97 protein-coding genes (2 of these 97 cut by a window edge) are annotated in these 114,175 nt (G+C 73.0%); 54 read left to right on the top strand and 43 right to left on the bottom strand.

Translation table 11 applies throughout. The features are described 5' to 3' along the window. Both ACRYCC_RS20255 and ACRYCC_RS20250 read right to left on the bottom strand, forming a co-directional pair. Positions 1-4,432 carry the 5' end (the start) of an amino acid adenylation domain-containing protein gene (locus ACRYCC_RS20255; RefSeq protein ID WP_433814278.1) on the bottom strand. 5,288 nt of this gene lie to the left of the window's left edge, so the window shows 4,432 of its 9,720 coding nt (coding positions 1-4,432); it begins with the start codon at positions 4,430-4,432; its stop codon lies off the left edge, out of view. Positions 4,433-4,809: 377 nt separating this feature from the next. Beyond that, complete coding sequence (locus ACRYCC_RS20250) at positions 4,810-6,237, bottom strand: amino acid adenylation domain-containing protein (protein WP_433814276.1); 1,428 nt, start codon at positions 6,235-6,237, stop codon at positions 4,810-4,812. Between the two features lie 423 nt (positions 6,238-6,660). Between ACRYCC_RS20250 and sbnA the strand changes: the two genes are divergently transcribed. From sbnA to ACRYCC_RS20225, 5 genes are all read left to right on the top strand, one after another. Continuing rightward, complete coding sequence (gene sbnA, locus ACRYCC_RS20245; protein ID WP_433814274.1) at positions 6,661-7,686, top strand: 2,3-diaminopropionate biosynthesis protein SbnA; 1,026 nt, start codon at positions 6,661-6,663, stop codon at positions 7,684-7,686. 54 nt (positions 7,687-7,740) lie between these two features. Then, on the top strand, positions 7,741-8,766 hold the full coding sequence (gene sbnB / locus ACRYCC_RS20240) for a 2,3-diaminopropionate biosynthesis protein SbnB (RefSeq protein ID WP_433814272.1): 1,026 nt from the start codon (positions 7,741-7,743) through the stop codon (positions 8,764-8,766). Between the two features lie 55 nt (positions 8,767-8,821). After that, positions 8,822-9,937 carry an acyl-CoA dehydrogenase family protein gene (locus tag ACRYCC_RS20235; RefSeq protein WP_433814270.1) on the top strand — a complete coding sequence of 372 codons (1,116 nt, stop codon included), beginning with the start codon at positions 8,822-8,824 and terminating at the stop codon, positions 9,935-9,937. Positions 9,938-10,044: 107 nt separating this feature from the next. Continuing rightward, a complete protein-coding gene (locus ACRYCC_RS20230; RefSeq protein WP_433814268.1) occupies positions 10,045-10,629 on the top strand; it encodes a hypothetical protein in 585 nt (194 codons plus the stop codon). 78 nt (positions 10,630-10,707) lie between these two features. Continuing rightward, on the top strand, positions 10,708-11,580 hold the full coding sequence (locus ACRYCC_RS20225) for an LLM class F420-dependent oxidoreductase (protein ID WP_433814266.1): 873 nt from the start codon (positions 10,708-10,710) through the stop codon (positions 11,578-11,580). A 66-nt stretch (positions 11,581-11,646) separates the two neighbouring features. Here ACRYCC_RS20225 and ACRYCC_RS20220 read toward each other — a convergent pair whose 3' ends face one another. Further along, positions 11,647-12,597, bottom strand: coding sequence for a hypothetical protein (locus ACRYCC_RS20220; protein WP_433814264.1), 951 nt, complete (start codon positions 12,595-12,597; stop codon positions 11,647-11,649). A gap of 29 nt (positions 12,598-12,626) precedes the next feature. Further along, positions 12,627-13,172 (bottom strand): SigE family RNA polymerase sigma factor, encoded by a 546-nt coding sequence (locus tag ACRYCC_RS20215; protein ID WP_433814262.1) that lies wholly within the window; start codon positions 13,170-13,172, stop codon positions 12,627-12,629. A 167-nt stretch (positions 13,173-13,339) separates the two neighbouring features. On the opposite strand from ACRYCC_RS20215, the gene ACRYCC_RS20210 reads away from it, so the two are divergent. After that, positions 13,340-14,128, top strand: coding sequence for an acyl-CoA thioesterase domain-containing protein (locus ACRYCC_RS20210; RefSeq protein WP_433814261.1), 789 nt, complete (start codon positions 13,340-13,342; stop codon positions 14,126-14,128). Between the two features lie 10 nt (positions 14,129-14,138). Here ACRYCC_RS20210 and ACRYCC_RS20205 read toward each other — a convergent pair whose 3' ends face one another. The 3 genes from ACRYCC_RS20205 to ACRYCC_RS20195 form a co-directional block, all read right to left on the bottom strand. Further along, on the bottom strand, positions 14,139-14,942 hold the full coding sequence (locus ACRYCC_RS20205) for an enoyl-CoA hydratase (RefSeq protein WP_433814260.1): 804 nt from the start codon (positions 14,940-14,942) through the stop codon (positions 14,139-14,141). 203 nt (positions 14,943-15,145) lie between these two features. Beyond that, positions 15,146-16,696 carry an AMP-binding protein gene (locus tag ACRYCC_RS20200; RefSeq protein ID WP_433814258.1) on the bottom strand — a complete coding sequence of 517 codons (1,551 nt, stop codon included), beginning with the start codon at positions 16,694-16,696 and terminating at the stop codon, positions 15,146-15,148. 211 nt (positions 16,697-16,907) lie between these two features. Beyond that, positions 16,908-17,585 (bottom strand): ACT domain-containing protein, encoded by a 678-nt coding sequence (locus ACRYCC_RS20195; protein ID WP_433814256.1) that lies wholly within the window; start codon positions 17,583-17,585, stop codon positions 16,908-16,910. 303 nt (positions 17,586-17,888) lie between these two features. Here ACRYCC_RS20195 and ACRYCC_RS20190 point away from each other — a divergent pair, with 303 nt between their 5' ends. From ACRYCC_RS20190 to ACRYCC_RS20155, 8 genes are all read left to right on the top strand, one after another. Continuing rightward, entirely contained in the window at positions 17,889-18,476 is a 588-nt protein-coding gene (locus tag ACRYCC_RS20190; RefSeq protein ID WP_433814254.1) for a nucleotide exchange factor GrpE, read from the top strand. A 12-nt stretch (positions 18,477-18,488) separates the two neighbouring features. Beyond that, positions 18,489-20,072 (top strand): Hsp70 family protein, encoded by a 1,584-nt coding sequence (locus ACRYCC_RS20185; RefSeq protein WP_433814252.1) that lies wholly within the window; start codon positions 18,489-18,491, stop codon positions 20,070-20,072. Positions 20,073-20,382: 310 nt separating this feature from the next. Then, entirely contained in the window at positions 20,383-22,965 is a 2,583-nt protein-coding gene (locus ACRYCC_RS20180; protein ID WP_433814250.1) for a SaeA-related protein, read from the top strand. Positions 22,966-23,008: 43 nt separating this feature from the next. Beyond that, on the top strand, positions 23,009-24,298 hold the full coding sequence (locus tag ACRYCC_RS20175) for a TRAFAC clade GTPase domain-containing protein (RefSeq protein WP_433814248.1): 1,290 nt from the start codon (positions 23,009-23,011) through the stop codon (positions 24,296-24,298). Positions 24,299-24,300: 2 nt separating this feature from the next. After that, a complete protein-coding gene (locus ACRYCC_RS20170; protein ID WP_433814246.1) occupies positions 24,301-26,283 on the top strand; it encodes a GAP1-N2 domain-containing protein in 1,983 nt (660 codons plus the stop codon). 3 nt (positions 26,284-26,286) lie between these two features. Further along, on the top strand, positions 26,287-28,041 hold the full coding sequence (locus ACRYCC_RS20165; RefSeq protein WP_433814244.1) for a TRAFAC clade GTPase domain-containing protein: 1,755 nt from the start codon (positions 26,287-26,289) through the stop codon (positions 28,039-28,041). Between the two features lie 114 nt (positions 28,042-28,155). Next, the gene (locus ACRYCC_RS20160; protein WP_433814242.1) at positions 28,156-28,770 is read left to right on the top strand and encodes a PASTA domain-containing protein; all 615 of its coding nucleotides are present in this window, start codon (positions 28,156-28,158) and stop codon (positions 28,768-28,770) included. Between the two features lie 92 nt (positions 28,771-28,862). Next, a complete protein-coding gene (locus ACRYCC_RS20155) occupies positions 28,863-29,789 on the top strand; it encodes an LLM class flavin-dependent oxidoreductase (RefSeq protein WP_433814240.1) in 927 nt (308 codons plus the stop codon). Here ACRYCC_RS20155 and ACRYCC_RS20150 read toward each other — a convergent pair. Continuing rightward, on the bottom strand, positions 29,776-30,411 hold the full coding sequence (locus tag ACRYCC_RS20150) for a TetR/AcrR family transcriptional regulator (RefSeq protein ID WP_433814238.1): 636 nt from the start codon (positions 30,409-30,411) through the stop codon (positions 29,776-29,778). The two genes, ACRYCC_RS20155 and ACRYCC_RS20150, sit on opposite strands and share 14 nt — an antisense overlap. Before the next feature lie 209 nt (positions 30,412-30,620). Here ACRYCC_RS20150 and ACRYCC_RS20145 point away from each other — a divergent pair, with 209 nt between their 5' ends. The 8 genes from ACRYCC_RS20145 (at position 30,621) to ACRYCC_RS20110 (ending at position 40,104) form a co-directional block, all read left to right on the top strand. Beyond that, the gene (locus ACRYCC_RS20145) at positions 30,621-31,604 is read left to right on the top strand and encodes a phosphotriesterase family protein (protein ID WP_433814237.1); all 984 of its coding nucleotides are present in this window, start codon (positions 30,621-30,623) and stop codon (positions 31,602-31,604) included. Next, entirely contained in the window at positions 31,597-33,096 is a 1,500-nt protein-coding gene (locus ACRYCC_RS20140; RefSeq protein ID WP_433814235.1) for a class I adenylate-forming enzyme family protein, read from the top strand. The genes ACRYCC_RS20145 and ACRYCC_RS20140 overlap by 8 nt, the downstream gene beginning before the upstream one ends. A gap of 50 nt (positions 33,097-33,146) precedes the next feature. Then, positions 33,147-33,965, top strand: coding sequence for an ABC transporter ATP-binding protein (locus tag ACRYCC_RS20135; protein ID WP_433814233.1), 819 nt, complete (start codon positions 33,147-33,149; stop codon positions 33,963-33,965). Beyond that, positions 33,962-34,882 carry an ABC transporter ATP-binding protein gene (locus ACRYCC_RS20130; protein ID WP_433814232.1) on the top strand — a complete coding sequence of 307 codons (921 nt, stop codon included), beginning with the start codon at positions 33,962-33,964 and terminating at the stop codon, positions 34,880-34,882. Before ACRYCC_RS20135 ends, ACRYCC_RS20130 begins: the two co-directional genes overlap by 4 nt. Positions 34,883-34,898: 16 nt before the next feature. Next, a complete protein-coding gene (locus ACRYCC_RS20125) occupies positions 34,899-35,777 on the top strand; it encodes a branched-chain amino acid ABC transporter permease (RefSeq protein WP_433814230.1) in 879 nt (292 codons plus the stop codon). 13 nt (positions 35,778-35,790) lie between these two features. After that, the gene (locus tag ACRYCC_RS20120) at positions 35,791-36,879 is read left to right on the top strand and encodes a branched-chain amino acid ABC transporter permease (protein WP_433814228.1); all 1,089 of its coding nucleotides are present in this window, start codon (positions 35,791-35,793) and stop codon (positions 36,877-36,879) included. Positions 36,880-36,923: 44 nt separating this feature from the next. Further along, positions 36,924-38,249, top strand: a complete 1,326-nt coding sequence (locus tag ACRYCC_RS20115) for an ABC transporter substrate-binding protein (protein ID WP_433814226.1) — start codon at positions 36,924-36,926, stop codon at positions 38,247-38,249. A gap of 265 nt (positions 38,250-38,514) precedes the next feature. Next, on the top strand, positions 38,515-40,104 hold the full coding sequence (locus tag ACRYCC_RS20110) for a glycosyltransferase family 39 protein (RefSeq protein ID WP_433814225.1): 1,590 nt from the start codon (positions 38,515-38,517) through the stop codon (positions 40,102-40,104). On the opposite strand, the gene ACRYCC_RS20105 is transcribed toward ACRYCC_RS20110, so the two are convergent. After that, positions 40,089-40,724 (bottom strand): DUF1707 SHOCT-like domain-containing protein, encoded by a 636-nt coding sequence (locus ACRYCC_RS20105; RefSeq protein ID WP_433814223.1) that lies wholly within the window; start codon positions 40,722-40,724, stop codon positions 40,089-40,091. The genes ACRYCC_RS20110 and ACRYCC_RS20105 overlap by 16 nt on opposite strands. Positions 40,725-40,790: 66 nt before the next feature. On the opposite strand from ACRYCC_RS20105, the gene ACRYCC_RS20100 reads away from it, so the two are divergent. Then, positions 40,791-41,384: a DivIVA domain-containing protein gene (locus ACRYCC_RS20100; RefSeq protein WP_433814222.1), complete on the top strand. Its 594-nt coding sequence runs from the start codon at positions 40,791-40,793 to the stop codon at positions 41,382-41,384. Between the two features lie 13 nt (positions 41,385-41,397). On the opposite strand, the gene ACRYCC_RS20095 is transcribed toward ACRYCC_RS20100, so the two are convergent. From ACRYCC_RS20095 to ACRYCC_RS20080, 4 genes are read right to left on the bottom strand one after another with little or no spacing between them, the layout of a single operon-like run. Beyond that, entirely contained in the window at positions 41,398-42,204 is an 807-nt protein-coding gene (locus tag ACRYCC_RS20095) for an SDR family NAD(P)-dependent oxidoreductase (RefSeq protein ID WP_433814221.1), read from the bottom strand. Further along, positions 42,189-43,430, bottom strand: a complete 1,242-nt coding sequence (locus ACRYCC_RS20090; RefSeq protein WP_433814219.1) for a cytochrome P450 — start codon at positions 43,428-43,430, stop codon at positions 42,189-42,191. The genes ACRYCC_RS20095 and ACRYCC_RS20090 overlap by 16 nt, the downstream gene beginning before the upstream one ends. Before the next feature lie 15 nt (positions 43,431-43,445). After that, the gene (locus ACRYCC_RS20085) at positions 43,446-44,423 is read right to left on the bottom strand and encodes a phosphotriesterase family protein (RefSeq protein WP_433814217.1); all 978 of its coding nucleotides are present in this window, start codon (positions 44,421-44,423) and stop codon (positions 43,446-43,448) included. Between the two features lie 19 nt (positions 44,424-44,442). Beyond that, complete coding sequence (locus ACRYCC_RS20080) at positions 44,443-45,255, bottom strand: phytanoyl-CoA dioxygenase family protein (RefSeq protein WP_433814215.1); 813 nt, start codon at positions 45,253-45,255, stop codon at positions 44,443-44,445. 88 nt (positions 45,256-45,343) lie between these two features. Between ACRYCC_RS20080 and ACRYCC_RS20075 the strand changes: the two genes are divergently transcribed. After that, positions 45,344-46,258: a TIGR03621 family F420-dependent LLM class oxidoreductase gene (locus ACRYCC_RS20075; protein ID WP_433814213.1), complete on the top strand. Its 915-nt coding sequence runs from the start codon at positions 45,344-45,346 to the stop codon at positions 46,256-46,258. A gap of 46 nt (positions 46,259-46,304) precedes the next feature. On the opposite strand, the gene ACRYCC_RS20070 is transcribed toward ACRYCC_RS20075, so the two are convergent. Continuing rightward, positions 46,305-47,075, bottom strand: coding sequence for a hypothetical protein (locus tag ACRYCC_RS20070; RefSeq protein WP_433814211.1), 771 nt, complete (start codon positions 47,073-47,075; stop codon positions 46,305-46,307). A 118-nt stretch (positions 47,076-47,193) separates the two neighbouring features. Between ACRYCC_RS20070 and ACRYCC_RS20065 the strand changes: the two genes are divergently transcribed. Both ACRYCC_RS20065 and ACRYCC_RS20060 read left to right on the top strand, forming a co-directional pair. Further along, positions 47,194-48,111 carry an SCO6745 family protein gene (locus tag ACRYCC_RS20065; protein ID WP_433814209.1) on the top strand — a complete coding sequence of 306 codons (918 nt, stop codon included), beginning with the start codon at positions 47,194-47,196 and terminating at the stop codon, positions 48,109-48,111. Between the two features lie 96 nt (positions 48,112-48,207). Beyond that, positions 48,208-49,101 carry a 1-aminocyclopropane-1-carboxylate deaminase/D-cysteine desulfhydrase gene (locus tag ACRYCC_RS20060; RefSeq protein ID WP_433814207.1) on the top strand — a complete coding sequence of 298 codons (894 nt, stop codon included), beginning with the start codon at positions 48,208-48,210 and terminating at the stop codon, positions 49,099-49,101. A 131-nt stretch (positions 49,102-49,232) separates the two neighbouring features. Here ACRYCC_RS20060 and ACRYCC_RS20055 read toward each other — a convergent pair whose 3' ends face one another. From ACRYCC_RS20055 to ACRYCC_RS20020, 8 genes are all read right to left on the bottom strand, one after another. Beyond that, positions 49,233-51,260: a substrate-binding and VWA domain-containing protein gene (locus ACRYCC_RS20055; RefSeq protein ID WP_433814205.1), complete on the bottom strand. Its 2,028-nt coding sequence runs from the start codon at positions 51,258-51,260 to the stop codon at positions 49,233-49,235. A gap of 126 nt (positions 51,261-51,386) precedes the next feature. Next, positions 51,387-52,868 carry a flavin-containing monooxygenase gene (locus ACRYCC_RS20050; protein WP_433814203.1) on the bottom strand — a complete coding sequence of 494 codons (1,482 nt, stop codon included), beginning with the start codon at positions 52,866-52,868 and terminating at the stop codon, positions 51,387-51,389. Positions 52,869-52,964: 96 nt separating this feature from the next. Further along, a complete protein-coding gene (locus ACRYCC_RS20045) occupies positions 52,965-54,755 on the bottom strand; it encodes a carboxyl transferase domain-containing protein (protein WP_433814201.1) in 1,791 nt (596 codons plus the stop codon). A 187-nt stretch (positions 54,756-54,942) separates the two neighbouring features. After that, positions 54,943-55,803, bottom strand: a complete 861-nt coding sequence (locus tag ACRYCC_RS20040) for a lipase family alpha/beta hydrolase (RefSeq protein WP_433814199.1) — start codon at positions 55,801-55,803, stop codon at positions 54,943-54,945. Between the two features lie 358 nt (positions 55,804-56,161). Continuing rightward, positions 56,162-57,358, bottom strand: coding sequence for a CoA transferase (locus tag ACRYCC_RS20035; protein ID WP_433814198.1), 1,197 nt, complete (start codon positions 57,356-57,358; stop codon positions 56,162-56,164). 20 nt (positions 57,359-57,378) lie between these two features. Continuing rightward, the gene (locus tag ACRYCC_RS20030; RefSeq protein WP_433814196.1) at positions 57,379-58,524 is read right to left on the bottom strand and encodes an acyl-CoA dehydrogenase family protein; all 1,146 of its coding nucleotides are present in this window, start codon (positions 58,522-58,524) and stop codon (positions 57,379-57,381) included. A gap of 7 nt (positions 58,525-58,531) precedes the next feature. Beyond that, positions 58,532-59,677 carry a CaiB/BaiF CoA transferase family protein gene (locus ACRYCC_RS20025; RefSeq protein ID WP_433814195.1) on the bottom strand — a complete coding sequence of 382 codons (1,146 nt, stop codon included), beginning with the start codon at positions 59,675-59,677 and terminating at the stop codon, positions 58,532-58,534. 78 nt (positions 59,678-59,755) lie between these two features. Beyond that, positions 59,756-61,333 carry a hypothetical protein gene (locus ACRYCC_RS20020; protein WP_433814193.1) on the bottom strand — a complete coding sequence of 526 codons (1,578 nt, stop codon included), beginning with the start codon at positions 61,331-61,333 and terminating at the stop codon, positions 59,756-59,758. Positions 61,334-61,544: 211 nt separating this feature from the next. Here ACRYCC_RS20020 and ACRYCC_RS20015 point away from each other — a divergent pair, with 211 nt between their 5' ends. Both ACRYCC_RS20015 and ACRYCC_RS20010 read left to right on the top strand, forming a co-directional pair. Further along, positions 61,545-61,925: a nuclear transport factor 2 family protein gene (locus ACRYCC_RS20015; protein WP_433814191.1), complete on the top strand. Its 381-nt coding sequence runs from the start codon at positions 61,545-61,547 to the stop codon at positions 61,923-61,925. 137 nt (positions 61,926-62,062) lie between these two features. Further along, the gene (locus ACRYCC_RS20010) at positions 62,063-62,770 is read left to right on the top strand and encodes a M50 family metallopeptidase (protein ID WP_433814189.1); all 708 of its coding nucleotides are present in this window, start codon (positions 62,063-62,065) and stop codon (positions 62,768-62,770) included. Positions 62,771-62,790: 20 nt separating this feature from the next. Here the strand turns inward: ACRYCC_RS20010 and ACRYCC_RS20005 are convergent, their stop codons facing one another. Beyond that, entirely contained in the window at positions 62,791-63,414 is a 624-nt protein-coding gene (locus ACRYCC_RS20005) for an FMN-binding negative transcriptional regulator (protein ID WP_433814187.1), read from the bottom strand. 61 nt (positions 63,415-63,475) lie between these two features. On the opposite strand from ACRYCC_RS20005, the gene ACRYCC_RS20000 reads away from it, so the two are divergent. The 8 genes from ACRYCC_RS20000 to ACRYCC_RS19965 all read left to right on the top strand — a co-directional run bounded on the left by ACRYCC_RS20000 (position 63,476) and on the right by ACRYCC_RS19965 (position 73,429). Further along, positions 63,476-64,777 carry an SWIM zinc finger family protein gene (locus ACRYCC_RS20000; RefSeq protein WP_433814185.1) on the top strand — a complete coding sequence of 434 codons (1,302 nt, stop codon included), beginning with the start codon at positions 63,476-63,478 and terminating at the stop codon, positions 64,775-64,777. Then, positions 64,774-66,357 carry a DUF5691 domain-containing protein gene (locus ACRYCC_RS19995; RefSeq protein ID WP_433814183.1) on the top strand — a complete coding sequence of 528 codons (1,584 nt, stop codon included), beginning with the start codon at positions 64,774-64,776 and terminating at the stop codon, positions 66,355-66,357. The genes ACRYCC_RS20000 and ACRYCC_RS19995 overlap by 4 nt, the downstream gene beginning before the upstream one ends. Positions 66,358-66,433: 76 nt before the next feature. Further along, positions 66,434-67,525 (top strand): ATP-binding protein, encoded by a 1,092-nt coding sequence (locus ACRYCC_RS19990; protein ID WP_433814182.1) that lies wholly within the window; start codon positions 66,434-66,436, stop codon positions 67,523-67,525. Beyond that, positions 67,522-70,065 carry a DUF5682 family protein gene (locus tag ACRYCC_RS19985; RefSeq protein ID WP_433814180.1) on the top strand — a complete coding sequence of 848 codons (2,544 nt, stop codon included), beginning with the start codon at positions 67,522-67,524 and terminating at the stop codon, positions 70,063-70,065. The genes ACRYCC_RS19990 and ACRYCC_RS19985 overlap by 4 nt, the downstream gene beginning before the upstream one ends. A 43-nt stretch (positions 70,066-70,108) precedes the next feature. Then, positions 70,109-71,281: a VWA domain-containing protein gene (locus ACRYCC_RS19980; RefSeq protein ID WP_433814178.1), complete on the top strand. Its 1,173-nt coding sequence runs from the start codon at positions 70,109-70,111 to the stop codon at positions 71,279-71,281. A gap of 9 nt (positions 71,282-71,290) precedes the next feature. Further along, entirely contained in the window at positions 71,291-72,028 is a 738-nt protein-coding gene (locus ACRYCC_RS19975; protein WP_433814177.1) for a hypothetical protein, read from the top strand. A gap of 31 nt (positions 72,029-72,059) precedes the next feature. Next, a complete protein-coding gene (locus ACRYCC_RS19970) occupies positions 72,060-72,449 on the top strand; it encodes an ArsR/SmtB family transcription factor (RefSeq protein ID WP_433814175.1) in 390 nt (129 codons plus the stop codon). Then, positions 72,449-73,429: a cation diffusion facilitator family transporter gene (locus ACRYCC_RS19965; protein WP_433814173.1), complete on the top strand. Its 981-nt coding sequence runs from the start codon at positions 72,449-72,451 to the stop codon at positions 73,427-73,429. Before ACRYCC_RS19970 ends, ACRYCC_RS19965 begins: the two co-directional genes overlap by 1 nt. A 73-nt stretch (positions 73,430-73,502) precedes the next feature. On the opposite strand, the gene ACRYCC_RS19960 is transcribed toward ACRYCC_RS19965, so the two are convergent. Both ACRYCC_RS19960 and ACRYCC_RS19955 read right to left on the bottom strand, forming a co-directional pair. Then, a complete protein-coding gene (locus tag ACRYCC_RS19960; RefSeq protein ID WP_433814171.1) occupies positions 73,503-74,129 on the bottom strand; it encodes an HAD-IA family hydrolase in 627 nt (208 codons plus the stop codon). Next, complete coding sequence (locus tag ACRYCC_RS19955; RefSeq protein WP_433814170.1) at positions 74,113-74,370, bottom strand: SemiSWEET family sugar transporter; 258 nt, start codon at positions 74,368-74,370, stop codon at positions 74,113-74,115. Before ACRYCC_RS19955 ends, ACRYCC_RS19960 begins: the two co-directional genes overlap by 17 nt. Before the next feature lie 44 nt (positions 74,371-74,414). On the opposite strand from ACRYCC_RS19955, the gene ACRYCC_RS19950 reads away from it, so the two are divergent. Further along, complete coding sequence (locus tag ACRYCC_RS19950) at positions 74,415-75,623, top strand: ROK family transcriptional regulator (RefSeq protein ID WP_433814168.1); 1,209 nt, start codon at positions 74,415-74,417, stop codon at positions 75,621-75,623. A gap of 40 nt (positions 75,624-75,663) precedes the next feature. Here ACRYCC_RS19950 and ACRYCC_RS19945 read toward each other — a convergent pair whose 3' ends face one another. After that, positions 75,664-76,644, bottom strand: coding sequence for an alpha/beta hydrolase (locus ACRYCC_RS19945; RefSeq protein ID WP_433814166.1), 981 nt, complete (start codon positions 76,642-76,644; stop codon positions 75,664-75,666). A 276-nt stretch (positions 76,645-76,920) separates the two neighbouring features. Here ACRYCC_RS19945 and ppk2 point away from each other — a divergent pair, with 276 nt between their 5' ends. Both ppk2 and ACRYCC_RS19935 read left to right on the top strand, forming a co-directional pair. Next, the gene (ppk2, locus tag ACRYCC_RS19940) at positions 76,921-77,730 is read left to right on the top strand and encodes a polyphosphate kinase 2 (protein WP_433814164.1); all 810 of its coding nucleotides are present in this window, start codon (positions 76,921-76,923) and stop codon (positions 77,728-77,730) included. A gap of 90 nt (positions 77,731-77,820) precedes the next feature. Next, a complete protein-coding gene (locus ACRYCC_RS19935; RefSeq protein WP_433814162.1) occupies positions 77,821-78,576 on the top strand; it encodes an SDR family NAD(P)-dependent oxidoreductase in 756 nt (251 codons plus the stop codon). A gap of 5 nt (positions 78,577-78,581) precedes the next feature. On the opposite strand, the gene ACRYCC_RS19930 is transcribed toward ACRYCC_RS19935, so the two are convergent. Next, the gene (locus ACRYCC_RS19930) at positions 78,582-79,850 is read right to left on the bottom strand and encodes an aspartate aminotransferase type Ic (protein ID WP_433814160.1); all 1,269 of its coding nucleotides are present in this window, start codon (positions 79,848-79,850) and stop codon (positions 78,582-78,584) included. 291 nt (positions 79,851-80,141) lie between these two features. Here ACRYCC_RS19930 and ACRYCC_RS19925 point away from each other — a divergent pair, with 291 nt between their 5' ends. Further along, entirely contained in the window at positions 80,142-80,903 is a 762-nt protein-coding gene (locus ACRYCC_RS19925; protein WP_433814158.1) for a S1 family peptidase, read from the top strand. 9 nt (positions 80,904-80,912) lie between these two features. Beyond that, the gene (locus tag ACRYCC_RS19920; RefSeq protein WP_433814156.1) at positions 80,913-81,233 is read left to right on the top strand and encodes a GroES family chaperonin; all 321 of its coding nucleotides are present in this window, start codon (positions 80,913-80,915) and stop codon (positions 81,231-81,233) included. Positions 81,234-81,359: 126 nt separating this feature from the next. Here the strand turns inward: ACRYCC_RS19920 and ACRYCC_RS19915 are convergent, their stop codons facing one another. Continuing rightward, the gene (locus ACRYCC_RS19915; RefSeq protein WP_433814154.1) at positions 81,360-82,424 is read right to left on the bottom strand and encodes a glycerophosphodiester phosphodiesterase family protein; all 1,065 of its coding nucleotides are present in this window, start codon (positions 82,422-82,424) and stop codon (positions 81,360-81,362) included. A gap of 502 nt (positions 82,425-82,926) precedes the next feature. Further along, positions 82,927-83,265, bottom strand: a complete 339-nt coding sequence (locus ACRYCC_RS19910; RefSeq protein ID WP_433814153.1) for a hypothetical protein — start codon at positions 83,263-83,265, stop codon at positions 82,927-82,929. Between the two features lie 451 nt (positions 83,266-83,716). On the opposite strand from ACRYCC_RS19910, the gene ACRYCC_RS19905 reads away from it, so the two are divergent. Next, a complete protein-coding gene (locus ACRYCC_RS19905) occupies positions 83,717-84,280 on the top strand; it encodes a hypothetical protein (protein ID WP_433814152.1) in 564 nt (187 codons plus the stop codon). A 76-nt stretch (positions 84,281-84,356) separates the two neighbouring features. Here the strand turns inward: ACRYCC_RS19905 and ACRYCC_RS19900 are convergent, their stop codons facing one another. Beyond that, positions 84,357-87,383, bottom strand: coding sequence for an AAA family ATPase (locus tag ACRYCC_RS19900; RefSeq protein WP_433814151.1), 3,027 nt, complete (start codon positions 87,381-87,383; stop codon positions 84,357-84,359). 133 nt (positions 87,384-87,516) lie between these two features. After that, positions 87,517-88,650 carry an exonuclease SbcCD subunit D gene (locus tag ACRYCC_RS19895; protein ID WP_433814149.1) on the bottom strand — a complete coding sequence of 378 codons (1,134 nt, stop codon included), beginning with the start codon at positions 88,648-88,650 and terminating at the stop codon, positions 87,517-87,519. 71 nt (positions 88,651-88,721) lie between these two features. On the opposite strand from ACRYCC_RS19895, the gene ACRYCC_RS19890 reads away from it, so the two are divergent. The 4 genes from ACRYCC_RS19890 to ACRYCC_RS19875 all read left to right on the top strand — a co-directional run bounded on the left by ACRYCC_RS19890 (position 88,722) and on the right by ACRYCC_RS19875 (position 91,633). Then, positions 88,722-89,633 carry an MBL fold metallo-hydrolase gene (locus tag ACRYCC_RS19890; RefSeq protein ID WP_433814147.1) on the top strand — a complete coding sequence of 304 codons (912 nt, stop codon included), beginning with the start codon at positions 88,722-88,724 and terminating at the stop codon, positions 89,631-89,633. 86 nt (positions 89,634-89,719) lie between these two features. Beyond that, complete coding sequence (locus tag ACRYCC_RS19885; RefSeq protein WP_433814145.1) at positions 89,720-90,406, top strand: RibD family protein; 687 nt, start codon at positions 89,720-89,722, stop codon at positions 90,404-90,406. A 94-nt stretch (positions 90,407-90,500) separates the two neighbouring features. Next, positions 90,501-90,920 carry a deaminase gene (locus tag ACRYCC_RS19880; RefSeq protein WP_433815022.1) on the top strand — a complete coding sequence of 140 codons (420 nt, stop codon included), beginning with the start codon at positions 90,501-90,503 and terminating at the stop codon, positions 90,918-90,920. A 131-nt stretch (positions 90,921-91,051) separates the two neighbouring features. Then, a complete protein-coding gene (locus ACRYCC_RS19875; protein ID WP_433814143.1) occupies positions 91,052-91,633 on the top strand; it encodes a retropepsin-like aspartic protease family protein in 582 nt (193 codons plus the stop codon). Between the two features lie 19 nt (positions 91,634-91,652). Here the strand turns inward: ACRYCC_RS19875 and ACRYCC_RS19870 are convergent, their stop codons facing one another. After that, on the bottom strand, positions 91,653-92,510 hold the full coding sequence (locus tag ACRYCC_RS19870; protein ID WP_433814141.1) for an AraC family transcriptional regulator: 858 nt from the start codon (positions 92,508-92,510) through the stop codon (positions 91,653-91,655). 62 nt (positions 92,511-92,572) lie between these two features. On the opposite strand from ACRYCC_RS19870, the gene ACRYCC_RS19865 reads away from it, so the two are divergent. The 3 genes from ACRYCC_RS19865 (at position 92,573) to ACRYCC_RS19855 (ending at position 95,696) form a co-directional block, all read left to right on the top strand. Further along, on the top strand, positions 92,573-92,977 hold the full coding sequence (locus ACRYCC_RS19865; RefSeq protein WP_433814139.1) for a DUF2000 family protein: 405 nt from the start codon (positions 92,573-92,575) through the stop codon (positions 92,975-92,977). Between the two features lie 168 nt (positions 92,978-93,145). After that, a complete protein-coding gene (locus ACRYCC_RS19860; RefSeq protein ID WP_433814138.1) occupies positions 93,146-94,582 on the top strand; it encodes an aldehyde dehydrogenase in 1,437 nt (478 codons plus the stop codon). Between the two features lie 433 nt (positions 94,583-95,015). Then, complete coding sequence (locus tag ACRYCC_RS19855) at positions 95,016-95,696, top strand: carbon-nitrogen hydrolase family protein (protein WP_433814136.1); 681 nt, start codon at positions 95,016-95,018, stop codon at positions 95,694-95,696. 197 nt (positions 95,697-95,893) lie between these two features. On the opposite strand, the gene ACRYCC_RS19850 is transcribed toward ACRYCC_RS19855, so the two are convergent. The 6 genes from ACRYCC_RS19850 to ACRYCC_RS19825 all read right to left on the bottom strand — a co-directional run bounded on the left by ACRYCC_RS19850 (position 95,894) and on the right by ACRYCC_RS19825 (position 106,035). Further along, positions 95,894-97,399 (bottom strand): class I adenylate-forming enzyme family protein, encoded by a 1,506-nt coding sequence (locus tag ACRYCC_RS19850; protein ID WP_433814134.1) that lies wholly within the window; start codon positions 97,397-97,399, stop codon positions 95,894-95,896. Positions 97,400-97,527: 128 nt separating this feature from the next. Beyond that, the gene (locus ACRYCC_RS19845; protein ID WP_433814132.1) at positions 97,528-100,137 is read right to left on the bottom strand and encodes a helix-turn-helix transcriptional regulator; all 2,610 of its coding nucleotides are present in this window, start codon (positions 100,135-100,137) and stop codon (positions 97,528-97,530) included. A 55-nt stretch (positions 100,138-100,192) separates the two neighbouring features. Then, positions 100,193-103,408: a coiled-coil domain-containing protein gene (locus tag ACRYCC_RS19840; protein ID WP_433814131.1), complete on the bottom strand. Its 3,216-nt coding sequence runs from the start codon at positions 103,406-103,408 to the stop codon at positions 100,193-100,195. After that, a complete protein-coding gene (locus tag ACRYCC_RS19835; RefSeq protein ID WP_433814130.1) occupies positions 103,405-104,160 on the bottom strand; it encodes a hypothetical protein in 756 nt (251 codons plus the stop codon). The genes ACRYCC_RS19840 and ACRYCC_RS19835 overlap by 4 nt, the downstream gene beginning before the upstream one ends. Continuing rightward, positions 104,150-104,707, bottom strand: coding sequence for a hypothetical protein (locus ACRYCC_RS19830; RefSeq protein ID WP_433814128.1), 558 nt, complete (start codon positions 104,705-104,707; stop codon positions 104,150-104,152). The genes ACRYCC_RS19835 and ACRYCC_RS19830 overlap by 11 nt, the downstream gene beginning before the upstream one ends. After that, positions 104,704-106,035, bottom strand: a complete 1,332-nt coding sequence (locus ACRYCC_RS19825) for a hypothetical protein (RefSeq protein ID WP_433814127.1) — start codon at positions 106,033-106,035, stop codon at positions 104,704-104,706. Before ACRYCC_RS19825 ends, ACRYCC_RS19830 begins: the two co-directional genes overlap by 4 nt. Positions 106,036-106,262: 227 nt before the next feature. Here ACRYCC_RS19825 and ACRYCC_RS19820 point away from each other — a divergent pair, with 227 nt between their 5' ends. Both ACRYCC_RS19820 and ACRYCC_RS19815 read left to right on the top strand, forming a co-directional pair. Then, entirely contained in the window at positions 106,263-107,306 is a 1,044-nt protein-coding gene (locus ACRYCC_RS19820; protein WP_433814125.1) for an NAD-dependent epimerase/dehydratase family protein, read from the top strand. Positions 107,307-107,310: 4 nt separating this feature from the next. Further along, entirely contained in the window at positions 107,311-107,814 is a 504-nt protein-coding gene (locus ACRYCC_RS19815; RefSeq protein ID WP_433814124.1) for a nitroreductase family deazaflavin-dependent oxidoreductase, read from the top strand. Positions 107,815-107,927: 113 nt separating this feature from the next. On the opposite strand, the gene ACRYCC_RS19810 is transcribed toward ACRYCC_RS19815, so the two are convergent. The 4 genes from ACRYCC_RS19810 to ACRYCC_RS19795 form a co-directional block, all read right to left on the bottom strand. Continuing rightward, entirely contained in the window at positions 107,928-109,151 is a 1,224-nt protein-coding gene (locus tag ACRYCC_RS19810) for an RNA polymerase sigma factor (RefSeq protein WP_433814122.1), read from the bottom strand. Between the two features lie 8 nt (positions 109,152-109,159). Beyond that, a complete protein-coding gene (locus tag ACRYCC_RS19805; protein ID WP_433814121.1) occupies positions 109,160-109,513 on the bottom strand; it encodes a YciI family protein in 354 nt (117 codons plus the stop codon). A gap of 120 nt (positions 109,514-109,633) precedes the next feature. Beyond that, positions 109,634-111,094, bottom strand: a complete 1,461-nt coding sequence (locus ACRYCC_RS19800) for a P-loop ATPase, Sll1717 family (RefSeq protein ID WP_433814119.1) — start codon at positions 111,092-111,094, stop codon at positions 109,634-109,636. 93 nt (positions 111,095-111,187) lie between these two features. Beyond that, positions 111,188-111,364, bottom strand: a complete 177-nt coding sequence (locus tag ACRYCC_RS19795; RefSeq protein WP_433814117.1) for a hypothetical protein — start codon at positions 111,362-111,364, stop codon at positions 111,188-111,190. On the opposite strand from ACRYCC_RS19795, the gene ACRYCC_RS19790 reads away from it, so the two are divergent. Then, entirely contained in the window at positions 111,348-111,485 is a 138-nt protein-coding gene (locus ACRYCC_RS19790; RefSeq protein WP_433815051.1) for a hypothetical protein, read from the top strand. The two genes, ACRYCC_RS19795 and ACRYCC_RS19790, sit on opposite strands and share 17 nt — an antisense overlap. Before the next feature lie 161 nt (positions 111,486-111,646). On the opposite strand, the gene ACRYCC_RS19785 is transcribed toward ACRYCC_RS19790, so the two are convergent. Then, positions 111,647-112,279: a DUF998 domain-containing protein gene (locus ACRYCC_RS19785; RefSeq protein ID WP_433815020.1), complete on the bottom strand. Its 633-nt coding sequence runs from the start codon at positions 112,277-112,279 to the stop codon at positions 111,647-111,649. A gap of 132 nt (positions 112,280-112,411) precedes the next feature. Between ACRYCC_RS19785 and ACRYCC_RS19780 the strand changes: the two genes are divergently transcribed. Together ACRYCC_RS19780 and lon are read left to right on the top strand one after the other, a co-directional pair. Beyond that, positions 112,412-112,996 carry a TetR/AcrR family transcriptional regulator C-terminal domain-containing protein gene (locus tag ACRYCC_RS19780; protein ID WP_433814115.1) on the top strand — a complete coding sequence of 195 codons (585 nt, stop codon included), beginning with the start codon at positions 112,412-112,414 and terminating at the stop codon, positions 112,994-112,996. 289 nt (positions 112,997-113,285) lie between these two features. After that, positions 113,286-114,175: the beginning of an endopeptidase La gene (gene lon / locus ACRYCC_RS19775; protein ID WP_433814113.1), read on the top strand. Its footprint extends 1,501 nt past the window's final position; 890 of the gene's 2,391 nt are visible here — the first part of the coding sequence; its start codon is at positions 113,286-113,288; its stop codon lies off the right edge, out of view.

Genomic DNA, 114,175 nt, shown 5'->3' with positions numbered 1-114,175 from the left:
TGCCGCCGAGGGTCACGTCCGGGTCGGCGACCACCGCGGCCAGCAGCAGCTCCAGCCAGCCGGCGAGCCGCTCGGCGGTCTCCCGGTCGAAGAGGTCGGCCGCGTACTCGATGGTGCCCGCCAGGCCGCCGGACCCGCTGCGCGGCTCCTCGAACAGGAACTCCAGGTCGAACTTGGCGATCCCGGCGTCGACCGGCTCCACGCCGACGGTGACCCCCGGCAGGTCCACCGAGGCCACCGGGTTGTTCTGCAGGGTGATCATGACCTGGAACAGCGGGTGCCGGGCCAGCGACCGGGCCGGCTTGAGCGTCTCGACGAGGCGCTCGAACGGCACCTCCTGGTGGGCGTAGGCGGCCAGATCGGTCTCCCGGACCCGGGTGATCAGGTCGCTGAAGGCCGGGTCGCCCGAGGTGTCGGTGCGCAGCACCAGGGTGTTGACGAAGACCCCGACCAGGTCGTCGAGCGCCTGGTCGGTACGGCCGGCGATCGGCGAGCCGAGCGGCACGTCCGTGCCGGCGCCCAGCCGGGTCAGCAGGGCGGCCAGGCCGGCCTGGAGGACCATGAACAGGCTCGCGCCGTGGGTGCGGGCGAGCTCCTGGAGCCCCCGGTGCAGCTCGGGGCCGAACTCGAAGGCGACCGTGCCGCCGCGGTAGGTGGCCCGCGCGGGGCGGGGCCGGTCGGTGGGCAGCGGGAGCTGGTCGGGCAGGCCGGCGAGCGCCTGCGCCCAGTAGGCGGTCTGCCGGGAGAGCAGGCTGTCGGGGTCGTCCTCGGCGCCGAACAGCCGCCGCTGCCACAGGGCGTAGTCGGCGTACTGGACGGGGAGCGGCGCCCAGGCCGGGGCGCCACCGTCGCGCCGCGCCGCGTAGGCGGTGATGACGTCCCGGGCGAGCGGCGCGAGCGACCAGCCGTCGCCCGCGATGTGGTGCAGCACCAGCAGCAGGACGTGCTCGGTCTCGGACAGCCGGTAGACGTGGGCGCGCAGCGGCAGGTCGGCGGCGAGGTCGAACCCCACCGAGGCGTCCGCGGTCACCGCGGCGACGAGTTCGCCGGGCGCCACCCGGGTCACGGTCAGCGCGGGCTCCGCGTCGTCCAGGATGCGCTGGTGGGGCTCCCCGTCCACCTCGGCGAAGAGGGTGCGCAGCGACTCGTGCCGGGCGACGACGTCGGCGAGCGCGGCCCGCAGCGCCTCAAGGTCGACCGTGCCCGACAGGCGCAGCGGAATGGGCATGTTGTAGGTCGCCGACGGGCCCTCGAGCCGGTTGAGGAACCACAGCCGCTGCTGGGCGTAGGAGACCGGGACGAGCGGTGGCCGGGCGGCCGGGACCAGCGCGGGGCGGGCCTCCTGACGCTCCCCGGCCAGGCGGGCGGCCAGCAGCGCCACGGTGGGCGCCTCGAACAGGGCCCTGATGGTCAGCTCCGTGTCCAGCGCCGCACGGGCCCGGGAGACCACCCGGGTGGCCATGAGCGAGTCGCCGCCCAGGTCGAAGAAGCCGTCGTCGATGCCGACCTTCGGCAGGTTCAGCACCTCCGCGAAGATCTCACACAGGACGGTCTCGTCCGGCGTACGTGGCTCGCGGGCCGTGACGTAGGCGGAGAAGTCGGGCGCGGGCAGCGCGGCGCGGTCCAGCTTGCCGTTGGGGTTGAGCGGCAGCTCGTCCAGCACGATGACGGCGGCCGGCACCATGTAGTCCGGCAGGGACCGCGCGACGAACGCGCGCAGCGTCGCCGGGTCGCAGGTCGTTCCCGGCGCGGGGACGACGTAGGCCACCAGCCGGACGTCGCCGCCGGTCTCCTGGCGGGCCACCACGGCGTCCTGCGCGACGGCCCGGTGCCGGGCGAGCACACTCTCCACCTCGCCCAGCTCGATCCGGTGGCCGCGCACCTTGACCTGGTGGTCCAGCCGGCCGAGGTACTCCAGCACGCCCTGGGGGGTCCAGCGGACGAGGTCGCCGGTGCGGTACATCCGGGCGCCGGGGGGCCCGAAGGGACAGGCCACGAAACGCTCGGCGGTCAGCGCGGGGCGGCCGAGGTAGCCACGGGCCAGTCCGTCACCCGCCAGGTAGAGCTCTCCGGCGACGCCCACCGGCACGGGCTGCAGCCCGGTGTCGAGCACGTACGCCCGGGTGTTGGTGAGCGGCGTGCCGATGGGGGCGTCGCCCTGGTCGTTCCCGTCGTCGTACCAGGCGGTCGCGTAGACGGTCGCCTCGGTGGGGCCGTAGATGTTGCAGATGCGCGCCTCGGGCACGAGGGCGCGCAGCTCGTGGACCAGTTGCGGCGGGAGGGCCTCCCCGGCCAGCACCACCTCCCGCACGGTGAGCCGGAGGTCGCCGCGGGCCAGCAGGGCGGCCATCGCGGACGGCACCCCGCTGATCATCGAGCCCGCCCAGCCGCCGCGCTCGGCGATCTCGATCAGGTCGCGGACGATCTCGATGGAGCCGCCCACGGTGAGCGGGGTCAGCCACTCGAACACCGAGACGTCGAAGTTGAGCGAGGTGGCGAACAGCACCCGCGACAGCCCCCCGGCGCCGAACTCGGCGCCGGCCCAGGCGCACAGGCCGGCCGCGCCGGCGTGCGAGAGCACGACGCCCTTGGGCCGGCCGGTGGACCCGGAGGTGTAGATGACGTAGGCGGCGTGCGGCGGCAGCAGCGGGGCGACCCGGTCCGCGTCGGTCACGGCGGCGTCGTCGCCATGGTCCAGGTCGAGCTCGTCGATCAGGACGTGCCGGACGCCGGAGCCGAACCCGCGCGTGGAGATCACGCAGACCGGGTCGGCGTCGTCGAGCATGTAGCCGATCCGGTCGGCCGGGTAGCCGAGGTCGATGGGCAGGTAGGCGGCACCCGCCTTGAGCACGGCCAGCGCGGCGACGATGAGGTCGGCGGCGCGGGGCAGCGCGAGCGCGACGACGTCCTCCGGGCCGACGCCGAGCGTGATCAGGTGCCGGGCCAGCCGGTTGGAGCGGGCGTCCAGCTCGGCATAGGACAGCACCGTCCCACCGGCGATGACGGCCGTGCCGCCGGGTGTCCGGGCCGCCTGGGCGGCGAACAGCTCCGGCACGGTCGCCGGCGGCACCTCCAGGGCGGTGTCGTTCCAGCCGTGCAGCAGCAGGTCCAGGTCGGTGCCGTCCAGCACGGGGATCGCGCCGATGGGCCGGCCGGGGTCCGCCTCGGCCAGGGCCTTGAGGAAGCGGATGTAGCGGCGGTGGTGCCCGGTGGTCTCATCGTCGGTGTAGAGGTCGGGGTGGGCCTCGAAGTCGATCCGGACGCCGCGGCCGTCGATGTTGTCGTAGACGTTGATGGACAGGTCCTCGACGGGCCCGGTCGTCAGCGCGTGCATCTGGCCGCGCCCGCCGCCGAAGTCGACGTTGTAGTCGAACGCCATGATGTTGATCACGGGGCCGTAGAGCCGCCGGGTCTCGCCGACCAGTTTGAGGTCGCGCAGCAGGTCCTCGCGCCGGTAGCGCTGGTGGCGCAGCAGCCGGGTGGTCGCCCTGGTCACGCCGCGGATGAGCTGCTCCAGCGTCATCCCGGGGCGGACCGTGACCCGCAGCGGCAGGATCGTCGCCAGCTGGGCGGGCGTCTCCCGGGCGAGGGAGGTGGTCCGGCCGGTGACCGCGAGCCCCAGGACGACGTCCTGCGTGCCGGTCATCCGGGCGGTGTAGGCGGCGGTCGCCGCGATCGCCAGCGCCGGGGTGGCCGTCCGGAGCACCCGGGAGGCGGCGGCCAGTTCGTCGCTCTCCCGGGCCGAGAGCACCGTGGTGACACGCCGGTACCGCACGGCGGGCAGCGGAGGCGAGGCGGCCCCGGACAGGCTCACCGCCTCCGGAAGGTCACCGAAACGTTCCAGCCAGTAGGCACGGTCCCGCTCGAACCGCTCCGAGGCGCGGTATTCGGCGTCCTCCGCCAGGAGCCGCTGGAAGGAGCCGTGCGCGGCGGGCTGGTAACCGCGGCCCGCCACCAGAGCCGCGTAGATCTCGGCCATCCGGCGGCTGAAAATCGGCCCGCTGTAACCGTCGATGGCCAGATGGTGACCGCACAGATACCACAGGTGACGATCGGCGGCGACGCGCAACAGCGCGGTCCGGTAAAGGCGGCCGCCGGTCAGCACGAAGGGCGTGTACACATCGGCGTCCATCCACGCCTCGGCCGCCGCCCGCGGGTCCGGTTCGGAGGTGAAATCGAGCAGTGGAATCGAGGACTCCGGCTCCTCCTCCAGGATCTGGTACGGAATCCCGTCGCGCTCCATCAGCCGTATATGAACCGACTCCGCCTCGTGGGCGGCGATTCGTGCCACCTCATTGAAAATCGCCGGCTCGATGGCGCCTTCGATCTCGATGTACTGCGCAATGTGAATCAGAGTCTCGGGATGCAGTTGCTGCGCATACCAAAGGCTTTGCTGAGCGGCAGACAAAGGGACGTACTGAGAGGACGACATCTGGGCGCGCTTTCCCGGTGAGAGGAGGGTTTTCTGTACGCAATGAGTGATCGAAAAACGTCGGGCCGGCCCCGCACCTCTTTCCCCGTCTACCACTGACTCACTTCACCCGCGCACGGCCGACCGCCGCGCCCACTTCAGTCGGCTCCTGCAGTGCCGAGCAGCCCTCGCCTACTCAGCAGTAGCGAAGCCATAGTTAACCAGGCTGTCACATCACTCGCAATCCCCTCATAAGCGGAATTTGGCCCCTCTGATTACTCACCTATGTGACAAAACTCCCTGCTCACCACGGGTCAGGTAACAATGAGGCCACGGGAGGGTGACAAGGGATCAACGACCGAACGGGCGCCGCAGAGCACCTTTTCCGTCACTCTCGGTCACGACCGATGGACGACCACCGCGACCGCGCCGACACTCGGGTGCCGCTGGAGCACCGCCTCGATCTCGCCGAGCTCCATCCGGACTCCGGCGATCTTGACTTGGCGGTCCACCCGGCCCAGGTACTGCAGCGCGCCCTGCGGCAGCAACCGCACGGCGTCACCGGTCCGGTAGAGCCGCCCGGTGGGGGTGTCGGCGAACGGGTCCTGGAAGAACGCCTCGGCGGTGCGCTCCGGATCGCCCAGGTAGCCCCGGCCGACGCCGTGACCGCCGACGAACAGCTCGCCGGTCTCGTCGACCTCGCACGCCCGCCAGCCGTCGCCGTCACGGCACAGCACGTACAGCTGGGTGTTGATCACCGGGGTGCCGATGGGCAGCCGCAGCAGCGCCAGGTCCGGCTCCCCCACCACGTGATGGGTCACGTCGTCGGAGCACTCCGTGGGGCCGTAGGCGTTGAGCAGCCGGGCCTGCGGCATCGCCGCCAGCCAGCGGCGGGCCACCTCGGTGGGCAGTTCCTCGCCGGTGGCCAGCATCCAGCGCAGGCCGGCCAGCGCGGACCGCTCCGGACCGGCCGCCGCGGCCAGGTCGTCGAGCAGCAGCCGCACCATCGTCGGCACCAGTTCCACCACGGTGATGCCCTGCCGGTCCACCGCCGCCGCGAACGCCACCGGGTCGTAGCCGACCTCGTCCCCGATGACGTGCACCTGGCCGCCGACGAGCAGCGGGCACAGCATCTGCCACACCGAGATGTCGAAGCCCAGCGGCGCCGTCTGCGCGACCACGTCGTCGCCGGTCAGCTCCAGGTCCACGATCTTGGCGAGCAGGTGGTTGATCATCCCGGCGTGCTCGACGACGGCGCCCTTGGGCCTGCCGGTGGAGCCGGAGGTGAACAGGACGTAGCGGGGCTGGTCCGGCGCCTCCAGACGCGGCGGCCCGGCCCACGGCGCGCATCCGGCCGCATCGGCCACCGGCACGATCGGCACCCCGGCCTCGGCCGCGCCCTCGGCCATCGCCGGCGAGCGTGCGGGATCGTCGTCGACGTTGAGCAGGAGCCGCGCGCCGGCCTGGCGCAGCACGTCGCGCACGCGCGCGGCGGGCCAGGTGGTGTCCGCGGGGACGTAGAGCGCGCCGACCAGCTCGATCGCCAGGAAGGCCGCCACCACGGAGACCCCCCGCTCGCCGCCGACCGCCACCACGGTGCCCGGTCCGGCGCCGGAGCGCTCCAGCAGCGCGGCGAGCCGCCGGGCCTCCGCCGCCAGCTCCGCGTAGCCGACCGAGCGGCGGTCGTCCCGGACCGCCGGGCGGTCACGCTCCGCAGCGATCCGCTCCACCCGGGTGATGACCGGATCGCCGAGATCGACATCATGCGCGCGGGTCATTAGGTGCTTTGCGGCGAGGTCCCGGGCACGGGTGATCTCTTCTGCCATGATCGGCAGCTTGGGCAAGGCCTCCCGGTCAAGAAGACGACCCATGATCGTTCCAGTGGCGCTCATAATTACCCCTCCGCACAGAAGGCCGACCGTCGCCGCATCGACGGAGACCAGCCTAAGACCCGACTAGCCCTACTAGACCCGATTCGCCGGATTTGCCGTACCAAGCGGTAAGTGGGGGGTTGCGGTCCAACATGCCCCCGGGTACGGTGATCCTTCGCCGCACGTTGATTCGGGGTTGCATCCGCGTTGCGCAAAAACAGGGGGAGTCAACCGGAATTCTTCTCCGCGAATTCATGCGGAGGACAGGCTCGGCCCCTCCTTTCACATAAGCATTCCGGAGCCATTGTTCACAGCCTTCGCATACACACTTCATAACTTATCGGATTTGATGGTTGTCATTCATCAAAGGTTGGCAACGTGCCCATTATAGGCTCGCCGCAGGATTTCAATGTTGAGGATTTGTACGTCGACCTGAGATCCGTGCTCGACTTTCCGCTTTACTTGAAATGTGAGGGTTTCAACTTCGCCGGTTCGGTGAAGCTCAAGGCCGCCTGCGAGATGGTGGAGGCGGCCGAGCGGGCGGGCTCCCTCACCCCGGGATCGATCCTCGTCGAGTCCTCGTCGGGCAACCTCGGCATCGCCCTGAGCATCATCGCGGCCAGCAAGGGCTACCACTTCCTGTGCATCACCGACCCGCGCTGCAACCCGGCCTCGCAGCGGCTCATGCGGGCCCTGGGGGCGGAGGTGCGGATCATCTCCGAGCAGGACTCCAACGGCGGCTTCCTGGAGAGCCGGATCCGCTACGTGCGCGAACTATGCGAATCCGATTCACGTTATGTGTGGCTCAACCAGTACGGCAACGAGAACAACTGGATGGCGCACTACCGCGGTACGGCGCCGGCCATCGCGCGGCAGTTCCCCGACCTGGAGGTCCTTTTCGTCGGGGCCGGCACGACCGGCACGCTCATGGGCTGTGCCCGTTACTTCCGGGAGCGGCAGAAGCCGATCACGATCGTGGCCATTGACGCCGTCGGATCGGTCACGTTCGGTGGCATCCCGGAACGGCGGATGGTCCCCGGGCTGGGCACCAGCAGCCGCCCCGGGCTGGTCGACGAGTCCTTCGTCGACGACGTGGTCCACGTGCCGGAGGTGGACACGATCCGCACCGTCCACCAGCTGGCCGCCCGCGGCTTCCTGTTCGGCGGGTCCACCGGCACCGTGGTGAGCGGGGCGGCGAGATGGCTGGCGGAGAAGTACCCCGGCGAAGAGCCGACCGCGGTCGCCATCGCCCCCGACCTCGGCGAGCGCTACCTCGACTCGATCTACGACGAGAGCTGGCTCCAGCGGCACTTCGGGGACATCTCCGCGGAGCTCGAGCGCGCCGGGCTGGATACGCTCTTCTCGCCCCGGCCGGCCGGCGGGGGCCCGCCGCCCTACGGCTGACCTCGCCGTACGCTTTCCGCCCCTCGTCACGACCTTCTGTGGAGTCCCGTCACCATGACCCAGGTACCGTCCTTCGCCGTGATCTCCGGTGCCCAGGTGCACCAGGCCGTCAGCGGACGGGAGGAGCAGGTCACCGACATCGTCGAGGCCGCCTACCGGCTGCACGGTGAGGGCGCGACGGTGAACCCGGACTCCTACTTCCTGCGCTTCCCCGACCGGCCGTCCTCGCGCATCATCGCGCTGCCCGCCTCGGTCAAGGGCGACGTCGACGTGCACGGCATCAAGTGGATCTCGAGCTTCCCGGAGAACGTGGACGCGGGCATCCCGCGCGCCTCCGCGGTGCTCATCCTCAACGACAGCCGGACCGGCTACCCGTTCGCCTGCCTGGAGAGCTCCATCATCAGCGCCGCCCGCACCGCCGCCTCGGCGGCGCTGGCCGCCCTCACGCTGAGCGAGAGGCGTGGCGTGCGGCCCACCCGCGTGGGGTTCGTCGGGGTCGGCATCATCGCCCGCTACATCCACACCTACCTGGCCGGCAACGGCTTCGCGTTCGACCGGCTCGGCATTCACGACCTGTCCGCCGAGCACGCGGAGGGGTTCAAGGGTTACCTCGAGCGGACCGAGAAGGGCCAGGTCACGATCCACGACACGGCCGAGGACCTGATCCGCTCCTCCGACCTGATCGTCTTCGCCACCGTCGCGGGCGAGCCGCACGTGCAGGACCCGGCCTGGTTCGACCACAACCCGCTCGTCCTGCACATCTCGCTGCGCGACCTGTCCCCCGAGATCATCCTCGCCTCCTGCAACATCGTCGACGATGTCGAGCACTGCATGAAGGCCGGCACCTCCCCGCACCTCGCCGAGCAGCGGGTCGGGCATCGCGAGTTCGTCGCGGGCACCCTCTACGACGTCCTGACCGGCGCCGTCACTCCCCCGGCCGACCGGCCGGTGGTCTTCTCGCCGTTCGGCCTCGGCGTCCTGGACCTGGCCGTGGCGAAGTACGTCTACGACGAGGTGACGGCCGCCGGTGACCTGCACACCGTGCCGGACTTCTTCCACGAGCTCAAGCGCTACGGCTGACCCCCACACTGTGCCTGGGCGCGTCGGCTGACCAAGCAAGCGTTAGGGTGGGTCCATGGATCTCGTGGTCACCGAGGAGCAGCGGGAACTCCGCACCACGCTGCGCCGGTTCTTCGCCGACAAGTCGCCGAGCGCCGCGGTCCGCCGCCTGATGCTGACCGGCGAGGGGTACGACCCGGCCGTATGGACGCAGATGGGCGAGCAGCTCGGACTGCAGGGCCTGGCGATCCCGGAGGAGTACGGCGGGTCGGGCTTCGGCTTCCGGGAGCTGGTGATCGTGCTGGAGGAGATGGGCCGGGTGCTGCTGTGCGCGCCGTACCTCTCCACCGTCGTGCTGGCGGCCGGCGCCGTGCGCAACAGCGGCGACCGTGCGGCCATGCGGGACCTGCTGCCAGGGCTGGCCGCGGGCTCCACCATCGGGACCCTGGCCTGGACCGAGGACGACGGCCGCTGGGACTCCGGCGGGATCTCCATGGCGGCGCGGCCGGACGGCGTCGGCTGGGTGCTGGAGGGCGCCAAGGCCTTCGTGCTCGACGGCCACGTCGCGGACCTGGTGCTGGTCGTCGCCCGGACCGGCACCGGCCTGTCGCTGTTCGCGGTGGAGGGCGGCGCGACCGGCCTCACCCGCACCGGGCTGCCCACCCTCGACCAGACGCGCAGGCTGGCCCGGCTGGAGTTCGCCGGGGTACGGGCCCGGCTGGTCGGGGCCGAGGGCGCGGCCGGCGCGATGCTCGCCACCACCCTCGACCAGGCCGCGGTGGCCCTCGCGGCCGAACAGCTCGGCGGCGCGCAGCGGGTGCTGGAGATGAGCGTGGACTACGCCAAGGTCCGGCACCAGTTCGGCCGGCCCATCGGCGGGTTCCAGGCCATCAAGCACAAGTGCGCCGACATGCTCATCGGCGTCGAGTCGTCCCGTTCGGCGGTGCTGTACGCGGCCGCGGTGGCCGACGCGGACCCTGCGGGGCTGCCCCCGGTGGCCGGTCTGGCCAAGGTCTACTGCTCCGACGCGTACTACACGGCGGCGGCGGAGAACATCCAGATCCACGGTGGCATCGGCTTCACCTGGGAGCACGACGCGCACCTGTTCTTCAAGCGCGCCACCTCCTCGCGGCTCTTCCTCGGCGATCCCGCCTTCCACCGCGAACGGCTCGCCGGCCACATCGGGGTCTGAGGCGAGCGGTCCGAGGCGGCCGGTCGCCGGAAACGGCGACCCGGCCGGGCGGGTCGTACTACGGTGGCGGCGACCGGACCGCACGCCCCCAGCCGAGGGAGGCCGCCATGACCGACCCGTCCCGGCCCGACGCCGGCGCGGCACCGCCGCCCGCGGAGCAGCCTCCGGTCCGGGTGGCCGAGCTCGCCACGGCCCAGCGGCTCGGCGACCTCGTGAGCTGCCGTCAGGGCGCCAACCCGTTCGCCAACGCGGTCGCCGGTCTGGCCGTGGCCGCCGTCCTGTTCGGTGTCACGATGGCGCTGGCACTGCTGGACGTCGCCCGCGGCGTGGCGGCCGCCACCTTCGCCGGCTCGGTGGTCATCGCCTTCCTCTCGCTGTTCGCCCTCCTCGCGGGTTTCACCGGCGCCTACCTCTACACCGGCGGGCTGGTGCACCGCAGGAGCGGCCGTCTCAGCGCCGTCCGCTGGCCGGACGTCACCGAGCTGCTGCTCTGGCGGGCGGGCGGCAGGACCCGGCTCGCCGGCCGGCCGCTGTGCTACCACGTGGTCACCCGTTCCGGCCGCAGGCTGCCCATCGAGGCGCACGTCGGCGAGGGCCGCGACGCCTTCGGTGAGCTGCTGGAGCAGCAGGTGCGCCAGGGCGGCGGCCAGGTCGTGGAGAGCGGGCCGTACGCCGGGCCCCCGCCCCCCTGAGGCTTCCCTCCGGTCCGCCGTCCCGCACCGTTCTGGTAAGCCTGGTGGGAGCGTTTCCGGAACTCTGAGAGGCGATCAATGAAGCTGGGTCTGCACATATCCGATTTCACCTGGCCGTCCGGACCGGTACGGCTCGGCCCCGAGCTGGCCGACGTCGCCCGTACGGCCGACGTCGCCGGCTTCGACCGGGTCAGCGTCATGGACCACGTGTGGCAGATCGAGATGATCGGGCCGCCCGAGCACGAGATGCTGGAGGCGTACACCACGCTCGGCTACCTCGCGGCGCACACGTCGCGGGTCAGGCTCCTGACGCTGGTCACCGGGGTGACCTACCGCGAACCCGGGCTGCTGGCCAAGAGCGTGACCACCCTGGACGTGCTGTCGGGCGGCCGGGCGATGCTCGGCGTCGGCGCCGCCTGGAACGAGGCGGAGGCGCGCGGGCTGGGGCTGTTCTTCCCGCCGCTGGCCGAGCGGTTCGAACGGCTCGAGGAGACCCTGCAGATCTGCCTGCAGATGTGGCGCGGCGACGACGGGCCGTACGAGGGCGCGCACTACCGGCTCGGGCGCACTCTGAACTCCCCGCAGGCGCCGTCGCGGCCGCACCCGCCCATCCTCATCGGCGGCCAGGGCGAGAAGAAGACGCTGCGGCTGGTGGCGAAGTACGCCCAGGCCTGCAACCTCTACGCCAGCCCCGAGCTGGGCCGCAAGCTGGAGGTGCTCCGCGAGCACTGCGAGCGCGAGGGCACCGACTACGACGCGATCGAGAAGACGGTGCTCTACAACTTCGACGTGGGCGAGAAGGGGGAGAACACCGGCAGGATCATCGATGATCTGGGCCGGCTGGCCGAGCAGGGCTTCACGGTCGCGCACGGCAGCGTCACCGGCGTCTCCCGGATCAGCCCGCTGGAGACCATCGGCAGCGAGGTGATCCCCGCCGTCGCATCCCTGTGACCTCGCGGGAAGGATGCCGGACGACCTGCGGGGCGTGGACCGGGGCCGGATCCACGCCCCGGCCGCTCAGCGGCCCTTCGGCGGCTGGGTTACCTGGATCCTGGACTTGGGCGCCCCCAGCAGCAGTTCGACCCGAACGACCTGGGCGGCCGGCGGGGCCGTGACGCTGACCTGTGCGCCATAGTCGCTGAAGTCCATGATCGTGTGCATGGGCGAGGCCGGTCGGCCCGCCTTGGCCGCCTGACCCGCCTTGGGACCGGGATCGGCGTCTTCGAAGGTCAGGTCCAGCCGGCGCACCCGCCCCTGGTCGTCCACGTCGACGCTGCCGCCGGCCCGCGGACCGGCCGGCCCCTTCGCACCCCCGTCCCGTACCGAGAAGGTGTAGCGGTGGCCGGTCCAGCCGGGCCCGGACGCGGCGCCCCGCTCGTGGACGTCCGTCGCGGACCTCAGCCGCCGCAGAGCCAGCTGGGGATCCTGCGGGGCCAGTTTGACCAGCCCGATCGCGGCCGGCATGTCCTGCGGGAACGCCGTCTGCCGCGGGTAGACGATCCAGGTCTTGCCGGGCGGCATGACCCGGGACTTGCCGGGCCGCAGCGCGGCGTTCGCGGGGACGTGGGTGTAGACGAGATCGCCCAGGTACCGGTTCTCCACTCCGGTGGAGGTGGTCATCCGGCCGGTCCGCCGGGCCGGGTCGAACACCCCGTCGAGGGTTCCGGCCGAGCCGACGGGGACGATGTGGACCCGGAAGCTCTGGCCGGAGGTCTGCTCGGCGGCGGCGGCCACCTGGGCCCGCGCGGACGGCGTGCCGGTGAGCGAGGTGACGGCCAGGACGGCGGCCCCCGCCACGCTCGCCGTGCCGAGCGTGCTCAGCACCGGCACGAGCACGCGGCGCCGGGGGCGCGCATCGGCCCGGCGGACCTCGCGCAGCAGGTCGATCCCGGCCGGGAGGTCCTCGGTGGCCGCGGTCAGCAGCGACCTGATCTCGGCTTCCCGGAGGGGGTCGTGGTCGTGGCTCATGTGGGGCTCCTCACCGCCGTGTCGTACCGTCACCGGACCTCACTCCCCCGGGCCGGGGTTTCGTTGACGGCCGCGCGCCGCCGCTCCCACACGTCCGCGGGCAGCGACTCGCGCATCGCCCGCAGGCCGCGGTGGGCGTGGGTCTTCACCGAACCGGCCGAGCAGCCCATCAGCTCGGCGACCTGCGCCTCGGGAAGGTCCTCGAAGAATCGCAGCACCAGGGCGGTGCGCTGGCGGACGGGCAAGGCGGCCAGCGCACCGCGGACGACCTCCGCCACGGCCTGGTCGTCACCGAGATCGCCGGCGCCCGCCCGGTCCGGGACACCGGCCGCGGGCAGTTCGCGCCGCCAGCGGGCCCGCCACCACGACCGGTGCGTGTTGACCAGGATGCGGCGCAGGTAGGCGTCCGGGTCGGCGGTGGTGTCCAGCCGGGACCAGACCCTGTACAGCTTGACCAGGCCGGTCTGCACCAGGTCCTCCGCGGTATGCCAGTCGCCGGTGAGGAGCACCGCCGTGCGCAGGTGGTGGTCGCCTCTCCTGCGCACGAAGGCGATGAACTCGGGATCCTCGTCCACACCGTCCCCTTTCGCTCGGTCACGCGCGATGCCTGTGTCCTTGACACCTCGCGGAGCCGATCGTCGGTTGACAGGCGACGGACCCATCTTCGTCCCGGTTCCTCCTGGCCGCGGGCGACAGATTAGAATCCCGTTCGGATATCAGGGTCTGCGGAGGGCGGCGGGGGATGGCGGAGGGCGAGGCCGGCGAGGCCTTCTTCACGGAGTCGGGCGGCCTGCTGGTGCCGGCGCCGCACGCGCGCGGCCCGTGGTCGCCGGACATGCTGCACGGCCGGCTGCTGGGCGGGCTGCTGGCCCGGGCGATCGAGCGGGAACACTCCGCGGACGGCCTGCACTTCGCCCGGCTCACCGTGGACCTGTACCGCAACAGCCCGCTCGTCCCGCTGCGGATCGACACCGCACGCGTCCGCGACGGCCGCCGGATCCGGGTGGCCGACGCCACGATCAGCGGTGCGCGGGGTCCGATCGCCCGCGCCTCCGCCGTCATGCTGCGCCGCGGCCCGCACCCGGAGGGGGAGATCTGGGCCGCTCCCGTCTGGGACGTCCCCGCCCCGGACGAGCTCGACCCGCAGGCCGCCCCGTCCGGCTTCCACCTGCGACCGATCCTCTCCGGCGACGCCGCCGCGGCCGGCTTCCAGTCGGCCGACCGCCACCGGGCCTGGCTGCGCGAGACCCGGGCGCTGGTGGCCGGCGAGTCGCTGACGCCGTTCGTCCGGGTGGTGCTGGCCGCCGACATGGCCAGCCCGATGGCGCACTTCGGTTCGGCGGGGCTGAAGTTCATCAACGCCGACTACACCGTGCACCTGAGCCGGCTTCCGCTCGGCGACGACATCGGGATCGAGGGCGCGGGCCACCTCGGCGACGAGGGGGTCGCGGTCGGCCGGTGCACCCTCTACGACACCTCCGGGCCGCTCGGGTTCTGCGCGACCTCCGCCATCGCCAACGTCCGCGGCTGAGGGATCCCGGTCAGTCGCGGAACTCCGGCGGCCGGTTCTCCTTACGGGCCTGGACGGCCTCCTCGAAGTTCTTGGTGGTCAGCCGGATGAACAGCTGCGAGAGGCCCTCGTGGCCGATGTGGCCGCCCAGGCTGCCGGCCTCCAGGCCCGCCCACAGCGTCCGCTTGGTCATCTCCACTCCGGCGCGGCTGAACCCGGCGATCCGCTCGGCCAGCTCGTAGCAGGCGCGCAGCAGCTTGTCCGGCGCGACCGTGCGGGAGACCAGCCCGATCCGCTCGGCCTCGGCGGCGTCGACGTCCCGGCCGGAGAGCATGATCTCGAAGGCCCGCGAGGAGCCGATGGCGCGCGGCAGCAGATAGCTCAGGCCCAGCTCGCTGGCGGTGAGCCCGTTGTTGATGCCGGCCGCGCGGAAGTAGGCGGAGTCCGCGGCGATGCGGATGTCGGTGGCCAGCCCCAGGCACAGGCCGCCCCCGATGGCCGGCCCGTTGATCGCGCCGATCACCGGCTGGTGCATCTTGCGCAGCGCCAGGATCACCTCGTCCAGCAACTCCATCGAGCGCAGCGCGATCGCGGGCAGGCCGAGGCCCTCCAGGTTGGGGATCCGCCCCGGCGACTCCAGATCCGCGCCCGAGCAGAATCCGCGCCCCGCCCCGGTGATCACGACGACCCGGGTGTCGTTGTCCCGGCTGACCTCCTCCAGCGCCTCCCGGAAGGGAATCATCACGTCGAAGGCCATCGCGTTCATCCGCTCGGGCCGGTTGAGCGTGACCAGCGTGACGTGCGGGCGCGGTTTGTCGATCAGCACGAAGGCCATCGGCACGGATCCTCTCAGTCGATCAAACAAGCGCTAGGTTAGCCGGAACCCGGGCTCGTCTCACCGGAGGGGCACCCGGGACGGGGCCGCGGCCGGCGCCTGCCGCCCGTCCGGCCGTCCCGGATCAGGGCCGGATCAGGATCGGCTCAGGGCCGGATCAGGATCGGATCAGGGCCGGATCCAGGGCCGGACCCAGGGCCGGATCAGATGGACGCCTGCCGGTCGGCCCAGTAGGGGTCGCGCAGCAGGCGCTTGTAGAGCTTGCCGGTGGGGGTCCGGGGCATGGCGTCGACGAAGTCGACGGTGCGGGGCACCTTGTAGCCGGCCAGCGACGCCCGCAGGTATGTCAGCAGCTCCGCCGCCAGCTCGGCGGACGGCTCGAAACCGTCGCCGAGCTCCACCGCCGCCTTGACCTGCTCGCCGAACTCCTCGTCGGGAATTCCGAACACCGCGACGTCCCGTACCGCCGGATGCATGATCAGCACGCCCTCGATCTCGGCGGGGTAGATGTTCACCCCACCGCTGATGATCATGTCGATGGCCCGGTCGGCGAGGAAGAGGTAGCCGTCCTCGTCGAAGTAGCCGATGTCGCCGGTGGTGAACAGCCCGCCCTGCCGGTGGATGGACCTGGTCTTCTCCTCGTCGCCCCAGTACTTGACGTCGTCGCCGCTGGTGTAGCGGAACCAGAGCTGGCCGCGCTCCCCCGGCCCGGCCGGCGTGCCGTCGGCGAGCAGCACGCGGACCTCGGTCATGGGCAGCGGCCGCCCGACCGTGCCCGGCTTACGCAGCCACTCCTCGGCCGACACGATGGTGTTGACCGACGCCTCGGTCGATCCGTAGTACTCGTGCACGATCGGGCCCAGCCAGTCGATCATCTGCTGCTTGATCTGCGGCGAGCAGGGGGCGGCCCCGTGCCACACGGCCACCAGGCTCGACCCGTCGAACGCGGCCCGGGTCTCCTCCGGCAGCCGCAGCAGCCGGACGAACTGGGTGGGCACCAGGTGCACATTGGTGATCGCGTACTCGTCGATGAGGGCGAGCGTCGCGGCGGGGTCCCAGGCCTGCCGCATGACGACCGACCGGCCCACGTTGAGGAAGCCGTACGACCAGAGCCACTGCGCGGAGTGGTAGACCGGCCCGACCAGCAGCGACCGGCCGCCCTCGGGGATGCCGAGGAGCTGCGCGAACACGTCGCCGACCAGCTGCATGCTCACCACCGGGGCGCCGGGGGTGAGCATGCTGCGGCTCACCCCCTTGGGCCGCCCGGTCGTGCCGGAGGTATAGATCATCGGCACCCCGAGCGACTGGTCCTCCGGCTCCGCCGCGTCGCCCGCGGCGAGGAAGTCCTCATAGGGCGTGAAGCCGGGGATCTCGCCGCCGATGGCGATCACCGCCTTGAGGTCTGCGCCGCCGGCGGCCCCGGCGGCCGCCTCAGCGAAGCGGTCCTCGGAGAACAGCACCGCCGCGCCGGAGTCGTCGAGCACATAGCGCAGCTCGTCCGCCGTCCAGTGCCAGTTGACCAGCACGTACCGCAGGCCGGTGTGGGTGGCGGCGGACATCAGCTCGAAGTACTCCCGGCGGTTGCCGGAGTGGATGGCGATCGCGTCCCCGACCCCGAGGCCCAGCCCGCGCAGCGCCCCGATCAGCCGGTTGACCCGGCCGTTGAGCTCGGCCCACGACGTGGCCCCCCGCTCGTCGGTGAGGGCGGGCTCGTCCGGGCGCTTGCCGGCGTGCGGCAGCAGCAGTTCGGCCATGGGGGACCTCCAACGGGCGCGGCGACATCCTAGAACGAGACTCTAGGATCACGGGGCGCCGGGGAACAGGCCTCCGAGCATGGAAAATGGCCACCGGTGCGACCGCGCCGCCGCACCGGATGGCCATTCCCCCACACCATAGACGCGCGTAGGAGCGCTCTGGTTTCCCTCCGGCTACCGCCGCGTTACGAAGCGTCCGGCCCCGGGGGTCTCACGGGACGTCGGTGGAGACGGCCGGGACCGCGTCGACGGCGGCGGCCATCAGGGTCAGCCGGGTGCCCAGCACCGCCTCGGTGGCGCTGACCAGCTGCGCGAGCCGGAACACCTCGGTCCGGTGGAACTGCGGCGCGGCGGTGCGGGCGACCAGGACGGCCAGCCCGGCCTCGCCGATCGGGGCGACCGCGTACTGCGTGCCGTCCCGGCTGGTGAAGGACCGGGGGCGGAGCGGGTGGACCTCCGGCAGGTCGAGGTCGGCGAAGACGCCGAGGCTGGTGTGCACCAGGATGGCCTCGCCGGGCGTCACCCGCAGCAGCCCCGCCCAGTCCGCGCTGAGGATGCTCGGCACGGCGTCGGCCAGGATGACCAGCGCGCCGTCGGGATTGGACGCCAGCTGGCCGACCAGCGCCGCGTCGGGGAAGGCCCCCTGCGACTCGACCGTCGGCCACACGCCCTCGATGTCGACCCCGGGGATGAACGCCAGGCCGTCACAGAGCCGGTCGATGCCCGCTCCCGAGGGCCAGGCCACGGTGAAGTCGTCCAGCGCCCGGCCGGCGTCGCGTTCCAGCACCGCCATCTGGACCACGTCGGCGCCCGCGGCGCCGAGGATGCGCGCCACCTTGCCCAGCGAACCCGGGCGGTCCGGCAACCGGACCCGAATGCGCAGCAACACAGTCCACCTCTTCTCTGCGGGCCCCGGCGGGACCCGCCCCCGAATCTCCGTGAACGTCTCGTGTCCCCAGGTTGCGACAGGCACGTTTCCCGGCTGTTACCACGTCGTATCAGCGCCGAGAACCATCGCCGGCCCCCGATTCGGACACGAAAGCACGGATCGGCCGTCTTCTCCACGGAGGCCTTCGAGTGGATATGTACCTTTCGGTCGCTCCACCATTCCTGTTGCGCCCGTCAGGAATGAGCAAAGAACATAAAGCATTCGCCTATCGTCGCGGGTAACGGCCCGTTAGGGTTGCTCCACGTGTCGAGTGCACAGGATCCCCCTTCTGACGATGATGTGCCGCCCGCCGAGGACGACTTCGCCGACGGCCCCTCGAGCGAGCCGCCGGCTCCGACCCTGTCAGAGATCCAGTCTGCTCTCTCCGGCCTCGTCACGGTGGTGGAACGCGAACACGAGCGCGCCGCCCACCGTGAAGCGATCATCGACCGGCTGCACGAGGACAACCAGCTGCTGCGCCGCGGCGAGCTGCAGGCCCTGCACGAGCCGGTGCGCAACGCGCTCTACCGCCTGCACGACATGGTCAAGCGCGAGGCCGTGCGCTGGGCCTCCGCCGAGCCCCCCGACCCCGCCCACGCCGCCGCGCTGCTGTCGGCGGTCACCGACGAGATCGCCGAAGCGCTGGCCCGTACGGGCGTCGAACGCTTCACCGTCAAGCCGGGCGACCCCTTCGACCCGGCCCGGCACCGGCCGGTCGGCAGCGAGCCGGTCACCGACCCCGGGCTGGACGGCACCGTCATGTCCGTTCTCACCGACGGCTTCGAAAAGGGCGAACAGGTCATGCGCCGGTCAGAGGTAAGGATCGGCAAGCTGCAGAACAACCCCGAATAGGTGGTGGGAGAGATGGCTGTCTACGGGATCGACCTGGGCACGACGTACTCGTGCATCGCCTGCATCGACGAGGTCGGCCGTCCGACGGTGCTGCGCAATCTGGAGGGCACCGACACCACTCCCTCGGTGGTCTACTTCGAGTCCGGCGACAACGTCATCGTCGGCGCCACCGCCAAGGACACCGCGGTGCTCGAGCCGGACAACGTGGTCAGCCTGATCAAACGGGACATGGGCACCGACGTCACCCGCCCGATCCACGGTTTCGAGTACACCCCCGAGGAGCTCTCGGCGTTCATCCTGCTCAAGCTGGCAACCGACGCGCGGACCACCAACGGCGAGGACGCCCGCGACGTCGTCATCACCGTGCCCGCCTACTTCGGCGCGGCCGAGCGGGACGCCACCCGCAAGGCCGGCCGGATCGCCGGGCTCAACGTCATCGACATCATCTCCGAGCCGATCGCCGCCGCCATCACCTACGGGGTGCTCAACCCGGAGCGGGACCGCACCATCCTGGTGTACGACCTCGGCGGCGGCACGTTCGACACCACGGTCATCGCGCTCAAGGGCGGCCACATCGAGGTGGTCTGCACCGACGGCGACCACGAGCTGGGCGGCGCCGACTGGGACGCGCGGCTGGTGGAGTACCTCGCCGAGCAGTTCCGGGAGGCACACCCCGACGCCGGCGACCCCCTCGACGACAAGCAGACCGAGCAGCAGCTCCGCCGCGACGCCGAGGAGACCAAGAAGGCGCTGACCACCCGGACCCAGCAGACCGTGCGCGTGATGCACGACGGGCGGGTCGCGGCGATCGAGGTGACCAGGGAGAAGCTCGAGGAGATCACCAAGGATCTGCTCGACCGCACCGTGGAGATCACCGGGCGTACGCTCTCGACCGCCGGTGAGAAGGGCGTCAGCGACTACGACGACCTGGTGCTCGTCGGCGGCTCCACCAAGATGCCCGCGGTGGCCGCCCGGCTGGCCAACGAGCTCGGCCTCAGCCCCCGGCTGCAGGACCCCGACCTGGCGGTGGCCAAGGGCGCGGCGCTGTACGCCTTCGAGGAGACGTTCCGCCGGCTCATCCTGCAGGGCGCCACCGAGCGCGCCGAGGAGATGGCGAGCCGGGCCGGGCTGTCCATGGACCAGCAGCGTCAGATCGCCAACCGGCAGATCAAGACCGTGGCCTCGCGTGCCTTCGGCATCGTGGTGCTCGACCGGGAGACCGAGAACGAAGAGGTCGCCCACCTCGTACGGGCCAACGACGAGCTGCCGGCCAGCCGCAGCGAGGACTTCTTCACCATCCACGACAACCAGACCGCGGCCGACGTCCGGGTGATGGAGCAGGCGGGCAGTGTCGCCTCCACCTCGCTCACCGACAACAACGAGATCGCCACCGGCGTCATCTCGATCCCGCTCGGCAAGAAACAGGGCTGGCCCATCCAGGTGACCTTCACCCTCGACTCGTCCGGGCTGCTGCACGTCGCGGCACTGGAGAAGGAGACGGGCGAACGCCTCGAACTCCAGGTCGACGTCGGAGGCATGTCCGAGGAGGACGTCGAACGCTCCCGGGCCACGCTGTCCCGCGTACAGGTGACATAACATGCGCGCTGTGTTCATCTGCCTCGCTCCGCTCGGCGGCTCGGGGCGCCTTGAAGGCGGCGCCTTCCCTCGTCACGTGCTCGCTCGTCCCTCGCTGCGCGCGCTCCTCAGTCCAGGCACCGCCGCGCCCCTCGCTGTGTTCCTCTGCCTCGCTCCGCTCGGCGGCTCGGGGCGCCTTGAAGGCGGCGCCTTCCCTCGTCACGTGCTCGCTCGTCCCTCGCTGCGCGCGCTCCTCAGTCCAGGCACCGCCGCGCCCCTCGCTGCGTTCCTCGGCCTCCCTCCGTGTGCTCCTCGCTCCCTCTAGACGGCCATGAGCTGGGACGAGGACTACAAGCGGCAGGTGCTGGAGCCGGCGCGTGACGCCGGGGACCAGCCGCCCGAGGACCTGCGGGTGCGCTACCGGCTGCCCGACCGGCTCGACCCGGCCGAGGTCGCGGCCCGGGTCAAGCAGGTCCGCCAGTGCTGGCGGCGGGCCCGCGGGCAGCTGAAGTACCGCAAGCTGATCGACCGGCTGGAGGCCGAGCACCGTGAGCTGGCCCCGGTGTTCGCCGCCGCCGAGAAGGGCGACCTGGGCCCGCTGACGGCCCGGCTGCGCGGCGGCGACGAGCGCACCGCGCGGCGCCGCGCGGACGCCCGCTCCCGGCTGCTGGACGCGGCGGGCGCCACCGGGATGCTGACCCCGGCCGAGCTGGAGGGCATCGCCCGGTCCAGCGGCGTCGGCGGCACCGACCTGGCCGGCCTGGCCGCGGCCGAGGGCGTCGACGTGCGGGAGCCCGACGTGCTGCCGGTCACGCCGCCGTACGCCGGCTATCCGAAGGCCCGCGAATCCCTGGACGTGCTGGGCCACCGGCACCTGGCCGAGTTCCTGTTCGGCGGCCGCCCGGCCGGGCCGATCCGGGTGCTCGGCGGCTTCCACGCCCCGGGCGTGCGGGTGGACTCCGCCACGGTCTCCCGGGTGGCCGCCGAGTGGGCCCGCCGGCCGCGCGACACCAGCTCCACCAACGCCGACACGGTGCTCATCGCCCTGCGCGGCTCCGACCTCGACGAGCTGATCCGCTACGACATGGTGGAGCGCCTGCGCGAACGGCACCGCCAGCGCGCCTCCGCGCGGGCGCTGATGGCCTTCGCGGTGGAGAACCTCGGCATCGCCATCGCCGAGGCGCGCCGGCTGGTCTTCGCGGTGTGCCGGGAGGGCGGTCCGGCGGGCGGCCCCGGCGGCCGGCTGCGGGAGCTCCTCGACGCCGGCGAGGTCTACGCCGCCGCCGAGCTGGCGGCCACCGCAGAGATCGATCCCGACGGGGACGCCGCGGTGCTCGCGGCCGAGGCGCGGCAGCGCGTGGCCACCGCCGTGCGGCTGCGCGACGAGGCGCTGGGCGAGCGGGACTCCGAGGCGGCGTGGCGGCTGCTCGCCGACGCCCTGCACCTGGTCCCCGACCTGCCCGGGGCCGAGGAGCACCAGCGGCGGCTCACCCCGCTGCCCGTACCGTCCCTGGAGGCCGTCCCCGCCGGCGACACGGTCCGGCTCATCTGGCCGGTCACCCCGTCGACGGCGGGCACCATCGCCTACCGGGTGGTCCGGCTGGCAGGGGCCGACGGCGCGGTCACCGAGCAGGTCGTCACGGAGACCACGGACACCTCCGTGTACGACGAGGAACCGCCGGTCAACGTGCCGCTCCGCTACCAGGTGCTGGCCTGCCGGGGCGAGGCGGTGTCGGCCCCCGTGGCGGCCGGGCCGGTCCTGGTACGGCCGGAGCCCTCGGGTGTCGAGCTGACCGCGGGCGACGGCGCGGTGCGGGGGCGCTGGACCTGCCCGCGGGAGGCGGCACGGGTGCTGGTGACGCGCTCCGACGGCCGTCCCGGACCGCCACCGGCCTCGATCCCCGCCGACCGGCTCGGCTGCGTCGACACCTCCGTGCACAACGGCACGACCTACCACTACCTGATCCGCGCGGTCTACCTCGACGAGCACGGCCGGGAGGAGCCCACCCCCGGCGTGCGGGTGTCGGCGACGCCGACCGCCCCGCCGGATCCGGTCGCCGCGTTCACCATCGAGCCCGAACCGCTGGATCCCGGCCGGTTGCTGATCGCCTTCGACGCCCCCCGGCACGGGACGGCGGAGGTGGTGATGCTGCCCGGCCCGCCGCCCTGGCCGTACGGTGCGCTGGTGCCCGCCGCCGACGTCCGCTCCGCCGCCCGGCCGCTGGCCGCCAGCCCCGCCGCGCGCGGGGTGGTCGTACGGCCCCGGGGCAACGGCGTCCTGCTCGTGGTGACCGTCACCGGGACCAGCGCCGTCATCGGGGCGCACCGGCGGCACATGAACCTGCCCGCACCGCGCGGGCTCAGCGTGCAGCGCCGGGGCGGGACGGTCCACGTGGGCTTCGACTGGCCGCCGGACGTCGCCGAGATGGAGGTGTCCTGCCGGGCCGGCACCGGCGAGGCCCAGCGGGTCACGGTGACCCGGGCCGGGTACGACGCCCAGGGCGGCGTGCGGATGCCCGCGCCGGAGGACGAGCCGGTCGAGGTGTCGGTGGCGGCGCGGGCCGGTGCGCTCGCGGGCAGCCCCGCGTCGACGACCGTGGCCGGGCGCGCGGTGGTGGAGTACGACCTCGACCGTGGCGGGCCGCCGTGGAGCCGGACGGTGACGGTGGCGCTGAGGGCGCCGCGGCCGGTACGGCTGTCGCGGCTGGTGCTGGTGCTGCGGGCGGGCCGGGTGATGCCGCAGCGGCCCGAGGACGGCGAGACCCTCGTGACCTGGACCGATCTGGACATCACCGGAATGACGCGGCTCACGGTTCCGCAGCCCAAGCGGAGCGGGCCATACTGGCTGCGCTGCTTCGCCGGCGACGAGTCGCTGGACCTGATCGATCCCCCGGTCCGGCGTCTCCAGTCGTGACCGACAGCCATCAGGAGGGTGCCTTGCCGCCAGTGTGGCGTTCGTGCAGCGAGACCTTCGCCTCCGGGCCCGGACCGGGAGCCATCCGCACGTGAACCGGGGCGACGAGACGCGCACCTCGGTCCCGCTGCGCAGGAGGGTGGCGCTCCCCGGCGCGCGCGGCGGGGAGCAGGTGACGTGCCCCTACTGCTTCGCCGCCGTGCCCCGGCAGCGCATCGCGTTCCGCTGCGTGGGGCGCGGGGGCCGTGGCGACGGCTGCGCCGCGGTGCTCGACGAGCGGCTGGCCGGCTACACCGGATCGACCGCCAACGCGTCGCTGCCGCCGGTCTTCGCCGCGCCGGGCCGGAAGAGCCGGGCCGACTGCCCGGACTGCGGCAAGCCGACCGGGCGCCGGGTCTGCCCGGAGTGCCACAACGCGCTCCCGTCCGCGTACTGCGACAGCTCGGGCCGCATCGTCGCGCTGGTCGGGGCCAAGAACGCCGGCAAGAGCACCTACATCGCGGTGCTGCTGCACGAGCTGATGAACCGGGTCGGGACCGAGCTCGACGCCTCCCTGGTGGCCTGCGACGACCGGACCATCGACCGCTACAAGCACGACTTCGCCCGGCCGCTGTACGACCTGCGGCGGCTGCTGCCGACGACCCCGAGCGCCGCCACCGCGCCCCGCGAGCCGATGGTGTTCCTGCTCACCCGTACCCGGGGATCCCGCTGGCGGTCGCGCGACCAGAGCCTGGCGCTGGTGCTGTTCGACACCGCGGGCGAGGACCTGCGCAGCCGCGACGTCCGTGATCTGCACCTGCGCTACCTCGAGGCCGCGGACGCGATCATCTTCCTGGTCGACCCGCTGGAGCTGGCCGGCGCCGAGTCCGCGCCGAACCCCGGCGCCCTGCCGTCCACCGACCCCGACAGTGAGCCGATCAACGTGCTCGCCCGGGTGACGGAGTCGCTGCGCCAGCGGCACGACCTGCGGCCCGGGCAGCGGCTGCGGATCCCGCTCGCCGTCGCGCTCACCAAGATCGACGCACTCGGCCCGGCGGTACGGCGGCAGTCGGCGCTGCACCGCTCCCGGGGCCTGCCCGGCCGGCTCGACCTCGACGACCGTGAGTCCGTGCACGAGCAGGTCAAGTCGCTGCTCGACGGCTGGCAGGCCGGGCAGCTCTCGCGCTATCTGGACCAGCAGTACCACGACTACGCCCTGTTCGGGGTGTCCGCGCTGGGCGGGGTGCCGCGGGACGGCGAGGTCGGTTCCGGCGGAGTCCGGCCGCACCGGGTGGAGGACCCGCTGCTCTGGCTGCTGTACCGGTTCGGCCTGCTCGACGGGGGCCGGGGATAGCCGTGGCCTGGCAGCTGCACTACACCTCCGCCCGGTCCGGGCCGACCGGGCGCGGCGGCTTCCAGTTCGTCGCCGGTTCCGCGGACCTGCCGCCGGGGCTGCAGGCGGCGGTCGCGCCGTACATGGTCTACCGCCCGCCGCCGGCCGCCCCGCTGTCGCCCACCACCGACGAGCTCGCCGGGTTCCCGGTGGCGCTCGCCTACGACCGCGTCGACGGGCACCCGCTGCTCGTGCGCTGCCGCTACCTGGGGCGGGACTACTCCGGCCGGTACGGCAACTTCTTCGCGCACGCGGTCATCGCCGAGCCCGAGGAGCTCGAGGGCCTGCGCCCGATCGAGCTCTGGCAGGCCCCGCTCTGGGACGACGCCCCCGGCGAGCTGACCGTGCTGGACGATCTCGCGCCGGGCGAGGCGGTCGACCCGGAGACGATCGGACGGTGGCTGGCCGGCACCGGCTCCTACGAGCTGCTGGCCCGCCTGCTCGACCACGTCACCACGATCCTGGGCCGCGGCCACGGCCGGCTGGTGCTGGTCGCCGACGACGCCGACCTGATCGCCCGGTGGATCGCGGTGATCGCCTACTCGCTGCCGGTGGCCGCGGCGGCCCGGCTCTCCTTCATCACCTACAGCGCCGACCCCGGCAACGCCCCGCAGCGGCTGGTCGGCACCACCCCGGACGTCGCCGCGACCCTGACCGGCGACGACCCGGTGCTCCGGCTCGACCGGCCGGCCCCGTCCGGCCGCCCCGGGCCCGGCCGGTTCGCCCGGACCGCCGCCGCGTGCTGGCGCACCCTCGACCTGGACGGTCTCGACGCCATCGGCGACCTCGCCGGGCCCGGCACGGGTCCCCTGCACCGGCTGCTCGACGAGGCCGCGGCGCTGCTGTCGCTGTGCCGCGGCGACCCGAGCGTCGGCGCGGCGGAGCAGCGGTCCGCCGCCGCGCTGCTGGCCCGGCACGGCCACGAACTGCCCCGCTGGGCCTGGGACGAGCTGGCCGCGGCGCTCCCCCGCGCCGGTTTCGAGCTGGCCGCCGCCTACGCGGACGCGGCCCGCGCCGCCGGGCTGCCGGCGGCGTCCGAGCGGGGCGCCGCGCGCTGTCTCGTGCTCGCCCTCGCCGACCCCGGCCTGGCCGATCGGCGGCCCGCGGGCGAGCTCACCGCCGGGACCCGCGAGGCGCTGGTGCCGGAGTTCGTCACGGCCCTGGCCGGCGCCGCCGGGCTCGGCGCGGTCGCGCACATCATGGGGCTCGCGCGGCGGGCCGGGGTCGTGGTGCCGCAGGCCGAGGTCGCCGCGGCCGCCGCAGGCCGTGCGGCGGCCAGGAGGGAGCCGCCCACCGTCGAGGTGTGCGCGGCGCTGCTCGACCACTGCGGCGCCGAGCTCATCCGCCATCCGGTGCTGTGCGAGCTGCTCTCCCGGGCGTTCACCGCCCTGGCCGCGGACGGCGAGGAGGAGCTGACGTCGGCGCGGACCGTACGGCTGGCCGAACGGGTCCGCGACCTGCCGCCCGGCCCCGGCCCGGCCGCCCGGACGCGGGCCGACGCGTCGGCCGTTCTCGCGCACGCGGACGCGGTACGCGCCCGTGACCCGGTGCGGGCCGCACGGTACGTCACCGAGCTGGGCGCGCTGTCGGCGCGGGCGTCCGATCCGCTGATCGACCAGATCTTCACCGCCGGCGCGCGGCGGCTCGCCGCGCGGGAACCCGCGTTCCGGGCGCGCCTGCTGGCCGCCGCCGGGCCGGTCCGCGACCGGCTGGCGGCGGGCTGGCTGGACGGCCGGCTGGACCGGCAGGCGCGCGGCGAGCTGGTGTCGGTCGCGCTCCGGGTGCGCCGGCTGGGCGTCGCGGTGCCGGCCCTCGACGCGTGGGCCCGGGAGCAGGCCGGGCGGCGGCTCGGCTACCTCCAGCTCGACTCCTTCCTGCGGGACGACCCGGAGCTGCGCGCCGAGCTGCGCGAACTGCGCTCCGGCGACCCGGGACCGGAGGGCTGACCGGTGCAGATCGCCATCATGGTGCTGCTGGTGGCCGGGTGGATCCTCATCCTGGCCGTGGGCCTGCTCGTCGTCCTGCCCGTGACGCTCGTCCTCGCCACGGTGACGGTGCTGGGCGACTACTACCTCCAGGCCTGCCGCGTGCTGGTCTCCCGGCAGGCCAAGGGCCCGTCCGTGGTCGAGCAGCCGGAGACCGCCTACCGGCACTACCTGCTCGGCCAGGTGTGGCGGGACTGGCGGGTGATCGCGCGTACGGTGGCGCCGCGGGCGGGCAACGTCGTCGCGCTGGTCCGGCACCGCACCGTCCAGGCCGCGAAGGGCGGCCCGCGGGGGTTCTTCGCCGTTCCGCTGTGGCTGGGGGTCTGCGCCGGCCTCGTGCTCGCCGCGCTCCCGGTCGCCGCGCTGGCCCTCGTGCTCACGGCGATGTACGCGGTCGTCGTCGCGGTCGGGCTGGCCGGCTGGCTGATGTGCGTCCTGGCGCTGGGCGCCGTCGAGCGGGTCTTCATGGCCTACGGCCGGGTCCTGCAGACCTGCCCGCACCCGTCCTGCTACGAGAAGATCGCGCTGCCGGTGTACGCGTGCCCGTCGTGCGACCGGCGGCACCGCCGGCTGACCCCCGGCCCCGCGGGCGCGTTCCGGCACGTGTGCCGGTGCGGTACCCGGCTGCCCACGACGATCCCGCTGGGCCGGTTCCGGCTGACCGCGTACTGCCCGCACTGCGAGCGCAGGCTGCCCGAGCGGATCGGCCGGGTGCGGGTGGAGCCGCTCCCGTTCATCGGCGGCCCCGCGGCGGGCAAGACCACCTTCATGTTCCTGGCCATCCAGGCGCTGCACGCCCGCAGCAGGAGCATCGGAGGCCGGGTCGCGTTCGTCGAGCAGCGCCACCAGCAGGCCTACGCGGGGGCGGTGGAGGAGTTCCGCCGGGGCGGGCAGCTGGCCAAGACCGGGCCGGAGCTGCCGCTGGCCACGATGGTCGACGTCGAGCTGCCGGGCGCCGGGCACCGGATCCTCTACCTCTTCGATCCGGCCGGCGAGCACTTCGCCGGGGCCTCCCAGGTGGAGTCGCTGCGCTACCTCGACCACGGCGAGGCCCTGCTGTTCGTGGTCGACCCCTTCGCGCTTCCCGAGGTCCGCCGGACGCTCACCGAGGCGGAGATCGTCCACTCCGCCCACTCCTCGGAGGAGGACCCCTCCGACACCCTGCAGCGGGTGCTCAACGAGCTGCGGTCCCGGCCGGACCGGGGCCGGCAGAAGCGGGTCGCGGTGGTGGTCACCAAGACCGACCTGCTGGCCCGGACCGGGATCGGGCACGGGATCACCGGGCATGCGCCCCCCGCGGTGCCCGGCCGCCCCGCCGCCGACCCGGACCGCGCCGTGCGGGCCTGGCTGGAGCGGCTGGGGCTGGGCAACACCACGCGGACCCTCGACCAGCTGGCGGCGCAGGTCCGGTACTTCCCCTCCGGCCTGGACACCCCGCCCGCGGAGGTGTACGACCTGCTCGGCTGGGTGACCGGGCTGTCGCTCAACGGGCGGCCGGACGCGCCCGCGGCGACGCCGCCGTCATGGGGGCGCTACCAGGGCCGGCACGAGGCCGAGGTGCCTGGGACGGCGCCGCTGCGCGACCCCTGGCGGCCCACCGGCCGGGACGCCTCGCTGGTGCCGCGCGGCTACCAGAGCGGCCGCTGGGCCATCCTGACCGGGCTGTCGCTGCTGAACCTCGCGGCCCTCGCGGCGGCCCTGGCCTACTTCGCGGCCTGACCCGGCCACCGCGGGCACGAATACGCCCGCCGCCGCGAACAACCGGTGTTCCCGGCGCGTCCCATTGCACGAGTCCCCTCGCGGGCTCACGCCCGGCCCCCGGCAGGAAGGGGCATGGAAATGCCCGAGCACCCCGACCAGGAGATGTCCACCCGCGCCATGCTCCTCCTCGGCGCCGGCGGCACCCTGGTGGTCACCGCCGTCCTCGGTCTGTCCCTGCTGTCAGGGGTGGGCGGGAAGGCCGGCCGGGCGGATCACCCCCCGCCCGCCGAGACCATCGCGGTGCCGGCCGCCGCGGGCACGGCCGGGTCCCCCGGCGCCACCCCCGGGAGCGGCCTGCCGGCGGGCGGCGCGACCGTCCCCGAGCTCGTCGGCGTGGACTCCATGACCGCGACCGCCCGGCTGGCCGGGCGGCGGCTCTCCGTCGCGGCCGTGATCCGGGTGCCGTCGGCGCTGGCGCCCGGCCAGGTCGTGCGGACCTACCCGCCGGCCGGCGCCACGGTGCCCGCCGGCGGCCACGTCACGCTGTACGTCGCGGGCACCGCCACCGGCACCCGGGTCGCCGTGCCGTACCTCATCGGGGTGACCGCCGAGGAGGCCCGCAGCATCGCGGCGCAGTACGGGCTGAGGCTGGTCATCCTGCGGGGCACCGCCACCGTCTCCGCACAGACGCCCGAGCCCGGAGCGATCGTGGTGCGCGGCTCGGCCGTCCTGGTGAGCCTCGGCTGACCGGCCCGCCGAGGGCGGCCCGGCCCACTGCGTTGCTTGAACGAACTGACCCGGTCTAGGGTCGAGGGGTCGGCTCACGGCTGGAGGCCCACATGATCATCAGAATCGGCTTCGCTCCGGGCGCGGGCGGGCTGCCCGGTCAGGACGGTCTCGTGGCGCTGGCCCAGGGTCTGGAACGTGAGGGCTTCGACTCGCTGTGGGTCTCCGAGCGGGCCACCACCGAGGCCGAGGACCCGGTGGTCACACTCGCGTTCGCCGCCGCGCTGACCTCGCGGATCAAGCTGGGCACCGCGGTGATGACGCTGCCCGGCCGCCCGCCCGCCCTGCTGGCCAAGCAGTTGGCCAGCCTCGACCGGCTCTCCGGCGGGCGGCTGCTGCCTGCCTTCGGGCTGGGGCTGCGGCATCCCGCGGAGCAGCAGGCGTTCGGGGTGCGCCGGGAGGAGCGGGTCGCGCTGTTCGAGGAGGTGCTGCCGCTGCTGCGCCGCTTCTGGGCCGGCGAGGCGGTCACCCATCACGGTCCCCGCTACCACTACGAGGGGCTGCGGGTGCCGCCGGCCCCGGCCGGCGGCGGCTTCGACGTGTGGATGGGCGGCGCCTCGGAGCCCGAGCTGCGCCGGACCGGCAGGCTGTCGGACGGCTGGCTGGCCGCGTTCACCACCGCGGCCGAGGCCGAGCGCGGCCGGGAGACCGTGCTGCGGGCGGCCGCGGAGGCCGGGCGGGAGATCGAAGAGGAGCACTTCGGCGCGGTGGTCCCCTACCGCCGCGGCGTCCTCCGCCCGCCGGCCGAGGAGCGGCTGGCCCGCTCCCGGGCGGTCCTCGGCCCGGCCCGCCCGGACGAGGTGGTGCCGGACCTGGAGTCGCTCGAGGCCCACCTGCGGCGGCTGATCGGTGCCGGGCTGTCGAAGTTCGTCCTCGTCCCGCTGGACCGCCAGGGGAGCTGGGACCGCGAGCTGGCCGACGTCCGCGACGCCGTGCTGTCCCTGCAGACGGTGCGCGGCGCCCGCCTCACGACCTCGTGACCGACCGCTCCCCGGCGGGCTCCAGGGCGGCCAGCACGAACGCCGACAGCTCCGCGGCGATCTCGGCCGGGGACTTGGAGCCGCCCGCCCGGTACCACACCGGCATCTCGTTGATCATCCCGAAGACGATGAGGGTGACCGTGCCGGCCGAGGCGACGGTGGAGAACACCCCGTCCCGCTGAGCGTCCTCGATCACCTTGCGGAAGGCCACGTGGTAGCGGCGCCGGTCGGCCCGGATCGCCTCCATCCGCCGGTCGTCGAGCTTGTTCATCTCGCGGACCCACACCTTGACCTCGTCGATGTAGCCGGCCGTGCTCTCCACCAGCTCGGCGATGAGCGCGCGCACGGTCTCCCTCGGCGGCAGCCGCGCCGCGAGGACCCGGTCGAGGTCGGCGAGCTGGCGGGCGATCAGCGTGTGGTAGATCTCGAACAGCAGATCGTTCTTGGAGCCGAAGTAGTGGTACAGCGCGCCCTTGGTGACGGACGCCTCCTCGACGATCTCCTGGACCGAGGTGCCGTCGAAGCCCTGGTCGGCGAACAGCCGGATGGCCGCGGCGAGGATGCGCCTCTCCACCGGGCTGACCCTGACCCGGGCCTGGGCCACCTGGTCGTCGTCGGCCATGCCCCACCCCCCTCATCGAAACACTGAGGCCCCCATCCTCCCAGAGACCGACCAGTCGGTATGTAGCCCGGTACCCGGCCGCCGGGAATCCCTGTGCATCATTTGGGTTTCCGAACGCCTACAGGATCGGCCGAATCATTGACGTTGGGGGCCGGGCAGCCTAGCTTCGGCTGATACCGACCGGTCGGTATGCGCCAAGGAGGAACGCGATGCCCGCAGTCGAGGCCGTGCGAGGCCCCGTCGAGGTGACGGATCTGGGACCGACCCTGATGCACGAGCACGTCTTCGTCCTCAGCCCCGAGCACGTGCAGAACTACGGCGCGGGCGGCTGGTGGGACGAGGAGGAACGCGTCGCGGACGCGGTCACCAAGCTCAGGGCGCTGGCCGGCAAGGGCATCACGACGATCGCCGACCCCACCGTGTGGGGACTCGGCCGCTACATCCCCCGGATCCAGCGGATCGCGGACCAGGTCGAGGGCCTGAACATCCTCGTCGCGACCGGCATCTACACCTACCACGACGTCCCGTTCCAGTACGAGCACCGCGGTCCCGGGCTGCTGGTCGACGGGCCGGAGCCGATGGTCGCCGACTTCACCCGCGACATCGTCGAGGGCATCGGCGACACCGGCGTCAAGGCCGCGTTCCTCAAGTGCGCCATCGAGGCGGCGGGGCTGACCCCGGGCGTCGAGCGCATCGCCCGGGCGGTCGCCCGCACCCACCGGGAGACCGGGGCGCCGATCACCGTGCACACCTCCAGCCCGGCCGAGGCGGGCCGGCTGGCCGTGGACCTGTTCGGCAAGGAGGGCGTCGACCTGACCAAGGTCGTGATCGGCCACGCCGGTGACAGCAACGACCTCGACTACCTGATGGCGCTGGCCGACACCGGCGCCATCCTGGGCATGGACCGCTTCGGCATCGACCTCTTCAACTCCACCGCCGACCGGGTGGCCACCGTGGCCGCGCTGTGCGACCGCGGCTACGCCGACCGGATGGTGCTCAGTCACGACGCGAGCTGTTTCATCGACTGGTTCGCTCCCGATCCCCAGCGCCTGCGGGAGGTCCTGACCCCGAACTGGCACTACGAGCACATCAGCGACGACGTGCTGCCCGCGCTGCGCGAGCTCGGCGTCACCGAGGCACAGCTGGATCAGATGCTGGTCCAGAACCCCAGGCGTTACTTCAGCCATGTTTGACACCGGCGGGGTCGTGCGCGGCCCGGACGGGATCGCCCGTTACGAGGGGCTGCCCCGCAGCCTGGTGCACATGCTGCGGGCGACCGCCGACGCGCTGCCGGAGCGCGAGGCGCTGGTCGAGACGGGCGGCGGCCCGCGGCTCACGTACCGCGAGCTGTGGGACCGCGCCGCCCGGGTCGCCGGCGGTCTGCGCGCCGCCGGGATCACGCCGGGCGACCGGGTGGCGATCCGGCTGGGCAACGGCGTCGACTGGGTGCTGGCGTTCTTCGGCACCCAGCTCGCGGGGGCGATCGCGGTGCCGGTGAACACGAGGTTCACCGAGGACGAGGCGCGCTATGTGATCGAGGACAGCGGCGCCTCCCATGTCTTCACGGGGGGCCCGCTGCCGGACGGCCCGCCACTGGCCGCCGACGACGTCCAGGCCGACGACCCGGCCGCGATCTTCTACACCAGCGGCACGACCGGGTTCCCCAAGGGCGCGGTCACCACCCACGCGAACTTCCTGTCGAACTGCGAGAGCTGCCGCCGGGCCATCGGCATCACCGCCGGGGACCCGATCCGGACGCTGGTCTCGGTACCGCTGTTCCACGTGACCGGCTGCAACAGCCAGTTGCTGGTCGCGTGCCACCTGGGGGGCACCACGGTGATCATGCCGCAGTTCGAGGTGGACGCCTTCCTGCGGGCCATCGAGGACGAGCGCATCGACGTGCTGACGACGGTGCCCGCGATCTACTGGCTGGCGATGAACTCCCCCGGCTTCGCCGGCACCGACGTCTCCGCCGTCCGCTACCTGTCCTACGGCGGGGCGCCCATCGCGCCGGAGCTGGTCGGCCGGATCATGCGGGCGTTCCCGCAGGCCCGGGTGGGCAACGGGTTCGGGCTGACCGAGACCTCCAGCCTCACCACCTACCTGCCGCACGAGTACGCCGTCGAGCACGCCGACTCGGTGGGCTTCCCGGTCCCGGTCTGCGATCTGCGGCTCGACGACCGCTTCGACGAGAAGGGCGTCGGCGAGCTGCTGATCCGCGGTCCGAACGTGGTCGCGGGCTACTGGAACAAGCCCGAGGCCACCGCCGAGGCCTTCGCCGACGGCTGGCTGCGCACCGGGGACATCGCCCGGATCGACGGGGACGGCCTGGTGCACATCGTCGACCGCGCCAAGGACATGATCAATCGGGGCGGGGAGAACGTCTACTGCGTCGAGGTCGAGAACGCGCTGGCCGGGGCGCCCGGGGTCTTCGAGGCCGCGGTCGTCGGCGTGCCCGACGAGGTCATGGGCGAGAAGGTCGGCGCGGTCATCGTGCCCATGCCCGGCGGCGTCGACGTCGAGGCCGTGCTCGCCCACCTGTCCGGGCGGCTCGCGGACTTCAAGGTCCCGCAGTACGTGGCCGTACGAGCCGAGCCGCTGCCCCGCAACCCCGGCGGCAAGGTGCTCAAGCGCCTGATCCGCGACGACCTGCTGCCGGGCGGCCCGCCGCGCTCCGGCCCCTGACTGCTCCCCCGCCCGGCAACGTGCGCGTCGACGTCCGAGATGAGGAACCGATGACAGCCCCCCTGCTGGAACTCTCCGGAGTGACGGTCCGGTTCGCCGGCCTGGTCGCCCTCGACGACGTCTCGCTGCGGGTGCCCGCGGGGCGGGTCGTGGGAGTGATCGGCCCCAACGGCGCCGGCAAGACGACGCTGTTCAACGTGGTCTGCGGCTTCGTCCGGCCCCAGCGGGGCACGCTGCGCTGGAAGGGCCGCACGCTGAGCCGGCACAGACCGCATGAGCTCTCGCGGCTCGGCATCGCCCGCACGCTGCAGGGGCTCGGCCTGTTCCCCGGCCTCACCGTGGCGGAGAACGTCATGGCGGGGGCGCACCGCCGCGCCCGGACCGGGATGCCGTCGGCGCTGTTCGCGCTGGCCCGCGCCGACCGGGACGAGGCGGACCTCCGCTCGCTGGCCCTGGCGCGGCTCGCGGACCTCGGCGTCGCGGACGCCGCCGACCGTTACCCCGGCGAACTGCCCTACGGCGTACGGAAACGGGTGGCGCTCGCCCGGGCGCTGGCCGCCGAGCCCGAGCTGATCCTCCTCGACGAGCCGGCCGCGGGCCTGTCCGCCGAGGAGATCCGGGAGCTGGGAGAGCTGGTGCGCTCCCTCACCTCGCCCGCACCGGAACAGGACCGGCCGGGCATGTCCGTCGTCCTCGTCGAGCACCACATGGACCTGGTGATGGAGGTCTGCGACGACGTCGCCGTGCTCGACTTCGGCCGGCTCATCGCGCACGGCACCCCCGCGGAGATCCGCGACGATCCGGCGGTGGTCACCGCCTACCTCGGCGAAGAGGTCCTCCCGCTGACCAGTGAGGAGACCCGCGGATGACCGCACTGGAACCCGCACTCGAACTCCGGGACGTGACCGTCCGGTACGGAGCCGTACGAGCGCTCAGCGACGTCAGCCTGACCGCGGCGAAGGGCGCCATCACCGCGGTGCTCGGCGCGAACGGCGCGGGCAAGTCCACGCTGCTGCGCACCGTCAGCGGCCTGGTGCGCCCGGCCTCCGGGTCCATCACCTACGGCGGGCGCTCCATCGCCGGCGGCCGGGTCGAGGACATCAGCCGGATGGGCCTCGCCCACGTCCCCGAGGGACGCGGCATCATCACCGAGCTGACCGTAGAGGAGAACCTCCGCCTAGGCGGCCTGATCCGCCCCCGCAATGACGCCCGCAAAGCCTCCCGGACCACGAGTACGGACGACGAGGCACCGCGAGCCCCCGAACACGGCGAGCCCACGGGGACGGCCGACGCACCGGACCGCGAGGGACGCGGCGCCGGCCGGAGCGAGGAGCGCGCGCAGCGAGGAACGAGCGAGCACGCGACGAGAGAGGCCGGCGCCTCAAAGGCGTCCCGAGCCGCCGAGCGCAGCGAGGCCATGAACACCGTGTTCGAGCTGTTCCCCGCGCTGTACGAGCGGCGCCGGCGTACCGCCACGACGCTGTCGGGGGGTGAGCGGCAGATGCTGGCGATCGGCCGGGCGCTGATGTGCCGGCCCAGCGTGCTGCTGCTGGACGAGCCGTCGCTGGGGCTGGCGCCGCGGGTGGTCGCGCAGATCATGACCGTGCTGCGCCGGCTGCGGGACGAGAACGGGTACACGGTGCTGCTGGTCGAGCAGAACGCCCGCAGCGCGCTGTCCATCGCCGACCGGGCGGTGGTGCTCAACCTGGGTGAGGTCGTCATCGACGACGAGGCTCACCGCATCGCCGGAGACGACCAGCTCCGCCACGCCTATCTGGGTTTCTGAGAGGAGTCGTCCGAGCATGGTGCGCTTCGTCAATCTGACACTGTCGGGCATCACCGGTGGCATGGTGTTCGCCGCGGTCGCGCTCGCGCTGGTGCTGATCTGGCGGTCCACCCGGATCGTCAACTTCGCCCAGGGCGGCATGCTGATGGTCACGACGATGCTGGCGTATTCGGTGATCCAGCACGGCGGGCCGTACTGGCTGGCGCTGGGCGCGGCGCTCGCGGCGGGGCTGGTGCTGGGCGCGGTGACCGAGCGGGTGCTGATCCGGCCGGTGGAGAACAAGCCGCCGCTCAACGCGGTCATCGTCACGCTCGGCCTGCTGGTGCTGCTGCAGGCGGGCGCCGGCATGATCTGGGGCGGCACCCCGCACTCCTATCCCCCGGCGTTCTCCATCGAGGGGTACTCGGTGGCGGGCACCCGGCTGCTGCTGTCGCCCTCCGACCTGTTCGTCATCGGGGCCGTCGCGGCGATGATGCTCGGGCTGGTGGTGCTGTTCCGCCGTACCGACCTGGGGCTGCAGATGCGGGCGGCCGCGTTCGCCCCGGAGGTGGCCCGGCTGCTCGGCGTCCGGGTCGGCCGGATGCTCACCCTGGGCTGGGCGCTGGCCGCGCTGGCCGGGTCGCTGGGCGGCGTGCTGATCGCGCCCTCGGTGTTCGTGGGGCCCAGCCAGTTCGACCAGGTCCTGGTCTTCGGGTTCACCGCCGCGATCATCGGCGGGCTGGACAGCCCGATCGGCGCCGTCGTCGGCGGCCTGATCGTGGGCTGCGCGCTCAGTTACGTGTCCGGCTATCTCAGCTCCGACGTGGTCACCTTCGGCGCCTTCGTGGTCCTCGTCACCGTGCTGATGATCCGGCCGGCGGGGCTGTTCTCCCACACCACCGAGCGCAGGGTCTGAGAGGAACAGGCAGATGACCACCGTGAACGAGCCCGTGAAGGAACCCCTGGACGAGCCCGTGGCGGCCCGGGCCATGCCGGGCCTGCTCCGGCCGACCGTGGTCCGGCACACGGCGCTGGCGCTGCTGGCGCTGCTCGGGCTGTACGTCCTCATCGGCGCCCTCGGCCCGTACCGGGACCTGCAGCTCGCGCAGACCGCGTACCTCGTGTGCGCCGCCGCCGGGCTCACCGTGCTGACCGGCCTGAGCGGGCAGATCTCGCTGGGCCAGGGCGCCTTCATGGCGGTCGGCGCCTACACGGCCGCGTTGCTCATCAACCACCTGCACTGGCCGCTGGCCCTCGTGCTGCTGGCCTCGGTGGTGGTGACGGCCGCGCTCGGCGTGATCGTGGGAGCCGCGGCGGCCCGGCTGCGCGGGCCCTATCTGGCCGGTGCGACGCTCGCGCTCGCCGTGGGCCTTCCGTCACTGACTGACTACCACCGGCTGACCGGGCTGCTCGGCGGCCAGAACGGCCTGTCGGTGACGACGTCCCCGCCGCCCGAGGCGCTCGGTGAGACGTTCCCGCTGGAGCGCTGGCAGGCGTGGATCGCCTGCCTGTGCGCGGTGATCACGTTGTGGCTGCTGGCCAACCTGACCCACGGCGGGTTCGGGCGGCAGCTGCGGGCCGTACGCGACGACGAGGTGGCGGCGGCGCTCAGCGGCATCCGGGTCGCGCGGGTCCAGATCCTGGCGTTCGTGGTCGCCGCGGCCTGCGCGGGGCTGGGCGGCGGGCTGCTGGCGTTCGTGACCTCACTGGCCGCGCCCGGCGCGTTCGGGCTGACCCTGTCGCTGCAGCTGGTCACCGCGGTCATCCTCGGCGGGCTCGGCAGCCTGCCGGGCGCGGTGTGGGGATCGCTGCTGCTGGTGCTGATGCCGTCCTGGGCCGCCGACCTCGGCGGGGCCGCGCACCTGTCGCACGACGTGGCGTCGAACCTGCCGCTCGCGATCTACGGTCTCGTGCTCATCATCGTCATGATCGCCTTTCCCGGCGGCATCCAGGAGGCGATCCGGCGCTTCCTGGTGCTGCCCGCGTCCAGGCGCCTGCGGCGCGGGACAGGGTCCTAGGGGGACACAGCCTCGGGGGTCGTTCAACTGATCGAGGAGGAACCATGAAAGGATTCCGGGCCATCCGCGCCGTCGCCGTCGGCGCGGCGATAGCCCTGGCCGCCAGCGGCTGCGGTGGCGGCGATTCGGACTCGGGCGGCGATGGGAACGGCAAGGCGTCCGCACCGGGCGTCACCGCGACCACCGTCACCATCGGCAGCCATCAGCCGCTGACCGGGCCGGCCGCACCCGGCTACAGCAAGATCTCCGCCGCGGCCAAGGCCTACTTCGACTACGTCAACGCCAACGGCGGCGTCCACGGCCGCAAGATCGTCTACAAGTACGTCGACGACGTCTACAACCCGACGCAGACCGTGGACGTCGTGCACAAGCTGGTGCTCCAGGACAAGGTCTTCGCCATCTTCAACGGGCTGGGCACCCCGACGCACAGCAAGGTCGTCGACTACCTCAACGCGCAGCGGGTCCCGGACCTGTTCGTGGCGTCCGGCTGCACGTGCTGGGACCAGCCGCAGAAGCATCCGTACACCTTCGGCTGGCAGGTCGACTACCTCCGGGAAGGCAAGATCCTCGGCGACTACATCAAGAAGACCTACCCGGGGAAGAAGGTCGCCTACTTCTACCAGAACGACGACTTCGGCCAGGACGGCGTGAAGGGGCTGGACAAGTACGTGCCGGCGGCGCAGGTCGTGTCGCGGCAGACCTACCAGCCGGGCAACACCGACCTCGGCCCGCAGGCGCAGGCCATCGCGCAGTCGAAGGCCGAGGTCGTGGTGCTGTTCACCACTCCGACCTACACCGCGCTGTTCCGGCTGGCGCAGGTCAAGCTCGCCAACAAGGCCCAGCTGGTGGTCAGCAACGTCGGCTCCGACCCGACCACCCTCACCGGGCTGCTGGAGAGCTTCGCCAAGAAGAGCGGGAGCACCATCAAGGGCAACCCGCTCATCCAGGGCATCGTCACCGACTCCTACCTCGCCCCGATCGGTGACACCTCGAGCAGCTGGGTGCAGCTGTTCAAGAAGATCCACGACCAGTACATTCCGAACCTGCCCCTGGACGGCAACATCGGTTACGGCATGGCCTCCGCCTACACCTTCGTGCAGGCCCTGCAGGCGGCGGGCGCGAATCCGACCCGGAAGAGCCTGGTCGACGCGGTCGAGAACCAGCACTTCGCCGGCCCGGGCCTGACCCCGTACGCGTTGAGCAAGAACTCGCACGCGGGCTTCACCGGAGCCCAGATCGGCATCATCAAGGACAACGTCATCTCCCTCCAGGGACAGCCCCTGACCACCGACACCGGTGACGGCCCGCTCCAGCCCTACACCACCCCACCGCCCAACGCCCCCGCCAACGGCATCCCCGCAGCCGGCTGACACCCTCCCACCCCCACCGCCCCACTCCCGCTCACTCACCTGCTCGCTCACGACGCTCCCTCCGTGATCATGCAATCGATCGTCGGTCGATTGCATGATCACGGAGGGGATGGGGTGAGCGGGGGTGGAGGCCCGTATGGGGCGGGGGTGGGTTTGCCGGTGGGGGTCGTGGGCCGGGGGCGGTGCGTGAGGTGACCGCGAGAGTTCATGTACGGCTCACCTGGCCGTCACCCGGAGGTCTCCGGGCCACGGTCGGTTGTCCTGCGTGCTCACCGACCGCGAACGGCTCCCCCTCGACGACCGGCCGGACTCCCTCCCGGGACGGCCGCGGGCCTGGCGTGATCCCGGCCTGCTGATCCCGGCGGGACTCGCGCTGGTCTGGCTGGCGGTCCTGGTGGCGCACCTGCGCTTCCCGTACCCGTCGGACCAGCTGAACTACCTCCGGGCCGCCGCCAGGTTCCCCGACCCGCTCGTCCCGGCCACGGAGACCCACCAGGTGACCCGGTTCGGGCTGCTGATCCCGGTGCGGCTGGTGATGACCGTGTTCGGGTACTCCCAGACCTCCTACTACGTCGTTCCGGTGCTGGGCACGCTGGTGCTGCTGATCGGCACGTACGCACTGGGGAGCCTGCTGTTCTCCCGCTGGGTGGGCGCCGCCGGCGGCCTGGTGGTGGTGGCGGCGACGCCGGTGTTCGTCGACTCCACCGACCTGCTCCCCGACGTGCTGGCGACGGCCCTGTTCACCGCCGCGCTGGCGGTGGCCCTGGCGATCAGGCGGGAACGGCTGCCGGCCGGCCGGTGGACCCTGATCGCGCTGGGCCTGCTGCTCGGCTGGTCGTACCTGGTCCGTGAGTTCATCGTGTTCGTCTGGCCGCTGATCCCGGTGCTGCTCTACCGGCGGGTGGGCTGGTCCGGGCTGGCCTGGCTGGCGGCCCCGATCGCCCTCCTGGGGCTCGGCGAGACCCTGCTGTGCTGGGGGCTGTACGGCGACCCGCTCGCCCGGGTGAAGGCGGTCACCGGTCACGCGCAGGGGTACTCGCCGCCCCGGATCGCCGGGACGTTCCGCGACAAGCCGCGCTCGGTCTACCTGCTGCGGCTGCCGTCGACGCTGCACCGGTTCCCGGAGGGCCGCTGGCTGCAGCTCCTGCTCGGGCTCACGCTGCTGGGCGGGCTGGTGCGGCCGCGCCGGTTCGCCCTCCTGGTGGCCTGGTGCGCGCTGCTGTGGGTGCCGCTGTCCCTGCTCGGCGGCGTGCTGGACCCTGCCAAGCCGAGCCTGCGCCTGCAGCTGATCCGCTACTGGTTCCCGGTGTTCCCCGCGTTCGTCCTGGGCGGTCTCGGGCTGGTCTGGCTGGCCGGCCGGTTCCTGGCCGGCCGGATGCCGCAGGAGCGGTCCGGTGCGCTGCGCGCCGCGGCGGCGGTGCTGCCGGTGGCGGCACTGCTGGCGGTGAGCGCGGCCACGGCGGGCACCGCGGCCCGGGGCTGGTGGGCCAGCCCGGCGACCCGGGTGGGCGGCGGGACGCAACTGGAGGCGTTCCGGACGTGGATGTCGCGGCACGACGACGGCGCGCAGACCATCTGGGCCGAGCGGCACACGGTGCTGGATCTGGGGATCTACCGCAACGGCCCGTTCGGCGGGACCTCCTGGCACCAGCGGCTGAAGGTCGCGCGGGCCGGCGGGGAGCAGCCCGTGCCGGGCGACCTCGTGCTGTTCTTCGACACCGAGCAGGGCCAGGTCTGCGGGCACTGCCGGACCGGCGCCCGCGAGGTGTGGTCCACTCCGCCGCGCCCGCTCCCGGGCTGGCGGCAGGTCTACGCCACCCGCGACGGCGTGGTCCGCGTCTACTCGGCCGGCTGACCGTCCCTGAGCTCCCGCTTGGCCTTCTTGCGAGCGCGGCGGCTGGTGCCGACCCCGCCCCAGAACGCCAGCCCGCTGATGATCACCCTCGGAGAGCCGGGGGCACCGGCGCCGCCGGCCTTGTGGTCGAAGCCGCCCATGATGCCGATGCCGGTGACGTGCACCTCGAGGTCCTCCGGGACCACGATCTCGACACCGCCCATCACGGCGAAGACCCGGATGCGCGTCTCGGCCTCGGCGAACCGGGCCTCGCGCAGGTCGAGCTTGCCGCCGCCCCAGAAGGCGATCGCGGTGAAACGGCCCGGCAGGGTCCACCGGCCCACGCGCTGGAAGCCGCTCATGACGGCCACCGCGAACCGTGACGTGGGGACGCCACCGATCCGGTCGGTCGTCCGGGTCTCGGGGGCGCCGCCGATCGGCAGGTCGCGGGTGATCGGCTCCAGCTCGGCGTAGGTCTTGGCCGCGTAGACGGCGCTCAGCCGGTCATCGAGCTCGTCGAGGCCGAGCCGCCCGTCCCCGGCCGCCTGGCGGAGCACTTCGGCCACCCGGTCGCGGTCGGCGTCGGAGGCGCGCATGCCCCGTGGATCCGGGGGGTTCGCCCGTTCGGGGACGTTCGTCATGATGCGCAGCTTAGAACAATCAAGCAGGATCTTCCCCGATAGATTGGCCCCCGTGGAGGTGCCTTGGTGCTCGATTTCTCGATAGTCATCCGTGGTTACGACCGGGAGCAGGTCGACGCGCTGGTCGCGCAGGTGGAGGGCACCCTCGGCCGTGGGCCGCTGACCGGTGCGCCGATCGATCTCAAGCGGTTCCGCTGGGTCGAGTTCGACGTCGTGCTGCGCGGCTACGACCGTTTCGAGGTGGACGGCATGATGCGCCGCTACCGCCGCGAGCTGGCCGAGCACGAGGGCGTCGAACCGGACGAGCACGAGGACGACGGCGACAGCGGGCTGTCGCTGCTGCTGGGCGACCCCGACGGCGACGGCGGGGGGCACTCCACGCTGGCGCAGATCCGGCAGCAGCACGACTTCGCCGTCCGGCTGCGCGGCTACGACCGCCGCGAGGTCGACACCGTCATCGGCCGGCTCTGGGCCACCCTGGGCCGGCCGCTCGCCGACGGGCGGCCGGCGTCCGAGGACGAGCTGGGCCCCGCCATCACCCGCGAGGAGCTCAACGGGACGCGGTTCACCGTCGTCGTGCGCGGTTACGACCGGCGCCAGGTCGACCACGCGCTCGGTCTCTACCTGCGGGAGCTGATCGACCGGCAGGACGGCGAGTGAGGCGCCACCCGGGTCAGGGCTCCCGGGACCGGCGGATGGCGTGCTCGGGACGGTGCGCGGTGATGCCGGAGTCGATGACGATGGTCTGACCGGTGATGCAGCGCGCCTCGCCGGAGGCCAGGAAGGCCACCAGCGCCGCGACGTCCTCGGGCTCGCAGGCGTCCGGCAGCACCCGTTCGGCCGCCTTCTCGGCGAGCCGCTCCGGGGTCATCACCGCGCGCGCGACGTCGGTCAGCACCAGCCCGGGGGCGACGGCGTTGCACCGGATGCCCCGGGACCCGTACATCGTCGCGGTGTAACGGGCCAGCGACGTCAGCGCGGCCTTGGCCGAGCCGTACGCCGCGTGGTCGGTGTCGCCGACCAGGGCCGACACCGAGGAGGTCAGGACGATGGCGCCCCCGGCGGTCAGCCGCGGCACCACGTGCTTGATGAAGAGCATCGCGCCGCGCAGGTTGACCGCGAGCGTACGGTCCCAGACCTCGACGTCCATGTCGCACAGGTCGAGGTCGCGGCCGTAGACCTCGCGGGAGAGCACGGCGGCGTTGCTGTGCAGCACGTCCAGGCGGCCGTACGCCTCGACCGTCGCGGCGACCGCGGCGCGCACCTGCTCCTCGTCGGACACGTCCGCGGTGATCGCCAGCGCGGTGCCGCCGTCCTTCCCGATCAGCGTCGCGGTCTCCCCGGCGGTGCCGGCGTCGAGGTCCACGACGGCGACGCGGGCTCCCTCCGCGGCGAACCGCAGCGCGCAGGCGCGGCCGATGCCCGAGCCCGCGCCGGTCACCAGCGCGACCCTGCCGTGGAACCTCACCGCTCGTCCCACTCCACGAGCATCTGGGCGAGGCCGCGGCCGACCAGGCTCTTGCGGTAGGAGATCCGCTGGTCGGGGACCAGGCGCAGGGACGGCAGCCGGGTGGTGAGCTGCTGGAAGGCGATCTCCATCTTGAGCCGGCTGAAGGCGGCGCCGACGCAGTGGTGGACGCCGTAGCCGAACACCATGTGCTCGCGGGCGTTGGGCCGCCGGATGTCGAAGCGCTCCGGATCGGCGAAGACCGTCTCGTCGTGCGACGCGGAGTCGGCGTGCAGCAGCACCTCCACCCCGGCGGGGATGGTGACGCCGTGCAGGGTGACCTCGGTGGTGGGCTTGCGGAAGCTGCCGAGGCTGGCGCCGTCGATCCGGAACGACTCCTCGATCATGCCGGGGATCAGCGCCGGCGAGGCGATGATCTCCTCCCAGGTGTCGCGCTCGCGCAGCAGCCGGTAGACGGCGTTGGACACCCCGTTGGGCACCGTGTCGTTGCCGCCGAGCAACAGCGCGCTGATCGTCTCGACCACCTCGCGGTGCGAGAGGTCGTCCGGCCCGGTGCCGATCATCCCCGCCATCAGCGAGGCGAAGTCGTCGCGCGGTTCGGCGGTGCGCTCCTGCACGAGACGATCGACGTAGTCGAGATATTTCAGGAAATCCTGGGCTAGCTCCAGTTGCCGCTCCGGGGTCTGCGGCGACAGGAACAGCTGGAACCACGAGGACACCCAGTGCTTGACCTGCACCTCGTCCTCGGGCGGCACCCCGATGAACACCGCGGCGAGCCGGGCGGACGGCAGGTGCGCGATGTCGGCGACGAGGTCCGACCGGCCCTGCGGGATGACCTGGTCGAGCACCGCGTCGACCTTGGTCCGGAAGTTGTCGCCGAGCCGGGCGACCGCGCGGGGCGTGAAGGCCTTGGCGATGGCCTTGCGCATCCGGGTGTGCTTGGGCGGGTCCACGTTGGCGGCGAAGTTGTCGAGGAACGACTGGTGCTCGCCCAGCGACTCCTTCACCTCGTCGGTGAGGGTCCGGGAGATGGTCAGCGAGCCCACGCTCGAGAACAGCTGGTGGTCCCGGTAGGCGTTGCGCACGTCCTCGTACCGGGTGAGGACCCACATCCGCAGGTGCTCGCTCCAGAAGACCGGCTGCTCGTGGCGGAGCCTGGTCAGGAAGGGGTAGGGGTCGGCGACGTGCCAGTCCGAGGTGACGTCGAAGTCCGTCGCGGTCTGCGGGGTGCTCACCATGGCTCCTTGTACGGGCTAGTACGGCTCCGAGCGCGCAAGGATGCGGCGCGGGTTGTCGACGAGCATCAGCCGGATCTGCTCGTCGGTGACGCCTGCCCGCCGGAACGCGGGCAGGGCGTCCCGCGAGATGTGCAGCAGGTGGTAGTTGGGGTGCCGGCTCTTGATGACCTCGGGCTCGAAGCGGTCGTTGAAGCAGTAGGAGTCGTGGCCGAGCACCATCCGGTCGGCGTGACCGCGGGCGCACATCGCGGCGACGGTGGCGACCCGGTCCTCGAAGGAGAGGAACTCGATGCCGAAGCGGTCCATGCCGAGGTACGACCCGCCCGCGATCAGCTCCTCCAGGTAGGCGAGGTCGGTGGAGTCACCGGCGTGCCCGATGACCACCCGGGACAGGTCCACTCCCTCCTCCAGAAGGAGTTTCTGCTGGTCGAGGCCGTTGCGGGTGGCGGACTCGCTGTGCGTGGTGATGGGCACCCCGGTCTCCCGGTGCGCCTGCGCGACGGCGCGCAGCACGCGCTCCACCCCCGGGGTGATCCCGGCGCGGCCGGTGGCGGCCTTGAGCATCCCCGCCTTCACCCCGGTCCGGCCGATGCCCTCGCGGATGTCGCGGACGAAGAACTCGGCGAGCCTGTCCTTCCCGCCGAACAGCGAGCCGGGCCCGCGGTTGCCGAAGTAGGCGGGCAGCGCGTCGTAGGTGTACAGGCCGGTGGCCGCGATGATGTTGACCTCGGTGAGCTCGGCGACCCGCTGGACCGCCGGGACGTACCGCCCCAGGCCGATCACGGTCAGATCGACGATCGAGTCGATGCCCGCGGCCTTCAGCTCGTCGAGCTTGGCCGCCGCCTCCCGGGCCCGCAGCTCCAGGTCCCAGCCCTCGGGGATGTCCGGCCAGTTCCAAAGGATCTCCGGGCTGAGCCCGAAGACGTGCTCGTGCATGAGGGTGGCGCCCGGATCATCGACCGGACCGGCGACGGTCTCCAGTGGCTCGGGCAAGGGCTCGCTCCGCTCGCGTTCAGGCACCGGCGCCGACCACCGGGAACATCGGGTGGTCGAAGGGCTTGTTGACCTCCAGGCCGAGGTCGTCGGTCTGGCCGTACGCCGACCCGGTGTAGAGCGCGGCGGCGTCGAAGTAGGTCGCGGTGAACGACAGCCGCGGCCGGTCCCGCTGGTTGGCCGGGGCGCCGTGCACGATCAGCGAGCTGTGCACGGTGGCGTCGCCGGGCTTCAGGTCGAGCGGCGGTGACTTCTCCAGCTCCTCCAGCCAGGGATGCTGGCTGAGCGCGTCGTCGCCCTCCCGGACGAAGCTGCGGCCGAGCGTGCCGTGCAGGTGCGAGCGGTTGTAGAACCGCAGCGATCCCATGTCGGCGGGCACGTCGTCGAGGGCCAGCCAGACGGTGAGCATCGCGGACCGGTCCATCGGCATCCACGGGAAGTCCTGGTGGAAGACCGTGGCGCCGTGGCCGTCGCCGCCCTGGGCCGCGCCGGCCGGCTCCTTGATGAGCAGGTTGGTGACCTGGAGCCGCACCTGGTCCACGCCGACCAGCAGCCGGACGACGTTGCGGCCCAGCTCCGGGGAGAGCGAGAGCCGCGCGAACGCCTCGTCGTGCGCCGCGATGTCACGGTCCTGGCCGAACGCCTGGTCGACGAAGCTGTTGCGGAACCGGCCCTGCCGCTCGCGCAGCCGGACGAGCGCCCGCTCCCGCAGGTCGGCGACGAAGCCCGGGTCGACCAGGCCGGGCACGGCGGCCCAGCCGTTCGCCCGGAAGAAGGCGACCTCGTCCTCGGTCACCTCACGTACGGGGGCGTGCACTACGGGGAGAGCCATGACCGCCGCCATCCTCGATCAAGGGGTGTCTTCCCCGCGACGATAACGTCACCTACATTAACGAGCAAGCGCTTGGTGAGGAGACCTCATGACCCGACCGTTCCGTTTCTCCGCCGTCCTGCGGATGGCCGACTCCGGAAAGGCCTGGGCCGAGAAGGCCAGGCGGCTGGAGGACACCGGGTTCGACGCCCTGCTGGTCCCCGACCACCTGGTCGGGCCGCGGTTCGCCCCGGTGGCGGCGATGACCGCGGCGGCCTGCGCGACCACCCGGCTGACGGTGGGGACGCTGGTCTTCGCCAACGACTTCCGGCATCCCGCGATCTTGGCCAAGGAGGCCGCCACCATCGACGTGCTCTCCGGTGGCCGGCTGGAGCTCGGCCTGGGCACCGGGTGGATGGCGCACGACTACCACCGCTCCGGGCTCACGCTCGACCCGCCGGGGGTACGGATCGACCGGCTGGCCGAGGCGATCACGGTGCTGAAGGGACTGTGGGCGGGCGGCCCCTTCTCCTTCTCGGGCGAGCACTACACCCTGCGGGACCTGGAACAGGACCCATGCCCGGTGCAGCGCCCCGGACCCCGGCTGATGCTCGGCGGCGGCGGCCCCCGGATGCTGAGGCTGGCCGCCCGCGAGGCCGACGTCATCAACCTGACCATGCGCGTGAAGGCCGACGGCTCGGGCCCGGACACCGCCGACAGCGGCCCGGGCGCCTTCCGGAAGAAGATCGACGTCGTCCGGGAGGCCGCGGGCGACCGGTTCGGCCGGATCGAGCTGGGCACCTCGATCCTGCAGATCGGGCTGGGCAAGGACGTCGAGGCGTGGAGCGCGGCCAACCCGTCCGCACAGGCCGACACCCCCCAGGTGCTGGTCGGCTCGAAGGACGAGATCTGCGGCAAGCTGCGCCACTGGCGGGCCGAGCACGGCATCACCAACTACGTGCTGCACAACGAGCACGACCTGGAGGCGTTCACCCCCATCGTGGCCGAACTCGCCGGCACCTGACCCGACTCGCCGTGACCATGCGATCCATCGTCGAACGATTGCATGGTCACGGGAGTGGAGGGGCGAGCTTGGAGCCGGGGAAGGGGGCCAGCAGGTTCTCCCGCCAGCCGCCGTCGAGGAAGTCGCGGGCGCGCTTGCGCCAGGACACCAGCCGGTGGTCGGCCTCGATCTCGTCGTCGAGGCCGAGCGCGGCGTCCCGGGAGCGCTGCAGGGCGAGATGGGCGTCGAGCGTGGTGCCCCAGAGCGTGACGACCTCGGTGTCGCAGAACTGCACCTCGTACGACCCGACCAGCCGCTGACCGTGCTCGGCCAGCATCGGGGCCCGCTCCTCCTGGACGGCCGCGAGATAGTCCAGGGCGGCTCCGGGCCGGACGTTCGCGCTCTCGAAGACGTAGAACGGCGCGGCGTAGGGCTCGGCCAGCACGTCGGCGAGCGCGGGGCCGCCCGGCGCGGCACCGAGCGGCCGGGAGTACGCGGTGTGCCGCAGGTCGTCGATGTCGGAGAGGAACAGCCGCTCCTTGACCCCGTCGTAGATGTCCATCATCTGCCGCCAGCCGCCCTCCCAGCCGCCGTGGCAGTCCCAGAGGGTCACCACCTTGAACTGCGGATGCCCGGTGATCCCGACCGCGTAGAAGGCGCCGACCAGATCGATCTCCCGGGACCGGACCGACAGGCCGCGGGTGAGCTCGGGGGCGTCCGCGGGCATCCGGTCGTCCTCGCGCTTGTAACGAGTGAGCCAGGTGAGGTACTCCAGGGGCTTGCGCGAGTTCATGGGGTGGAACTCGACCTCTTCGAGCAGGTAGATCCCGCGGCGCATAGACCCTCCACTTCGTGCCAAGCGAATGCTTGCTTGGGAACGCTAGCCGTCCGACCGGGACGGGCGCAATGCCCCTCCCCCGGGACCGGGCCTTGCCCGGCATACCGACCGGTCGGTAATGTCGCGGCCACCCCCCACCGCCCTGGAGTGCGTCCACGTGATCACCTCTGCCCTGGCCCGCCGCGCGTGGAGCCGGCTCGAGCCCGTCCACGGAATGATCTACTTCGTGCCGGAGGCGCCTGCCGCCTACGCCGAACACGGGGTCGAACCGGCGATGGGCTACTTCGCCTCCCGCAGCGCCGCTCTCGGGCGGGTGCCCGCGGAGACCGTGATCGCCTGCTTCTACAACTTCTGCCCCGCGCTCGTACGCCAGGCGCTGCCCGCGGCCTGGGACCTCACCACGCCCGCGGCGCTGCTGACGGCCCGGCTCACCGCGGCCGACCAGGCCCTGCGGCGCGGGCTCGGCGAGTCGGTCTCCACCCCGGCGGTCACCGAGGCGGCCGGGCTGGCCCGGCGGGCGGCGGAGGCCGCGAGCGAGCGGCCGGAGGGGCGGCCGCTGTTCGCCGCGCACGCCGCGCTGCCCTGGCCGGACGAGCACCCGCACCTGGTGCTGTGGCATGCCCAGACCCTGCTCCGCGAGTTCCGGGGCGACGGGCACCTCGCCGCCCTGCTGCTGGAGGGGCTGGACGGCCTGGAGGCGCTGATCCTGCACGGGGCCGGCGGCGAGGTGCCGATCGGGTTCCTGCGGGCCACCCGCGGCTGGCCGGACGAGGCCTGGGACGCCGCCGTGGACCGGCTCCGCGCCAGGGGGCTGCTCGCGGCCGGGGAGCCGGCGCTGTCCGAGGAGGGCCGCCTGCTGCGGGAGCGGGTCGAGGAGCGCACCGACCAGGCGTCGCTGCCCGGCTACGGCGCGCTCTCCGAGGCGGACGCCGAGCGGCTCTGCGAACTCGGCGGCCCGATCAGCCGTGCCCTGGTCGACGCGGGCCTGCTGCCGCTCGGACGCCGGCGCCCGCGGCCCGCCGAGCGCCGCGAGTGATCCGGGACCGGCGGACCGGTCGCCCGGCGCAGTGATCCGCCGGGGGCCGGACCCGGCCCCGCCCGGCGGTGCCCGGCGCTGTGCGACCCTGAGGTCATGAGCGTGATCTGGCCGGAGCGGGTGCTGGCCGAGCTGCGGCTGCCGTCGCCGCTCGTACCGCTGTCCGACGACCGGCTGGCCCGGCACGGGCTGAGCCTGGCGGTCAAACGCGACGACCTGATCCATCCCGAGCTGCCCGGCAACAAGTGGCGCAAGCTCCAGCACAACCTGGCCGAGGCCCTCGCGGCGGGGCGGGACACGCTGCTCACCTTCGGCGGCGCCTACTCGGGTCACCTGCGGGCGACGGCCGCGGCCGGGCACCACCTCGGTCTCACCACGATCGGGGTGGTGCGCGGCGAGGAGCGGCTGCCGCTGAACCCCTCGCTCGCCCGCGCGGCGGAGCTCGGCATGCGGCTGACGTACCTGGACCGCACGACCTACCGGGCCAAGACCGGGCCGGCCGTCCTCGACGCCCTCCGGGCACGCTGGGGCGACTTCCACCTGCTGCCCGAGGGCGGCAGCAACGCGGCCGCGGTGGTGGGCTGCGCCGAGCTGCCCGGCGAGCTCGACGAGCCGTACGACGTCGTCTGCTGTCCCTGCGGCACCGGCGGGACGCTCGCCGGGATCGCCGCCGGGCTCCCGCCGGGACGGCGCGCGCTGGGCTTCGCCGTGCTGCGGGGGGCGTCCTTCCTCGACGCCGAGGTCGACCGCCTGCAGCGGGAGGCCTACGGCACCGGCTCGGCGAACTGGCGCATCGAGCAGGACTTCCACTTCGGCGGCTACGCCCGCACGACCCCGGAGCTGGGCGCGTTCGCCGCCGACTTCGCCGCCCGCCACGGCATCACCCTGGACCGGGTCTACACGGCCAAGATGATGTACGGCATCTACGCGCTGGCCGGCCGTGGGGCCTTCCCCGCCGGCACCCGGATCGTCGCCGTCCTCACCGGGTAGGCCCCACGGCCGCCGCCGCGCCCCGGAGACCCGGGGTGCCGAAGCCCGGGTGCCCGGGTGCCCGGGTGCCCGGGTGCCCGGGTGCCCGGGTGCCCGGGTGCCCGGGTGCCCGGGTGCCCGGGGCCCAGGGGTCAGAAGTTCGAGGTGACCGCGGCCAGCACCTTGTCGAGGCTGGTGGGATCGCTGGCGGTGTAGGCCGTCGCGTTGGTCGTCTCGGAGATCTGCTTGAGCACTCCCTGGTCGGCGCCCTTGCCGTAGGCGACGGTGAAGACCCGCACACCGCTCTCGCCGTCGAGCTTGGAGAGCAGCCCGCTCAGCGACAGCCCGCCGGGGTCGTCGTTCTTGCCGTCGGTCATGACGACCACCGAGTTGATCGCGCCGGGCTGGAGGTGGTCCCTGACCTGGTTGTAGGCGGCGAGCGTCGAGTCGTACAGGCCGGTGTCGGTACGCGGCTTCAGCCCGTTGACCTTGCTCTTCAGCAGGGCCCGCCGGCCGGGGGCGCTCATCGGCCCGACCGGCACCAGCTCCTGGTAGTCGGTGTTGCCCCGCAGCTTGGTGGCGAACTCCCAGAGTCCCACCCGGTCGACGTCGATGAACCCGTCCATCGCCTTGTTCAGCGAGGTCTTGGCCAGCTCCATCTTGTTCTTGCCGGTGCCGGGCACGCCCTCGGCCATGGAGCCGGAGACGTCCACCACCATCAGGACGTTGGACCGCTTGCGCAGCGACTCCCAGCTGCGCAGCACCCGGTCGAGCACCACGGGCGCGGGCGGCGCGATCATCTTCTTGGGCTCCGCCGGCAGCAGCCCGTTGGCCTGGGTGGTGAGCGAGGACGGCTTGTTGTCGTAGGTACGGAAGGCGTCCTGGCCCAGCCGCTTCTGCACCTTGTCACTGCGCAGATAGGTGAGGAAGTCCGCGGCGATGTCCTTCTTGTCGCTCGTGCCCAGGGTCATCAGGGGGTGGTCGGAGACCAGCGTCCCCTCCTTGGGGTAGATGGCGACCAGTGGTGTCTTGGGCTTGGCGTGCTTGCCGGCGGTCGCCGGGTTGCCGGTCGGGTTGCCCTGGTTGTAGTACCAGACCGACATCTCCTCCACCGCGACGGCCGAGACGTACTTCATCCCCTGCCCGGCGTCGTCGGCCCGCTGCAGGCCCTGCAGGAAGGTCAGCGTCGTGTCGCCGTAGTGGACGATCGAGCTCTCCACCCCGCGGACGTACGACTGCGCGTCGACGCGGTCGATGTCCTGGGCGGTGAGGTCGTCGGACTTGTGGGTGGCGGCGAAGTAGGTGCCGACGGTCGCGTTCAGGCCGGAGGTGGAGAAGTTCGGATTGGTCTTGCCGAGCCGGAAGGCCCCCCACTCGGGGTGGCCGTAGGTCCCCCAGCCCTTCGGGTCGCGGGAGAGCTTGAGGATGTCGTCCCAGCCGAGGGCCTTACCCGGCCAGCCGAGCGCCTGCGCCATCGGCCGGGGCATGGCGATCACCAGCGGCGCGACGGCGATGCCGGGGGCGTCGTTGGGCACCAGGCCGCTCTGCCCGTTCTGCGCGACCCGCTGGCGCAGCAGTCCCACCCACGTGGAGCTGGCCGGTGTCCACACGTCGGGCCGCGGGCCGCCGTCGGCCTGCGCGTTCCACCCGCGGGCCAGCGCGACCATCGCCTCGCCGGAGGACTTGTTCTGTACCGCCACCTCGACGCACTTGCCGCCGACGGTGCGCCCGCCGTAGTCCTTGGCGAACTGCTGCATCAGGCCGTACTTCTCCGGCGAGGAGACCACGTTGAGCGTGACGCCGGAGGAGCCGCAGCCGCTGGGGCCCCGGTCGACCACGAAGAACACCACCGCCGCGGCGACGATCCCGGCCACCAGGAACGCCAGCAGCGCGAACAGGCCCCGGCGGCGGGGACGCCGGCCCGGCCCGGACGGAGGCGGCCCGGAAGGGGGCGGCCCGGAGGGAGGCGGCCCGGACGGTGACCCGCCGCCCGGCGGGTACCACCCACCCGGCGGCGTACCGGCCGGCGGATATCCCCCGGGCGGCGGGTAACCGCCGCCCGGCGGCGGGTAACCACCGGGCGGGTAGCCGCCACCTGGCGGATAACCGCCCCCGGGAGGCGGGTAACCGCCCGGCGGAGGTGGCGGTCCGGGCGGTGGCGCGGGGGGCGGGTTGTACACGGAAGAGACCTCCAGAAGCAGCACCGGGTGGCACGGCGCGCCGATCACCGTACCGGTACCGACCCCCGCCTAACAGGGGGATTCTCGTAATAGACGGCGGAGCGCCGGTTTCCGGTTCCCCCTCGGTCAGGGAGCCGCCGGCACCTCCTGCCGCCGGGCCGCGAGATGGTAGTCCTCGAGCCTGGGCCGGCGGACCTCCCGCCGGTACCGGACGGTGGTGAGCGGCCAGTTGTTGGTGACCTTGCCCGTCGGGGTCTTGTACCAGCTCGTGCAGCCGGCCTCCCAGACCGTGCGGCGCAGCCCGGCCCGGATCTCGGCGTCGTACCGCCGGGTCACGTCCTCCCGCACGTCGAGCCAGGCCAGGTCCCGGCCGACGAGCGCCTGGACGCACTGCAGGACGTACCTCGTCTGCCACTCCAGCATGAGGACGATCGAGTTGTGGCCGAGGTTGGTGTTGGGGCCGTACAGCAGGAAGAAGTTGGGGAAGCCGGGGACGGTCATGCCGAGGTAGGCGTACGCGCCGTCCCGCCAGGTGTCGGCCAGCCGGCGGCCGCCCCGGCCGGTCACCTCCATGGGGACGAGGAACTCGGTGGCCCGGAAGCCCGTCCCGTAGACGATCGTGTCGACGGGACGGTGGGTCCCGTCCGCGGTGACGATCCCGTCCGGCATGATCCGGCTGATCGGCTCGGTCACGACCTCGACGTTGTCCCGGGCGAGCGCCGGATAGAAGTCGTTGGAGATCACGATCCGCTTGCACCCGATCGGATAGTCGGGGGTGAGCGTCTCCCGCAGGGCCTCGTCGGCGACCTGCTCGCGCAGGTGGTCCGCCGCCCGGCGCTCGCCGATCGCGGCGAGCCGGCCCCCGCGCAGCACGTAGAACAGCATCTCCTGCCGCCAGTAGATCGACTGCCGGTAGGCACGGTTCACGGCGCGCAGCCGCAGGGCCCGGCCGGCCGCCTTCGGGTACGGGAAGTCGGTCTTGGGGAACACCCAGGTCGCCGACCGCTGGAAGACCGACAGCCGCCCGGCGAGCGGGGCGATCCGGGGCACGAACTGCACGGCGCTGGCGCCGTTGCCGATGACGGCCACGCTGCGGCCAGTCAGGTCGTGGCCGTGGTCCCACCGGGCGGAGTGGAACCAGGTGCCGGCGAAGTCGGCGGCCCCGGGCAGGTCGGGCAGATGGGGCCGGTTGAGCTGGCCGAGGGCCGACACCACGATCTCGGCCTCGATCTGCTCGCCGGTGCCGGTGCGCAGCCGCCACAGCCCGGCGTCCTCGTCGAAGACCGCCTCGGTGATCTCGGTGCCGAACCGCAGATGGGGTTCCAGGCCGAACCGCCGTGCGCACAGCCGCAGGTAGGCGAGGATCTCCGGTTGCTCGGGGTAGCGGCGCGTCCAGCCGGTGTAGGGCGCGAAGGAGTAGGAGTAGAGGTAGGACGGCACGTCACAGGCCAGGCCGGGATAGGTGTTGTCCCGCCAGGTGCCGCCGAGGTCCTGGCCCTTCTCGTAGACGGTGAACGAGGTGAGACCGGCGGCCTTCAGCCTGATGGCCATGCACAGCCCGCCGAAGCCCGCACCCAGGATCGCGACCCGAGGCCGACGAGCGCCCATTGTCCTCACCCCTCACCGGAATCGCCGCGCAGGTGAATCATTACTCGCGCGCCGGGCATCCGCTAGGTTCCGAACGCTATTCGGTTCTGCTCGTTCTCACCAGGTGTCGATGAACCGGGAACGCCCGGCGGGCCGGGGGGTATCCCGGAGCGCGGTGGTGATCCAGCGCCGGGTGTCGGCGGGGTCGATGACGTCGTCGAGCTCGTAGACGGTGGCCGCGTTGAGCGCCTTGCCCTGCTCGTAGGCGGCCTCGACCAGCTCGTCGAACAGCGCCTCCGGGTCGGCCGCGGCCTCCAGCTCCCGGCGGAAGCCGAGCCGGACCGCGCCCTCCAGGCCCATGCCGCCGACCTCGCCGGTCGGCCACGCGACGGTGAACACGGGCACCTTGAGGCTGCCGCCGGCCATCGCCTGCGCGCCGAGCCCGTACGCCTTGCGCAGGATCACCATGCAGATCGGCACCCGCAGGCCGGCCCCGGTGACGAACAGCCGGCTGAAGTGCCGCACGGTCGCGGTCTCCTCGGCGGCCGGGCCGACCATGAAGCCCGGGGTGTCGCAGAGGGACACCACCGGCAGGCCGTGGCCGTCGCACAGCTGCAGGAACCGGGCCGCCTTGTCGGCGGCGTCCGCGTCGATGGCGCCGCCGAGACGGCCGGGGTCGTTGGCGACCAGCCCGACCGCGCGTCCCTCGATCCGGGCCAGCGCCGTGATGATGCCGGTGCCGAACCCGGCGCGCAGCTCCAGCACCGAGCCGGTGTCGGCGAGCGCCTCGATGACGGAGCGGACGTCGTACACCCGCTTGCGGTCCTCCGGGATCAGGTGCCGGAGCACCCGCTGGTCCGCGGCCGACCACTCCCGCTCCGCCGCGTCCCGGAAGTACGACAGGTAACGGCGGGCGACCCGTACGGCCTCCGCCTCGTCCCGCACCGGCAGATCCACCACACCGTTGCGGACCTGTACCGTCAGCGGCCCGATCTCCTCGGGGGCGAACACCCCGAGACCGCCGCCCTCGATCATCGCCGGGCCGCCCATCCCGATGTTGGCGTTCTCGGTGGCGATGATGACGTCGCAGCAGCCCAGCAGCGCCGCGTTGCCGGCGAAGCAGCGCCCGGCCGCGATCCCGACCAGCGGCACCCGCCCGCTCAGCCGCGCGAACAGGTGGAACGCCATGGTGTCCAGGCCGGAGACCATCGGCGTGTCGGTGTCCCCCGGGCGGCCTCCGCCGCCCTCGGCGAACAGCACGACCGGGATCCGGCGTCGTGCGGCGAGCTCGAACATCCGGTCCTTCTTGGCGTGGTTCATCACGCCCTGGGTGCCGGCCAGCACGGTGTAGTCATAGGACAGCACCATCGCCGGACGGCCGTCGATGTCACCGACCCCGGCGACCAGGCCGTCGGCGGGAGTGCGCTCGATCAGTTCCTCGACCGGCCGGCGGCGGCGCTGGGCGGCGATGACCAGGGCGCCGTACTCGGTGAAGGTGCCCGGGTCGCAGAGGTCCTCGATGTTCTCCCGGGCGGTGCGGCCACCCCGGTCATGGCGGCGCCGGACCGCCTCGGGCCGCGCGGCGTCGAGACCGGTCGCGTGGCGCCGCAGCACGTCCTGGAGATCGGGCCGTACCCGCTCCAGGTCCGGCCCGGCCGCGGGCGCCGCCGTCCCGGTCTGCTCGGCGGCCTCCTCCAGGACGGCGACCTCCGCTCCTTCGGCGACGGTGTCCCCGGGCCGCACCGCGAGCCGCCGGACGATCCCGGCGGCGGGCGCCTCGATGACGTGCTGCATCTTCATCGACTCCAGCAGCACCAGCGGGCCGCCCTTGGCGACGGTGTCCCCCTCCGCGACCTCGACGCTCTCGACCGTTCCGTGCATGGGCGCGGTGACCGCCACTTCCGTCACGCCGGGCTCCTTCCGCTCGCCTGGAGGGAACTGTACGCACGAGAGCACTGAGGGGCGGCTACGAGGGGTACCGCCGCCACTCAGTGCTCACGTCGTACGCCGGCACGGGGAACGGCCCGCGGCCGGAGACCGCGGGCCGTTCTCAGGCCTTTCCCAGGCTTTCCCGGGCCTTTTTCCGTGCCGTGGGTCAGCCCAGCGGGTTGGAGCAGTTGATCGGCCCGTTCGGGCCCCAGAAACCGAGCGCGTTCTCCACGAACTTGATCATCACGGGGTCGAAGATGATGCCGACGTGGGCGTTGTTGTCGTTCGCGCACTTGTCCTGCAGGATGAAGTTCTGCGCGTTCGAGCCGCTCAGGAACTGCGTGGTGTACGGGGTGACCACCTCGTCGGTCTTGGTGGCCAGCACCGTGTACCTCGGGCCGGGAACGGTGTCGCCACCGGCGTTCAGCCTGGTGATGAAGTCGGAGCCCACGACCTGCTGTTCACAGGCCGGCCCGCAGATCTTGGCGATCGGCCCGGTGAGCCCGAGCAGGTTGCCGAGGGTCACCAGCCCGCTGAGGTCGGTGCCGTGGTTGGAGGGGGCGATGCCGACGAGGTGGTTGACCTTGGACGCGCCGCCCAGGAACTTCAGGTAGTAGCGCGGCATCATGCCGCCCTGGGAGTGCCCGACCATGTCGACCTTGGACACCTTGGTGGCGGCGAGCACCTTGTCCACGAAGGCGGACAACTGCCCGGCGGACGTCGCGATGTCACCGGTGCCCTGGATCGGGGCGTCGTAGGTGCCGCCGTAGTTGAGCGCGAAGACGCAGTAGCCCTGCTTCTTCAGCTCCGGTGAGAGCTTCTGCCAGTTGAAGGCCATGTTCTCGAAGGTGCCGTGCACGAGCACGACGGGCCTGGGGTGCAGGAGCGATGGCTTGCAGTTCCAGTCGTTCGCCCCGGAGGGGGAGAGCTCTGCGTGAGCGGTCCCGGAAAGGACCGTGGTGAAAGTCAGGGTGCTCAGCAGTGCTGCTGCGACGACACCCCATGACCTCAGGCGACGAAATCGCATCTACGCTCCTTCTGCGGACAGGAGAAACGGCAGGCGCAGAGAGCGCTCCGGAAACGCAGAACGGCTTGAACATCATTCAGGCAGCCCACATCAGGGCAGCACGAAAGGCTTGGAAGCACCGTTTCCAGAAAGCCGGCGGACTGCCAAACCCGTCGGCTTCAACCATGTGACGGATACGTTAAAGCCGCCATTTCTCTTTCGCTTGTGAGAGAGCGGCGCAATCGCGGGGGCCGGTTGTAAGCCAGGTCACAACCGGCTGTCGGCGGGTCACAACGACGCGCACGGGGCCGGCGCCGGCTCACGGCCGCGGCGGCTCCCGGCTCCGGCCGGCGATCCGCGGGGCCGGCCGGCCGCGCGATCAGGACGGCGGGAGGACACCCCCGGCGCGCAGCGCGGCGAGTTCCGCCGGGCCCAGGCCGAGCAGGTCGGCCAGCACCTCGTCGGTGTCCGCGCCGGGCACGGACGCCGGCGCGGCGCCCCGGTCGCCGCCGGTGTCGAGCGGCGATCCCGGCACCGGCAGGGGCCCGATGCCGGGCTGGTGCAGCACGGTGAGCAGCGGGTTGCCGGCCGCGTCCGCCACCAGTTCGGTGAAGGTGCGGTACGGCGACCAGAGCAGGGACGTGCCGCCCAGCCCCTCGGCCACCTCGGCGTAGCGGCGCTCGGCGAACCAGGGCTCCAGCAGCGCGGCGAGGGTCTCCCGGTGGCGGTAGCGGTCGCCGTCCTGGCCGAAGTCGGCGCCCAGCAGCCGGGCCAGCTCCGCGAACACCTCGGTGAGCCCGGTGAGCCGGCCCAGGTCGGCGAAGTGCCGCGGGGTGAGCGTCACGATCATGACGCGCCGGTCGTCGGCGGTCGCGAAGTCGCGGGCGAACCCGCCGTACAGATGGTTGCCGATCCGCGGCCGGTCGACCCCGTTGACCGCCGCCTCGCCGAGGTAGCCGAGGTTGCCGGCGGTGGCCAGGGCGACGTCGGCGAGCGGCAGCCGGATCGCCCGCCCCTCCCCCGTACGGCTCCGGTGGCGCTCGGCCGCCAGGATCCCGACCGCCGCGTACAGCCCGCAGGCCAGGTCCCAGGCGGGCACCACGTTGTTGACCGGCCCGGTGAGCTCGCCCGGCCCGGTCGTGAGCGGGAAGCCGGTCTCGGCGTTGACGGTGTAGTCGACGGCGGGCCGCCCGTCGTGGTGGCCCTCGATCCGCAGGTGGATGAGGTCCGGCCGGGCCGGGACCAGGTCCTCGTAGGAGGGGAAACGGGCGTTGGTGACCACGATGCCGGTCTCGGCGGCCAGCCGGGCGACCAGCTCGCGTCCCGCCGGGGCGCGCAGGTCGAGGGCGATGGAGCGTTTGCCCTTGTTGAGCCCGGCCCAGTAGATGCTGGTGCCGTTCTCCGCCAGCGGCCACCGGCGGACGTCGGGGGCGCCGCCGAGCGGGTCCACCCGGATCACCTCCGCGCCGAGCTGCGCGAGCGTCATCCCGCACAGCGGCGCGGCGACGAAGCTGGAGATCTCCAGCACCCGGAGCCCGTCGAGCAGAGGGCCGTCCGGCAGAAGTCCGTCGAGCATGAGCGGCCTCCCGGCCCGGGTCAGTGGCCGTCGCGGGCGATGAGCTGGCGGACGATGACGTTGCGCTGGATCTCGTTGGTGCCCTCACCGACGATCATGAGCGGGGCGTCGCGGAAGTAGCGCTCGACGTCGAACTCGGTGGAGTACCCGTAGCCGCCGTGGATGCGCAGCGCGTTCATGGCCACCGTCATGGCGGTCTCGGAGGCGAACAGTTTCGCCATCCCCGCCTCCAGGTCGGCGCGCTCACCGCGCTGCAGCCGCGCCGCCGCGTCCAGCGTGAGCAGGCGCGCGGCCCGCAGCGAGGTGGCCATGTCGGCCAGGTAGTTGCCGATCGACTGATGACGCCAGATGGGGGTCCCGAACGTCTCCCGCTGCTGGGCGTAGGCGAACGCGTCGTCGAAGGCCGCCTGTCCCACGCCCAGCGCCCGCGCCGCCACCTGGATCCGGCCGACCTCCAGGCCCCGCATCATCTGGGCGAACCCGGCGCCCTCCGCCCCGCCGAGGACCGCGGTCCGCGGCACCCGTACGCCGTCGAAGACCACCTCGCACGACTCGACCCCCTTGTAACCGAGCTTGGGGAGGTCGCGGGAGACGGAGTAGCCGCCGTCGACCAGCAGCACGCTCACCCCCCGGTGCGGCGGGTCGGCCGCGGGGTCGGTCTTGCAGAGCAGGGCGATCAGGCCCGCCCGCCGCGCGTTGGAGATCCAGGTCTTCACGCCGTCGACGACGTAGTGCGCGCCGTCGGAGCGGGCCAGCGTGCGGATGGCCTGCAGGTCCGAGCCGCCCTCCGGCTCGGTCAGCGCCATGGTGGCGCGCAGCTCGCCGGTCGCCAGCCTCGGCAGGTAGGCGGCCTTCTGCTCCTCGGTGCCGAACTCGCGCAGCAGGAAGGCCACCACGCTGTGCCCGCCCATCGCGCCGGCCAGGCTCATCCAGCCGCGCGCCAGCTGCTCGGTGACGAGCGCGAAGCACGGCACCGACACCTCGGTGCCGCCGTAGGCCTCCGGGACCAGCAGCCCGTAGACGCCCAGCCGCTTCATCCGCTCGATGAGCTCCTCGGGGTAGGTGTCGGCGTGCTCGAGGTCGCGGGCCACCGGCCGGACCCGCTCGTCGACGAACGCGGCGACCACCTCGACGATCGCCCGCTCTTCCCCGCTCGGCTCGAACATGTCCCCCCTAGGCCTGGGCGATGACGCCCGCGGCGAGCAGCTCCTCGATGTCACCGAAGCCCAGATCGGTGAGCACCTCCTGGGTGTGCTGCCCAGGCAGCGCCGGGGATCCGCCCATCTGGGGGCTGCTGCGGGAGAACCTCGGCGCCGGGACGGGCTGTGCGTGGCCGCCCTGCTCGACGAAGACCCCGCGCTCGGTGTTGTACGGGTGCTGGGCGGCCTCCTCCAGCGACAGGACCGGGGCCACACAGGCGTCGCCGGGCAGGAAGATCTCCGCCCACTCGTCGCGGGTCTTGGCCTTGAACGCCGCCGCGAAGCGCTCGCGCAGCTCCGGCCAGCCGTCCCGGTCGTGCTGGGAGGGCAGGCCCTGCACGCCCTCCAGGCCGAGGAGCCGCAGGAACTCGGCGTAGAACTGCGGTTCGAGCGCGCCGACCGCCATGTGCCGGCCGTCGGCCGTCTCGTACACGTCGTACCAGGGCGCACCGGTGTCGAGCATGTTCACCCCGCGCTCGTCCCGCCAGAGCCCGCCGGCCAGGAAGCCGTGGATGAAGGTGGACAGATGGGCCGTGCCGTCCACGATCGCGGCATCGACGACCTGGCCGCGGCGGCTGGTCTTGGCCTCCAGCAGGGCGGCCAGGACGCCCACCACCAGGTACATGCTGCCGCCGGCGAAGTCGCCGAGCAGGTTCATCGGCACCTGCGGTGGCCCGCCCGCCCGGCCGATGGCGTGCAGCACCCCGGTGATCGCGATGTAGCCGATGTCGTGGCCGGCGCTCTGTGCCAGCGCGCCCTCCTGGCCCCAGCCGGTCATCCGGCCGTAGACCAGCTTGGGGTTGCGTTCGGAGCACTGCTCGGGGCCGAGGCCCAGGCGCTCGGCGACGCCGGGCCGGAAACCCTCGATGAGCACGTCGGCCTGCTCCACCAGGCGGAGCACGACCTCCTTGCCCTTGTCGCTCTTGAGGTCCACGCCGATGGAGCGCTTACCGCGGTTGGTGAAGTCGGTGCCGGGATCCATGATCGGCGTCACGGCGGACACGCGGTCGACCCGGATGACCTCGGCGCCGAGGTCCGCCAGCAGCATGGCGGCGAACGGACCCGGTCCGATCCCGGCCAGCTCGATGACACGGACTCCGGTCAGCGGCCCCTTGCCCATGGACACCCCTCTCGACTGAACCTCGTTCGGCCCAGTGTGCCCGATCCGGGTAAGCGAGCCCTGACCGCCCCCGGGTGATCAACGTGCCCGGGCGCTCAGCGTCACCGGCTCCTTCGGCCGCCGGGGCCCCTTCGGCCCCTTGGCCACCAGCAGGCCGTGCTCATGGCCGGTGTCCTTGAACTTCCCGGTCAGCTCCGGCTTGAAGCCCTCGCTGGCGGCCGCGACGTAGAGCCAGCGGCGCCCGGGACGCCACCACAGGCCGCTCACCTCGCCGCCGCGGACGTCGCCGCAGTCGCCGGTCGGATGACGCTCGCCGCCCTTCTCGAACAGCGTCGCGTGCGCGACCGTACGGCCGTCGAGGTAGGTGTAGCGGGAGCACAGCCAGCGCGCGCGCACGCCTCCGGGCAGCCGCCCGGCCCAGAACTCCGTGACCGCCCCGGCGGCCACGGCCCGGTCGGGCGCGGGCAGCGCGCAGGCCGGCGGATCGGGCGGCAGCCGGACCTCGGTCAGCGCCAGTCCCTCCAGATCCGCCACGGTGTGCTCGCCGTCCGGCTCACGCAGCGCCAGCACCGGCCCGCCGGCGCAGTCCGCGGAATCCCCGGCGTCTCCGGAGGGCACGGCGGCCACGCCGTCCTCGATCGTCACCGGCCGCGCCGGCCGGCCCGGGGCCGACGCCCGCGCCGCGAGGACCCAGGGGGGCAGCAGGTAGCGGCCGTCGGTCAGCACCAGCGGGGTCGTCCCGCCGCGCGGCGCGGGGAACAGCTCGACGGTCGGGTGCCCGGCGGCCTGGACGTACCGGGCGACCCGCCCGCCGTCGGACAGCAACGCCACCGGCGTGCCGCCCACCCGGCCCGCGTACAGCACCTGAGGGCGCCCGCGCGGCGGGCCGCCCGCCGCACCGTCGTGGGCCTTGAGCGCGACGGCGCGCCGCCAGGTCGTCAGGGCCGCGGCGACGAAGTCCCTGTTCGACACGAGATCGCCGCGGGCGGGCCAGACGGCCAGCGCGTGCCCGGCACGCGTCCAGGCCTGCGCTCCGGCCATGACGACCTCGTCGCCGCCCGCCTTCCGCTGGGCGTCGCGATGGCGGTTCTCGGTCAGCACGATGCCGCCGATGAGCACCACGGTGAGCACGGACGCGACCGCCACCGGCAGCACGGGGCGCCGCCGCGGCCCGCGGACCACCGAGAGCCCCGCGATGTGCCCGGCCGGCTCCCCCACCTCCGCCGCCTCGTTCAGCGCCGTACGCGCGTCCCGGACGCCCAGCGCGACGAGCTGGTCGTGCGCGGCGTAGTAGGGCATCTCCTCCACGGTGCGCAGCACGTACGCGGCGCGCACCTCGGGCGTCAGCCCGATCAGCGGATCGGTCTGCGCGCTCTCCGGAAGCGCCGCGGGGAGGGCGCTGAGCCAGCGTCCCAGGCCGACTCGCAGCCGCCATCGCGGCCGCATCGCCTTGGCCAGCACCCGGGTGCGCACTTGCACATAGGCCTTGCCGGGATTGCGCACGGCGCGTTGCGGCAAACTCTCGTCGACGATCCGCCGAGCCAGCGCCAGCCGGTATTTACGGGGCCTGTCGCCGGGCAGCACCAAATACGCCAGGCGAACCAGCTCGGGATATCGCTGGTCCATTTCGGACTTCGCGGAAACCTCTTCCACCACGGGGGAACTCCTCTGGGCCATTGACCGCCGCCCCGAGGCTAGGAACCCGCCCTCATGCCGTCCACTGACTTGTGGCAACCATTACCTCACCATTCCCTTGCCACGAATAACTCTATTCCTCGAAATATGCGGTGATTCCGGGCCGAGGGGGCGCCGCCGGGCGGTGGGGTTATGGTCTGAGGTGAACCACGCCCGCCTAAGGAGCCGATCCATGTCCTCTGCCTTCCGTACCGCCGTCGAGTCCGGCGACCTGCCGGCGGTCGTCGCCACGCTCGCCGCGGACGTCGAGTTCCGCAGTCCGGCGGTGCACCGGCCCTACCAGGGCAGGCAGGCGGCCGCGCAGGTGCTGGGGGCGGTCCTGCGGGTGTTCGAGGACTTCCGGTACACCGCCGGCGTCCGCGACGGCGATCTCGAGGTCCTGATGTTCGAGGCGCGGGTGGGCACCCGGGAGATCCAGGGTGCGGACTTCCTGCGATACGGCCCGGACGGGCTGATCACCGAGCTCACCGTCATGATCCGGCCGCTGTCCGGCCTGACCGCCGTCGTCGAGGCGGTCGGCGCCCTGCTGTCCGGCGCCGCCCCCACGCCGTAACCGAACACCTCCTCCGAACGTCAGCGTCCGAACGTACGGAGGGGCCCCGACGTCCTACTCTTTGGGACGAACCCCGACGAGAACTACCCCTGAGGGCGGACGTGGATACAGCGAACATAAGCCAGCTTTGGGACCGAGTGACCGGTACCCAGGACGATCCGTCGTGGTGGCTGGTGATCCTGGTCGGTCTCGTCGCGCTCCTCGCGGTCGCCCACAGCCCCACCTGGCGGGTCGCCCGCAACGTGGTGACCATCGCGCACGAGGGCGGTCACGCGCTGGTCGCGCTGATCACCGGCCGCAAGCTGGACGGGATCCGGCTGCACTCCGACACCTCCGGCGTCACGGTCTCCCGGGGCAAGCCGCACGGGCCCGGCATGGTCTTCACCGCGATGGCGGGCTACGTCACTCCCCCGCTGCTCGGCCTGTTCTTCGCCGCCCTGCTCAGCGTGGGGCGGATCACGCTGATGCTGTGGGCGTCCCTGGCCCTGCTGGGCGTCATGCTCATCATGATCCGCAACGCCTACGGCGTGCTGTCCGTGGTCGGCACGGGAGCGATCATCTTCGCGGTGTCCTGGCTGGGCAACGAGGAGGTCCAGGCCGGGTTCGCCTACCTCGGCGCGTGGTTCCTGCTGTTCGCCGGCGCCCGCCCGGTGATAGAGCTGCAGCGGCTGCGGTCCCGGCGGATGGCGCCCGCCTCGGACGCCGACCAGCTGGCCCATCTCACCGGCGTCCCCGGCCTCACCTGGGTGTTCCTGTTCGGCCTGGTGGCTCTGGCGGCACTGCTGGCCGGCGGCCGGCTGCTCGCCCCCGACACCTCCCTGCTGCCCCAGCTGCCGGGCCGCTGAGACGGCCCGGCGGGCCCGGATCAGGGGCCCGGGCGGCGGAGGAGATGGTCCCTGGCCCGCCGGTCGGCGGCCGAGCCGCGCTCCGCCAGCCTTCCGGCGACCCGTTCCCGCACCGGTGACCTCTTGTTGCCGCCGAACTTGAACTTGGCCCGCACGGCGGTGACGGTCAGGTCGAGCCCGCGGATCCCGGCCAGCAGCCGGTCGCCGGCCGCCACGGGCTCCCGGGCGGACCCCGGCGGCTCGAAGTGCCCGAGCTGGCCGTTGAGGATCCCGGCCTTCTCCGCCGGGTCGTCCACGATCCGGACGTCACAGCTCAGCTGGACCGTCGCGTAGTAGGAGGTGGGCACGCCCTGCTCCGGCGGCCGGCCCTCGTCGGCGTTCCACTCCGCGGGCACGTAGACGTAGTCGTCGATCACGGTGAGCACGGCCCGCGGGTGCTCCTCCAGGTGGGCCCAGACCGGGTTGGGCCTGGCCAGGTGCAGCCGGATCGAGCGGTCCCCGTCGTACAGGAAATGCGTGGGCACCACCACCGGCAGCTCCCGCCCCCGGCCCGGGGCGATCAGCTGCCCGAAGTCCCGGCCGTCACGGAGCCAGAGCCGCCATTCCTCGTCGTCGACGGCGGCGTCCCAAGGATGAATCAGCATGCCCCGACGGTAGCCGGGGAACGCATCGGAAATGTCCGCGAGGACCGATAGTTTCGATGGTGTGAGCGAACGGTGGGGTCGAGAGCAGGTGCTGGGGCTGGCACCCGACGCGTCATCGGGCAAGGCGGCGGGCAAGGTCGCCCAGCCCGCCCTCTGGAGCGGTGCGGGCTGTGACGAGCAGGCGGTCTGGGGCGAGTGCCAGGGCAGCGGCTCCAGCCTCTACCGGACCGGCGTGGACCTGTCCGAGCCGGCGTTCCGGTGCTCGTGCCCGAGCCGCAAGTTCCCGTGCAAGCACGCCCTGGGCCTGCTGCTGCTGTGGAGCGACGGCGCGGTCCCGGCGGGCGCCCGGCCCGGCTGGGCGCAGGAGTGGCTGGCCCAGCGGCAGGAGCGGGCGCAGCAGGCCCAGGAGCGTCGCGAGACGGCCCCGGGCGCGGTCAGGACCCGGGACCCGAAGACCGCCGAGCGGCGGGAGCGCCGGGTCGAGGAGGGCATCGACGAGCTCGACCGGTGGCTGCGCGACCAGGTCGCGCACGGTCTCGCCCAGGCCGAGCAGGCACCGTACTCCCTCTGGGACGACGCCGCCCGGCGGCTGGTCGACGCGCAGGCCGGCGCGCTGGCGGGCCAGATCAAGTCGCTGGCCGCCATCCCCCGCCGGCAGGGCGGCGGCGCGGCCTGGCCGGAGCGGCTGCTGGAGGAGTACGCGCTGCTGCGGCTGCTGACCCGGGCCTACCGGCGGCAGGCCGAGCTGCCCGAGCCGCTGCGGCAGACCGTGCGCGCCCGGGTCGGCTTCACGATGAGCCAGGAGGAGGTGCTGAGCGGCCCGGCCGTCCGGGACCGGTGGTACGTCGCCGGGATCCGCGACACCGAGCAGGACCGGCTCATCACCCGCAGGGTGTGGCTGCGCGGCCTGCGGACCCGCCGGCCCGCGCTGGTGCTGTCGTTCGCGGCGCCGGGCCGGCCGCTGGACTCCTCACTGGTGGCGGGCACCGCCGTGGAGGCCGACCTCGCCTTCTACCCGGGCGCCCAGCCGCTGCGCGCCCTGATCGCCACCCGGCACGGCGCGCCCGGCCCGGCGGCGCCGCCGGGCGGCACGGTCGGCGAGTTCCTCCGGGAGTACGCCGCGGCGCTGGCCCTCGACCCGTGGCTGGACCGCTGGCCCGCCGTGCTCGGCGACGTACGGCTGTCGCGTGACCACCGGCTCGTCGACGCGCACGGGGACGCGCTGCCCCTCGACGCGACGGATCCCTGGCGGCTGCTGGCGGTCTCCGGCGGCGGCCCGCTGACCGTCTCCGGCGAGTGGTCCCCCCGCGGCCTGCGGGCACTGTCGGCCTGGCACGAAGAAGAAGGGGTCCTCGTCCTGTGAGCATCTGGACCGAGCACGTCACCGCCGCACTACTCGGCACCCAGCGGCGGCGGGCCCCGGCGCTGCCCGAGGCCCCGGCCACCGGCGGGTCCGCCGATCCGGCGGGCCGGCTGCTCGACCAGGCCGCGGTGCTGACGGCCGGGCGGCGGGCCGGGCTGCGCGCGCTGCGGGCCGAGCCGATCGCGCCCGCGCCCGCCGAGACCCTGCCGGCGGTGGGGCCCGAGGCCGCCCGCCGGTTGCGCGAGATCCTGGACGGCCGGCAGATCAGGATGCTGCCCGAGTGGCTCGACGCCGCCGCCCGTTGCGGCTACCGCGTGCCCGCCCGGCTGCTGCCCGACCTGCTGGAGAAGGGCCGCGGCGACCGGACCCTGCGCCCGCGCATCGCCGCCGCGGCCGGGCGCCGCGGGCTCTGGCTGGCCCTGCAGAACCCCGACTGGGCCTACCTCACCGCCGAGGTGACGACCGCCCGGGAGCCGGCCGGCGGCAAGGACGGGGAGCCCGACGTCTGGGAGACCGGCACCCGGGGGCAGCGGGTCGCCCGGCTGCGCGGGCTGCGCGCCGAGTATCCGGAGCGGGCCCGCACCGCCCTGGCCGAGACCTGGGCCAAGGAGCCGGCCGCCGACCGGGTGGCGTTCCTGGCCACCTTCGAGCACGGCCTGTCCGGCGCCGACGAGGAGTTCCTCGAGCACGCCCTCGACGACCGGGCCAAGGACGTGCGGGCCGTCGCCGCGGATCTGCTCGCCCGGCTGCCCGGGTCCGCCTACGGCGAGCGGATGGCCGAGCGGGCCCGGTCCTGCCTGCGGCCCGAGCGGCGGACCGTGCGGCAGCGCACCCAGACCTGGGTGGTCGTCCGGCCCCCGGACGGCCACGACGAGGGCATGGGGCGCGACGGCGTGCCCTTCCACCCGGCCGGCTCCTTCGTGCCCGACAGCCGCTCCGGCGCGCCGGTCGGCACCCGCGCCGCGTGGCTGCGGGAGATCATCGCGCGCACCCCGCTGGCCACCTGGACGGCCCTGTTCGGCGCCCACGGCCCGGCGAGCCCGATGGAGGTCGTGTGCCTGCCCATCGCCGACGACTTCGCCCGCGACGTCCACCTCGGCTGGGCGCGCGCCGCCGTACGCCAGCGCGACGCTCGCTGGGCCCAGGCGCTGCTCAAGGGCGGGGTGGTGCTGGAGGAGGTCGAGGCGCTGGCCGATCTGCTCGGCGTGCTCCCCGAGCCCGAGCGCGACTCCGCCGCCGCGGACCTGACCCGCTGGGTCGACGGCAAGGTGGACCTGCTGCGGGTGCTCGACCGCATCCCCGCGCCGTGGACCGGCACCCTGGCCGACACGGTGCTCGGCGTGCTGGCCGAGGAGCTGCGGCACGTCGCCCCGGCCGGGTCCGGCGGCGCGCACGGCGACTCCGCCCGCTTCCTGGCCCAGCTGTGCCGGCTCGCCGACGAGCGCCTCACCCCCGACGTCGCCCCCCGGCTGGACGAGCTCGGCCGCCGGCATCCCGGCTGCTGGCCGCTCACCGAGCTGACCGAGACCCTGCGTTTCCGCCACGACATGGTGCGGGAACTCCTGCCGGGCCCGCCGTAGTGACCGTACCCGCCGTCGTGCGCCCGGCACGCACCCGGCATCACCGACCTGAACAGCGTGAACCGAAGGAGCTGCCATGACCTCGCCGCAGGAAGCGGTGCTGCGCCCGCACGCCGAGCAGCAGTACGCGGGTGAGCTGGCCCGGCTGGCCGAACACGACGACCGGGCGCGGCCGCCGGGCTGGCGGCTGTCCCCGTGGGCGGTGACCACCTACCTGCTCGGCGGCGAGCTGCCCGACGCCACCGCCGTCACGCCGAAGTACGTCGGGCCGCGCCGCCTGATCGAGGTCGCCGTCGCGACGCTCGCCACCGACCGGTCACTGCTGCTGCTCGGGGTGCCCGGCACCGCCAAGACCTGGGTGTCGGAGCATCTGGCGGCCGCGGTGAGCGGCGACTCGACACTGCTGGTCCAGGGCACCGCGGGCACCTCCGAAGAGGCGATCCGGTACGGCTGGAACTACGCCCGGCTGCTCGCCGACGGGCCCTCGGAGGAGGCGCTGGTGCCGAGCCCGATGATGCGCGCCATGCGGACCGGCGCGGTGGCCCGCATCGAGGAGCTCACCCGGATGCCCTCGGACGTGCAGGACGCCCTCATCACCCTGCTGTCGGAGAAGACCCTGCCGGTCCCCGAGCTGAACACCGAGGTCCAGGCGCGCAAGGGCTTCACCGTCATCGCCACCGCCAACGACCGCGACCGGGGCGTCAACGAGCTGTCCAGCGCGCTGCGCCGCCGGTTCAACACGGTGGTGCTGCCGCTGCCGGCCTCGGCCGACGACGAGGTCGACATCGTCGCCCGCCGGGTCGACCAGCTCGGCGCGTCCCTGGAGCTGCCCGGCACCCTGGCCGGGCTGGAGGAGATCCGCCGGGTCGTCACCGTCTTCCGTGAGCTGCGGTCCGGCCGCACCGACGACGGCCGGACCAAGCTCAAGTCGCCCAGCGGCACCCTGAGCACCGCCGAGGCCATCTCGGTCATCACCAGCGGCCGGGTGCTGGCCACGCACTTCGGCGACGGGGTGCTGCGGGCGGCCGACGTGGCGGGCGGCATCGTCGGAGCCGTCGTCCAGGACCCGGTGTCGGACCGGGTCGTCTGGCAGGAGTACCTCGAGACCGTCGTCCGCGAGCGCCCCGAGTGGCGTGACTTCTACCGGGCCTGCCGGGAGGTCTCTTGACCGCCCAGGTGCGGACCTTCGGGATCCGGCACCACGGGCCGGGGTCGGCCCGCACCCTCGGCCGGGCCCTGGAGGAGTTCAAGCCGGACCTCGTGCTGATCGAGGGACCGCCGGAGGCCGACGCGATCGTCGGGCTGGCCGCCGAGCCCGGCATGGTCCCCCCGGTCGCGCTGCTGGCGTACGTCCCCGGGCCCGCAGGCGCGGCCCCCGAGCCGGCCGGGTCGGACGCCGGGCCCGCCGGCGGCTCCGGGCGGCGGGCGGCGTTCTGGCCGTTCGCCGAGTTCTCCCCCGAGTGGAACGCCGTCCGCTACGCCATGGCCGCGGACGTGCCGGTGCGGTTCTGCGACCTGCCCGCCGCCCACCAGCTGGCGGACCCGACTCCGGCCCCCCTCGCCGAACCGCCCGAGGGCGGCTCACCCGAGAGCGGCTCACCCGGCGACGGGCCGTCCGGTGACGGCCCGCCCGGTGCCGCCCTGCCCGGCGACGGCCTGCCCGGGGACCGCCCGGAGGCGGGATCGGAGCCCGGGTCCCCGGATCCGGAGGACCTGCCCGCCCCCGCCGAGCTGGTGCGGATGGATCCGCTGGGATGGCTCGCGGAGGCGGCCGGCTACGACGACGCCGAGCGCTGGTGGGACGACGTGGTCGAGCACCGCGGCGCCGGGCCGTCGCCGTTCCAGGCCATCGCGGAGGCGATGCGGACCCTGCGCGAGCACGCCCCGCCGATGCCGGCGGACTACACCCGGCGGGAGGAGCGCCGGGAGGCGTACATGCGCCGGACGCTCCGCCGCGCCCTCAAGGAGGGCTTCGAGCGGGTGGCCGTGGTCTGCGGCGCCTGGCACGTCCCGGCGATCGAGGCCGCGCTGAGCACGTCCCGCTCCTCGGCCACCAGCGCCGGCAAGGACGACCGGCTCCTGCGCGGGCTGCCCAAGGTCAAGGTCGACCTCACCTGGGTGCCGTGGACGCACGGCCGCCTGGCGAGCTGGTCGGGCTACGGCGCGGGAGTGCGCTCGCCCGGCTGGTACCACCACCTCTTCTCCGCTCCGGACCGGCCCATCGAACGCTGGCTCACGCAGGCGGCCCGGGTGCTGCGCGAGGAGGACCTGCCGGTCTCGTCGGCGCACGTCATCGAGGCCGTACGGCTGGCGGACGCGCTGGCGGCGTTGCGCGGACGCCCCCTGGCCGGGCTGGAGGAGGTCACCGAGGCCACCCGGGCGGTGCTGTGCGAGGGCGCGGAGCTCCCCCTGGAGCTGATCCAGCGCCGCATGGTGGTCGGCGAGCGGCTCGGGGCCGTCCCCGACAGCACTCCGATGGTGCCGCTGCAACGCGACCTGCAGGCCCAGCAGCGGCGGCTGAAGTTCCGGCCGGACGCCCGCGGCACCGACCTCGACCTGGACCTGCGCAAGCCGACGGACCTGGAGCGCAGCAGGCTGCTGCACCGGCTGGGCCTGCTCGGCGTCGGCTGGGGCACCCCGCAGCAGGACCCCGGCCGCGGCAAGGGCACCTTCCGGGAGAGCTGGAGCCTGCTCTGGAAGCCCGAGTTCGACGTGGACCTGATCGAGGCCGGAGCCTGGGGCACGACCGTGCGGGAGGCCGCCGGCGCCAAGGCGGTCGCGCTCGCCGGCCGGCTGGCCGCCGGCGCGGGCACGGGCACCGTGCCGGACGAGGGCGCGCTGCCCCGGCTGACCGGGCTGGCCGAGCGCTGCCTGCTGGCCGACCTGGGCCAGGCGCTGCCCCTGGTCATGCGGGCGCTCGCCGACCGGGCCGCCGCGGACACCGACGTGGTCCACCTGATGGCGGCGCTGCCGGCGCTGGTGCGGGCGCTGCGCTACGGCGACGTGCGGGGCACCGACACCCGATCGCTGGGGGCGGTCGTGGACGGGCTGGTCGTGCGCGTCTGCGTCGGCCTCTCCCCCGCCGCGGGCGGGCTGGACGACGACGCCGCCCGGGCGCTGCTCAAGCACATCGACGAGGTCAACGGCGCCCTCGCCCTGCTGGACACCGGCGACCCGGAGGCCGGCACCGGCGGCACCGCCGCGACGGGCCGGACCGGTCATGTGGCCCGGTGGCAGGACGCCCTGACCAGCATGATCGACAGACCGGGGCTGCACGGGCTGATCGAGGGCCGGCTGACCCGGCTGCTGCGCGACGCGGGCCGGCTCGACGACGTCCCCGACCGGATGGCCAGGGCGGTGTCGGTCGGCGCGACGCCCGCCCGGGCGGCGGCCTGGATCGAGGGGTTCCTGGCCGGCGGCGGGCTGGTGCTCGTGCACGACGACGCCCTGCTCCGCCTGGTCGACGAGTGGATCTCGGGGCTGCCGGAACGCTCGTTCACCGACGTGCTGCCGCTGCTGCGCCGTACCTTCTCCGGCTACGCCGCGCCCGAGCGGCGCTCGATCGGCGAGCGGGTACGGCGGCTGGACACCGCCCCGCACGCGGTGTCCGGCGCGCCCGACGACGATCTCGACGGGGAGCGCGCCGGCCCCGCGGCACGCACCGTCGCCGGGATCCTGGGCTGGACCACCCCCCTTCGCGACTCGTGATGATCATGAAGGGGCGGGACGCGCACGGACGAGGGAGGGCCCGATGCAGACCGACGAGCGGCTGAAGCGGTGGCGGCTGGTGCTGGGCGGCGAGGCCGCCGAGGGGACGGGAGTCACCCTGGAGGGCGCCGACGCCACGATGGACGGAGCGCTCGAGGCGCTGTACGGCTCGGGCCCGGGTGGTGAGGGCCGTCCCTCGGGCGGCCGGCGGAGCGCGGGCCTGGGGGCCTCGGCGCCGAAGGTGGCGCGCTGGCTGGGCGACATCCGAGCCTGCTTCCCCTCGACCGTGGTGCAGGTCATGCAGAAGGACGCCCTGGAGCGGCTGGATCTGACCCGCATGCTGCTGGAGCCCGAGATGCTGGACGCGGTCGAGCCCGACGTGCATCTCGTCGGCACGCTGCTGTCGCTCAACCAGGTCATGCCGGAGCGGGCCAAGGAGTCGGCGCGGGCGGTGGTCCGCAAGGTGGTCGCGCAGCTGGAGAAACGGCTCGCCCAGCGGACGCGTTCGGCGATCACGGGGGCGCTGGACCGGTCCGCCCGGGTGCTGCGGCCCAAGCGCCCCGGCGACGTCGACTGGAGCCGGACCATCCACGCCAACCTCCGGCACTATCTGCCCGAGCAGCGGACCGTCGTGCCCGAGAAGCTGATCGGCTACGGCCGCCGGCAGCAGGCGGTCAAGCGCGACGTGGTGCTGTGCGTCGACCAGAGCGGCTCGATGGCGGCCTCGGTGGTGTACGCGGGGGTGTTCGGCGCGGTGCTGGCCTCGATGAGGTCGCTGCGCACGTCGCTGGTGGTCTTCGACACCGCGGTCGTCGACCTGACCGACCAGCTGCACGACCCCGTGGAGGTGCTGTTCGGCACCCAGCTGGGCGGCGGCACCGACATCAACCGCGCGCTCGCCTACTGCCAGGGCGTCATCACCCGGCCGACCGACTCGATCCTCGTGTTGATCAGTGACCTCTACGAGGGCGGGATCCGCGACGAGATGCTCAAGCGGGTCGCCGCGATGACCGGCGCCGGGGTCCAGGTCGTGGTGCTGCTGGCGCTGTCGGACGAGGGCGCGCCCGCCTACGACCACGACAACGCGGCGGCGCTGGCCGCGCTGGGAGTGCCCGCCTTCGCCTGTACCCCCGACGTCTTCCCCGACCTGATGGCGGCGGCGATCGAGCGGCGCGACCTCAGGGAATGGTCCGAACGCAACGCGCAGGGTCGCTAACGTGGTCGTATGGCAGAGGACGATGACCGCCACGACAGCAACGTCCGGCCGTTCGTGCCGCGCCCGGGCGACGACCCGGCCGCGGATCCCGACGACGCCGACTTCGCCGAGCTCGAAGACCTCTTCGAGCTGGACGAGGACGAGTTCCTGGCCGAGTGGGAAGAGGTCGAGGGCGGGGCCGTCGAGGTCCTGCGGGCGGCGCTTCCCGGGCTCGTCGGGGCGGCACCGCCGGAGGACGATCTGCACGCCGCCGCCGGGCGGATCCGGGCCGGGATCGCCGCCGGCCGCGAGCCCTACAGCTACATCCCGGGCGGGGCCGGGTGGTCCGCCGTGCCGCCCGCCGACGACCGCGAGCTGTGGATCGGCGCCAGCGGCTCACTGATCGCGGGCTTCGGTGAGATCCCGATGTCCGTCCAGCGGCAGTCCACGATCATGGCGCTGCAGCACGGGGACTGGGCCGGCGCCGTGATCGGGCTGGTGCGGGCGGGGACCGGCGCCCCCGCCGGGCCCGCCGACCTGGTCGAGTACGCCGATGACTGCCCGGAGATCGAGGGCAAGGCCGATCCGGACGACGTCGAGATCATCGAAGCGGGCTTCGCGCATCTGCTGGAGCTGTGGGCGGCGACCGGCGCGATCGACGAGCACGGCCGGCTCAGCGAGCTCGGCCGGTGGGGGCTGCCCCGCGCGCTGGCCTGGGCCTGGAACGGCGACTTCGACACCGGGCACGAATCCGCCACCCCCGCGTAGCCGGCGCCCCCGCGATGCCTATAGTGGACGTATGAGTGTCCATTCATACGAGCAGACGGCGTCCGGCGGCCCGGCCGCCCGGGTGGTGGACGCTCAGCGGGTGAGCGCCGTCTCGGCCGCCCTGCCCGGGGCCGAGACGATCGACGAACTGGCCCAGGTGTTCGGGCTGCTCGCCGATCCCGGCCGGCTGCGGGTGATCACGGCGCTGCTCAAGGGCGGCGAGATGTGCGTGTGCGACCTCGCCGCCGCCACCGGGCACAGCGAGTCCGCGGCCTCCCACGCCCTCCGACTGCTGCGCGCGCACCGGGTCGTGCGGGTCCGCCGGTCGGGCCGGATGGCCTACTACCGGCTGGACGACTCGCACGTGCGGATGCTGCTCGACATGGCACTCGACCACATCGTGCACGACGGAGACGCCTGATGGGCGCCGGGCACGGCCACGGGCACGGCGTGTCGGCCGCCGCCGACCGCCGCTACCTGGCCGGAGCCCTGGCGCTGCTGCTGGCCTTCATGGCGGCCGAGGTCGTCGTGGGCCTGCTCTCCGGCTCGCTGGCGCTGCTCTCCGACGCGGCCCACCTGCTCACCGACGTGTTCTCGATCGCGCTGGCGCTGGTCGCGATGCGGCTCGCGGCCCGGCCCCCGGAGGGCGGCTACACCTTCGGGCTGAAGCGATCCGAGATCCTGTCCGCCCAGCTCAACGGCCTGACGCTGATCCTGCTGGCCGCCTACTTCGTGTACGAGGCGATCCACCGGCTGATCTCGCCGCCGCAGGTGGCCGGCATCCCGGTCCTCGGCACGGCGGTGGCCGGCATCGTGGTCAATCTGGTCGCCGTCTGGCTGATCGGCCGGGCCGACCGCACCAGCCTCAACGTCGAGGGCGCCTTCCAGCACATCGTCAACGACCTGTACGCCTTCGTCGCCACCGCGCTCGCCGGACTGACCGTCTGGCTCACCGGCTTCGCCCGGGCGGACTCCCTCGCCTCGCTGATCATCGCCGCGCTCATGCTCAAGGCCGGCTACGGGCTGATCCGCTCGGCCGGCCGGGTGCTCATGGAGGCGGCGCCCACCGGCATGGACCCCGCCGAGGTCGGCACCCGGCTGGCCCAGCGCCCCTGCGTGGTGGAGGTCCACGACCTGCACGTCTGGGAGGTCACCTCCGGCTACGCCGCGATGTCGGCGCACGTGCTGGTGGAGCCGGGCGGCGACTGTCACGCCGTACGCCGGGACCTGCAGGCGGTGCTGCTCGACTCGTACGGCATCAGCCACACCACCCTCGAGGTCGATCACGCCCACACCGAGGACACCGGCACGTTCCACTGCGAGGACCCGCACGGGCCGCGGCACGTCGGCGCGGCGGAGGAGCCGCACGAGCACGCCGGCGACTCCGGCTGCGGGCACTGAGCCCGGCCCGGGGCCGGCGATCGACGCGACGACCGTGGACGCGTCCGGCCCGGGACGCGCACCGCCCGCGGCGCTACGACGCGCCGTCGAGCCAGCCCGCCAGCGCGCCGAGATCTGCGATCGGAAGATCGCCCGGATGCCCGCGCAGCGCGGCCACCGGCATGCCGGCCGCGCGGCCCGCCGCGATCCCCGGCTCGGAGTCCTCGACGACCAGGCAGCCGGCCGGATCGGCGCCCAGCGCGGCGGCCGCCCGGAGGTAGCCGTCGGGGTGCGGCTTGCCCCGGGCGGTGTCCTCGACCGTCACCAGCAGGGGCGGCTCGATGCCGGACGCGGCGAGCCGTACGCCGGCGAGCCGGCGGTCGGCGCTCGTCACCACCGCCCAGGGCAGCCGGCGCGCGGCCAGCGCCGCCAGCACGTCATGGGCACCGGGAGCCGCCGTCACGTCGTCGAGATCGGTGTACTGCAGGTCGAGCTGGAACTGGGCCGCCGCCGCCACCTGCCGGTCGTCGAGCCACGGGGCCACCCGGCGCACCGTGCGCTCGCTCGGGCTGCCGTGGGCGAGGGCGAGGACCTGCGCCCCGGCGACGCCGAACCGCCGCGCCCAGCTGAGCCACGCGCGCTCGACGGCGGCGTCGGAGTCGACCAGCGTCCCGTCCATGTCGAACAGGACCGCCTCGATCCGGTCAGGCCGTACGCGCATCGAACCTGGCCTTGATCCCGGCGAGCGTCAGCAGGGCGAACAGGGTGACGCCGTTGGTGGCGATGATGGCGATGTCGCCCAGGATCGCGCCGTACAGCAGCCAGAGCAGGATGCCCGCGCCGAGGGCGGCGATGTAGAGCCACGAAAGGTCACCGGTGGAGCGGGTCCGCCATGACCTCATGAGCTGGGGAAGCCAGCAACCGGCGGTCAGCGCGCCGGCGACCAGGCCGAGAAATGTCACAATGATCCCCTTCTTTTTGCTCGTACCACGAGCATAATGCGTGCATGGCGGGCGGACAATACCTCGGCGAGCGGGCACGGGCCCTGCGGCTGCGCGGCGCACTGGACGTGCTGCGCCACGTTCATCTGCGGTCCGCCACGACCCGGGCGGGCCTCGCCCGCGAGCTCGGGCTCAGCCGCGGGTCGGCGACCGAGATCATGGCGAGGCTGCGGGCGCTGTCGCTGGTCCAAGAGGGCGAGGCCGCGCCGGGCGGCGGCCGTGGGCGGCCCACCCGGGTGGTGGGACCGCACCCGGCCGGCCCGCTCGCGCTGGCGGTCGACATCTCCTACGAGAGATGGCGGCTGGCGGTGGCCGAGGTGGGCGGCGGGCTCCGGATGATCGCCGAGGAGCGGCATCCCGGCGGGCGCCGCCCGGCCGCGGTGCTCGCCCGGGTCGGCGAAGCGATCAGCGATGCCCGCGCGGAGCTCGGGCCGCGGCTCGCGGCGGTCGGCGTCTCCGTGGCGGGCACCGTGAGCGACGGCCGGGTCGTCCAGGCGGGCAGCATGGGGTGGCGGGACGTCGAGATCGCCCGGGCGCTCTCCCCCGGCCCCGTCCCCGTGCTGGTCGGCAACGACGCCACCCTCGCGGGCGTCACCGAGGCCCGGCGGGGCGCGGCCCGGACGGCCGGCACCGCGCTCTACCTGACCGTCGAGGTCGGCATCGGAGGGGTCCTGCTCGACCGGGGACAGCCGGTCTCCGGGGGCACCGGGACGGGCGGCGAGTTCGGTCACCTGCCCTTCGGGGACCCCGCCCGCCGGTGCCCCTGCGGGGCGTACGGCTGCTGGGACCTGGAGATCGACGGACGGGCCCTCGCGCGGCTGCTGGGCGCCCCTCCCCCGGCGGACCCCCGCCGGATGGCGGCCGGGGTGCTCGACCGGGCCCGCCGCGGTGATCCGGAGGCGAGCGCGGCGGCCGGGACGGTGGCGCACAACCTGGGTCGTGGCATCGCGGGCCTGGTCAACGCGCTCGATCCGCAGATCGTGACGCTGGCCGGGCTGGCCACTCCCCTGCTCGAGGTCGCCGGGCCGGCGGTCGGGCGCGCCTACCGGGCGGGCCTGATGAGCTTCCGGCGCGACGACCCGCCCCCTCTGGTGCCCTCGGAGTTCCCGCAGGACGGGAGCCTGCGGGGAGCGACCGATCTGGCCTTCGACGCGATCCTGTCCGAGAGCGGCCTGAACGCCTGGCAGGAGAGCCTGCCCGCCGGCACGTCGTGACCACGCGGTGGGTGTGATCACGACGTGCCGCCGGCGGGGGTCAGCCGAGCCGGTCCAGCAGCGCGGGGAGGACGGCGTGCAGCTCGCGCTGCCAGTACGGCCAGGAGTGCTGGCCGTCGTAGAGATGCGAGGTCACCGGGATGCCCTCGGCGCCCAGCAGCCCCACGAAGTCACGGGCCTCCTCACCGGCCAGCCGCTCCACCGGGTCGATGAAGGGAACGCCGCCGAGCGGGCCCGCCCTGCCGTTGCCGGACGCGACGTACAGCCCGATGCCGCGCAGCCGGGAGACCAGGTCGAACGGGTTGTGCGCGTGCCAGATGGCGGCCTGGTCGTCCGGATCGCCCCAGACCCGGCGCCAGTCGGTGAAGGGGCACAGCCAGGCCGGCCCCAGCCCGGGCGAGGAGTCACCGGCGACATGGCCGTGCAGGGTGTCGAGGTATCCACTGAACACGGCGGCCGCCCGGAACATACCGGGAAAACGTGCCGCGTATTCGATGGCACCGAGCCCGCCCATCGAGTTCCCGGCCACCGCTCGCGCCGTTCCGGCGCGGTAACCCCTTTCGAGAATCTGCCGGACCTCCGTCATATGGAATTTCTCCCACTGGGGCGGGCCGCCATTTCCGTAGTTCCACCAGTCGGTGTAGTTACCGCACCGCCCGCCGTTCGGCATGACCACGATGACGCCGGCGTCCTGGACGAGGTCCGCGACATCGGTGTTCTTGGTCCAGGAGGTGTGGTCGTCGGACCCGCCGTGCAGCAGCCACAGCACCGGCCAGGTGCGGCTTGCGGTCTTGGACCAGCCACGCGGCAGCAGGAGGCGCACCTTCTGGGCGCCGTCCATGGCTGCCGAGTCGATCGTCAGGTCCAGGGTGCGGGGGGCGGCCATGCTCTCCCCGATGACCCGCGAGCCGTCGTCCGCCACCGCCGCGGCGGCCCGGGCCGGAATGGCCCGGGCGAATGCCGCCAGCATTATGGCGACGACCGCGATGAACCACATTGCATGCCGAACCGTCCGCTCCATCGCGGCACTCCTCGCATTCCGACTTACCTATGAACATCAGTGTTCCCAGATAATCTGGAAGGCTCACCCGAGTGCGCTTAATTGTCAGATATATGAGTCCGGCGAGCTGCGATAAGATATCAAATACGGCAATGACCATATATGACTCGATGGGTCAGCACCTGCGGTCGGACGCCTCCCGCCGCGCGGCCGCGGCCCGGGGCTCCGGCGGCCCGGGTTTCCCGGCGCGCGTTTACGGTAGGACCAGGAGATCTATCTCCGCGGGAGGCGAGACCTGTGAGTTCGACGGACGAGCGGCTGGCACGTAAGCCCTACGAGAAGGAACTGCTGCGGCTGCAGGGTGAGCTGGTCAAGCTGCAGGAGTGGGTACGCGCCGAGGGCGCCCGGCTCGTGGTCGTCTTCGAGGGACGTGACGCGGCCGGCAAGGGCGGCACGATCAAGCGCGTCACCGAGTACCTCAACCCTCGTACCACCCGGATCGCGGCGCTGCCCGCGCCGACCGAACGCCAGCGCACGCAGTGGTACTTCCAGCGGTACGTCGAGCAACTGCCCGCTGCAGGCGAGATCGTGCTGTTCGACCGCAGCTGGTACAACCGGGCCGGCGTCGAGCGGGTGATGGGCTTCGCCACCAAGGAGGAGTACACGCGCTTCCTGCACCAGTGCCCGATCTTCGAGCGGCTGCTGGTCGAGGACGGCATCGAGCTGCGCAAGTACTGGTTCTCGGTGAGCGACGAGGAGCAGGAGCGGCGGTTCCGCTCCCGGCTGGAGGATCCGCTGCGGAGCTGGAAACTGTCCCCGATGGACGTGGAGTCCATCAACCACTGGGAGGACTACTCCCGGGCCAAGGACGAGATGTTCGTGCACACCGACATCCCCGAGGCCCCCTGGTACGTCGTCGACAGCGACGACAAGCGGCGGGCGCGGATCAACATGATCGCTCACCTGCTCTCCACAGTTCCGTACCACAAGGTGAAGCACCCCTCGATCAAGCTGCCCTCCCGCCCGCCCAGCACCGGATACGTGCGGGCGCCCAAGGAGCTGCAGACCTTCGTGCCCGACCACGCGGCCGAGCTGACCGGGAAGTGATCGATCCGGCGGCCACGACGGGTCGCCGGTCCCGACGTTTCCGTACGAACCGGAATACCAACCGGAATACCAATCAGTAGGGTGACCACCATGCCGACTGCTCTCATCACCGGTGCCACCGCGGGAATCGGTGCCGCGTTCGCCCGCCGTCTCGCCGCCGACGGGTTCGGCCTGGTCCTGAACGCCCGCGACGAGGGCCGCCTGTCCGATGCCGCCGCCCGGCTGCGCGAGAAGTACCGGGTCGAGGTGGAGGTGCTCGCCGCCGACCTGGCCACCGACGAGGGGCTGGCCGCCGTCGAGAGCCGGGTGAAGACCGTCGACCTGCTGATCAACAACGCGGGCTTCGGCAACCAGGGCACGTTCCTCGAGGTGCCGGTCGAGGACGAGCTGCGGATGCTGCGCGTCCACTGCGAGGCCGTGCTCCGGTTCACCTACGCCGCCCTGCCGGGCATGATCGAGCGCGGCCGGGGCGGGATCATCAACATGGGCTCGGTGGCCGCGTTCTTCTCCCGCGGCACCTACGGCGCGTCCAAGGCATGGGTGGTGAGCTTCAGTCAGGGGGTCGCCCAGGACCTCGCCGGCAAGCCGGTGCGGGTCATGGCGATGTGCCCCGGTTTCGTGCACACCGAGTTCCATGAGCGCGCCGGCATGGACGTCAGCGGCATCCCCGGCATCCTGTGGCTGGACGCCGACCGGGTGGTCGCCGACGCGCTCCGCGACCTGCGCAAGGGCCTGCTGGTCAGCGTGCCCGGGGCGCAGTACAAGACGCTGGTGGGCCTGGGCAGGCTCGTCCCGCGCAATCTCGCCGGCCGGCTGTCGTCGCGGGCCGGCCGCTCGTACGACTGACGGCCTCAGCCCGCGAGGAGCTTCTCCGTCCCGACCAGGCGGACGCAGGTGGCCAGGCCGGTGATCGCCAGCTCGACCTCCTTGAGATCGGGGTAGGTCGGGGCGATGCGGATGGTGCGGTCGCGGGGGTCGTCGCCGTAGGGATGGGTGGCCCCGGCGGGAGTGAGGGCGATGCCCGCCTGGCCGGCCCGCCGCACGACCTCGCGGGCGCACCCGTCCGGTACCTCCAGGCAGACGAAGTAACCGCCGGCGGGCGTGGACCAGGTCGCGAGCCCGGTGCCGCCCAGCTCCTCGGTGAGGATCCGGTCCACCAGCTCGAACTTCGGCCGGATCAGCTCGGCGTGCCGGCGCATGTGCTCCCGGACACCGTCCTCGTCGCGCAGCAACGCCACATGCCGAAGCTGGTTGATCTTGTCGGGCCCGATGGTGCGCTTGCCACTGTGGCCGACGAACCACGCCACGTTGTCCGGGGACGAGCCGAAGAAGGCGACCCCGCCCCCGGCCCAGGTGATCTTCGACGTGGAGCCGTAGACGAAGTACCGGTCGGGGTGACCGCTGCCGGCGCACGCGGCCGGCAGGTCGGCGATCTCCACCGGGGCATCGGTCAGATGGTGCACCGCGTAGGCGTTGTCCCAGAAGATCCGGAAGTCGGGTGCGGCGGTGGTCATCGCGGCCAGCCTGCGGACCGTCTCGTCGCTGTAGCAGACCCCGTCGGGGTTGCTGTACTTGGGCACGCACCAGATGCCCTTGACCGCCGGGTCGTCGGCCACGAGCCGCTCCACGACGTCCATGTCGGGGCCCCCGGCGGTCATCGGCACCGGGATCATCTCGATGCCGAACCGCTCGCACAGGGCGAAGTGCCGGTCGTAGCCGGGGACCGGGCACAGGAACGCGATCCGCGGCTCGTCCGCCCAGCGGCGCTCGGCGCCGGGCAGCCGGCTGAGCAGCGCGTGCACGAGCGAGTCGTGCATCAGCGCCAGGCTGGAGTTGTCGGCCGCCACCAGCTGGTCGACCGGCACCTGCAGGAAGCCGCTGAACAGCGCCCGGATCTCCGTGAGCCCCACCTGGCCGCCGTAGTTGCGGCAGTCAGTGCCGTCCTCGGCGGTGTGGCCGGCGGGCAGCGTCAGCAGCGCGTCGGAGAGGTCGAGCTGCTGAGCCGAGGGCTTGCCCCTGGTCAGGTTGAGGGACAGACCACGCTCGACCAGAGCCTCGTAGTCACGGAGAGCGCGGTCGCGCTGCGCGGTCAGCTCGTCGATGCGCGGTGCCGAGGACATCACGGTCTTCCCTTCGCCGGTCGGTGAGTTCGGTGGTTCGGTGGTTCGGTGGATCAGTGATTCGGTGGTTCGGTGGATCAGTGATGAACCTGAGCGGTCGACTTCGAAGGATAGGCCCTCGGGGCCGGTGACCCTCGTCCGGACCGCCGGGGCCACCCGGCCCGATCGGCCGGGCGCGGGCATGCCCGGGGACGACGGGCCGGGAAAGGCGTCCGGATCAGGACGGGGCGCTGTCCCCGACTGGTGATCACGGTTAGCGTGGGCGGCCTCCCCCCGACGGAGGTGCCCCCCATGCGCCTGACCCGCCTGGCCGCCGTGGCGGCCGGAATCGTGCTCCTGCTGGCCGCTCCCGCCTCGGCGGTGGTCGGTGGCAGCCCGGTCAGCGCCCAGCGATACCCCTGGCTGGCCTCGGTCGGCTCACCGCTGCTGTTCCTGCGGCCCTCCGGGCAGTTCTGCGGCGGCGCCCTGGTCGCGCCGGACAAGGTCGTGACGGCGGCGCACTGCGTACAGCTGTTCCGCCTGGTGCCGGGAACCCTGTCGGTGACCTTCGGGCGCAGCGACCTGCGGGACCACGACGGCACCACGGCCAAGGTCAGCGAGGTCTGGGTGCATCCGGGCTACCACGAGACCAGCTTCAAGGGCGAGAGCGTCGAACACGACGACGTGGCCGTGCTGACGCTGTCCACCGCGCTGGACCGGCCCACCATCCGCATCGCCGGCCGGGACGTCTACCGGCCGGGCGCCTCCGCGCTGGTCCTCGGCTGGGGGACGACCTCCGAGCTCGACCTGCTCAACACCCGGCTGCGGGCGGCCGAGATCCCGCTGGTGAGCGACGCCGCATGCGCCGCGGCGTACGGGACCTCCTTCGACGCCGGGGACATGGTCTGCGCCGGTTCCCCGCGGGCCGACACCTGCCTGCTGGACAGCGGCGGCCCGCTGGTCGTCGGTGGCCGGCTGGCCGGGCTCACGTCCTGGTCGTACGGGTGCGCCCGTCCGGGCTATCCGGGGGTTTACACCAGGCTCCCGGCACTCACGCTGCCCTTTGAGCAGTAAAATCACAGAATGTCCGAGGCGAAGTTCGAAGTGCAGATGCTGCACGACCGGGTCATGATCCGCGTCGAGCGGGACCAGGAGGAACGCCGGAGCTCCGGTGGCATCGTCATCCCGGCGACGGTGAAGCAGGAGAACCGCCTCGCCTGGGGTGAGGTCTGCGGAGTCGGACACCACGTGCGCACGGTCAAGGTCGGCGACCGGGTCCTGTTCCACCCCGAGGACCAGTACGAGGTCGAGATCCAGGGCACGGACTACCTCGTCATGCGCGAGCGCGACCTGCACGCCATCGCCAACGAGCGTCCCGAGCACGGCACCGGCCTCTATCTCTGAGCCCTGTCCCTGAGCCCCCGTCTCTGAGCCCTGGTCGGGGCGGGGCGGCCCTGAGCCAGGGTCCGCGAGCCGCCGTCCGCCCGCTCGGTGGACGGCGGCTCCGGAACCCGGCCCGGTGCGCGGACCCTATGCCTGGTGGTGCGGACGGTGCCGGCGGGGCAGCTTGAACCCGCGCTCGGCCAGCACCGTGCGCAGCCGGTCCGGATAGTCGGTGATGAGCCCGTCGACCCCGTCGTCGATGAGCTTGTTCATCGTGGGGGCGTCGTCGACGGTCCAGGGGACGACCCTGATGCCGAGACGGTGCGCCTGGTCCACCATCGCCTTGGTGACGTACGGGCGGTAGCCGGGATCGGTGACCTTCCCGTTCTGCGGGAAGCCGTGCACCGGTGAGAACGCCGACGCCCCGAACGACTTGATCGCCTTGAGCGGGTCACCGCCGAAGTCGTCGATGTCGATGCCGCCCAGCCAGGGCGACCTGCCCGGCTGCCCGGTCTGCAGGAAGTCGTAGTTGGTCAGGGCCACCAGGGGCAGCCGCGGCTCGACCTGGCGCATCCGCATGAGCGAACCCCAGTCGAAGCTCTGGACGGTCACCTGGCGGACCATGTGCGCCTTGCGGATCTCCGCGGCCGTCACCTGGACGAACTGCTCCATCGGCGCGGTCTCGGTGGGTGCGCCCGCCTCGACCTTGGTCTCGACGTTCAGCTTCACGTCCCCGGCGCGATAGCGCTTGACCAGGGCGAACACCTCGCTGAGCAGCGGCATCCGCGCGCCGGGGTCGGCGACCTGCTCCGGGAAGTCGGGCAGCGTCTTGGACCCGCAGTCCAGGGTTTTCACCTGCTTGAGCGTCAGCGTGTTCACGTACTTGCCGACGTAGGGGTACTCGGGATCACCGGCCACGGCCGGGGCGGTGTCCTGGCACTTCTTGCCGTCCACCTTGCGGTCGTGCGTGACGACGGCCCTGCCGTCCTCGGTGATCTGAACGTCGAGCTCCAGCGTGCTGACCCCGACCTCGAGCCCGTGGGCGAAGGAGGCCAGGGTGCTCTCGACCCGGAGGCCCAGCCCGCCTCGATGCGCCTGGAGGTCGAAGGCCCTGGGGTGCCCGCCGCCATGAGCGGCGGCCATCGCGCTGCCCGGTGCGGTGAGCACCGTCGCGCCGAGGACCACGGCTACTGCCGCCCGCCAACCGATCATCGGTGTGTCTCCATCCGTGTCCGAAAGTTACGGACCTGAAACTGGCCGACCGACGCGACGCCCAGGTGTGCGGCAGATGATCTGCAGGCGAAGTCACGACGATCGGGAGAAGACCCCGGAAAAGGACACAGAAAGGCACCGGAGACCATTCTCGCCCGTCGACGACAGGGAGCGTCTCAGAGTACGCGGGACTTTATCGAGATGCCGGGTGACAATGGTCTCCGGCAATGAACCGGCCGGTCGATACGGGGGCACGAGAACCAAGTCCGTATTGTCCATGACCAAGTTGATTGCCGGTTGACTCAGCATAAACCCGATTAATAAGAATTGAGAGATGTACGTGGACTATTGGCTGGTGATGGGATTTCTATGCCTGGTCTATGGTCTCCAGCTCTACTGCTGCTTCTTCGTCGGTGACGACAAACTGGAAGATCCCAACTCCTGGTGGCGCTTCCTGTGATCCGCCGCCCCGTCCCGGGCAGGGTCCTCCGGACGCGCGGGGTCAGGCCGGCAGCATGTCGCCGGGGAAGCTCCGGCAGGGGTGCGCTTCGTAGACGAACACACCGGCCTGGACCCCGGGATCCTCGTCCATGAGCCTGCTCGTCTCCTCGGGTCCCAGGTTGAAGATGCCCACGCCCGATACCTCGGTGCCGTCACCGACCGGGCAGACGATGGACAGCAGCCCGTCGGCCCGCAGGGCGAAGTTGCGCCGGCCGTGTTCCCAGATGATGTCGTCCACGCCCTCCATGTGCCGGTGCGGGCCGGCCTTCAGGATCACCACGGTGTAGGGCTTCGTCGTGGGCAGCAGCGCCCGCATCTGCTCATCGGTGATGGTCGTCATGTCGCTCTCCTCGTTCGGTGATGTCCGGTGGTGTCCGGTGCTCCGCCCTCGACGACTTCGGCGCGCACCAGGGCGACCGTCGGCGGGATCTTACGCGCCTCGCCGTGCCGGTCGCGCGGCCCGGGGGGCGGCGTGGTCGCGCAAGGCGTCGAGCTGCGCCTGCCCCGGCCGCCCGGGTGAACGCCATCTGTTTCGAGCCGAAGCGGGCCGCGCTAAACACCATCGCCATTTCGGACATGTCCGGCAGCGGCCATTGCGGTGGGCAGGCGAGGTGATGACCCGGCGCGACGCCAGGTGACGAGGGAATGCGGTGGCACCCCGACGCGATGTCCGGTTCCCGAGATCCCGGGGGGCCGCCCGACAGATGTGGTCGAGAACGGTTGAGGGATGTGCCGGGGGTACAGGGGCGGGATCCATCCACCCCCTAGATGGAAGACAAGTGAGGAAAAGAATGAGAGTACGTCGATTTCTGACCGCGCTGGCCTGCGTGGTCACCGGAACCGCGCTGGTCATGAGCACCGCGGGTCCCGCCAACGCCGGCCCCGCCCGGCCGGCCGCGGCCGGCGTCCAGCGGCTCGCCCCCGCCGCGGTGAGCGTTCCCGTCGTCGGAACGTTCACCGACAACGCCGGCGGAACCGGGCGGTTCGTCGGCAAGTTCATCATCGACCGGTTCGTCAACCAGAACGGCGCGCCGGCGGCCAGCGGCACGTTCACCGGCACGCTCACCGACTCGGCCGGCACGTCCCTCGGCACGGCGAGCCAGCAGGCCGTCGTCCCGCTCGCCGTCGCCCAGGCGACCTGCGCCATCCTGCACCTGACCCTGGGACCGCTGGACCTCGACCTGCTCGGGCTGAAGGTCCACCTGGACCGGGTGGTGCTGAACATCGACGCCTCGCAGGCCCCGGGCAACCTGCTCGGCAACCTGCTGTGCGCGATCGCGGGCCTGCTGGACCCGCTCCAGCTGAACACACTGCTGGGTCTGCTGAACCAGATCCTGGCGCTCCTGCGCGGCTGAGGCCGCTCGGCGGAGGGGCCTGCCACCACGGCAGGCCCCTCCACGGCCGCCGCCGGCCGCTCGACCCGCCCGGCCGTCAGACGGTGACGGCGACCCGCGAGCCCGTACGGTCCTTGTGCACACGGAGCTGGGCGGGGATCCGGGTGCGGAGCTCGGCGACATGGCTGACGATGCCGACGGCCCGGCCGCCGTCGCGCAGCCCGTCCAGGACGTCCATGACCTCGTCGAGGGTGTCCTCGTCCAGGGTGCCGAAGCCCTCGTCGACGAAGAGCGTCCCGATCTCGGTCCCGCCGGCCTCAGCGGTGACCACGTCGGCGAGCCCGAGGGCCAGCGACAGCGAGGTGATGAAGGACTCCCCGCCGGACAGCGTCACCGGGTCGCGCTGCCGGCCGGTCCACCCGTCGATCACGCGCAGGCCGAGACCGCCGCTGCCGCCGCGCCGGTCACCGGCGGCCTTGTCGACGGTGTGCACCAGGGTGTAGCGGCCCGCCGACATCCGGCCGAGCCGTTCGTTGGCGGCGGCGACGACCTGTTCCAGCCGGGCCGCCAGCACGTAGGCCGACAGCCGCATGCTCAGCCGGTTCATCGCCGACTGGCCGGTGACGAGCCCGGCCAGCCGGGAGGCGACGGCCTGGCGCTCCGCCGCGGGCCGCCAGGCCGCGACCTGGCCGGAGAGCTCGGCCGACAGCTCGGCCATCCGGGCGGACCGCCGCCGGGACCGCTCGTACGCGCCGGTCATCGCGGTGTGCAGGTCCTCGGCCGCGGCCAGGCTCTCCTCCAGCGCGGGCAGGTCCGGAGCCGGGACGGCCGCGGCGGCCTCCAGCGCCGGGTCGGCGAGCAGCTCGCGGACCGCGGCCTCCTCGTCGTCGATCGCGCGGACGCGCCCGCTCAGCTCGGCCCGGGCCTCGGCGGACAGCGCGGCCTGCGCCGCTTCGGCCGCCGATCCGAAGCCCTCGGCCGCGGCGGCGTCCTCGGCGGACGTACGGGCCCGTACCAGCTCCTCGGCGGCGGTCTCGGCCGCCGACAGCGCCTGGATGGCGGTCTGCAGCAGAGCGGCCTCGCCGGTCAGCCGGCCGATCCGCGCCTGCAGGGTGGGGTCGGTGCCGCGCGCCTCGTCCAGCCGGACGCGCAGGCGGTCGGCCTCCAGGGTGAGCTCGGCGATCCGCGCGCGCGACCGGGCCCGCGCGTGCAGGACGCCCTCGCGGCCTTCGCGGGCCTGCGCCAGCCCCGCCTCGCCGCGTTGCAGGTCGGCCGCCAGGCGCACCGCCCCGCCGGCGACGGCGTCGATGGCGTCCAGCTCCGCCTCGGCCGCGGTCAGCTCGGTGGCCAGCGCCTCGGCGGGCCGCTCACCGATCTGTTCCCGGGCGGACTCCAGCTCGGCGCGGAGCGCGCCGGCCCGGGTGGCGGTCTCCTCCCGGAGCGCCTGCGCCCGCGTGTAGGCCTGCTCGGAACGCTGCTCGTCGGCGTCGCCGGGCACCGTGCCCGGGCTCACCGCGGGCGCCGGATGCGACGGTGAACCGCAGACCCGGCACGCCTGCCCGTCGACCAGCTCGCCGGCGAGCACGGCGGCCATCCCGTCCAGTCGGGCCTGCCGCAGCTCCTGGAGCCGCTCCCTGGCCTCCTGCGCGGTGTCCACCGCGGCCCGGTGCGCCGACTCCGCCTCGGCCAGCCGGGCGGTCAGCGTGTCGCGGCGGCGGGCGGTGTCCAGCCGCCGTGCCGCCTCCTCGACGGCGGTGACCGCACCGGGCCGCGCGGCGCCGCGGATGCGTACGGCCTCGAGCTCCGCCCGCAGCTCCTCCACCACGCCGGGCAGCTCGGCGACCCGCCTGGCCAGCTCCGCCTCCTCGGCGTCCAGCCGCTCCAGCGTGGCCTGTTCGGTGGCGCGGTCCTGCTCGAGCCGGGCCCGGTGCTCTTCGTCTCCGCGCAGCTGCTCCAGCGCGGCGGCCTCGTCGCGGCGGTCCCGCTCGGCCTTGCTCAGCACGTCGTCGGGCGCGGCGCCGGGCACCAGCTCGCCGGTGGCCGCGCGGGCCGCCAGCGCCCTGGCGCGGGTGGCCTCGGCGGCCTCCGCGCGCCCGGCCGCGCCGCTGAGCAGCGGCAGGACCCGGTCGGCGCGCTGCGCGGTCTCGAGCCGTACGGCCAGCCGGGCCCGGTCGGCGGCGCGCTCGTCCAGTGCGGCGCGGCGGCGCAGGGCGTCGGCGTGCCGGCGCTGCCGCTCGGCCAGGGCGCGGCCGGTCTCGGCGGCGGCACGGACCCGGGCCAGCGTCGCGGCGGACTCCTCGCACAGGACCAGGGCGGTGTCTCCCGCTGCGGTGAGCTGGGCCGCCAGCTCGGTCGTCCAGGGCACCAGGAGCTCGCAGGTGGCGAGCTCGGCGTCGGTGTCGGTGTCCGGCTCGGCGGCGCGCGGCGGGGGGACCCGGAGGGCGCCGGGGCGTTCGGTGCCCGCGGTCTCGGCGATCCGGTCGGCGGTCGACTCCGCCGCGGCGCGCAGCTCCTCGGCGGCCCGGCGGGTCCGCGCCCGGTGGTCGGCCAGCCACTTCTCGACCCGGGTGAAGACCTCGGTGGCGAACAGCCGCTCCAGCACCCTACGGCGCTCCTCGGCGCCGGCGCGCAGGAAGGCGGCGAACTCGCCCTGCGGGAGCATCGCCACCTGGCAGAACTGCGCCGCGTTCATCCCGAGCAGCCTGCCGATGAGGTCTCCCGCCTCGTCCAGCCGGGTGGTGAGGCCGGTCCAGGCACCGCCGGTGTGCTCCTCGACGATCACCGAGGCCTGCTCGGTGGTGGTGCCGGTGCCGCGCTTCTTGGGGCGGTCCCAGGCCGGCGAGCGGGTGATCCGGAAGGCCCGGCCGCGGATGGTCGCCTGCAGGCTCACCCGGGGGCCGAGCTCGGGCGCCGCATGGTCGCTGCGCAGTGACCTGACCGCGTTGCGCGCCCCGGGGACCTGCCCGAACAGCGCGAAGGCGATCGCGTCGAGCACGCTGGTCTTGCCCGCGCCGGTCGGGCCGTTGATCAGGAACAGCCCGGCATCGGACAGCGCGTCGAAGTCGATCTCCTCGGTGCCGGAGAACGGCCCGAAAGCGGTGACCGTCAGTCGGTGCAGCCTCATGCCGTCTCCTGCTCCGCTCGCCTGTCAGCTCGCCTGCTCGTTCACCCGCTCGTTCACCTGCTCGTCCACCGGGTGTGCTCGCTCACCCCGGTCGCGCGCCGCCGGGCTCGCCGCCCCGCTGCGCGCGGCGCGGTCACGTCGCGCCCTCCTTGATGCGGCAGTGCTGGAAGGCCTCGTCGAGCAGGGCCCGCTCGGCCCCGTCGGCGGGGACGCCGGTGACCTCGGCGACGAAGTCCCCGGCGAGCTCGTGGTCCGCCCGGCCGGTGGTCCGGTCGCTCCAGCTGCGGTCGGGACCGGCGGTGCGGCCCTCGGGTTCGAAGCCGAGCACCAGCGCGTACGGGAAGCGGCGGCGCAGCCGCTCCATCGCGCCGGCGGGCCGCACCGGGTCGGTCAGCGTGATCTGCAGCCAGTGCTGCCGGTACTTCTCGTGCGCGGCCGAGGTGAGGAGCTCGTCGATCCGGCCGCGCAGCCGGGCGATGCGGCGCGGCACCGGCGCGTCGGCGAACTCGGCGCGCACCGCGCCGTCCCCCAGCTCGACCAGCCAGCACCCCTTGCGCTGCCGGTGCTCGGAGAAGGAGTAGGCCAGCGGGGAGCCGGAGTAGCGGACCCGCTCGGTCATGGTCTGCCGGCCGTGCAGATGGCCCAGGGCGGTGTAGCCGGCACCGTCGAAGACGCTCGCCGGGACGTGCGCGGCGCCGCCCACCGAGATGTCGCGCTCGCTGTCGCTGGCCTCGCCGCCGGTGACGAAGGCGTGCGCCAGCACCACGGAGGGCGTGTCCGCCGGGCGGCGGGCGAGGTCGGCGCGGATCCGCCGCATCGCCTCGGCCAGGGCGGCCGCGTGACCGCGTTCGGCCAGCTCCCAGGGGGTGCGGACGAGCTCCGGCTCCAGGTAGGGGATACCGTAGACGGCGGCATCGCCGATCATGACCGGCCTGCCGACGGCCGCGGGATCGGTCCGGACGTGCACCCCGGCCGCGTCCATGAGATCGGCACCGAAGCCGAGGCGCTGCGCGGAGTCGTGGTTGCCGGCGATGAGGACCACCCGGGTGAGGTCCGCCAGCCGCCGCAGCGCCTCGTTGCACAGCCGTACCGCGTCGACCGGCGGCAGGGCCCGGTCGTAGACGTCTCCGGAGATGAGCACCGCATCGATGTCCTCGCCTCGCACGGTCTCGACCAGATGGTCGACGAAGGTGGCCTGGGCGCCCAGGAGGTCCTCACGATGGAAGGACCGGCCCAGGTGCCAGTCGGACGTATGAAGGAGGCGCATCGAGTGGAAACCATAGACAGCACCCCCGACACTTCCGTCGCAGAAACGCCGACAAACCCCAAAGGATCACTATGAACAAGGCTCCGCAGCCCCGGCTGGAAGAGATCGCCGAGCGGATCTACGCCTACGTACAGCCGGACGGCGGCTGGTGCCTCAGCAACTCCGGCTTCCTGGTCGGCCCCGACCGGGTGACACTGATCGACACCGCGGCCACCGAGCCGCGGACCCGGGCGCTGCGCGCGGCCATCGGCTCGGTGACCTCCGCGCCGACCCGTACCTTGATCAACACCCATCACCACGGCGACCACACCTACGGCAACGGGCTCTTCCCCGAAGCGGTGATCATCGGACATGACGACTGCCCCGCCGAGATGGTGGACGCGGGGCTGATGCTGACCCAGCTGTGGACGGACGTCGAGTGGGGCTCGATCGAGATCGTGCCGCCCACGGTGACCTTCCCGGACCGGCTGACCGTCCACTCCGGTGAGTTGCGCATCGAGCTGATCCATGTCGGGCCGGCCCACACGACCAACGACGTGGTGGCCTGGATCCCCGACCACGGGGTGCTGTTCACGGGCGACGTCGTCTTCTCCGGCGGGACGCCCTTCACGCTCATGGGGTCCGTCTCCGGCTCCCTGACGGCGATCGAGCGGCTGCGCGGGCTGGGCGCGTCCACCGTCGTCGCGGGTCACGGCCCGGTGGGCGGGCCGGAGCTGTACGACACGACCGAGTCGTACCTGCGCTGGATCCAGGAGCTGGCCCGGCAGGGCATCGAGGCCGGGCTGTCACCGCTGCAGGTGGCCGGGGAGACGGATCTGGGCGAGTTCGCGCACCTGCTCGACCGCGAGCGCGTCGTCGGCAACCTGCACCGCGCCTACGCCGAGGCCCGGGGCGAACGGCCCGGAGTCCCGCTCGACGATCTGACGATCATGCTGGAGATGGTCACCTACAACGACGGGCGGATTCCCACCTGCCTGGCGTGATCGTTCGGCGCGTCGCCCACCGGCTGTCGGGCGCGGAGGGGCCGTCACCGGCCGGGGCCGGTGCGTGATGCGGTGTAATGACCCTTGTGAGTGATCGCCCATATGTACTGCTGAGCTGCGCCATGTCCGTCGACGGCTATATCGACGACGCGAGCCCGGAACGGCTGCGGTTGTCCAACGCCGCGGACTTCGACCGCGTGGACTCCGTGCGCGCCTCCTGCGACGCGATCCTGGTGGGGGCCGGCACCCTTCGCCGGGACGACCCCCGCCTGGTCATCCGGTCGGAGTCGCGCAAGGCCCAGCGCGTGGCGCGCGGACGGGCGCCCGACCTGACCAAGGTCACGGTGACCGGCAGCGGCGACGTCGAGCCGGAGGCCCGGTTCTTCACCACCGGCACCTCCCCCAAGCTGGTGTTCAGCTCCTCCCCGGCCGCCCCGGCGCTGGCGGAGCGGCTGGGCGACCGCGCCGAGGTCATCGACGGCGGCGATCCCGTGAGCCTGCCCGGCCTGCTGGCCGAGCTGAGCCGGCGGGGCGTCCGCCGGCTGATGGTCGAGGGCGGCGGCGACATCCACACCCGCTTCCTCACCCAGGGGCTGGCCGACGAACTCCAGCTGGCGGTCGCCCCGTTCTTCGTCGGCGACCCGTCCGCGCCGCGTCTGGTGCACCCCGGCGTCTTCCCGCAGAGCCCGGGCAGGCCCATGCGGCTGGCCGAGGCCACCCGGATCGGCGACGTCGCCCTGCTGCGGTACCTGATCGGCGGCCGCCGTGGCTGAGCACTCCGGCCGGTACGGGGCGGACCGGAACTCGGCGAACCGGAACTCGGCGGACCCGCACGAGGCCGACCGGCAGGGGGCGGACCGGCGGTGGCTGGAGCTCGCCTGCCGGCTGGCGGCACTCTGCCCGCCCTCCCAGACCGCGTTCTCGGTGGGCGCGGTCATCGTGGACGGCGAGGGCCGGGAGCTGGCCCGGGGCCACTCCCGGGAGGGCGACCCGGCCGTGCACGCCGAGGAGGTCGCGCTGGGCAAGCTGAAGCCCGGCACCGATCTGAGCACGGCCACGATCTACAGCTCGCTGGAGCCCTGCGGCAGGCGCGCGTCCCGGCCGGAGCCGTGCGCCCGGCTGATCGTGGCCGCGGGCATCCCCCGGGTGGTCTACGCCTGGCGTGAGCCGGCGCTGTTCGTCGACGGTGACGGCACCGAGCAGCTGCGCGCCGCCGGGACGGAGGTCATCGAGCTCCCCGACCTGGCCGGCCGCGCCCGCGAACCCAACGCCCATCTCCTGCGCTGAGGGAGGATGACCGGTGCCCGCCGGGACGCATCGGGCACAGGAGACCGGCGGCCGGCTGAACGGTCGGCCATGCCCGGGACGTATGTAGGGATAGCCGGTAAGGTCCGGGACGTCGTTCCAATCGGGTGGCGGTGGTAGCGATCAAGGCACTCTGGGTCACATCTGCGCTGGCAGGCGCTCTGGTGCTGGGGCTGGGCGGCTGCGCGTTCGGGCCCCGGGCGGGAGCCGCGCCGGCGCAGGAGTCCCTGAAGGAGTCGCTGACCCCCGCTCCCCGGAAGTCCCCCAAGTACTCGGGCGTGCGGGCCACCCGTCCCGCCGGAGGCGGGACGTCGATCCCCATCCGGGTCACCGTCGACAACGGGGCGACCCTGGTCATGGTGCCCATCAAGGTCAACGGCCGCGGCCCCTTCCAGTTCATCCTGGACACCGGCGCGTCCACCTCCACCCTGGACCGGTCCCTCATGCGCCGGCTGAAGCTCCCCCGCACCGGGCAGACCGCCCGCATCCAGGGGGTGACCGGGCGGGCCACCGTGCCCGTCGTCCGGATCCGCAGCTGGTCGCTCGGCGGGCAGCCGCTCAGCAGCCGCTCGCTGACCGTCATCAACATGGGCGACCCCAACATCGCCGGGCTCCTCGGCTCCGACGAGCTCCGCCGGTTCGGCCGCGTCACCGTGGACTACCAGCAGCGGAGGCTGATTCTGCGCGGCAGGTGACCGGGCGACCGGCCCATGCTCAGCGGAAGGCGCCGGGCGTGATGCCGTAGTAGCGCACGAACCAGCGGGTCAGGTGGCTCTGGTCGGCGAACCCGACCGCGCTCGCCACGTCGGCGATCCGGTGCCCGCGGACCAGCAGCCGGCGCGCGGCGCGGAGCCGTAGCTGGCGCTGGTAGTCGCTGGGCGCCATGCCGTGGACGCGCCGGAAGGACCGGTAGGCCGCGAACCGGCTCGTCCCGGCCGCGGCCGCCACGTCGCCCGCGGTGACGTGACCGGCGAAGCCCTCCTCGAGCAGGGCGCGCACCCGCTGCGCGATCACCCGCTCCCCCACCGGAGCCGCCACGGCGACCGGCCGGGTCGCGCCCCGCCGCACCATGGCCGTCACCACCGCGACGAGCAGCTCGTCCTGCACCAGCCCGTGCCGCACCGCGCCGTACCGCACGCCCTCATCCGGCACCGGCCCGCCCGGTGCGGGCGGAGCGCCGCCGAGGGAGGCGTGCAGCCGGCGCAGCGCGGCGGCCAGCACCGGGTCGTGCACCACCGGGTCGGCGAACAACGGCAGCCCGGCGGGCCGTCCGGCGACGTCACGGAGCACGTCGGCGACCAGGCCGGCACCGATGTGGACGATGCGGTAGGTGAACCCGGACTCGTCGACCGGGCCGCCGTCGTGCGGATCGTCGGGGTTGAAGGCCATCACCATGCCCGCCGCGCTCGTGTGCGAGCCGCCCCGGCAGGTGAACGCCTGGACCCCGGCGTCGGTGACCCCGAAGGAGTACCCCTCGTGGCTGTGGCGGTGGTAGGTGTGCCGTTCGAAGTGGGCGTGCATGGCCTCCAGCGGACGGTCGTCCGCCCGCCAGTACCGCACCCACTCGCGCACGCCCCCAGTCTCGCGCACGAGCGTTCAAGACACGCGATCCGCGCCGCCCGCAGGCTGGCCGCATGCGCTTCGACACCAAGATCGCCGTTGCCGTCCGGGACGACCTGGCCGGCTGGCAGCGGCTGAACGTGACCGCCTTCCTCGTCAGCGGCCTGCCCCAGCGGTTCCCCGAGCTCCTCGGGGAACCGTACGAGGACGCCGCCGGCAACCGCTACCTGCCCATGTTCCGCCAGCCGGTACTGGTGTTCGGCGCGGACTCCGAGGCGCTGGACCGGGTGCACGCCCAGGCACTGTCCCGGGGGCTGGCGACCGCCGTCTACACCGACGAGCTGTTCACCACCGACAACGACGCCGACAATCGCGCGGTGGTGCTCGCCGCCGAGAAGCTGCGGTTCGCCGGGCTCGCCGTGTACGGTCCCCGCAACGCCGTCGACAAGACGATGAAGGGACTCGCGCTCCACCGCTGAGCCGGCGCCGCGCCGTCGTGCAGCGGGCGTGCACCTGACCTGCCCGGAACGTGACGCATCCCCGAGGGGGAGGCTCTTGTGGACCACCACCGGCCTCGTGAGAGAGTGTCAACCAAGCAAGCATTCGGTCACCACCTCCGGCGTTTCACCCCGGGCAGGAGGAACAACATGCGCGAGCATGATCGGCTCTTCATCGGCGGCGACTGGGTCGCCCCGGCGGGCACGGCCACCATCGACGTCATCTCCCCGCACACCGAAGAGGTCATCGGACGGGTGCCCGAGGGCACCGAGGCCGACATCGACAAGGCCGTCGCGGCAGCCCGGCAGGCCTTCGACCACGGCCCCTGGCCGCGGATGACGCCGGCCGAGCGCGCCGAGATCCTGGGCCGGCTGGCCGCGATCTATGCCGAGCGGCAGAACGACATGGCCGAGCTGGTCACCGCGGAGATGGGATCGCCCGCGCTCTTCTCCATCTTCGGCCAGGCCGCGATCCCGCAGATGGTCCTGCAGTACTACGTGGACCTGGCCGGCACCTACACGTGGGAGGAGGAGCGCCAGGGAATGCTGGGACCGGTGACCGTGACCACGGAGCCGGTCGGCGTCGTGGCGGCCATCGTGCCGTGGAACGTCCCCCAGTTCACCCTGATGCTGAAGCTCGCCCCGGCTCTGATCGCGGGCTGCACGATGGTCGCCAAGCCCTCACCCGAGACCCCGCTGGACACCTACCTCCTGGCCGAATGGATCAAAGAGGCGGGGATCCCGGACGGGGTCGTCAACATCGTGACGGCGGGACGGGAGGTCGGTGAGCACCTGGTCCGGCATCCCGGCGTCGACAAGGTGTCGTTCACCGGCTCGACCGCGGCCGGCCGGAAGATCGGCGCCGTCTGCGGCGAGCAGCTCAAGCGGGTGACGCTGGAGCTCGGCGGCAAGTCCGCGGCGATCATCCTCGAGGACGCCGACCTGGCCACCACCATCGAGGGTTTCAAGCTCGCCTCGCTGATGAACAACGGCCAGGCCTGTGCCGCGCAGACCCGGATCCTGGCACCGCGCAGCCGCTACGACGAGGTCGCCGAGGCCCTGGCCGCCATGGTGAGCGGGCTCACCGTGGGCGATCCCGCCGACTACGCGACCGAGATCGGCCCGCTGGTCGCCAAGCGCCAGCAGGACCGGGTCGAGGGCTACATCAGGATCGGCCAGGACGAGGGCGCGAAGATCATCGCTGGTGGTCTCGACCGGCCGCACGACCGCGGCTGGTACGTCGCGCCGACGGTGTTCGGCAACGTCACCAACGACATGCGCATCGCCCGGGAGGAGATCTTCGGCCCGGTGCTGGCCCTGCTGTCCTACGACGACGAGGACGACGCCATCAAGATCGCCAATGACAGCGACTACGGTCTGGGCGGCTCCGTCTGGACCGCCGACGTCGCGCACGGCATCGAGGTGGCCCGCCGGATCCGTACCGGAAGCTGTGGCGTCAACCTCTACAGCCTCGACGCCAACACCCCGTTCGGCGGCTACAAGAACAGCGGCCTCGGGCGGGAGCTCGGTCCCGAGGGCCTGACCGCCTACCTCGAGTACAAGTCCATCCCCCGCCCGGGGTCCTGACCCCCGCACGATCACCGCTCGGCCGGCCTGACGCCGAGCGGTGATCGGTGTGCGCTCACCCTGCGCCGGCCGTCCGGGCCCGCTGTCGGCGGACCGCTTCCAGTACAGAACCAGGTACGGGTATCCGTACTTGCCTCTGCAGCCCAAGCAGTACGCCGACACCCGCAGACCTCCACTACCAAAGTGCGGTCACTTCTCGCGAACATCGATCATGCTTACGGCCACCAAGTGCGGTCAAAACTCACGAGCAAGCGCGATCAGTTCCCGCGAACAAAACTAGGTGACGGACTGGGCAGCGTTGAGTCCGGGCAAGCGGTGATGTGCTGGTGGAACGACGGCCGGCTTCTGCGGCAGGTGCGCAACGGCTCGCTGGGTGGCCGCTCTGTAGGCTGATCGCGCGATTCCATGAGGGGAGTTCGGGGTGGAGCAGCCGTTGAGCATCGCGGTGGCGCAGCCGAGGTGCACCGCTTACGACGTGACGGCCAACGCGGTGGCTCACGCGGAGGCCGTTCGGGCGGCGGACGCGAGGGTGGTGGTCTTCCCCGAGATGTCGCTGACGGGATACGAGCTGGACGCGGTGCCGGTCGTTCCGGACGATGAACGGCTGGCTCCGATCGTCGCCGCATGTGCCGAGACCGGGACGCTTGCCCTGGTCGGCGCGCCTGTGCCGGGTCCGCGCATCGGCATCCTGGCTGTGGAGGGAGACGGCGCGCGCGTGGCTTATGGGAAGGTGTACCTCCACGGCAGCGAGGCCGCTCACTTTGTGCCTGGGGAGCCCGCCGTGATCGTAGTGGACGGGCGGCGGCTGGGGCTTGCCGTCTGCCGCGACACGGGTATCCCCGAGCACGCCGCGAAGACGGCCGCGCTGGGCATCGACGGGTACGTGGCTGGGGTTGTCCACGCCGATCACGAGGCTGAGGTCCACGGCGAGCGCGCCCGCCGGGTCGCCGCCGACCACGGCGTATGGGTCGCCACGGCGGCCTTCGCAGGTCCGACCGGTGGCGGCTTCGACCGCACGTCCGGCCGTTCGGGCATCTGGTCCGCCGACGGGAAACTCGTCGCGGAGGCGAGCGCCGTCCCCGATGAGATTGCGCGGGCGGTTTTCATCAAGTGAGTCCGAGTCAGAGCGCGGGAGCCGCGACCGGCAGATGACCAAGGGCACTTGCGCTCAACCATCGTGTGCTGTCAGTGCTGTTGATCGTGGCAGTGACTTTCCGTGAGCTCCGGGGGCGTATCGGCTCGCCCGGCGACCGGCGGCGAGGCGGGGCCCGGGTGGCCGCCCAGGCCCCGCCGTCCGGGCCGGCGCCGCTGTCACCGCCCCTCGCCGGGTGACAGATGCGCTCGCTCTATCAGCGCGCGGCGCAAGATCCGCCCGCTGGACGATCGCGGGATGACCTCGGTGACGTGGACCGCGTGGACCTGCCCGTACGGCTCCACGTGGGCGTTGACGTAGGTCAGCAGCTCGGCGGTGGAGGCCTCGGCCCGCAGCACCACGAAGGCGTGCGGCACGAGGCCGAGCCCCGGATCGGGGACGGCCACCACCACGGCCTCGGCCACCGCGGGATGCGCCGCCAGCACGTTGTCGGGGCCGCTGGGCGGTTCCGCGTCCACCTCGGTTATCCGGCCCATGATGTAGACCCGGCCGTGCTCGTCGGCGAAGGCGGCGTCCCCGGTGGGCAGCCACGACGGCAGCCGCCGGTCCCCGACGTACCCGCCGCTCACCATGGGACCGCGGATCCTCAGCTCGCCCGGCCGGTAGGACGGCATGTCGGTGCCGGCCGGGTCGACGATCCGCCAGCCGGTCCAGGCCAGCCCCGAGCCCACCGAGTCCAGGGTGCCCTCCTCGGCGGCGCGCAGGTTGAGGTGGGTCAGCCCCGCCGCCTCGGCCAGCCCGTACGCCTGCCGCACCGGGCAGCGCAACAGCGTCGAGCAGGCACGGGCGACCTCCGGCCGCAGCGGGCCCCCGGTGGAGATGACCGACCGCAGTGACCGCAGGTTGTAGCGGCGCACCGTCTCCTCGTGCGTCATGACCTCCACCAGCTCGGGGGTGAGCAGGGCGACGGTCACCCGGTGGTCCTGGAGGGTGCGCAGCAGGTCGTGGCGTCCGCTGCCGGCGCGGGTGACGACCACGGCCCCCGTCTCCAGGGCCGGGCCGAGCGCGCCGGTCATCGCGGCGACGTCGGCGAACGGGATCGCCGACAGCACGGTGTCGGATCCGCTGATCATGCCGGCGTTCACCACCGGGAGCATTCCCGCGAGCAGGTTGCGGTGGGTGAGCAGGACCCCCTTGGGCGGCCCGGTCGTGCCCCGGGTGTAGGGGATCAGCGCCGGTGCGCCGGTGGGCGGCTCGGCGGGCGGCCCCGCCGAACGCAGCCGGGAGAACGGCTCGACGTCGGGCTCCGCGCCGAAGCAGAAGATCCGCTCCACGCCCGTCGACTTGGCCGCCTGGAGCGCGATGTCGAGCAGCACCGGCCAGGTGACGATGGCGCGGGCCCCGGTCCGCAGCAGCTGGTGCGCCATCGCCTCGGCGGTGACCGTGGGCCGCACCGGGGTCAGCACGGCTCCGGCGGCCATCACCCCGTACGCCGCGACCGCGAACTCCGGGCTGTCCGGCAGGTGGAGGGCCACGACCGCGCCGGTCCCCAGCCCTTCCCGGACGAGCCCACCGGCCACCGACCAGACCGCCGTGGCCAGCTCCTCGTGCGTCAGGGTGCGCCCGGAGGTGGCATCGACCAGCGCGGGGCCGGATCTGCGGCGTTCGCCGAAGAGGGCCTGGGCTACGTTCACCCCGGGGACCGGTGCCGCTGAGGGGATCATGTTGCGAGGCTACGGAGCCCCGCCCGGGAGTACATGCGCCGATCTAGCCATTTCCCGTCGTATTCGGCGGCGCATCCGTGCGGGCGCGTCACCCCGTCCAGGTGTGTACACATGGTCCGCGGGGAGACTCAGGAGCCCGGGCGGTCGTGCTCGATCGACCAGGCGGCGATCTGCACCCGCGAGGTGAATCCCAGCTTGGTGAGGATGTTGGTGACGTGCCGTGCGACCGTGGCCGGGCTGATCACCAGCTCATCCGCGACGCCCCGGTTGCTGAGCCCTCGCGCGATCATCGCGGCGACCTGCCGCTCGCGCGGCGTCAGGCTTGCGACCGGAGCGGCCGGGCACCGCGAACCCGGCACGGCGGCACCGGACGCGGCAGGCTTGAACGTACCGGCACCGGACGCGGCGGGATCGGACGGGCCGGGACCGGAAACGGCGGCACCCGAGGCGGCAGGACCGGGGGACCCAGCGGGGCCGGACGGGGCGGGCGTCTCCAGTGCGTATGCCACCGCGTCGTGGGCGGTCATGGCCAGGCCCTCGGCCCACAGCCGGGCGTGCGGCCCCCCGCGGGGCGGGGGGCCGGGGGGCCGTTCCAGCCGGGGCGTGGGCACCGGGCCCGCGCCGGCCGTCTCCCGCAGCGCCGCCGCCGCGCCGCGCAGGCGCACGGCCCGGTGACCGTCGCCCTCACGCTCGATGAGGGCGGCGAACGCCTCCAGTCCCCGCGCGAGCCCGAGCCGCATCCCGATCGAGCGGCCCAGCGTGAGGCTCTCGGTCAGGGCCTCCCGGGCGCCGCTCACGTCACCGCGTTCGAGCGCGACCTGCCCGATGCCGGCCAGGCAGCGGGCGATCTCCGGCCAGGCCTCGATCTCCCGGAGGATGGGCAGGGCCTCCTCGTAGTACGCCTGCGCGGCGACGGGCTCCCCGCGTGATCCGGCCAGCCGGCCGAGCCGTACCAGGGTCCGCGCCACCCCCCACAGCTGCTGGATCTCACGGAACACCCGCAGCGCCGCCTCGTACATCCGCTGGGCCTCGCCCGGCCGCTCCCGCTGCGCCAGCAGCGAGCCACGGGTGATGAGCGACAGTCCCTCGGTCCACCGGTCGCCCGTGCCGCGGGCGATGGCGAGCTCCTCGTCGAGCAGCGCCGCGGCCTCGCGGTAGCGGCCGGCCAGCACCTCGGTCTGGGCCAGCACGTCCAGGCCCGCGGCGACCATGGCGTCGTCGCCCCCCGCCCGGGCATGCGTCAGCCCCTCCGCCGCGCACTCGCGCGCCCGCTCGTAGTCCCGCTGCTCCATGGCGAACTGGGCGTGGCCGACCAGCACCGCGCCGCGGATCCCCGCCGACACGCCCTCGGCCCGGTCGAGCAGCCGGGCGGTCAGCTCGTTCCACTCGGCGTAGTAGCCCCGGGCGATCCAGTAGCAGCGCAGTGCCGTGCAGATCCGCAGGCCCTGCTCGATGTCGCCGCGTTCCAGGCACCAGCCGATCGCGGCCCGCACGTTGTCCAGCTCGTGGTCGTGCCGGTAGAACAACTCGACCCGGGTCCGCCACCGCGCGGGCCGCCGGGCGAAGGCGATCTCGGCCTCGTACTCGGCGGCCTCCAGCAGGTGGTCGCGGTGCCGGGTGCGCAGCGCCTCCTGTTCCCCGGCTGCCGCCAGGCGCTCGGCCGCGTAGCCGCGGATGCTCTCCGGCAGCCGGAACCGCGTCTCCCCCGCCACCTCCCGGTCGACCGCCACCAGCGACTTGTCCACCAGCGCGGTGAGCAGATCCAGGACGTCCTCCGGAGCCAGCGGATCCGCCGCCGCCCCGGGACAGACCCGCTCGGCGTGGTCGAGCGTCCACCCGGCGAACACCGACAACCGCCGCAGCAGCACCTGCTCGGGAACGCTGAGCAGGTCATGGCTCCAGTCGATGGCCGAGCGCAGGGTCTGGTGCCGGGACGGAGCCGTACGGTCGCCGGCGCCGAGCAGGCGGAACCGGTCGGCGAGCCGGTCGGCTATCTGCCGCACCGACAGCACCCGGATCCGGGCCGCGGCCAGCTCGATCGCCAGCGGCAGCCCGTCCAGCTCCCGGCACACCTGTGCCACCGCGGCGGCGTCCTCCGCGGTCAGGCGGTATCCCGGGCGGGCGGCCGCCGCGCGCACGACGAACAGCCGTACGGCCTCGTGCCGGAGCAGGTGCGCCGGGACGGCCGGCGGATCGGCGGCGGGACCGTGCACGGGCGGGCACGTGAGCGGCGGCACCCGCCGCACGTGCTCTCCCGGCACGCGCAGTGGTTCCCGGCTGGTGGCCAGGATCCGCAGGCCCGGGCAGCGCGCGAGCAACAGCCGGCACAGCCGCGCGGAGGCCTCCACGAGGTGTTCGCAGTTGTCCAGCACGATGAGCATCCGCCGGGCCCGCAGGGCGTCGACCACGACGTCCTGCAGCCCGCGGCCGTGCTCCTCGGCGAGCCCCAGGGTCACCGCCACCCGCCAGGTGACCGGGTCGGTGTCCGGCTCGGTGCCCGGCCCGCCGCCGCGGGAGACCTCCCCCAGCTCGACGAACCAGGCTCCGTCCGGGCAGTCACCGGCCAGCTCGGCGGCCACCCGCAGGGAGAGCCGGGTCTTGCCGATGCCGCCGGGGCCGCACAGCGTGACGGCCCGGGCGGTGGCCAGGAGACGGCACAGGTCCGTCACGTCGCGCTCACGGCCGACGAAGTCGTTGGGCTCGGCGGGCAGATTGGTGCGTAGCTTCTCGGTTCTCATGTACCCAGGGCTGGCTCGGTGACCTCCTGTCCGGTCACTCTGAGTCTCGCACTCGTCACCCTCCGGCGTCCCGCGATCGGTCATCTTCGGCGGTCCCGGGGCCAGATCGGCCGGCGCCCGGTCCCCGCTCCGCTCCCGCCCCGGCGGGCAGGGGCGAGGGGCGCGTGTCGCTGATCCACTTGGTCAGCGCCCGGACCCGGTCGGCGTGCTCGTCGTAGCCGACGACCACCGGCGGTTCGTTGTAGGCCATGGTGTCCGACGAGCGGCGCAGCTTGACGTACTGCCCGCACGCGTCGATCGCGTACGGCTCCATGTCGTCCTGCAGGGCACCGATCACGGTGATGCCGTGCGTCTCGCCGATCTGCCGGAACAGCGCGACCGCCTCCTTGCGATGCTCCTTGCCCAGGTTGCGGCCCAGCTCGTCCAGCACCAGGCACAGGCGCCCGCCACCGGAGCTGGCCAGCGCCGCCGCGCAGACCAGCTTCACCGCCTTCTCGTCCATGAGCGCCGTGTTGGCCCGCCGGTTGTACGGCACGTAACGCTGGCCGTCCGAACGCCGCCACCGGGGCACCACCCGCCAGCGCCACTCCTGCTCCGGGTCGCCGGGGGGCTCGGGCGTCGGGAAGTCGAGCGTCGCGCCGTATCCCCCGTAGGCCAGGTCGAGCCGCTCGAACTCGTCCGACACCGCCTGCAGCCGGGTCCGGATCGCCGCGGTGAGCGCGGCGCGATGCGCGGCCGCCGCGCCCGCGGCTTCGCCCGCCCCCTTCTGCGCCTTCTCCAGGTCGGCACGGCGGCCGGTCAGCTGGCTCTCGATCTGCCGGCGCTGGTGTCTCTCGTAGTCCTCCTGCCGGCGCAGGTAGCCGTGCAGGCCCTGCGCGAGACGGGCGAAGGTGGCCTGCTCGCGCTCGGTGCGCCGGCCCTCGCCGTCGAGCCGCTCCGCCAGCAGGAAGCGCAGCTCCTCCGGCAGGTCCTCGTCGGCGGCGCCGTCCGGGAACACGCGGCGCATCGCCTCACCGAGGTGCTTCTCGGCCGAGTGCCACCACTCGTCCGGGGTCCAGGACCGTTCGTCGCCGGAGAGGGCGAGCAGCCACTCCGCGGCGCCCTCGGCGGAGCCGCCCCACTCGTCCTGGAGCCGGTCGAGCCCGAGGGCGGCCCGGCGATCGGCGAGCTCGGCCGTCTGCTCCCGCACCCTGTCGCGGATCCGCTGGTGGGTCTCGCGGCGCCCGCGCAGCCGGTCGATCTCCAGGGCCCGGGTGTCGGCCCTGGCCTGCAGCCGGCGCACGGCCTGCTCGGCCGCGCCCAGCTTCGGGCCGAGCCGCGACTCGGTGCCGGCCAGCCGTTCGAGGTGCTCGCGCAGGCCGCTCATCCGCTCGCGCAGCTCGGTGAGCTGCTCGCCGGCCCGCGCCCCGGCCAGCCGCCGCCCGGCGAGCGCCACGTCCGAGGCCGCGTCCGCGGCCCGCCGCCGGGCCTGCTCCAACGCGTCCTGCGCGGCCGTGAGCGCCGTCCGGGCCGCCTGCACGCGGGCCACCCGGCCCGTCACCGGCTCGGCGAAGCCGCCCACCACCACGACGCCGGTGCCGTCGGGGCCGCCCAGCGCGGCGAAGAACCCCTCCAGCGCCAGCCGGCACCGCACCCCCTCCGCGACCTCCTCCGCACCCGCGGGCCGGGACCCGGCTTGTGACCCGGGCCGGGACGGCCGGGCGGAACCCGGCGTGCCGGCGTCGCCCGTGAGCTCGCGGCCGGCGGGCACGATCATCGAACCGGGGAGCGCCCGGAGTGCGGAGACGGCCGCCTCGACGTCCCCCGCGGCGACGACCACGGCCTCGCGGTACGGCCACAGCGCGGTCTCCCAGCGGTCCCGCACGGCCGCGTCGAGGTCGACGCTGTCGAGCAGTCCGGCCGCGGCGATCCCGGCGGCGGCCAGAGTACGGATCTGCACCTGGGCGCTGCTCTCACCGGCCTCGGCGGCGGCGAGGTCCCGCTCGGCCTGCGCCACCCGGCCCATGGCCAGCCCGACGGCCTGCTGCGCCTCGTCGCGGCGGCCCTCCGCGTCCGTGATCTCCTTCTCGGCGGCGGGCACATCCCGCCCGTCCGCCTCCCGGCGGCGGTCCTCCAGCGCGGCGACCCGGTGCCGGAGCTCCTCCAGCCGGTTCCGGTCGACGGCCTTGTCCTCGCCGAGCTTCTCCGCCTGCCCCTTGAGGTCCGCCAGGGCCGCGCCCGCCTCGGCGAGCTGGTCGTCCAGCGCGCCGTCGGTGAGCTGCTCCATCTCCGCCTCGACCGCCCGGATCGCGGCGACGGTCTCCTGCTCCTCGGCCCGCAGCCGCTGCTGCTCCGCGGCGTGCGCGGCCTCCCGCTCGGCGGCGTCGACCAGCCGCCGGGCCTGCCGGGTGCGCCAGTGGCGCTGTGCCTCGGCCACCTCCGCACGCGCCCGGTCCCGGCGGTCGAAGGTCTTCAGCAGCGACTCGGCCTCGCTCTCCCATTCGGTCAGCCGCAGGCCGGCCTGGGCCGCCTTGGCGCGCTCGCGGTGCTCCTCGCCGCGGGCCTTGCGCTCGGCCTCGAGCTCCCGGTCGAGGCCGGTCAGCGCGGCGATGGCACTGAAGATCCGCTCCGGGCTGATCTCGTTGAGCGGCTGCGACAGCAGGTTGGTGGCGACCTTGGTCCGCACCGAGGTGGACAGGAACGACACGCAGCGGATCCGGTCGCCGTACAGCACCCGGCCGAGGTCCTTGGCGACCAGGTCGCGGCGGCCCGCGGACCGGGGCAGCGCCGCCCAGAGCGTGTCGGCCAGGGCCACCCGCTCGGCCTCGGAGGGCGCCGAGGCCAGGTGGACGCCGGTCCGCCAGCGGATCTCCAGATGCGGGGCGTCCACGTTGACCCGCAGCCACACCGTCAGCGCCGAGGCCTCGGTGTCCGCGGCCTCCGGGTCGGCGAAGACCCCGACGATGTAGCCGTGCGCCGCGCTGGCCCACTGCTGGTCGCCCTGTGCGGCCAGCTCCGCGTTGAACAGCAGCTCGGCGACGGCCCGCGCGCCGGAGGCGAACCGCCACTGCTCGTCCCCGAGCAGCGCGGTGATCGCCGCGATGAACGACGACTTCCCGGCTCCGTTGGAGTCCTTCGGGCCCTGCCCCGCCACCACGATCAGCGTCCCGGGGACCGTCGGCACCGGGTGGGTGGACAGCCGGGAGATGTTGACGGCCTGCACGGCGATGAGCGTCCGGTCGCCGACGACGTCGACCCTGTCCTCGACCCCGAGCAGTGGCGTGCTGGTCATGTGTCCCCCTTGGTGGGCCGGGCCGTCCGTTCCGGCCGGTCGGTACGTTCCGGCCGGTCGGTACGGTCCGCCCGGTCGGTTCGCCGGTCGCGGCGGCGGGCCCGTACGGCGGCGGCGAGCGGTGAGTCGGGTCCGGCGGCCAGGATCAGCTCCTCCTGCAGCCGCCGCCGGGCCGCCTCGGTGAGCCGGTGGAACTGCGGTCCGGGGACGTATCCGCCGGTGGTCTCGGTGGCCGGGTCGGCGCTCGTGCCCCCCGCCCGCACGTGCGCCACCAGTCCCGCGGCGCGCAACCGGCGCAGCGCCGACTCCAGCTCGCCGACCGTGAGCTGTGACCTCCTGCGCAGCTCCTCGACGGGCGCCGGATGCGGGGACAGCCAGGTGTCGTCGGCGAGCAGGCCCTCGGCCCGCGGGATCGCCACCGAGTGGACGAGGATCAGGGTGAGCACCGCCCGGTCCTCCTCGGGAGGTACGCAGTCCGGGTCGGCCGCCAGCTCCCGGGCCACGTCGTCGCGGTAGCCGGAGATCCAGGAGGTGCCGCCGCGGATGAGGGTCCGGCCGCCCAGCGCCAGCATCTCCTCGACCACCCGGCGCTGGGCGGGTTCGCGCAGCGCCGGGAAGCCGGCCTCCGGGACCGGTTCGGCCGCGTACTCGACCGCCATGAAGGCCGCGACCAGCTGGGCCCGCCGCTTCTCGTCGTACGGCCGCAGCACCGCCTCGTACAGGTCGGTGCCCGGGGACGGCTCACCGCTCACTGGTCGCTCCGTGGCCGGAGGTGCGCCCGGGCTCCGCGGGTGGGTGCGGAAGCCGGCGGACCAGGTCGCGGAGGGAGCCGAGGCTCTCGTGCGGCCACGTCGCGACCCGGGGGCCGAGCCGCATGCTCCCGGCCTCCTCGTCGAGCAGCAGCCAGCCGGTGTCCGCGAGCCGGCGCAGCTCTCCGAGCGCCCACCGGCGCATCAGGCCGGGATCGCCCCGGGACATGGACGCGTAGACCTCCAGGGCCGCCGGGATCGGCGCCGTACGGCCCGGCCAGGGCGCGCCGTCCGGCTCGTCCCAGCAGCACCGCAGGGCGGCGGCGAACACCCGGCGGACCTGACCCGGCCGGTCCAGCGGGAAGCCGCCGATCTGGTACTCCTCGAGCAGCGCCGGGGTGGCGCCGTCCGGCCAGGAGGGCAGCAGCCAGACCCGCGCGCCGTCGGGCGCGCGGCCCATCCCGGCGGGCGTGGGATCGGCCGGCGAGAGGGCGACCGGCCCCCGGACCCGCGCCCTGGCCCGCGCCAGCACCCCCGGATCGACACTCATCCCGCCCCCCCGATTCCCCCGCCCGCGACTCCCCCGCCCCCGGCCTCCCCTCCGTGATCACGCAATCGTTCGTCGATTGATTGCATGATCACGGAAGGGTCAGGGGGATCGGGGGGTGGGGTGGAGGGGTCGGGGGTTCGCTCGAAGCGGCCGGACGACAGCCAGGTGGGAGCGCCGTCCGGGCGGACGGCGAGCTCGTCGGACCAGACCAGCCGGTAGGGCAGGTCGGGATGCAGGTGGGCGGCGGCCAGATCGGCGAGCACCCGGCGCCCGGTCGCCCAGTCGCCCGCGCCGCCGAGCACGTCGGCCATCGCGACGGCCCGGCCGCCGCGCAGCACCTGCTCGGCGACCGCGCGCAGCCGTTCCACCGACTCGTCGGCGCGGCCGGTGTCCTCGGAGAGCCCCGGGTCTGGCTGCGCGGCGCGTGGCGGGGCCGGCCGGGGCGGCGTCGTCCGCGGCCCCTCCTCGACCGCCGTCACGATCGCGGCGGGATCGTGCCAGGGCGCCGGCGCGTCGAACACGAAACCGTCGAGCACGGCCGCGAGCCGCTCGCGCGAGGCCGTCCGGGCGAAGGTCCGCCAGGTCTCCGGGGGCAGCAGGGTGAGGTTCCGCGTGGTGCCCGCCGAGTCGGTCAGCCGGGCCGCCGCCCGGCGGGAGGCGTCGCCATAGGCGTAGATCGCCGCCCGCAGCTCGGTGCAGGTGCGGTCCAGCTGCGGCCAGCGCCGCAGGATGGCCCCGTGCAGATGCTCGGCCCGCTCGATGATGTCGCTGGTGCCCCAGAGCTTGGGGGCCTGCTCGCGCAGCTCCTCGATCGTCCCGTTGGCCAGGGTGAGCAGTTCGACGCTCCACAGCCGGAACGCCCGGGCCAGCCCTTCGGCGCCGCCGCGGGCCTGGGCGGCGGTCATCCGCGGGTCGGTGGCGTTGAGCTGCTCCAGGGCCAGCAGCCGGTGCATCTCCGACTGGCCGCCGTCCAGCATCATCCGCCGGACGAACATCAGCCCGACCACGCTGGTGAACGACGCCCGGTAGCGCAGCTGGTTGGGCTTGGGGAAGACCTCGCGGACGGCGCCCAGCCCCTTGAGCACCCGCAGCCGGTTCTCGAACACCTCGGCCGGGTAGCGGCGGCAGACGTACCGCATCTGCTCGTGGCCGAGCCCGTCCTCGCCGGCGTCGGCGAACGCGGCCAGCAGGGTCTCGGCGACGTCCACCATCTCGGGGTCGTCGACCACGGCACCGCTGTCGCGGGCCAGCGCGGCGAACATCTGCCGGTAGACGCCGAGCACGGCCTCACCGACGAGCACGTCGTCGAAGCTCTCCGGGTGGCTCATCGGGGGCCCGCCTGAGGGGCCGGGACACGCAGAGGAGGAGACACGGCGCACCACCGTACGGGCCCGGAGCCGTCAGGGTGGAATCCGATCTCCGCCCGCGGTCGCCGAGCGGGCCTCCCGGTCGCCGTCGGCGCCCGGCGCGAGAACGCGGCGGGACACGACGAGGAAGGGCAGGATAGAGCGCGGAAAACCGTCCAGGCGAGGCTACCAAGCGCTAGTTTGTGCACATGCGTGTCATGGTGACAGGGGCCTCGGGCTTCGTCGGGTCGTACACCGTCGCGGCGCTCCTCGCCGCCGGCCATCGGCCCCGGGCTCTGGTGCGCGACCCGGGCAAGGCGGCCAAGGCGCTCGCCGCGCTCGGAGTGCGGGCCGACACGGTGGAGTTCGTCCCCGGGGACATGCTCGATCCGGCGGCGGTCGGCCGGGGCCTGGACGGCTGCGACGCCGCGGTGCACGCCGCCGCCGCGATCGGCATCACCGGGGGTGCGACCGGCGGGCCGGGCGGCCTGGTCGAGACCAACGTCACCGGCACCCGCAACGTCGTCGGCGGCGCGGTGGCCCGGGGGCTCGACCCTGTGATCCACATCTCGACGATGGGGGTCTTCGTGCCACCGCGCGCCCCGGTGATCACCGTGGACGGCCCGCTGGCGAGCCCGCGCACGGACTACGGCCGCTCCAAGCTGGCCGCCGAGCGGTACGTACGGGACCTGCAGGACCAGGGGGCGCCCATCACGGTCGTCTATCCGGGCGGCCTGTGCGGGCCGCACCAGCCGGCCCTGGACGCGCTGAACGAGGGCCTCGCCGCCGGGCTCGGTCAGCTCTGGCCGATGCCCCGGGGCGGCTGCTCGGTGCTGGACGTCCGCGACCTCGCCGAGGCGCTCTGCCGGGCCGTCGTGGCAGGTCAGGGGCCGCGCCGCTGGCTGCTCGGCGGCCATTTCCTGACCTGGTCCGAGCTCGCCGACCAGTGCGACGCCCTCACCGGCCGCAGGTGCCGCCGGGTTCGGGTGCCGGGCCGGCTGATGCTCGGGCTCGGCTCGCTGCTGGACGCCGCCAAGCGGATCAAGAGCTTCGACTTCCCGCTCACCCGGGACGCGGCCGAGATGATGACCACCTTGGTCCGCACCGACGATCGCCCGATGCTGGACGCCCTCGGGCTGACGCTCCGGCCGGTCGAGCAGACCCTGACCGACACCCTGCGCTGGCTCGTGACGGCGGGCCACCTGGCCCCCGGCAAGGCGGGCCGCCTGGCCCCGCACCCAACCGAGGAGTAGACAGATGAGCGACGTCCGCGGCCCCACCATGATGCAGCGCACGATGGGACCGCTCTTCCAGCGGATCTCCGGGTCCGCCTGGTTCGCCAAGGTCGGGCCGAAGATCGTGCCGCCGCTGGACAAGGCGCTGCACCGGCTCTCCGGCGGCCGGTTCCTGCTCGGCCAGTCACTGGTGCCGAGCCTGCTGCTGACCACCACCGGTGCGGTCAGCGGCGAGCCCCGGCAGGCCCCGCTGGCCTGCATGCCGGAGCCGGACGGCGGCTGGATCGTGGTGGGCAGCAACTTCGGCCGGGAGAAGCACCCCGCCTGGACCGGCAACCTGCTCAAGCAGCCGAACGCGGAGGTGAGCTTTCACGGCCGGAGCACCCAGGTGACCGCCCGGCTGCTGGAGGGCACCGAACGCGCCGAGATCTGGCCGCGGCTGATGCGGGTCTGGCCCGTGTACGACAAGTACGTGGAGCGCTCGGGCCGCGAGCTGCGGATCTTCCGGCTGACCCCGGTCGCCTGACGCCTCCCGCTCACCACGGGCCCGCGCAGGTTCGGGCCCGCGCAGGCTCGGGCCCGCGCCGGTTCGGGCCCGCGCCGGTTCGGGCCCGGGCGGTACGGAACCGCCCGGCCCGGTCAGTGCCGGGTGAACGCCTCCCGGCCGCGCCGCAGGAAGTCGCGTTCGGCCGTGTTCCGGGTGCGCGCGATCGCGGCGTCGTACGCCTGCGCGGCCTCGGCGTCGCGGCCCAGGCGACGCAGCAGTTCGGCGCGGACGGCGTGGAACAGGTGGTAGCGGTCGAGGCCGAGGTCGTCGACGAGGGACAGCGCCGCGTCCGCTCCGTGCACCTCGGCCACCGCCACCGCGCGGTTGAGGGCCACGACCGGGCTCGGGGACACTGCCAGCAACTGGTCGTAGAGCCGCAGGATCTGCCCCCAGTCCGTGGCGGCCGCCGTCGGCGCGTCACCGTGCACGGCGTTGATCGCCGCCTGGAGCTGGTACGGGCCCGGCCGGGCGCGCCGCAGGCACCGCCGCACGAGGGCGTGGCCTTCGTCGATGAGACCGCGATCCCAGCGGCCGCGGTCCTGGTCGGCCAGCAGCACGAGGTCACCGCCCGGCGTGGTGCGGGCGGCCCTGCGCGACTCCAGGAGCAGCATGAGCGCCAGCAGCCCCATGACCTCGGGTTCGTCGGGCATGAGCTCGGCCAGCAGCCGGCCGAGGCGGATGGCCTCGGCGCAGAGGTCCGCCCGGACGAGCCGGCCGCCGGAGCTCGCCGTGTGGCCCTCGTTGAAGACCAGATAGACCACGGCCAGCACGGCCCGGAGGCGATCGGGGAGGTCGGCCTCGGCCGGCACCCGGTACGGGATCCCCGCGTCGCGGATCTTGCCCTTGGCCCTGACCAGCCGCTGCGCCATGGTCGGCTCGGGCACCAGGAACGCGCGTGCGATCTCCGCGGTGGTCAGGCCCCCCAGGAGTCGCAGCGTCAGCGCGACCTGGGCACCGGGGGCGAGCGCCGGGTGGGCGCAGGTGAAGATCAGCCGTAGCCGGTCATCGCGCACGGGGCCCTCCTGTGCGGGTTCGCCACGGGCGTGCAGCAGGGCGGCCTGGGCGTGCCGGTCCTGGCGGGACGCCTCCCGGCGGAGCCGGTCGATCGCCCGGTGGCGGGCGGTGGTGATGATCCATCCGGCCGGGCTCGCGGGCAGGCCGGCGGACGGCCACCGTTGCACGGCCGCGGCGAAGGCGTCCTGGACGGCCTCCTCGGCGACGCCGATGTCACCGAAGACGCCGACCAGGACGGCCACCGCCCGGCCGTACTCCCGGCGGAACACGTCCTCGATCTCCGCCGCGGGGAGGTCCGGCATGGCGGAGCTCAATCCTCGGGTACTGCTCGCATAGGCCGCACCTCGATCGGGAGCGTGGTCGCCCGGGCGAGCTTGCGGCTCCACTCGAGGGCGGAGTCGAGGTCGGGCGCCTTGATGACGGTGAACCCGCCGATGTGCTCCTTGCCCTCGGCGTACGGCCCGTCGGTGATCAGGGTGTCGCCGTCCTGGACCCGTACGACGGTCGCCGTGCTCGCGAGGTGCAGCCCCCCGGTGAAGACCCACGCGCCGGCCGCCCTGAGCTCCTGGTTCCAGGCCTCGACGTCGCGCATCACCGCCCCGAGGACCTCGGGCGCAGGGGGATCCCCATCGGGCTGGTAGACACTGAGCAGGTACTGCTTCATCGCTGTTCCCTCCTGTTCGTGACCCTGTTCGTGCCGGGCGTCAGGCCGCCGGCACGGTGCCGGCGTCTCACCCTCCATACGAACGGCGCACGGCCGGATCGACATGTGTGGTCGCGTGGGTCACTTGTCGGCGAGGCCGAGGTAGGCGTGGAACATCGGATGCACCTGGAAGTGGCGTACCGCCGTCAGGTTGAGCCGCTGCACCTGGTGCACGCCGAAGTACGTGCTGTCGCCGCCGATCGGCCGGGCCGTCAGGAACCCGACCTGCCACAGCACCTCGATCAGGTGGTCCGGCTCCCTGGCCGCCACCCAGGACGAGGTCCCCGGGGTGGGGACGTCACCGGTGGCGAGCTCGAGGCAGAGCAGTTCGAGGTCGTCGCGGCCGAAGGTCCGGTTGCGCCCGCGGAACACCTCGAACACCGCCAGCAGGCCCGGATACTGGAACCGGTACTCGGCGGCGATGTCCTTGGCGCGGTCCGCCGAATACCGGTCCTCCGCCCGGCGGACGGACTCGTACGGCACCGGCAGCTTCTCGATCCGGTCCCGCGCCGCCTCCAGGGTCCCGGTGCAGAACTCGATGATCTCTCGGGGCCGGTACAACGTCCTGTCGATCATGTACTTGAAGGAGTCGGCGAAGACCGCGCCCCAGCAGGCGGCGTCGTCCGCCCGCTCCAGGATCTCGCCCGCGTAGCCCTGCTCCCGGGCCGAGTAGCGGATCCGCTTGGCGATCAGCTCCAGCAGCGAGTCCTCCGACCAGTGGATCGTCTCCAGCAGGTCCCGGTGCTTCTGCGCGTCCTCGTAGAGAGCCGGGATGTCGTCGTACAGCTCCTGCCGCAACGACACGTACACCCGCAGGTTCGGGTGCAGGCCGTTGATCGAGACACAGGCCTGGAACAGCCCGGCCACGAACGCCACGGCGTCCTCCGAGGAGTCCCAGCCACGGTCGAGTTCGTCGACCAGCACCACGACCCGCCTGCCGTCCAGCACCCGCTGCAGCGAGGGCAGCAGCTTGTGGATCTCCTCCAGCTTGTAGAGCCGATCGAGCGCCTGGGTGCGCAGCCCGGCCTCCACCGGGCCGATCTTGAGGCCCTCCAGCCGCTTGAGGTAGGAGATGAGCAGCGACAGCGTGCCCATATGGCTGTTGGCGTGGTTGTCGCGCAGGTACTCGTGGATGGCCGCCCCGCCCCCCTTGCGCCGCAGTCCCTTCTTCGACAGCTCCTTCATCACCAGGACGTAGATCAGGTACTTCCAGGCGGCCGCGTAGGCTCCCTGCTTCACCCACGAGCCGGCGTTCTCGGCCGCCATCGTGGAGCTCAGGAGCTCGTAGGAGTAGTCCTCGGGAGAGAGTTCGATGACGTTGCTGCCGGCGTCGCGTTCCCGTTTCGCCAGGACCTGGAAGATGGCGCTCTTTCCCGCGCCGCGGTTTCCCAGGACGATGGTCTTGTCCCCGGAGCTGACCCGCTGGTACGCCGCCGACTCCACGAAGTACTTCTCCAGCCCGCGCCCGATGTCCCGCTCGGCGGACGGCTTACCGAAGTCGAGGTGACGCAGAATCTTCGGCGACAGAACCATGCGATCCATGAGCGCTCCGGCCTCGGGGATGTTCATCGTCACATCCGCCGGGCCCGCCCATCAAGGCGGGTAACCGCTCCGTCCCAGGTGCGCTAGGGGTGCTTAGGCGTGACGGCGCGTTCGAGCAGCGGGCGATGGCGGAGTATCCAGGCCGCCGACCTCGCTCGCCAGGCCATGGCCCATCTCCAGGCGGTGGCCGCGTAGACAAGGTCGAAGGCGGTGGCGTGCCTGCGCTGCCAGGGCGTTGCCGAGTTCGATCGCGGTGATCCGGAAACCCATCCGCGCGAGCGGCAGCGTGGCCTTCCCGGTCCCGCACCCGGCCTCGAGCAGGTGCCCGGTCCTGCTGGGCCTGGCCGGCATGGTCGACGATGGCGGCGGTGTTGTGATCGCCAACGACTAACGACGAACCCGCCGCGAACCCGCCGACCACGAATCCGACCAGCCCGAGAACCAGTGACCGTGTCATCGCGCGCAAGAGCCCGGGCCGACGCTTAAGCGGCAGGAGATCCGACATCGGCGTCATGGGCATTTGGTCGTGGTCGGCGAACCAGGCCACCGGGGTCACATGCGCGTTGTCTTCGCAGTCAGCAGCGTCAGCGTCGCGTACGCGATCCAGATGATGAATCCCCCGAGTCCAAACCGCTCGCCGATGCCGTGGAGGGACACGCGACCGGAGAACCGCTCGATCGGCCCGCGCGCAACGACGGTCACGGCGAAGACCGCCGCGCCGAACGCCGGCAGCCAACCGATGAGCTCTGCCCCGATCCGTGACGCGCCAAGGCCGGCCAACGCGCTGCTGAGCATGGGTGCGGCAACGCACAACGAGACGATCGCCACGAACCCGGCCGAGGCATGAACACCGCCCGAGGCGCTCATCGCGACGTCGTCCGCGCGGGGGTCCATCGCATCGGTGCGGACGATACCCGTCACCGTCATCGCCGCCGCGAACACGGTGAGCAGGACGAGCGCCGCCGCCGGCGCTCGCGGAGCGAATTGATGCAGACCTGCCGCGAGCAGCACGGCTGCCGCCGCGACGGCGAACACCGCGACCGGGAACAGCCAGCCGACGTCGTTCAGTGCGTACTCCGACAACGTGCGCTCGACCGGATCCGTCCGCCTGTCGACTATGTGGAGCACCACGAAGATCAGCATGCACGCGCCGACGAGCATCAAACCCGCGCTTGCCATGACCATTCTCACCGTGCCTCCTGAGCTTAGTTCAATTCTCCTGAGCTTAGTTCAACTATGCTGGTCGTGGGCTGCTTCGGAAGGCAACCGACCGTCGGCCGTGGGAGGTGAACAGATGTGGGCATTCACCGAGACGATGTGATCGACGCCGCGCTCGCGGTGCTCGACGCCGTAGGCCTTGACGCCCTGACCATGCGCAAGATCGCAGATCAGTTGGGCGTACGGGTCGGAGCGCTCTACTGGCATGTGCACGGCAAACACGAGGTCCTGGTGGCACTCGCCGGGCGCATCCTCGCGGAGACACACCTCGACCAGCCGGCCACCGGCACTCCGGCCGGCTGGCGCGATCACCTGCGCGACACGGCATTCCGGTTGCGAGCGGCGATGCTGCGCCACCGGGACGCGGCACGGCTGATCGCCGGATATGCACCGCTGTCACCGATCACGCTGCGTGAGGCCGAAACCTACCTCCGCCTCGCGGCCGAAGACGGGCTCGCGTTGGACACGGCGGCGTTCGGCGGCGACACGCTCATGGGATTCGTGACAGGGTTCGTGCTGCAGGAGCAGAGCAGTCCACCACCGGCGGACCCGGCCGAGTCAGCGGAAATATTGCGCGAGCTGCCCAGGCTCGCACAGTGGAACGCCCAGAAGCCCATCGACAAATCCGAGGCGTTCCGCATGGGGGTGGAGACCGTCATTGCCGGGATCGACGTTCATCGGTGAGACCTGCAACCTCCGACCGGGCACTGGCCATGCCACCTGAATCGGCACGTCACCCGTCCAGATCGCTGAGACACCGCCAACATCGCTGAGACACCGCCAACTCGGCTGGGACCGGCCGACGAACACAGACGTCAGCAAGGTCGATCCGGGCAACCTTCACGCGGAAGGGACAGGACACCTCCACGGCCGCATCGCTCTCAGCGAACACGCGGCGGAAACAAAACCGAGCTCCGCTTTCTTGAGTGTGTATGACTCAACCCGTTGGTTGGGTCCTCGAGAGGAGCACAGTATGAGTGAGACCCTGACGCTTCCGGTTCTGCCCTTGGACGACACGGTCGTGCTGCCCGGCATGGTCGTGCCGATCGACCTGTCCGACGCCGAGGCGCGAGCCGCGGTGGAGGCGGCACGGGCCCCCTACGGAACCGGCGTCCGGTCGGAGTCGAAGCCGAGGGTTCTGCTCGTGCCCCGGCTGAACGGAAAGTACGCCGCGGTGGGCACCGTCGGCGTGATCGAGCAGGAGGGCCGGCTGCCCAGCGGGGAGCCGGGCGCGGTCGTGCGCGGCGTGACCCGCGTACGGATCGGGACCGGGACCACCGGCCCCGGCGCCGCGCTGTGGGTCGAGGGCTCCGAGGTCGAGACGCCCCCTGCCGGGGCACGCGCCAAGGAACTGGCCAAGGAGTACAAGGGGCTGGTCAGCGCCGTGCTGCAGAAGCGCGGAGCCTGGCAGGTCGTCGACATCGTCCAGCAGATCGACGATCCCTCGACGCTGGCCGACAACTCCGGCTACTCCCCCTACCTGTCCACCGAGCAGAAGATCGAGGTGCTCGAGACGACCGACGTCGTCGAGCGGCTCGGCCTGGTGATCGGCTGGACCCGGGACCACCTCGCCGAGCTGGACGTCACCGAGACCATCCGCAAGGACGTCCAGGAGGGCATGGAGAAGCAGCAGCGCGAGTTCCTGCTCCGCCAGCAGCTCGCGGCCGTCCGCAAGGAGCTGGCCGAGCTCAACGGCGACCCCGCCGACGAGGAGGACGACTACCGGGCCCGGATCGAGGCCGCCGACCTACCGGAGAAGGTCCGGGAGGCCGCGCTCAAGGAGGTCGAGAAGCTGGAGCGGTCCTCCGACGCCTCCCCCGAGGGCGGCTGGATCCGTACCTGGCTCGACACCGTCCTGGACAT

The sequence above is a fragment of the Actinomadura scrupuli genome (assembly GCF_050971785.1).
Taxonomy (GTDB): Bacteria; Actinomycetota; Actinomycetes; order Streptosporangiales; family Streptosporangiaceae; genus Actinomadura_E; species Actinomadura_E scrupuli.
Note: the sequence above shows the minus strand (reverse complement) of the source record. Positions and strands in the feature narration are given on the sequence as shown.

What these genes read in the sequence shown, in the direction of transcription:
- ACRYCC_RS20250 (WP_433814276.1), bottom strand. Translation starts at nt 6,237, where the DNA reads ATGGCAGAAGAGATCACCCGTGCCCGGGACCTCGCCGCAAAGCACCTA.
- sbnB (WP_433814272.1), top strand. Translation starts at nt 7,741, where the DNA reads ATGACCCAGGTACCGTCCTTCGCCGTGATCTCCGGTGCCCAGGTGCAC.
- ACRYCC_RS20235 (WP_433814270.1), top strand. Translation starts at nt 8,822, where the DNA reads ATGGATCTCGTGGTCACCGAGGAGCAGCGGGAACTCCGCACCACGCTG.
- ACRYCC_RS20230 (WP_433814268.1), top strand. Translation starts at nt 10,045, where the DNA reads ATGACCGACCCGTCCCGGCCCGACGCCGGCGCGGCACCGCCGCCCGCG.
- ACRYCC_RS20225 (WP_433814266.1), top strand. Translation starts at nt 10,708, where the DNA reads ATGAAGCTGGGTCTGCACATATCCGATTTCACCTGGCCGTCCGGACCG.
- ACRYCC_RS20220 (WP_433814264.1), bottom strand. Translation starts at nt 12,597, where the DNA reads ATGAGCCACGACCACGACCCCCTCCGGGAAGCCGAGATCAGGTCGCTG.
- ACRYCC_RS20210 (WP_433814261.1), top strand. Translation starts at nt 13,340, where the DNA reads ATGGCGGAGGGCGAGGCCGGCGAGGCCTTCTTCACGGAGTCGGGCGGC.
- ACRYCC_RS20205 (WP_433814260.1), bottom strand. Translation starts at nt 14,942, where the DNA reads ATGGCCTTCGTGCTGATCGACAAACCGCGCCCGCACGTCACGCTGGTC.
- ACRYCC_RS20200 (WP_433814258.1), bottom strand. Translation starts at nt 16,696, where the DNA reads ATGGCCGAACTGCTGCTGCCGCACGCCGGCAAGCGCCCGGACGAGCCC.
- ACRYCC_RS20185 (WP_433814252.1), top strand. Translation starts at nt 18,489, where the DNA reads ATGGCTGTCTACGGGATCGACCTGGGCACGACGTACTCGTGCATCGCC.
- ACRYCC_RS20180 (WP_433814250.1), top strand. Translation starts at nt 20,383, where the DNA reads ATGAGCTGGGACGAGGACTACAAGCGGCAGGTGCTGGAGCCGGCGCGT.
- ACRYCC_RS20160 (WP_433814242.1), top strand. Translation starts at nt 28,156, where the DNA reads ATGGAAATGCCCGAGCACCCCGACCAGGAGATGTCCACCCGCGCCATG.
- ACRYCC_RS20155 (WP_433814240.1), top strand. Translation starts at nt 28,863, where the DNA reads ATGATCATCAGAATCGGCTTCGCTCCGGGCGCGGGCGGGCTGCCCGGT.
- ACRYCC_RS20150 (WP_433814238.1), bottom strand. Translation starts at nt 30,411, where the DNA reads ATGGCCGACGACGACCAGGTGGCCCAGGCCCGGGTCAGGGTCAGCCCG.
- ACRYCC_RS20145 (WP_433814237.1), top strand. Translation starts at nt 30,621, where the DNA reads ATGCCCGCAGTCGAGGCCGTGCGAGGCCCCGTCGAGGTGACGGATCTG.
- ACRYCC_RS20140 (WP_433814235.1), top strand. Translation starts at nt 31,597, where the DNA reads ATGTTTGACACCGGCGGGGTCGTGCGCGGCCCGGACGGGATCGCCCGT.
- ACRYCC_RS20135 (WP_433814233.1), top strand. Translation starts at nt 33,147, where the DNA reads ATGACAGCCCCCCTGCTGGAACTCTCCGGAGTGACGGTCCGGTTCGCC.
- ACRYCC_RS20130 (WP_433814232.1), top strand. Translation starts at nt 33,962, where the DNA reads ATGACCGCACTGGAACCCGCACTCGAACTCCGGGACGTGACCGTCCGG.
- ACRYCC_RS20125 (WP_433814230.1), top strand. Translation starts at nt 34,899, where the DNA reads ATGGTGCGCTTCGTCAATCTGACACTGTCGGGCATCACCGGTGGCATG.
- ACRYCC_RS20120 (WP_433814228.1), top strand. Translation starts at nt 35,791, where the DNA reads ATGACCACCGTGAACGAGCCCGTGAAGGAACCCCTGGACGAGCCCGTG.
- ACRYCC_RS20115 (WP_433814226.1), top strand. Translation starts at nt 36,924, where the DNA reads ATGAAAGGATTCCGGGCCATCCGCGCCGTCGCCGTCGGCGCGGCGATA.
- ACRYCC_RS20105 (WP_433814223.1), bottom strand. Translation starts at nt 40,724, where the DNA reads ATGACGAACGTCCCCGAACGGGCGAACCCCCCGGATCCACGGGGCATG.
- ACRYCC_RS20090 (WP_433814219.1), bottom strand. Translation starts at nt 43,430, where the DNA reads ATGGTGAGCACCCCGCAGACCGCGACGGACTTCGACGTCACCTCGGAC.
- ACRYCC_RS20080 (WP_433814215.1), bottom strand. Translation starts at nt 45,255, where the DNA reads ATGGCTCTCCCCGTAGTGCACGCCCCCGTACGTGAGGTGACCGAGGAC.
- ACRYCC_RS20075 (WP_433814213.1), top strand. Translation starts at nt 45,344, where the DNA reads ATGACCCGACCGTTCCGTTTCTCCGCCGTCCTGCGGATGGCCGACTCC.
- ACRYCC_RS20070 (WP_433814211.1), bottom strand. Translation starts at nt 47,075, where the DNA reads ATGCGCCGCGGGATCTACCTGCTCGAAGAGGTCGAGTTCCACCCCATG.
- ACRYCC_RS20065 (WP_433814209.1), top strand. Translation starts at nt 47,194, where the DNA reads ATGTCGCGGCCACCCCCCACCGCCCTGGAGTGCGTCCACGTGATCACC.
- ACRYCC_RS20060 (WP_433814207.1), top strand. Translation starts at nt 48,208, where the DNA reads ATGAGCGTGATCTGGCCGGAGCGGGTGCTGGCCGAGCTGCGGCTGCCG.
- ACRYCC_RS20050 (WP_433814203.1), bottom strand. Translation starts at nt 52,868, where the DNA reads ATGGGCGCTCGTCGGCCTCGGGTCGCGATCCTGGGTGCGGGCTTCGGC.
- ACRYCC_RS20040 (WP_433814199.1), bottom strand. Translation starts at nt 55,803, where the DNA reads ATGCGATTTCGTCGCCTGAGGTCATGGGGTGTCGTCGCAGCAGCACTG.
- ACRYCC_RS20035 (WP_433814198.1), bottom strand. Translation starts at nt 57,358, where the DNA reads ATGCTCGACGGACTTCTGCCGGACGGCCCTCTGCTCGACGGGCTCCGG.
- ACRYCC_RS20030 (WP_433814196.1), bottom strand. Translation starts at nt 58,524, where the DNA reads ATGTTCGAGCCGAGCGGGGAAGAGCGGGCGATCGTCGAGGTGGTCGCC.
- ACRYCC_RS20025 (WP_433814195.1), bottom strand. Translation starts at nt 59,677, where the DNA reads ATGGGCAAGGGGCCGCTGACCGGAGTCCGTGTCATCGAGCTGGCCGGG.
- ACRYCC_RS20015 (WP_433814191.1), top strand. Translation starts at nt 61,545, where the DNA reads ATGTCCTCTGCCTTCCGTACCGCCGTCGAGTCCGGCGACCTGCCGGCG.
- ACRYCC_RS20005 (WP_433814187.1), bottom strand. Translation starts at nt 63,414, where the DNA reads ATGCTGATTCATCCTTGGGACGCCGCCGTCGACGACGAGGAATGGCGG.
- ACRYCC_RS19990 (WP_433814182.1), top strand. Translation starts at nt 66,434, where the DNA reads ATGACCTCGCCGCAGGAAGCGGTGCTGCGCCCGCACGCCGAGCAGCAG.
- ACRYCC_RS19980 (WP_433814178.1), top strand. Translation starts at nt 70,109, where the DNA reads ATGCAGACCGACGAGCGGCTGAAGCGGTGGCGGCTGGTGCTGGGCGGC.
- ACRYCC_RS19975 (WP_433814177.1), top strand. Translation starts at nt 71,291, where the DNA reads ATGGCAGAGGACGATGACCGCCACGACAGCAACGTCCGGCCGTTCGTG.
- ACRYCC_RS19970 (WP_433814175.1), top strand. Translation starts at nt 72,060, where the DNA reads ATGAGTGTCCATTCATACGAGCAGACGGCGTCCGGCGGCCCGGCCGCC.
- ACRYCC_RS19965 (WP_433814173.1), top strand. Translation starts at nt 72,449, where the DNA reads ATGGGCGCCGGGCACGGCCACGGGCACGGCGTGTCGGCCGCCGCCGAC.
- ACRYCC_RS19960 (WP_433814171.1), bottom strand. Translation starts at nt 74,129, where the DNA reads ATGCGCGTACGGCCTGACCGGATCGAGGCGGTCCTGTTCGACATGGAC.
- ACRYCC_RS19950 (WP_433814168.1), top strand. Translation starts at nt 74,415, where the DNA reads ATGGCGGGCGGACAATACCTCGGCGAGCGGGCACGGGCCCTGCGGCTG.
- ACRYCC_RS19945 (WP_433814166.1), bottom strand. Translation starts at nt 76,644, where the DNA reads ATGGAGCGGACGGTTCGGCATGCAATGTGGTTCATCGCGGTCGTCGCC.
- ACRYCC_RS19935 (WP_433814162.1), top strand. Translation starts at nt 77,821, where the DNA reads ATGCCGACTGCTCTCATCACCGGTGCCACCGCGGGAATCGGTGCCGCG.
- ACRYCC_RS19930 (WP_433814160.1), bottom strand. Translation starts at nt 79,850, where the DNA reads ATGTCCTCGGCACCGCGCATCGACGAGCTGACCGCGCAGCGCGACCGC.
- ACRYCC_RS19925 (WP_433814158.1), top strand. Translation starts at nt 80,142, where the DNA reads ATGCGCCTGACCCGCCTGGCCGCCGTGGCGGCCGGAATCGTGCTCCTG.
- ACRYCC_RS19920 (WP_433814156.1), top strand. Translation starts at nt 80,913, where the DNA reads ATGTCCGAGGCGAAGTTCGAAGTGCAGATGCTGCACGACCGGGTCATG.
- ACRYCC_RS19915 (WP_433814154.1), bottom strand. Translation starts at nt 82,424, where the DNA reads ATGATCGGTTGGCGGGCGGCAGTAGCCGTGGTCCTCGGCGCGACGGTG.
- ACRYCC_RS19910 (WP_433814153.1), bottom strand. Translation starts at nt 83,265, where the DNA reads ATGACGACCATCACCGATGAGCAGATGCGGGCGCTGCTGCCCACGACG.
- ACRYCC_RS19905 (WP_433814152.1), top strand. Translation starts at nt 83,717, where the DNA reads ATGAGAGTACGTCGATTTCTGACCGCGCTGGCCTGCGTGGTCACCGGA.
- ACRYCC_RS19900 (WP_433814151.1), bottom strand. Translation starts at nt 87,383, where the DNA reads ATGAGGCTGCACCGACTGACGGTCACCGCTTTCGGGCCGTTCTCCGGC.
- ACRYCC_RS19895 (WP_433814149.1), bottom strand. Translation starts at nt 88,650, where the DNA reads ATGCGCCTCCTTCATACGTCCGACTGGCACCTGGGCCGGTCCTTCCAT.
- ACRYCC_RS19890 (WP_433814147.1), top strand. Translation starts at nt 88,722, where the DNA reads ATGAACAAGGCTCCGCAGCCCCGGCTGGAAGAGATCGCCGAGCGGATC.
- ACRYCC_RS19865 (WP_433814139.1), top strand. Translation starts at nt 92,573, where the DNA reads ATGCGCTTCGACACCAAGATCGCCGTTGCCGTCCGGGACGACCTGGCC.
- ACRYCC_RS19860 (WP_433814138.1), top strand. Translation starts at nt 93,146, where the DNA reads ATGCGCGAGCATGATCGGCTCTTCATCGGCGGCGACTGGGTCGCCCCG.
- ACRYCC_RS19850 (WP_433814134.1), bottom strand. Translation starts at nt 97,399, where the DNA reads ATGATCCCCTCAGCGGCACCGGTCCCCGGGGTGAACGTAGCCCAGGCC.
- ACRYCC_RS19845 (WP_433814132.1), bottom strand. Translation starts at nt 100,137, where the DNA reads ATGAGAACCGAGAAGCTACGCACCAATCTGCCCGCCGAGCCCAACGAC.
- ACRYCC_RS19840 (WP_433814131.1), bottom strand. Translation starts at nt 103,408, where the DNA reads ATGACCAGCACGCCACTGCTCGGGGTCGAGGACAGGGTCGACGTCGTC.
- ACRYCC_RS19830 (WP_433814128.1), bottom strand. Translation starts at nt 104,707, where the DNA reads ATGAGTGTCGATCCGGGGGTGCTGGCGCGGGCCAGGGCGCGGGTCCGG.
- ACRYCC_RS19825 (WP_433814127.1), bottom strand. Translation starts at nt 106,035, where the DNA reads ATGAGCCACCCGGAGAGCTTCGACGACGTGCTCGTCGGTGAGGCCGTG.
- ACRYCC_RS19820 (WP_433814125.1), top strand. Translation starts at nt 106,263, where the DNA reads ATGCGTGTCATGGTGACAGGGGCCTCGGGCTTCGTCGGGTCGTACACC.
- ACRYCC_RS19815 (WP_433814124.1), top strand. Translation starts at nt 107,311, where the DNA reads ATGAGCGACGTCCGCGGCCCCACCATGATGCAGCGCACGATGGGACCG.
- ACRYCC_RS19810 (WP_433814122.1), bottom strand. Translation starts at nt 109,151, where the DNA reads ATGCCGGACCTCCCCGCGGCGGAGATCGAGGACGTGTTCCGCCGGGAG.
- ACRYCC_RS19805 (WP_433814121.1), bottom strand. Translation starts at nt 109,513, where the DNA reads ATGAAGCAGTACCTGCTCAGTGTCTACCAGCCCGATGGGGATCCCCCT.
- ACRYCC_RS19800 (WP_433814119.1), bottom strand. Translation starts at nt 111,094, where the DNA reads ATGGATCGCATGGTTCTGTCGCCGAAGATTCTGCGTCACCTCGACTTC.
- ACRYCC_RS19795 (WP_433814117.1), bottom strand. Translation starts at nt 111,364, where the DNA reads ATGGGTTTCCGGATCACCGCGATCGAACTCGGCAACGCCCTGGCAGCG.
- ACRYCC_RS19785 (WP_433815020.1), bottom strand. Translation starts at nt 112,279, where the DNA reads ATGGTCATGGCAAGCGCGGGTTTGATGCTCGTCGGCGCGTGCATGCTG.